A 108,053-nucleotide genomic window follows, 5' to 3' on the forward strand; every position below is an offset into this window, starting at 1 on the left:
ACCATGAAGCTTTACTGATTGGTTACCTGGATCATTACAGCCTTTCGTTGAAACGCTGAAATAAGCCAGGTGCCTGTTTTCCGCAGTTCCGGACGGAAATCCGGTTGCTAGTTTCCGGGAACTGCTCGTGGCGCCATGAGGCGCTGCCAAGGCTTGGTAGATGGCGTTTCGGGGTTATTATAACAGAGTTTCAGTGCTGTGCCTTCTGGCCGTAGCAGGCGCGCTGCCCGCTGCGGAATACGCTCTTGCCGAGGAGCTGGAACTGCGCGGAACGATAGCCGGCTCGCTGATCGGACACGGAGATCCAAAGCTGATCGATCTCATTGACACCGGTGCGATCGAAGATCCTTCCTATGAACCGGTCAGTTCGGCCGACCTCCCTGCCAGACCTGATTCCGGTTCCATGCTCGGCAGCGGCATCACTGTTTCCGCGAGCGAAAAGGGCGCAACGCCGCCTTCCCTGTCCACCAGCCCTCTCAGTGAGCGCACAAACCTGCGCGTCGGCACTGTTTCCGACCCGGCACGACGGCTTAACCAGCGCATTCAGCCCCTGCAGGGCGCAAAACTGCGTCGGGACGAGAACCCATATGCGCCGATGGGAATTCGAGCAGGCACGATCACCCTCTTCCCGACACTAGAGTCGGGCATCACGGCTACAACGAACGGCACCAGCAGCCCAGGCGGAGACAGTGCCGTTCTCTCGGAGACGCGACTGGAGCTGCGCGGAAACTCTGACTGGTCGCGCCATCGTCTCGAATTCGGCGGCAATCTCGATTACCAAAATGCCCTTTCTGGTGATGTGGAGCCCGAGCTCAGGGGCGGGGCAGACGCTTCGCTGCGGCTCGACATCAACCACTCGCTCGCCGCTACCGCGAGCCTCGGCTATGCGGCGGAGCGCGAATCCCTCAACTCTCCGCTCGCCGTTGCAGGCGTGGACCGTCAGCCGTTGAAGCATCAACTGACGGCAGCCCTGGCGTTGGAAAGGGGTCTGGGACCGCTGCGGCTCACCGTCGCCGGAGAGGTATTGCGCGAGACCTATGACGCAGCACGGCTCTCCGACGGGACGGAAATCTCCCAGTCAGACCGTGATTCCACACTGGCGCTCGCCCGGCTGCGGGTCGGCTATGAGGTTTCCCCTGCCTTCCTGCCCTTCGTTGAAGTAGAGGCCGGACGGCGCATCTACGACGAAGATTTGGACAGTGCCGGCTACGATCGCTCTGCCAAGCGTTTCGGAGCCCGGGCCGGCGTCGTCACCGACATCGCCGAGAAGCTCGCGGGCGAAGTCTCGATCGGCTGGATCTCCGAGGATTTTGACGATTCGCGGCTGCGCAGGCTATCGGGGCTGGCGCTTGCCGCCTCCCTCCAGTGGTCACCGATCCGTGGGACGAACGTCTTCCTTGATGCGTCCACCACGGTGGAAGGTGGCTCGGGGGCTGACAGCGGCTCGATCCTGCATGCGGCAGCGCTTCGCGTCGAGCGCCAGCTGCGCTCCAACCTGACGGGCGATCTGCGCGTTGGAGCAGAGTGGCGCGACTTTGATGCCGGTGGCCATGACCTGACGCTGCGTGGTCAGGCGAGCCTCACCTGGTGGCTGAACCGCTATGCGGCGCTTGTCGCGCGGCTGGGTCACGAGAAGCGCTCAAGCAGCGATCCGTCACGCGAATATGACGCCACAAGCGTCTATGTCGGGATGAAGTTCCAGAGGTAAGAGGCGCGGGCTTCACCCGCGCCAGCTCTGCGTCAAAGCTTGCCGATCATCTCGCGCAGCTCGCGCTCGATGTGCGGACGCATCTCACTGTTCTGGAGCGAGAAGGCCAGGTTTGCCAGCACGAAGCCCTCCGGCGAGCCGCAGTCGTAGGTATGGCCGCGGAAAATGTGCGCGTAGAACGGCTGGTCCTTGTGAAGACGCAGCATGGCGTCCGTCAGCTGGATTTCGTCTCCCGCGCCCTTTTCCTGGTGCTCCAGGAGTTCAAAGATCTCCGGCTGCAGGATGTAGCGGCCAGCGATGTAGAAATTCGACGGCGCGTTCTCAGGCTTCGGCTTCTCGACCATGGACGTGATCTGGAAACCCGTGTGGGTTTCCTCGCCCTTGCCGACAATACCGTACTTGTAGGTCTCGGACGGGTCGCATTCTTCAACGGCCAGGACGTTGCCACCCGTGTCCTCGTAGAACTGTACCATTTCCTTGAGGCAGCCCGGCTCGGACTGCATGATCATGTCAGGGAGCAGCAGCGCGAAAGGTTCGTCGGCCACCAGTTCACGGGCGCACCATACGGCATGGCCAAGGCCAAGCGGAACCTGCTGGCGCGTGTAGCTCGTCTGGCCCGGCTTCGGCTGCATTGCCTCAAGCCGCTCCAGAATCTCGGTCTTGCCGCGACGCTGCAGCGTTTCATACAGCTCCACCTGTACGTCGAAGTGGTCTTCGATGGCGGTCTTGTTGCGACCCGTCACGAAGATGAAGTGTTCGATCCCAGCTTCACGTGCCTCGTCCACCACGTATTGGATCACCGGTCTGTCGACAACCGTCAGCATCTCCTTCGGCAATGCCTTGGTTGCTGGCAGGAACCGTGTGCCCAGCCCCGCCACGGGAAACACAGCCTTGCGGATCTTCTTCATAAACTCATATCCCCTAAAAAAAGCGCCTCGGAACAGAATGCGCAGAGCGTCAATCCGGATCCAACCTAAGAGTAAAAAAGACGTCAATTTGTTGGTGGCGCTTATATGGTAAACTATTTCTAAACCGCAATCGGCGAAGAAGGTGGCTTGTTTGTTATGGAGGTAGTGATGTTTGCCCAGAGAGCTCGCAAGGCCCTCACAGCATGCAGGCTTTCCCTCGCCGCAATTCTGATCGCCGTCAGCACAAGCCATGCAATGGCAGACGCAGGATTCCAGCGCTGGATTGCCGAATTCCGCCAGGTAGCACTTCAGAACGGGATCTCCCCAGCCACCTATGACCGAGCCTTCCGTGGCGTGACCGCTCCCGATCCGGAAGTTCTCGAAAAAGCGCGCTATCAACCGGAATTTCGTGCGGCACCCTGGGAATATTTCGACAATCGCGTGAATGAGCTCACCGTCGCCAACGGTCGCCGCATGGCCCAGCAACTGAGGCCGTGGCTCGACCGGATCGAAAGCCAGTTCGGCGTCAGCCGCTATATCCTGCTCGCGATCTGGTCGATGGAATCGAACTATGGCGAGATCCTCAAGAACGAGAAGGTGATGCGCAGCGTTCCACGCTCGCTGGCCACCCTTGCCTATGGCGATCCGAAGCGCGCCAAGTTCGCTCGGACACAGCTGCTTGCCGCACTCAAGATCCTGCAGACCGGCGACATCGATGTTGGCCATTTGTCCGGATCGTGGGCCGGCGCAATGGGGCACACGCAGTTCATCCCGACCAGCTACCAGGCCTATGCCGTGGACATGGATCGAGATGGCCGCCGCGATATCTGGAACTCGGTGCCCGACGCCCTTGCGACCGCTGCCAACCTTCTCCGGAAGAACGGATGGCGCTCCAGCGAAACCTGGGGTTACGAGGTCGTGCTGCCTGAAGGCCGCAAGTTCCCGTCCGGCTCCATGCCGCTCAACAAGTGGGCTTCCATCGGCGTCGTCCGTGCTAACGGCAAGCCGTTCCCGCGCGGTGGCGACAATGCCGAGTTGAAGGTACCGGACGGCCGCGCCGGACCCGCCTTCCTCATGACCAAGAACTTCTTCGTCCTGAAGCGCTACAACAACGCCGACACTTATGCTCTGGCGGTTGGATTGCTGGCCGATGCGATCGCCGGCCACGGTGGCCTCGTTCGGGACTGGAATCGTCCGTTCGAACGTCTATCCATGACGGAAACGCAGGAACTGCAGCAGCGTCTTGGAGCCCTCGGCTATTACAGCGGACCGGTCGACGGGAAGATCGGCAGTGGCTCCCGCGATGCCATCCGGGCTTTCCAGCAGCGGCTGGGCGTTGCACCGGACGGTCATCCGTCTAAAGATGTCCTGCGCAGACTGAGGGGACAGTAGGAACGTGCAATGGCCACAACGCACCGCCTGAACGGATCATCTTTGCAGAAGACCATGGCGGTTGTGGCCGTTGCCCTATGCCTCACCCCCGTAGCAGCTGACTTTACGCCTGCTTCCGCCCAGGAAGTCATCCGCCGCCAGAACTTCTTTGAACGCCTGTTCGGGCGGCGGACTCCTCCCCCGGCTGTGGTGGAACCGCAACGGGTTCCACGGCAGCAGAGACGGGCACCACGCAAGAGGCAGCAATCGCAGCAGCCAAGCCGAGCCGGCAGGCAGCAGGCTGCTCCCGCTCCCGCACCAAGTCCTGCGGTCGAGAAGCTCCCCAATGCGAAAACCGTGCTCGTGGTTGGCGACTTTCTCGCCGGCGGTGTGGCTGGAGGACTTTCGGCTGCCTATGAAATGTCGCCTGGCACCCGCGTCGAAGACCGCAGCAACGGGTCTTCCGGTTTCGTCCGCAACGATTATTACGACTGGAACGGGTCGATCACACCCATCATTGCCGAGGTCGACCCTGCCGCCATCGTCGTGATGATCGGCTCCAACGACCGCCAGCAGATTTCCGTCCATGGCGAGACGCTCCGCCCGCAGACCGAACAGTGGACGGAGGAATACACGAAGCGCGTGACGGAATTCGCGGAAACGCTCAAGAAGAGCAACAAGCCCTTCCTCTGGGTGGGGCTGCCGCCCTTCAAATCGCCGGCGATGACGTCCGACATGCTCGCTTTCAACGACATCCAGAAGACCGCCGTAGAGGCCGCTGGTGGTACGTTCATCGACATCTGGGATGGTTTTGTAGACGAGAACGGCGCCTTTACCTCCACCGGGCCGGACATGAACGGTCAACCGGTGCGCCTTCGTTCGAGCGACGGAATCAACCTGACGCGGGAAGCCCGGCGCAAGATCGCGTTTTATCTCGAAAAGCCACTGAACCAGATCCTGGGTCCCGCCGCTTTGCCGTCCGTCACGCCCGAGACGGTCGCGTTGCCTGGCAGCGTGCTGCCGCAGATCGAACCGGAGCCTGCGCCGAAGGATCTGACGCGGACGGGGCCGATCTCTCTGTCCGGTCCTTCCTTGAACTCCAGCGGCATGCTTCTAGGCAACCAGCAACAGACGGTGCCATCTGCAGCGTCCAATCTGTTCAAACCGCAGCCAGGACGCGCGGATTATCGCCTGCAGGCCAAACCGAAAAAGGAAGAGGCCGGCAGCAAGGATGCTCCGGCCTCTGAATAGTTTCCGTCGTACGGCTGATTAACGCGGCAGCACGGTGCTGCCCATCAGGTACTCGTCGATCGCACGAGCGGCCTGGCGGCCTTCGCGGATTGCCCAGACAACCAGCGACTGACCACGGCGCACGTCACCGGCTGCGAAGAGCTTGTCGACGTTCGTCCGATAGTCGAGATCGTTGGCCACGACGTTGGTCGAGTTGCGGCGGTCAACGGTGATGTTGAGCTTGCCTTCCAGCTCGGACAGAACGCCCGTCGGGGTCGGTCCGGCAAAGCCGATCGCGATGAAGGCGAGATCAGCCTTGATTGTGAACTCCGTGCCGGCGATCGGCTTGCGGCTCTCGTCAACCTGGCAGCACTTCACGCCGGTCAGCTTGCCGTTTTCGCCTACGAACTCAAGGGTCGCAACCTGGAACTCGCGCTGTGCGCCTTCGGCCTGGCTGGATGACGTACGCATCTTGGTAGCCCAGTAAGGCCACACGGTGAGCTTGTCTTCCTTCTCCGGCGGACGCGGACGGATGTCGAGCTGCGTAACGCGAACCGCACCCTGGCGGAACGCGGTGCCGACACAGTCAGAGGCTGTGTCACCGCCACCCACAACCACAACGTGCTGGCCTGCAGCCGAAAGCGGCTCGGACGCCCAGGCGACCGAATCGATGTTCTCGCCACCATTGCGGCGGTTCTGCTGAACCAGGTAAGGCATCGCGTCGAAAACACCATGCAGCTCTACGCCCGGAATGCCCGCGGGGCGGGGCTTCTCGGAGCCGCCGCAGTAGAGCACAGCGTCGTACTCAACCAGAAGCTCTTCAACCGGCTTGTCGATGCCGACGTTCACGCCACAATGGAACGTAACGCCCTCGCCTTCCAGCTGGGCAACGCGGCGGTCGACGTGGATCTTTTCGATCTTGAAGTCCGGGATGCCGTAGCGCATCAGGCCACCCGGCCTGCTCTCACGCTCGTAGACATGAACCTCGTGGCCGGTACGGGCGAGCTGCTGGGCAGCCGCCATGCCGGACGGGCCGGAGCCGATGATCGCAATGCGCTTGTCCGTCTTCACGGGAGCGGGAACCGGCTTCATGTAGCCAAGCTCCCAGGCCTTGTCGCCGATCGCCTGCTCAATGCTCTTGATCGTGACAGGCATGTCTTCCAGGTTCAGCGTGCAAGCCTCTTCGCATGGAGCCGGGCAGATGCGGCCGGTCCATTCCGGGAAGTTGTTGGTCGTGTGCAGGTTGCGGATCGCCTCTTCCCAGTCACCCTGGTAGACCAGATCGTTCCAGTCCGGGATCTGGTTGTGAACCGGGCAACCGGTCGGGCCATGGCAGAAGGGGATGCCGCAGTCCATGCAGCGTGCCGCCTGCTTGGTGACTTCCTGCTCCGACATCGGCAGGACGAATTCGCGGAAATGCCTGATGCGGTCCGCTGCCGGCTGGTACTTGTTCTCCTGCCGGTCGATCTCGAGAAAACCTGTTACCTTACCCATATCCGTTCCTCGCTCCCCTGAGCCTTAAGGCCGGGGCACCTTCGGAGTTCGTGTGGTGAACTCCGGGGGAAAATCTCGCTTCGATGAGGGGCCGTCTTTTTTTTACGGCCCGGATTTACATCAGCTTCAGGCGGCTTTGCCTGCCTGACGGTTGCGTTCCATCTCTTCGAGCGCGCGGCGGTATTCAACCGGCATCACCTTGCGGAACTTTGCCCGGTACTCAGGCCAGTTGTCCAGGATGGTACGAGCCCGCTCGGATCCGGTGAACCGGTAGTGGTTCGAGATCAGGTGAGCCAACCGCTCCTCGTCGTGGCGGGTCATGTCACCGGACACGTCCACCCGACCCATGTGGGCAAGGTCGCCGCCATGGTGGTGCAGTTTCTCGAGGATGTCATCCTCTTCCGGAACAGGTTCCAGGTCGACCATGGCCATGTTGCAGCGCTTGGCGAAATCGCCTTCCTCGTCGAGCACGTAAGCCACGCCGCCGGACATGCCTGCCGCGAAGTTGCGGCCGGTCTTGCCGAGGATCACCACGAGGCCGCCGGTCATGTATTCGCAACCGTGGTCGCCCACGCCTTCAACAACCGCGACGGCACCGGAGTTACGGACGGCGAAGCGCTCGCCTGCAACACCGCGGAAGTAGCACTCACCCTCGATCGCACCGTAGAGAACGGTATTGCCAACGATGATCGACTCTTCCGGCACAACCTTCGAGTTCTCCGGCGGACGGATGACGATGCGGCCACCGGACAGACCTTTGCCGACGTAGTCGTTGCCGTCGCCCTGCAGCTCGAAGGACACGCCGCGGGCCAGGAAGGCGCCGAAGGACTGGCCAGCCGTGCCGGTGAACTTCACCTGGATGGTGTCGTCCGGCAGACCCTTGTGGCCGAAGCGCTTGGCAACTTCACCGGACAGCATCGCACCAGCCGAACGGTCGGTGTTGTGGATGTCGATATCGATCGTCACCGGCTCCTTGTTCTCCAGAGCGGGCTGTGCGGCTGCAATCAACTTGCGATCCAGCACATCCACGATCGGATGCTCCTGGCGCTCGGTCCAGCGGATCTCATTCGGCTGCGCCTCCGGCTTGTAGAAGACGCGCTCGAAGTCGAGGCCGCGAGCCTTCCAGTGCTCGATCAGCGTGCGCTTCTCGAGCAGGTCGGACTGGCCGATGATCTCGTCTATGTTGCGGTAGCCCATCTCTGCCAGGATCTGGCGCACTTCTTCCGCAACGTAGAAGAAGTAGTTGATGACGTGCTCCGGCGTACCCTTGAAGCGCTTGCGCAGAACCGGATCCTGCGTTGCCACACCAACCGGGCAGGTGTTCAGATGGCACTTGCGCATCATGATACAGCCAGCCGCGATCAGCGGAGCGGTCGAGAAGCCGAACTCATCGGCACCGAGCAGCGCGCCGATGACGACGTCGCGGCCCGTACGCAGACCACCGTCGACCTGCAGCGCGATGCGGCTGCGCAGACCGTTGAGCACCAGCGTCTGGTGGGTTTCGGCAAGACCGATTTCCCACGGGCTGCCGGCATGCTTCAGCGAAGTGAGCGGAGACGCACCCGTGCCGCCATCATAACCGGAGATGGTGATGTGGTCGGCGCGCGCCTTCGCAACACCGGCTGCAACCGTGCCGACGCCCACTTCAGCCACCAGCTTGACGGAGACGTCTGCTGCCGGATTGACGTTCTTCAGGTCGTAGATCAGCTGAGCCAGATCTTCGATCGAGTAGATGTCGTGGTGCGGGGGCGGCGAGATGAGGCCAACGCCCGGCGTTGAGTGACGGGTCTTGGCGATGGTCGCATCAACCTTGTGACCCGGGAGCTGACCGCCTTCGCCGGGCTTCGCGCCCTGAGCGACCTTGATCTGCATCATGTCGGAGTTGACGAGGTATTCCGCCGTCACGCCGAAGCGTCCGCTCGCCACCTGCTTGATGGCAGAACGCTCCGGGTTCGGAGAACCGTCGCGCAGCGGCAGGAAGCGATCCGGCTCCTCACCGCCCTCGCCCGTGTTCGACTTGCCGCCGATCGCGTTCATGGCGCGGGCGAGCGTCGTGTGGGCCTCGCGGCTGATCGAGCCGAAGGACATCGCACCGGTGGAGAAGCGCTTCACGATTTCGGAAGCGGGCTCCACTTCGTCGATCGGAACGGGCTTGCGGCCGGTCTCTTCGGCAAGCTTGATGCTGAAGAGGCTGCGGATCGTCTTCTGCTTCGCGCTCTCGCCGTCGACGAGGCTCGAGAACTCCTTGAAGGTCGACCAGGACTTGCGGCGCACCGCATGCTGCAGCGTTGCCACGGCATCCGGGGTCCACGCATGGTCTTCACCGCGCTGGCGGTACTGGTAGTCACCACCGACTTCGAGGGAGGACTTCAGAAGCGGATCATTTCCGAACGCGCGGGTGTGACGCTCGACGGTCTCGCGGGCGATTTCCTCGAGGCCCACGCCTTCGATGCTGGTCGCCGTGCCGGTGAAGTACTTCTCGACGAAGTCAGAGCGCAGGCCAACCGCGTCGAAGATCTGCGCGCCGCAGTAGGACTGGTAGGTCGAGATGCCCATCTTGGACATGACCTTGAGGATGCCCTTGCCAATCGACTTGATGTAGCGGGTGACAACCTCTTCCGCGCTGACTTCAGCCGGGAATGCGCCCTTGCGGTGCATGTCGGTGAGCGTGTCAAAGGCGAGGTATGGGTTGATCGCTTCGGCGCCGTAGCCGGCAAGGCAGCAGAAATGATGCACTTCGCGGGGCTCGCCGGATTCAACCACCAGACCAACCGAGGTACGCAGGCCCTTGCGGATCAGGTGATGGTGAACGGCAGCCGTCGCCAGCAGGGTCGGAATGTCGATGCGGTCCGGTCCGATCTGACGGTCGGACAGGATGATGATGTTGTAACCACCAGCAACAGCCGCCTCGGCGCGATCACAGATGCGCTCGATCGCAGCTTCCATACCCTCGGCGCCTTCGTTGGCCGAGTATGTGATGTCGATGGTCTTGGTGTCGAAGCGCTCTTCAGTGTGGCCGATCGAACGGATCTTTTCCAGATCCGCGTTGGTCAGGATCGGCTGACGCACCTCAAGACGCTTGCGGCGGGACGTGCCGACGAGGTCGAAGATGTTGGGGCGCGGGCCGATGAACGACACGAGGCTCATCACCAGCTCTTCGCGGATCGGATCGATCGGCGGGTTGGTGACCTGCGCGAAGTTCTGCTTGAAGTAGTGGTAGAGGATCTTCGGCTTGTCCGACATGGCCGCGATCGGCGTGTCGGTACCCATGGAGCCAACGGCTTCCTGGCCGGTGGTCGCCATCGGCGCCATCAGGATCTTCAGGTCTTCCTGGCTGTAGCCGAATGCCTGCTGGCGATCGAGCAACGACACGTCCCTGCGCAGATCGCGAGCCTCAACCGGCTTCAGTTCCTCGAGGATCAGCTGGGTGTTCTCCAGCCACTTCTTGTAAGGGTGCTTCTTCGCGATGCCAGACTTCACCTCTTCGTCAGAGATGATGCGGCCCTGCTCCAGGTCGATGAGCAGCATGCGGCCCGGCTGGAGACGCCACTTCTTGACGATCTTCTCTTCCGGAACGGAGAAAGCGCCGGCTTCCGAAGCCAGAATGACGCGGTCGTCATCGGTGACGACGTAGCGGGCCGGACGCAGGCCGTTACGGTCGAGCGTCGCGCCGATCTGGCGACCATCGGTGAAGGCAACGGCAGCAGGACCATCCCACGGTTCCATGAGCGCGGCGTGGTACTCATAGAAGGCCTTGCGGTCGTCATCCATGAGCTTGTTGCCGGCCCAGGCTTCCGGGATCAGCATCATCATCGCATGAGCGAGGCTGTAGCCGCCCTGGTAGAGGAACTCGAGCGCGTTGTCGAAGCAGGCGGTGTCGGACTGGCCTTCGTAGGAGATCGGCCAGAGCTTGGAGATGTCCGTGCCGAACAGCTCGGAGTCGACCGATGCCTGGCGGGCAGCCATCCAGTTGACGTTGCCGCGCAGCGTGTTGATCTCACCGTTGTGCGCAACCATGCGGTACGGGTGCGCCAGCTTCCACGACGGGAAGGTGTTGGTGGAGAAGCGCTGGTGGACGAGGATCAGCGCGGACTCGATGCGCGGATCTCGCAGGTCCTTGTAGTAGGAGCCGACCTGGTAGGCGAGGAACATGCCCTTGTAGACGATCGTCCGCGAGGACATGGACACGCAGTAGGCGCCCACATCACGGTTGCCGTGATGCGAGTAGAGACGACCGGAGATCACCTTTCGCAGGATATAGAGGCTACGCTCATATTCCTCGTCGCTCAGGCCTTCCGGACGGTTGAAGAAAATCTGCTGATGATAAGGCTCGGAGGCCGCAATGTCGGGAGCCTTGGACAGCGAGGAATTGTCGACCGGAACATCGCGGATGCCGAGGACGGTAAAGCCCTCCGACTGGCTCGCGTCCTGGATGACCTGCAGTACGAACTCGCGGTCTTCCTCAGCCTTGGGCATGAAGAAGTGAGCCACTGCATACTGGCCGACCGCGGGCAGCTCGACGCCGAGCTTTGCCATTTCCTCGCGATAAAGGCGGTCCGGAATCTGGATCATGACGCCAGCGCCGTCACCCATGAGCGGGTCGGCACCGACAGCACCACGGTGCGTCAGGTTCTCGAGCATCGCCAGGCCGTCCTGGACGATCTGGAAGCTCTTGACGTTCTTCATCTGCGCAATGAAGCCGACGCCGCAGGCATCTCGCTCATTTCGCGGATCATAAAGGCCTTGAGGATCCGGGAGCCCCCGGGTCACCGAGGTGCGTTTGAGGACGGCGGCCTGCGAGCTGGCAGCGGGCACAATTCCTGCAGAAAGTCTCTGCTCCGTCATCTTTACACTCCACGTTTTGGCCCCATTATTTTCAGGGGTCAGGTCACCTTCCCGGAGAACTGTCTGTTCGGTCCGGCCTTTCAAGTGGTCTCATTTCACTAGATGCGAAAGAGCCCGTAACCACACAGATGGTACTGCTCTTTCTGAGGCCGCGCATTAGAGGAATTCTCATGCGCCACCCGACCCATGCATTCTGGGTTGCATGAGTCGCAAACAGCGTTTGCCAACCATATCCGCGCGCAGCGGAAAATAAGACAGCAGTGCTGTCCTATTTGCGGCATCTTTGACAGAATTTTTCCGGCTGCACAAGTCGGTAGTTCAAAAAAATACAGAAGCTCCCGCAACAAAATTACCGGCCCTCATCACGAAGTGTAACTTTCATGCGCGAACCATGTGTTACCCAGACCGAAAGCTGCTCGCGTCGAAACAGCTTGCATCCTAATCCCCAGCGAGCAAATTGAGGCACCACCAAAGAGGACTGCCAATGAACTTCTCATCAGACAACTGGGCAGGTGCCCACCCGGCAATTTGCGAGGCACTGACAGCGCATGCAGGCGGTTTCGCAACTGCCTATGGCGCAAGTGCGCTCGATCACCAGGTGGAACAGCGCTTCAGCGAGATCTTCGAGCGCGAGGTCGCCGTCTTCTTCGTCGCGACCGGTACTGCCGCCAACTCGCTTTCGATGGCGCTGCTCAACCGTCCGGGCGGCGTTATCCTGGCCCACACCAAAGCTCACATGATCGAGGATGAAGGCGGCGCGGTGGAGTTCCTGACCGCCGGCGCCCGTCTCCACGGCGTGGAAGGCCCCATGGGCCGCATGGATCCGGACAATCTGGAACGCGCGATCAGGCTCTTCCCGGCGGAGTTCATCCACCATGGACAGCCGATGGCTGTTTCGATCACCCAGTCGACGGAGATCGGAACGGTCTATTCGCTTGAGGAGATCGAAAGGATTTCCGCTATCGCCAAGGCGCATGACCTGCCGTTGCATATGGACGGCGCGCGGTTTGCCAACGCGCTTGTGTCGCTCAACACGACGCCTGCGGAAATGACCTGGAAGCGCGGTGTGGACATCGTCTCGTTCGGCGGCACGAAGAACGGTTGCTGGTGCGCCGAAGCGATTGTCGTCATGGATCCGGCCAAAGCGCGCGACATGCCATATATAAGGAAGCGATCCGCACACCTGTTTTCCAAGTCGCGCTTCATCGCCGCGCAGTTTGACGCCTATCTGCGGGACGACCTGTGGCTGAACACCGCCCGCCACTCCAATGCCATGGCTCAGGAACTGGCGCACGTGTTCCGCGTCTCCGAGAACGCGCGCCTCGGATGGTCGCCGGACGCGAACGAGGTGTTCCCGATCATCCGCAAGGATGTTGCGGCGAAGCTCGAAAAGGCCGGCGTGAACTTCTATTCCTGGAACCCTCCGGCAGACCTTACGCTCGAGCCCGATGAGGAGCTTTACCGGTTTGTGACCTCCTTCGCGACAAGGGAAGAAGACATCACCACCATCCGCCAGCTGCTGGACAAGTAACATCCACAAATGCAAATGGCGGCGCAAAAGCGCCGCCATCCACTCAGTACTCTGGCTATCCGTCGGTTAGTTGACCGTGGTCGCCTCAATCTGCTTGGTGCCGCTGCCGGCACGGGTAATCTCGATGCGGCGGGGCTTCTGATCCTCCGGCACGTTGCGCACCAGATCGATGTGAAGCAGACCGTCCTTAAGCGTCGCGCCCTTTACTTCGACATGGTCGGCAAGCTGGAAGCGTCGCTCGAAGCTGCGCGAAGCGATGCCGCGATAGAGGATCTCGGCGCTGTCATCGCTTTCCTGTTCCTCAGACTTGCTGCCCTTGATCGAAAGCTGGTTGCGGTGGGCCTCGATCGAAATGTCGTCTTCAGAGAAGCCGGCGACGGCCATCGAGATACGATAGGCGTCCTCACCGGTACGCTCTATATTGTAGGGCGGATATGACTGGGTGGTCTCCAACGAGGTTCGACCGTCCAGCAACGAGAAGAGCCGGTCAAAACCTACCGTGGACCTGTAGAGAGGTGAAAAATCAACAGAACGCATGGTCTGTTCTCCTTTGAGCAACATTTGCGTTGATCATTCCAAGAACCCCATCTGGGCATTCTTTGCATGACCGCGGCCCCATCTTGGCTGCCGCAGGAAACATTTGGGAATGCGCTTCCCGCCTTTCAAGACCTCTCCATATGCTCAAGATGAAGGCAGGATGAACGCGGCTTTCGGCTTCCGTTCATCTCGCCCGCGCTAGTCTTTCCACACGCTTCGGGCAGCTGTCCTGTCCCTTCCAGATGTCCTGAAGCCTTTGGGGATGGCCCGGCCATCCCCAACACTCTTTTCCCAGCTCTATAAAGCCTTTGCTTTTCCCAACCTCGATAAGAGACAATGCATGACCGGCATCGGAGACCATGCATTCATGAGCCTGCGCAGTACTGAAGGAAACCCGATCCCCGAGGGCATAATCTCTGACTTCATGACCGCGAAGGACGGGCTTTCGATCCGCTACGCCCGCACGACGAATCATGGAGCGCACGGGACGGTGGTTCTGCTGCAGGGCCGCAACGAATCAATCGAGAAATATCTGGAAACGATGGTCGATCTGCAGGCCATGGGATTCTCCAGCGTCACCTTCGATTGGCGAGGACAGGGTGACTCGGACCGGCTGTTGCGCAATTCAACTGCGGGGCACATCAAGAGCTTCGACGCCTATGTTCGCGACCTCGACCAGTTCTTCCACGACGTGGTGCTTCCGGACTGCAGGCCGCCCTACTCCATCCTCGCCCATTCAATGGGTGGGCTCGTGGCGTTGCTCGCCTCGCCGCTGCTTACGAACCGCATCAAGCGCATGGTTTTCCTCGCGCCGCTGATCGAACTCAATGAACACATGCCTCAGGAACGTATCCGGTTGATCTCCAGCGTCTGGTGCCTGCTTGGCCTTGGCGCGCGCCACCTCCCTGGAACACGTTACCGGGGACAGCTGCGCAATTTTGCCGGCAACCAGGCCACTCACGACCAGCGCCGCTTCGCCCGCAATCTGGAAATTGCGGAGACTCACCCGGACCTCACCGTCGGTGGTCCATCGGCTGCCTGGGTGCGCGCTGCATGCGAAGCCATGCGCCAGGTGAGCCGACCGGAATTCATGGCGGCCAACCGGCTCCCGATCCTTTTCCTGGCTGCGGGCTCCGATGCGGTCGTCTCCAGCTCTGGCATCGAGCGCTATGCTCGACGCATCCGCTCTGGCCATTGCCTCACCATCGACGGGGCAAGACACGAGCTGCTTCAGGAGGCGGACATCTACCGCGAACAGGCGCTGGCCGCCTTCAAGGCCTTCGTGGCAGGGCGAAAATCGGATTCCTCGCCCGACGATGCCCCAATGGACGAGCCTTCGCTGTAAGAGACGGGTTATCCCGCCAGCAAGGCGAGCGCTTCAGCGTGAAGTTCCGGCGTGGCGGCTGCGATGATGTCGCCGCCCAGCTCCGGCCGTTCGCCCGACCAGGTCGTGATGATCCCACCGGCCTGCTCAATGATCGGGATCAGCGCCACGATGTCATAGGAATTCAGCCCGCTCTCGATCACCAGGTCCACATTTCCGGCGGCGAGCTGGGCATAGGCGTAGCAATCCGTGCCATAGCGCGCCAGACGGACGGCAGCCTCGACGCGATTGTAGAGCGGACGGCGCGTTTCATCGAAGAGCGACGGGCTCGTCGTGCAGAGCGTCGCCTCCGCCAGCGTTGCCGAACGGCGCACCGCCAACCGGCGCTGCCCGTCCGGACCTTCATAGCTTGCGCCATTGCCATCGGCATAGAAGAGCTCACCGGTAAAGGGCTGCGCCATCATGCCGGCCACCGCCCGGCCATCGACCGTCAGCCCCACAAGGGTGCCCCAGAGCGGGAGGCCACAGATGAACGAGCGCGTGCCGTCGATCGGATCGATCACCCAGTTGTAGCGGCTGTCAGACTGTTCGGTGCCAAATTCCTCGCCCACAATGCCATGATCCGGAAATTCAGCCGTGATGATCGCGCGGATCGCCTGCTCCGCTGCACGATCGGCCTCGGTTACGGGATCGAACCCCGTTTGATACTTGTTGATGACATCCCCACCCTTGCGGAATCGCGGCAGGGTTTCAGCCGCGGCTGCAGCGGCCAGGCGGCGGAAAAACTCTGGAGACGGGGATGCGGCCATTCCTGGAACCTCTGCTGAAATCGATTTCTATCTTTGCCAAGTAACAAGGTGCGTGCGTTTACAGCAAGTACCCCTACGTGGAACAAATTCCGCTTGACATTTGTGCAGCGCAGCATAAATTAGAACTCGGATAGTTTCTATCCAGCCCTTACGGGCGTTTCCTCCCTAGACTTACGACCGCATCAACGATGCGGTCTTTTTTTTGCGGCTCAGGCAGCCCGATTTTTGTGCAGTGCAGCGTCAATTACTCGGCCGCGAGCGGCACGTCCGGCAGGAAGCTGCGGGAGATCGCCACGAAATCCCTCATGAACTCGGACAGGTCCTCGCGCAACGCCGAGAACCCATCAGAAGGCTCCAGCGTCTGGTCGTCCAGATAAAGACCGCGGTTCACCTCGATCTGCAGCGCGTGGATGTTTTGCATCGGGCGCCCGTAATGCTCCGTGATAAAACCGCCGGCATATGGCCGGTTCTGCTCCACCGCGTAACCCTTGGCGCTCAGGAGCGAAATCGCGAGCCGCGTAAACTCTCCGAACGCCGACGTCCCATACCGATCGCCGATGATGATATCGGGGCGGATGTCGCCCTGCGCAACGCGGATATTCTTCGGCATGGAGTGGCAGTCGACCAGAATGGCGTGGCCGAATCTCGCCCTCGTCTGGTGCAGCAGCTCTCGCAGGGTCGCATGATAAGGCATGTAGAACTGCTCGATGCGCGACATGGCCTCTGCGACCGGCAGCCGCTGCTCGTAGATATCCATCCCGTCGGCGACCAGCTTGGGCAGTGTGCCGAGGCCGCCCGCGACGCGCGGTGAATGGATATTGGCGAAAGGCGGTACCCGTTCGCAGAACATGCGGGGATCGAGCTCCCACGGCTCGCGGTTCGCGTCGAGATAGGCGCGCGGAAAGTTGGCGCAAAGAAACGCGGCTCCCAGATGTACAGAACCGGCGAAGAGCTCATCCACGTAACAATCCTCGGAACGGCGGATCGACAGCGAATCCAGCCGGCTCATCGCCAGGAAGCGCGGAGGGTAATGGCGGCCGCTGTGAGGGGAGTTGAACACGAACGGAATTGTCTGCCCGTTCTGGCCGACAAACATTTCAAAAGGAGGGACTTCCGAGAAGTCCGCGCTCGCGCTCATGAACTCGCCCAAAATCCTATCGCCATCTCGCAGCCTGCCATTGTGACCAGGCCTTGTCCAGAATTGAATTGACCTTCAAACGGCCAACATTCACTTGATCTTTACCGTATCGGAATCATATAGCCTATGCCTTCAGGGCAGGGTTCATAACAAATATCGGGTTGGTTTTCGGAAGCAGTGATGGCACGAATTCTCCTTGCGGAAGACGATGAGGATATGCGGCGGTTCCTCGTCAAGGCGCTGGAGCGCGCTGGCTATGAAGTCGTTGATTTTGATAATGGCGCGGACGCCTATGGACGGTTGCGCGAAGAGCCCTTCTCCCTCCTTCTGACCGACATCGTCATGCCGGAGATGGATGGAATCGAGCTGGCACGCCGAGCGAGCGAGATCGATCCCGACCTCAAGATCATGTTCATCACCGGATTCGCCGCCGTTGCGCTGAACCCGGATTCGAACGCGCCGCGGGATGCAAAGATCCTTTCAAAGCCGTTCCACCTGCGCGAGCTGGTGAACGAGGTCGAGAAACTGCTGCAGGCTGCTTGAGCCATACCAGCAATCCACAGGCTTGAAACGTCTCAAGCCTTTGATTTTACGCAATTTCTGAGGAACATTCAGTAGCCCCTCCCCGAAAATTGCAGGAAAAGTTGTCTGCGACAACTTTGGACTCTTGACGGTCCGCGCGAATAATGGTCTATGCGCGGACATCGGATGGGCGTGTAGCTCAGCGGGAGAGCACTACGTTGACATCGTAGGGGTCACAGGTTCAATCCCTGTCACGCCCACCATCCGAATTCCCAGCTTCCTGAATAGCTTAGCCGTCCCAGCCAGTGGTCGCCTTGGGCTCAGCGCTCACCTCTTTTCAGAGTTTCGCAAACCTACGCAAAACGGCACCGCTGCACGGAAAACCGGTGTCCCCTTTTCCCGCTCTAGGAGACAAGTCTCCTGCGATCAGCCCGATGCACAACCCAGGCCAGAGTGACGCTGATGACCATGGTGATGAAGAACGTCATCGGGCAGCAATCACGCCGCCCCATCTCCGGGCAAAACACTTTCATTACACTGGAATAGCGCGCTGTTAGAGCCCATATGTCGCTCCGATAACAAAGCGAGTCGACGTTATATGGCACTAAAACAAAAGGGAGCCTATTGCTCCAACTGCCAGAAGCAGGTGCTGGCGCAGGGTACGAAACCTAACCATATCCTGCACCTGCTGCTTACGATTGTCACCGGCGGCCTGTGGGCTCCAGTGTGGCTGCTGATCACCTTCATGAGCGCCGGAAACTACCGCTGCACGCAGTGCGGTTCGCGCGTCTGACCCACTCCGAAAAACATTGGCGTGCAGCGTTACACGCCGAGGTAGCGGTCCTGCAGGTCTGGGGTCAGGTCGGCGGGAGTGCCCGCAAAGACCGTCACACCCTTTTCGAGCACGACGCATCGATTGGCGACTGGCAGTAACTCCGAGAGTGTTTTGTCCACGGCGAGGATCGATTGGCCGGATTGCTTCAGCAACCGGATCGCTGACCAGATGTCATTGCGTATGACAGGCGCAAGGCCTTCCGTTGCCTCATCGAGCACAAGCAGGCTTGGATTGGTCATCAAGGCGCGACCGATAGCAAGCATCTGCTGTTCGCCGCCTGACAGGGTCGATGCGAACTGCTCGCGACGCTCGCCGAGCCGCGGAAACAGTTCAACGACCCGCTCGAATGTCCAGTGGCCGCTGCGCGCCGCCGCGACCAGATTTTCCGCCACGGTGAGATTGGGAAAGCAGCGCCTTCCCTCAGGCACAAGGCCAATGCCCAGCCGGGCAATCCGGTGCGTCGGCATTCCAATCACCGAGCGTCCGGCCACGGTAACGCTGCCTGCCTGCGGCTTGACCAGTCCGAGAATGGCCTTGATCGTCGTCGTCTTGCCCATGCCGTTGCGGCCCATCAGAGCGACGACCTCGCCCTCCCTCACGTCAAGCGACACGCCGAACAGCGCCTGTGAGGCGCCGTAAGAAGCTTCCAGATCGCGAACCTCAAGCAGCGTCATGCGCCTTCTCCTAGATAGGCACGGCGGACCTCGGGATGGCTTCGGATTTCCTCGACCGTGCCCGTCGCGATGATCCGGCCATAGACGAGCACCGAAATGCGGTCGGCAAGCGCGAAGACTGCGTCCATGTCGTGCTCAACCAGGAGAATGGGTGCGACATGGCGCAATTCCGAGAGAAGTGCTGTCAGCGACTTCGACCCATCCGCGCCAAGACCAGCCATTGGCTCGTCGAACAGGAAGGCCTTTGGTTCGAGTGAGAGCGCTATGGCAATCTCCAGCAACCGTCGTTCGCCGTGCGACAGTTCCCCAGCCGGTATCCGGCTGCGAGCCGCGAGGCCGACACGTTCAAGCATCACCATGGCGGGTTCAATCAGGCTCCTGTCGCGGGCAACCGGTCGGAAGAATCGGAAGCTTGATCCCTGCCGGGCCTGCACAGCCAGTATTACGTTGCGCAGAGCCGAGAATTCCGGAGCAATTGACGATATCTGAAACGTCCGCCCCAGGCCGGCGCGCGCCCTTGCCGCCATGTCCATCCCGGCCATGTCACGACCAAGAAAGCGGATGGTCCCACTCGTTGGCGTGAGCGCGCCGCTGATCTGCTGGATCAGGGTGCTCTTGCCTGCGCCATTGGGGCCGATCAGGGCGTGGATTTCGCCCGGCATTAGCGTCAGGCTGACATCGTCGGTCGCCTTCAGCGCGCCGAAATTCTTCCTCAGATTGAGGATTTCAAGCACGGGCTCAGTCATGGCGCGCCTTTCCGGCCAACAGACCGAGCAGGCCGCCGCGGGCAAAGAGGACGACACCGAGAAGGACCAGCCCGAGGAAGAATTGCCAGCGTTCCGTCAGGCCACCAAGGGCGAATTCGAACAGGACATAGACTGCGGCACCGGCCACAGGGCCGAACAGACGCCCCTTGCCGCCAAGAATGATCAGCACGATCAGCTCACCCGACATGTGCCAGGACAGCATCGACGGGCTTACGAACTTGTTCAGATCGGCAAACAGAGCGCCCGCAAGTCCCACCACCATTGCCGAGATGACGAAGGCTGTCAGCCTGATGCCGAAGGGCGCGATGCCCACCGAGCTCAGCCGAATGGCATTCTGCCGGGCCGTCTGGAGTGCCAGCCCGAAGCGTGATCCCTGTAGGAGCCAGTAGAGCCCGAGGCCTGCGATCAGAAGGCAATAGCAGATCAGGAAATAGGGCAGCGGCCTCGCGGTGTTCACGCCGGGAAACTGATTGCGCATGATAATCGAAAGACCATCCGCACCGCCATAGGTGGGCCAGGATTCGGCGAAGTAGTAGATCATCTGCGCAAAGGCGAGCGTGATCATGATGAAGTAGACGCCGGTCGTGCGCAGGCTGATGGCTCCGATCGGCAGCGCTACGAGCCCGGCGATCATGATAGCGGTGAGCCAGATGACGGGCATCGACGTGGTGCCCTCAATCCCGAAGACGAGCGGCGACATCTCAAAGGCATGGCTCGCGAGTATGCCAGCGACATAGCCGCCAATTCCGAAGAAGGCGGCATGTCCGAAGGAGACAAGGCCACCGAGCCCGAGTGCGATATTCAGCCCAACCGCAGCCAGGGCAAGGATGGCAACGCGGGTGGCAAGCGTGACATAGAAGGGTTCGCCCAGCTCAGCGGCTGCGACCGGAACCGCCAGCAGTAGGAGCGCCAGCAGGATGTTGATGCAGGTTTCGCGGCTCATGCTCATCACGCTTGCGCCGCAAACAGGCCGCGTGGCCGGAAGGCCAGGATCAGCGCCATCAGGATGTAGATCAGCATCGATGCAATGGCACCGCCGATGGCGCCTGATTGCGTGGCCGGCAGCACCAGCGCCAGCAGCTTGGGCAGCAGGAAACGGCCCATCGTGTCGACGATGCCTACCAGGATCGCGCCGAACAACGCCCCCTTGATCGAACCGATACCGCCGATGACGATGACCACGAAGGCGAGGATCAGCACCGGCTCTCCCATGCCGACCTGTACCGACTGCAACGCGCCAACCAGTGCACCGGCGAGCCCCGCCAGTGCGGCACCGAGCGCGAAGACAACGGTGTAGAGCGTGCTGATATCAACACCGAGCGCTGCAATCATCTCGCGGTCGGATTCGCCAGCGCGAATACGCATTCCAAGCCGCGTGCGCGCAATCAGAAGGTAAAGCCCCGCGGCAACGATCATGCCAACGGCAATGATCACCAGCCGATAGAGCTGGTATTGACCTACGCCCGGCAGCGGCACAGCGCCCTGTAGAAGCGAGGGTATGTCGAGATAGAGCGGAAACGAACCGAACAGCCAGCGCGTGCCTTCCGACAGGATCAGGATCAGCGCGAAGGTAGCCAGCACCTGGTCGAGGTGGTCGCGTGCATAGAGTCGCCGGACAATTACCACCTCGATCAGCGCGCCTGCTGCAGCAGCGGCCACGAGGCTTGCGGCAAGACCGAGCCAGAACGAACCTGTCGCTGCGGCCACGGCAGCACAGGCAAAGGCGCCAATCATGAACAGCGAGCCATGGGCGAGATTGATCAAACCCATGACGCCGAAGATCAGCGTCAGCCCTGCTGCCATGAGGAACAGCATGACCCCAAGTTGCAGGCCGTTCAGAAGCTGTTCAATGAGCAGCGCAATAGACATTCAGGCTGTGTGGTCCGGTCGGTTCAATGGAACGCCGACAGCGATCGCCCAAGCAATCGCTGTCGACGCAGATGACAGTGCTAAAACGGCTTCCCGCCAGACCTTACATCTTGCACTCGCTGGCATAGGCGTCGCCATGCTGCTCGAATGCCGTGGCGATGATCTTGTTGGTCAGCACGTCGCCTTCCTTGACCACTTCGCGCACATAGATGTCCTGGATCGGATGGTTGTTGTTGTTGAACTTGAAGGATCCGCGAACGGAGGCAAAGTCAGCCGCCTTAAGGGCTTCGCGGAATGCATCCTTGTCCTTCACGCTCGCCTTGGACAGAGCCGAGACGATAAGGTTTGCGGTATCCCAGCTCTGGGCAGCATAGAGCGATGGCAGGCGATTGTATTCCGCCTGGAAGGCCTCAACGAACTTCTTGTTTGCCTCGTTGTCGAGATCCTTGGACCAGCTGGACGAGTTCTTTACGCCAAGCGCGGCGTCACCAACAGCGGGCAGGACGTCCTGGCTGAAGGAAAAGCCGGGTCCAAGAACCGGAATGTTCACGCCGGACTGGGCATATTGCTTCATGAAGGAAATGCCCATGCCGCCCGGCAGGAAGAAGAACACGCTGTCGGCACCGGAATCGCGGATCTGGGCAATTTCAGCAGCATAATCGGTCTGGCCAACCTGGGTGTAGAGCTCGCCGGCCAGCTCTCCCTTGTAGTAGCGCTTGAACCCTGTCAGCGAATCCTTGCCGGCCGGATAGTTCGGCGCAAGGATGAAGGTCTTCTTGTAGTCCTGGTTGGCGTATTCGCCCATCGCCTCATGGAAATTGTCGTTCTGATAGGCGACGTTGAAGTAGTTCGGGCTGCACTTGTCACCTGCCAGCTGCGACGGGCCAGCGTTCGGGGACAGGTAGATGACTTCCTGTGCAACGGCGCTCGGAACCACCGCCATGGCTAGGTTGGACCAGATGATACCGGTCATCAGGTCGACCTTGTCGCTCTGGATCATCTTTTCGGCAAGCTGGACCGCAAGTTCCGGCTTCTGGGCGTCATCCTCGATGACAAGTTCGATGTCCTCGTTGCCGGATTGCTTGACGGCCAGCACGAAGGCATCGCGAACGTCCACGCCGAGGCCGGCACCGCCGCCCGACAGGGTGGTGATAACGCCAATCTTGACGGGCTCTGCCATGACCACGCTCGAAAGCGCCATGGAAAGACCGAAAATGCTGCTTGCCAGGATTTTTTTCATCTGCACCCTCTCCGTTAGCCCACTCTCGCTACGGGCCCCTCGCGCGCAACCTTCCAGAATTTTGCAGACTGTTCAACTATCTCCGCGCCATCACGGCCTATTGAATCGATTATCAGACATCGAGCAGTGTGCGCGTCAGCGGATGATGCGGGTCGGCCAGGCCATCGAGAATGTTGAAATGATGGCGGTCTGGTTCTTCGACGCTGTCGGTCTCGATGCCGAGGCCGCGCCAGATATTGGCGAGAAGCGCACTCTGCCTGAGGAACTCCGCCGTCTCGCGCGCGCCCACCCAGCAGGTCAGGCGGCTACCCGCCAGCGGTTCAAGCAAGGCCGGGCTTTCGGCATTTGCCTCGGCCTTGTCGATGGCGAGCGTGGCATTTCGGGCAAGATGGATCATCGGACGCAGGTCGTGGAGACCCGACACCGAGACCGTACCGGCAATTCGGCCGGAGACATTAGGAGCAAGCGGCGTCGTATGGGAGATCATGCGGGTCACCAGATGCCCGCCCGCGGAATGTCCCACCAGCCTGATCGGCCCCCGCACCAATCCAGCGGCATGGGTGATCGCCTGCCCCACCGAACGGGTGATCTCGGAGATCCTCACTTCCGGCGCCAGCGGATAGCTCGGAACAGCCACCGCATAGCCATGCGCCAGCGATCCGTGCGCCAGATGCGACCAGTAGCTCTTGTCGAGCGCCATCCAGAATCCGCCGTGGATCAGGACCACCAGCCCTCTCACCTCACCTTCGGGCAGAAAGAGGTCCAGCACCTCGCGCGGATGGTCGCCATAGGCGATGTCTAGTCGCGCCCTACCCGCCGAAACCAGCTCCTCGCGCGCCGCCCTCGCCGGCTCGACCCAGGCTGCCGGCCACGCCTGGCTATCGGGAATGTTGGCGTAGTTGTCATAGGCCCATGTCCAGTCCGTAATCCGATACCGCATGCCCCGCTCCCCCTGAAACCGATTGAACGGTCTTCATTGTAATCTGATTCCACGGGTTGCGATCCATGGCTTCAACCATGGCTGAAGATGAGCAAAATCTACGGAAAGGCGTCATTTAGACCCTCTCCATCAAGTAGACGTCCTGGTTCCAGGATTCATAGCCGGGCCTGTACTGCAGCACGCGCCACTTGCCGAGCAGACTTGTAAGAACCCACTCAGGAGCTATGTAGGCCAACCCCCAACGGCTTGTGTCCGCTCCCCAATCCTGGTCATAGACTTTCTCGAAAACATAGTTCTCGAGCACGAGCTTGCACGCCAAAAGGCCCAGTTGGCCAGTTGGCCTGGACTGCTGACGCTGCCAGTGCGCCAGGGATTGCCGCCCGTGCGTCGTCCAGTACAACAGCCCTCCGGGTTTCACGATCCGATGCATTTCATTGAACCAGTCGATGGCGCTCGGCTCATCGAAATGGGACCAGATGGACACGGCATAAACCAGGTCGAAGAATGAACCGTCATAGCGAGCTGGCGGAGAAAAGGGCGAGACGTCAAATGTTATCGTCGGGAAATTCGCCTTTGCCCATTCGATCGTCCTGCGTTCCGGATCGCAGCCATAAAGATCAATTTCGGGAAACGCCGCCTTCAACACGCGCGCTATGCGTCCGGAAGAGCATCCAAAATCAAGGACACGGCCGGCGACCTGCCGCCCAACCGACGTAAGCACTTCGTCTATGAGATTCGGATGATAGAGAGAGCCGACATCCATGTTCAGGCGCTGCATGCTGTGCACATCGGGCGGCGGCGGCCGGTTTGTGAGGCCCGTTTTCACGGCAATGTCATTGAGAAGACTGGCGCCGATACGGAGTACTTCGACGACCCAGAACCGATATTGCCCTTCCTTCGAGGGAAGCGGGATATCCCGCTCTGCGGCGATTTTTTCTATTCTGGCTATGTCCTCGTGCGTAAGTTTCGCAAACAGTCGGTCGATTGGCGTAAAGGTCTTCTCGTTGGTAGGCCTGTAATTATCCAGAAGCATCTCAATAACGTCCAAGGCTCTTCCTTTCCATTGACCATCTGCACAACAGGGCGGCGGGCTTCGGCATTCCACGCCTTTGCGTCGGCGCAGAACCCATTGCCCGCGGTGATCAACCTTGGCGCTAGGTGGATGAATAGAGAAATTATCAATTGAAAATAGCTGAGCCGGAACGGCTTGATCAGCCTCGCTGAGGCTGAAAGGCCTTACAGTTCCAGAATGATGTAGGGCTTGCCCTGCGGCTTCTCGATGTGCCGCGCGACGTTATAGACGGGGATGCCGCCTACCGTTCTTCCCTCATGCGTGCCGTGGTGGGCGTGGCCATGCACAACGGCACTCACCTTGTAGCGGTCGATGGTTTCGCCCAGGCGAGCAGAGCCCAGGAAAGGCCAGATCTGCTCAGGTTCACCCATGACAGTATCCGCTGTTGGTGAATAGTGAAGAACCGCAAGCGAGCGAGGGGTGCGGATCTGGCGAAGCGCGTTCTCGAGCTTGATGGTTTCATTCAGCGATTCGGCCACCATCGATTTGATCGCCGCCTCCCCGAAGGAGGCGAGCATGTGCCGGCCAAAGCCGCCGACGAATCCCTTCACGCCCGCAAAGGTGACGCCCTTCAGTTCCACGGCGGTGCCGTCGAGAAGGTAGACGCCTGCCTCACGGATAATGCTTGAGACTTCCTCGACACAATTGCATTGATGATCGTGGTTGCCGAGCACCGCCACGACCGGCACGCGGGAGCCTCGCAGTTCCTCGACCAGCAGGCGGGCTTCCGCTGGCTTGCCGAGGTCGGTCAGGTCGCCGGTGATCACAATCACGTCGGCAGCCTGAGACATTTCGGCAAAAATCTCGCGATAGCTGGCTGAGCCGTCTTCCTGCACATGCAGATCGCCGATGGCCGCAACGCGGGTGATTTCGTCCGTCATAGCGAACCCCCACCGCTGTCGCCCACGATATCGGTGAAGCCCCACTTATGGACGTCGATCTCGAAATCAGCCGAGGAAAACATGCGGCCGCGGCAGATCTTCTTGTCTGGCGACGGCAGGCGGCGCTGGTGCATGAGGCGGTCGAGCAACTCATCCATTAGCCAGCCCGGCACTTTTTCGCGTTCGCTCGGATAGATGAAGCGGAAGTTGAGCAGGTGCATCAGAAGCACCTCCCAGTGAACTTCCATGTGCTGGAGCAGGCGGACCCAGTCGATCTCTTCATGGGAGCGCAGGATCAGGTGGGCCACATCGGCGCCATCGTAGCGGTCGCGGTTCTGGATGAAGCATTTGGACCAGACAAGCTCTGTCGGACTCACGAAGCGGACCGGTTGCCCGAGCGCCTTGCCCTTGCGGGAGTGCTCGAACCACAGGTCGGAGACCGGCGTCGCGCCATTCGACGAGCCGAAGATCACGTCGAAGGTAGCGTTGCCACGCGTGACCTTGCCCAGCCACCGCTCGTCCTCAATGCGGATTTCGTCGCCCTGCTCCTTGAAGAGCGAGAGAATGCGCGGCCAATCGCCCGCCTTGCAGAAAATATCAAAATCCTTGGTCTGACGGGAAATGCCGGTATAAGCGCTGACTGCAAAGGTGCCCGCAACGAGAAAAGGGATCCGCGCCTTCAGGATGCTCTTGACGGCATCGGCGTAGAATACCTCCTGCTCGGCGGTACCAAGAACAGGCTTTGCGCGCGCACTGATCGTGGTTAGCCGCAGCGGTTGCTCCAGTTGTTTGGTCATGATCGTGTCACCGTGGTCCATGCCCATCAACCCGCAGCCCTCGGTCGGGTTCCCGCGAAGGTCGAACACGCGCATGCAAGATTCAGCGCCTTGGAGGTTGCAACACAGCGCAAACCTGTCAAATTCAGCCAATGGGGAGATAACCGGGGTTATTGATGACGGAGAATAAAGATACCGCTCAGAATGACTTAGCAGGCATTCCCGCTGAGATTACATCCATTCTGACAGCCATAGAAAAAGAGCCTGTTCCGGACCGGCTGTTGAAGCTGGCACTGGAACTTCAGGAGGCCCTGACGAAGCGACGGTTGGCCGAACAGGCGGCTCAGACGGTTGCGCACGCCAACCCGCCGGAAGGGATCTAGGCCGATAGCGCTGCCTGGCTGCCCTCCTGATGTTCCGTTACGGATAGTTTGGTATCCACTTTTGCCGCAAATGCTCTAGATCAGGCGGGATACTGTTAAGCTGTTTCGTGCATCCGTCTGTTTGAGGAACCATGGAAGAACTACTCCAAGAGGGGGTTGATCAGGTCGAAGCCGTCACCGAGGCGCTGCCTGACTGGCTGTCGCTCATCATCGTCATCGGCGGGGCGATCTGTATTGCCCTCATTGTCCACGCCTTTCTGATGTCGCTCTTTCGCCGCGTGGCGAGCCGACAGGATGAATTCTGGCTGAAGCTGATCAACCAGACCGCGTCGCTGGCTCGAGTCGGCCTGATGCTGTTCTTCGTGGCGATTGCCATTCCGCTCGCGCCCCTCTCGCCCAGCGGCACCAACTTCTTCCGTCACCTTTTCCTGATCGTCTTCATCAGCGTTCTGACGCGCATCGCGCAGCTGGCGCTCTCCCTCTTCATGTCGCTGCACCTGCGGCGCGTGCGGGCAGAGTCGCAGGATGTGCTGCTGACGCGCAAGCATGTCACGCAGACGAAGATCCTTCAGCGTATCGGGACGAGCGTCATCCTGATCATCGGCATCAGCGCCATGCTGATGACCTTCGACCCGGTCCGGCAATATGGCATCAGCCTTCTCGCATCTGCCGGCGCTGCCAGTATCGTGGTTGGTCTCGCACTCCAGCCGATGCTCAAGAACTTCTTCGCCGGTATACAACTCGCTATCACCCAGCCCATCCGCATCGACGACGCGCTCAACGTGCAGGGGGAGGCCGGAACCGTTGAGGAAATCACGTCAACCTATGTCGTGGTCCGAACCTGGGATGGCCGCAGGCTCATCCTTCCGCTCAACTATTTCATCGAGCAGCCTTTCCTGAACATGAGCCGGCAGAACACGACGGTGACCGCCGTAGCACTTCTTTATGTCGACTATTCCATGCCGGTGGATATACTGCGCAAGAAGGCCCGCGAGCTGGTGGAAGCGTCACCGCACTGGGATGGCGGCAGCTTCGCCACCACGGTGAACAACCTTCGCGAGACGACGATGGAGATCCGCGTCACGGCGAGCACGCCAAGCCCAAGTGCTGCATCCGAGTTGAGCAACCATCTTCGCGAGGAGCTCGTTACGTATCTGGTGAAGCATTATCCGAATGCCCTGCCCCACCAGCGCACGCAACCGCTGCAGAAGGCACAGGCAAAGACGGAAGCGCTTTCCTAGACTTCACTTTCGGAAATCTCTCCGGAAGTGCTCTGGCAGAGGGAGAGAGTGGATGAACACTGCCAACCTGCAACTTGAAGGCGTTCTCATGGCCATGGCGGCGCTGTGCAGGCTCATGCGCGAAAAGGGTATCGCTGACGAAGTGGAAATCGACAGCGCCCTGAGGGAGGCAGAGGAAATGCTCGCCACCGACGGTTTGCGGCCGGAGCAACTCTCTGCCGCCAATGTGGAGGCCATGAAGTTTCCGCTGCGCTTCCTTCGCGAAGCAAACCGCTGCATGGAAGGCGACGGCTTTGCCTATACGAAGATCGCAACGGCTGTTGGGCGCACTCGGCGCAGCGTGCCGGATCAGGCGCAGTGATGTTGGCCCAGAGCGCCGAAGAGCTGGAAGGCAGGCTCAATGCACAGCGCCAGGTAATGGCGCTGCTTCTTGCCTGGGTGAGATCCAGGGGCGAGGGCTACGACCAGTTGGTCTCGCTCCTCGAAGAGTTGTGTATCAGCGACCAGCAGGAAGATCCTGGCGCGGTGCCAACGGCAGCCTTCGCCATCGAAGGTGCTCGGATAACGGAAATTCGACAGATCCTGGAAGAAGCAGAAGCGTTGGCCGGACGGCTCGAGGACTTGATGGGAAGACAGGCCTAGGAGCCATTTTTCCCAGGACCGTTTCAGGGTTCATGCAAGCGTTGAAACGATCCAAGTTTTCATTGGTGCACTAATCCAGCTGCCGCAGCATGTCTGCTTCTCGTTCGAGTATCTCTGCGGTCTCCTCACGCGTAAGATGCGTGAGCATCAGGCCGATGCAGCACTCGAGATAGGTAATGGAAGAACGCCGCAGGAATTCGTTGCGCTGCTCTTCGGAAAGTTGCTCCAGTCTATTCTGACTTTTCGGCATTGGCATCTCCCTTGTCGGTTTCCCAATGCCGGATGGTGCGTGATTGTTCCCACGGTTGGCGGCGACATGACGCGGCATGAAGCGAGCGATCATTGCAATAATTTAATGATATAGTTGCTGATATCAGTGCTCGCATGCCGTAGATAGGCAACAATCTGGAATGAAGGTCACAACCCAAAGATGCGACGCGCTGACAAACATAATCGGAGAAATCGATGAGCTGGTGGAAGCAGACAATCGTGTGTGTTGTCGTACTGATCGCTTCTGCCGTGATCTGGTATCTGTTCTTCCCGGGCGCACAGCAGGTTGCGGCCAACTGGGGTATCGGCAATCCGCCAGCAACCAGCTCCGCTGGATCCCCAGGTCCCCGCGGCCCTGGCCAGGGCGGCCCCGGAGGCAGAGGCCCCGGCGGTCCTGGTGGTCCCGGAGGGGGAATGAGTGCCGGCGTGGTCATCCTTGAAAAGGTTGGGACCGCCACGATCAACGATCGTCTCTCGGCGATCGGCACGGGCAGCGCGCTGCATTCGGTAGCCGTACGTCCCTATTCTTCCGGCCGCCTGACCGAAATCCTCGTCGAACCTGGCACTGAAATCCGCGCTGGTGACGTGCTTGCACGCATGGATTCAGAGGCCGAGAAGATCGCTGTCGATCGCGCGCAGCTCTCACTGGAAGACAACCGCGCCAAGCTGGAACGGGCAAAGACGCTCAGCACTTCAAACAATGTGTCGGCCGTGCAGCTGCGTGATGCCGAGCTGGCGTTGCGCAATGCCGAGCTTCAGCTGCGTGAATCACAGCTTGCGCTGGAACGTCGCGAGATCCTGGCGCCGATCAATGGTGTCGTGGGCATCCTGCCGGTTTCGCCCGGTGACTACGTGACCAGTTCCAGCGACATCGCCACCATTGACGACCGTTCCGAGATCCTGATCGATTTCTGGGTGCCGGAGCGTTACGCAAGGCAGATCCAGATCGGCGCTCCGCTGACGGCGCAGTCTGTCGGCCGTCCCGACGAGACATATGAAGGTACTGTCCGCGCCATCGACAATCAGGTGGACAATGCCAGCCGTACGCTTCGCGTTCAGGCCCGCATCTCCAATCCGTCCAACACGCTGCGTTCCGGCATGGCGTTCCGCGTGGAGATGAAGTTCTCCGGCGACGAGTACCCGGCCGTCAATCCGCTGGCAGTTCAGTGGAGCAACGATGGAGCCTTTGTCTGGGCCGTCCGCAACGATCTGGCATTGCGTATGCCGGTCCAGATCATGCAACGGAACTCCGATACGGTTCTGGTCAGCGGCGAGTTCGAGCCTGGCGACCAGGTGGTGATCGAGGGCGTTCATGCCGTTCGCGAAGGACAGAACGTGCCAGTAGCCGAAAATTCAGGCGCGGAAAGAAAGCGTCAGGGCAGCTGAGGCTGGCTGGAACAAGGATCCTGCAATGATCAACGAGAAAATCGTCCAGGCCGGAAGCAGCTTCACAGCGCTGTTCATTCGCCGGCCGGTCTTTGCCTTCGTCGTCAACACGCTGATCGCGGTGGCAGGCCTTGCGGCCTTCTACGGTGCTGAAGTCCGCGAGCTGCCTTCGGTCGACCGGCCTGTCATCACTGTTTCCACCAGCTTTTCCGGCGCCGCCGCCGAAACGATCGACCGTCAGATCACTGCCGAGATCGAGGGTGCAGCCGCCCGTGTTCCTGGGGTGACGTCGATATCGTCGTCATCCTCGTTCGGGCGCAGCCGCGTCACCATCGAGTTCCGCGAGGACATCGATCTGGACACCGCTGCTTCAGACGTGCGCGATGCAGTGGGCCGCATTCAGAACCGGCTGCCTGACGAAGCGGATTCTCCCACGATCGTGAAGGCCGACAATGATGCGCAGGCGGTCATGCGTCTTGCCATCACCTCCAAGACGATGAATGTGCAGGATCTGAGCGTCTTCGTCGAAGACGAGATCGTGGACCGGCTTTCGTCTGTCTCGGGTGTTGCAACGGTTCAGGTCTTCGGCAGCCGCAACAAGATCTTCCGCGTCGATATTGACCCCGCGCGGCTTGCCAGCCTTGGGCTTACCATCGGCGATATCGGCACTGCCCTGAACTCCGTTTCGTTCGACAGCCCCGCCGGCTCCATCACGAATAACACCCAGGACCTGATCGTCCGCGCTACGGCGACCATCTCATCGCCTGAGGACCTGGAAAACATCCAGCTATTGCGCAATGTGCGTTTGGGCGATGTTGCGACGGTCATGCTTGGGCCGGATGTTGGTGAAAGCCAGCTGCGCGCCAATGGCGTGACGGGCATTGGTCTCGGCATCCTCAGGCAGGCGCAGTCCAACACGCTCGATATTTCCGAAGGCGTGAAGGCGGAGCTTGAGCGGATCCGCGAGGTGCTTCCCGAGGGCACAGAAATCTTCATCACCGGTGACGATGCGATCTTCATCGAAGGTGCTATCCACGAGGTGGAGATCGCGCTCATCCTCTCCGTGACCGTCGTGCTTCTGGTGATCTACCTGTTTCTGCGCGACTGGCGGGCGACGCTCATTCCGGGTCTCGCCATTCCGGTGGCGCTGATCGGCACCATCGCCGCGATCTACATGATGGGCTATTCGATCAACATCCTCACTCTGCTGGCGCTGGTGCTTGCCACCGGTCTCGTGGTGGATGACGCGATCGTGGTGCTCGAAAACATTGTCCGGCGACGCAACCAGGGCATGGGGCCCCGCGCGGCAGCCGTTCTCGGCGCACAGGAAGTGTTCTTTGCCGTTATCGCCACGACGGCAGTGCTGATCGCGGTGTTCGTGCCGCTTTCCTTCCTGCCCGGCCAGGCAGGCGGGTTGTTCAAGGAGTTCGGCTTCGTTCTCGCCTTCTCCGTGTTCCTGTCGTCCATCGTGGCGCTGACGCTCTGTCCGATGCTCGCCTCCCGCTTCCTGAAAGAGGAAGAGCATCATGAGGGTCCCGGCGGACTGCTCGGACGGATCGGCGGATTTGGCGCAAGCATCTACGAGCGCAGCCTGCGCTTCTGCCTCAACGCGCCGATGGTGGTTCTCGTCATCGCCGTGCTGTTCGCAGGGGCAGCACTGACAATGTTCGCCGGAGTGAAGAACGAGCTTACGCCGAACGAAGACCGTGCGACTGCGATGATGCGCATCACTGCGCCGCAGGGTGTCAGCCTCGACTATATGGCAGGCAAGCTCCAGCAGATCGAAGCTTCCTTCAAGCCGATGATCGACAGCGGCGAAATCCGTACCACGTTCTCCATCGTCGGTCAGGGCGGCAGCAACAGCGCCTTCCTAGTCCTGGGTCTTGCGCCCTGGGACGAGCGTGAACGCACACAGCAGCAGATCCTCGACGAGGTGAACCAGCGCGCAGGCCGGGTGCCGGGTGTGCGCGCCTTTGCCTTCCAGCCGAACAGCCTGAACATCCGCAATTCCGGCAGCGGTTTGCAGTTCGCCATCGCCGGCAGCAGCTACGAGAAGCTGACGCAGACCGCGCTCGCCATCGTTGACCAGTTGGAAAAGGATCCGCGCTTTGACCGGCCTCGCCTGTCGCAGGATTCCTCGCAGCCACAGCTGAAGGTGGAGATCGACCGCCAGAAGGCTGCGGATCTCGGGATCAGCATCACCGGACTCGGTGAATCGATCCAGGCGCTGCTGGATGGCCGAAAGATCGGAACGCTGTTCATCGAGGACGACAGTTTCGACGTGAAGCTGCTGTCTAGCGCCAATCCGATCAATGATCCGACGGACCTCGAGAACATCTTCGTCCGCACGAGCGACCAGCGTTTCGTGCCACTCTCGACGATCGCATCACTGCGCGAACAGGCCGTACCGCCATCGCTTTCCCGCGAGCAGCAGCTGCGTGTGGTGCAGGTGACGGCGGGACTAGCCGAGAACTTTGCCCTCGGTGAGGCCTATGCACACGTGCAGGAGATCGCGCAGCCGCTGTTGCCCTCGGGCGCACGCATCATTCCGCTCGCGGAAGCTGCGACCCTTGGCGAAACTGCCAACAGCATGCTCACCGTCTTTGGTTTTGCGATCATCATCATCCTTCTGGTGCTGTCTGCGCAGTTTGAAAGCTTCGTCAGCGCGATCATCATCATGTCGACCGTGCCACTCGGTCTTGCCTGCGCTGTCTTCGCACTGATTATCACTGGTACGTCGCTCAACGTGTACAGCCAGATCGGCCTCGTGCTACTTGTGGGCATCATGGCGAAGAACGGCATCCTGATCGTGGAGTTCGCCAACCAGCTGCGCGACCGCGGGCTGAACGTGCGCGATGCCATCGAACAGGCTTCGCTCATCCGTCTGCGCCCTGTCATGATGACCATGATCTGTACGGTCGTGGGTGGCCTGCCGCTCGTGCTCGCCTCAGGCGCCGGTGCGGAAGCCCGTATCGCGCTTGGCTGGGTGATCGTCGGCGGACTTGGCCTCTCCTCGATCGCGACGCTCTTCCTGACGCCGGTCGCCTATCTCCTCATGGGCCGGTTCGTGACGCCGAAGATCGAGGAAGAAAAGCGCCTGGAACGCGAGCTGACGGAGGCTGCCCAGTCGGGTGCCGGTCACTGACCTTTCAGTTCGCGCCAAACTTTCTACAGGCCGCATGACAAATGCGGCCTGTCACTGTATCTGTGCCCCCCATTATCTGCGATACTGACGGAATGAAGCGCATGAAGCCGATTGCCATCGACGACGCCAAGGCCTTGATTGGCAAGGAAATCGGGGTTTCCGAGTGGCGTACGGTGACCCAGAAGATGATCGACCTTTTCGCGGATGCGACGGACGATCACCAGTTCATTCACACCGACCCTGAGCGCGCGGCGCGTGAAACGCCGTATGGCGGAACAATCGCCCATGGCTTCCTGACGCTCTCGCTGCTCTCCACCATGATTTTTGAGGCGGTACCGCAGGTGGAGGGTGCGTCGGTCGGCGTCAACTTCGGGTTCGACAAGATCCGCTTCACCAATATGGTTCGGACGGGATCTCGCATCCGGGCACATTTCGTGCTGGCTGACCTGAAGGTGCGCCCATCCGGCATTATCGAATGCGCATATGATGTGAGCGTTGAGATCGAAAACAACATCAAACCCGCGATCACCGCACGTTGGCTTACGCTCGCGATGCCCGACCGTCCGCCCGAGTGAACAGGCTTTCGCCGCAATCTTCACTATTGGTGTGACCAGCCAAGCAATCAGTTCGTTGTACTTCGAGGAGCGCATCTTGACCCGCCTTGCGGGCCCTGAGAGGCTCTGATATCAGGTCCGCACGTGAGGAGAGATGAAGATAGCCCGGAACTCGACAGCAGACCGCTCCTTTGGAGAACAGACGTCATGAGATCTTTCCAGGGTTTGACGGTCTTGTTGACGGGTGCTGCTGGCGGTTTTGGCGTTGAACTGGCAAAGCGCCTCGCCAACGACGGCGCGAAACTGGTCCTTTCCGATATCGAACGCGAACCGCTTGAAGAACTCGCCGCCTCGCTGGAGACTGAGACGGTTACCTTCTGCGGCGATATCGCCGAAGAGGTGACGTCGGAGCAGCTCGTCGGGCTGGCGCGCGAGCGTTTCGGCGGTCTCGATATCGCGATCAACAATGCCGGCGTCGCCCAGGCTTTCGTTCGCTTCCACCTGCTGCCTTCAGAAGAAGCGCGCCAGGTCATCGACATCAATTTGATGGGCGTGTTTTACGCCATGAAGCACCAGCTGCCATTGATGGAAAAGCAATTCCGCAAGGAGAAGCGCGGCGGTTCGATCGTCAATGTCGCGTCCTATGCCGGCCTGAAGGGGGCGCCGCGGCTCGCAGCCTATTCAGCGGCAAAGCATGGCGTCATTGGGCTTACCCGAAGCGCGGCTGCGGAATATGCCACCAAGGGAATCCGCGTGAACGCCGTTTGCCCGTCGTTCTCGCGCACGCCGATGGTCACAGAGAAGCTTGGCCTCGCCTTCCGCGATCCAGCAGAAGCCGAGACCAACCTGACACGTGTCGTGCCGATGCAGCGGCTGGCCGAAGTGGACGAGGTGGTCGAAGCCATCCTTTTCGCCGCCCACCCGAGCAACAGTTTCATGACCGGTCAGGCCATCGCCATCGACGGCGGCGTCAGCGCCATCTAAGCCATTGTTGTGACGCAATTCCGGACGGAAAACCGGTTCCCACTTTTGCTGGAATTGCTCAAGCTACTACTTGTCCTTAGGGCCACCGGCATGGGTGGGTGAAGTGGCCGAGACCGGATCGCTTGCCGGAAACGTATCCTCAAGCCCCTCTTCCAGCTCTTCCTCGCTGTCTTCATCCTTTTCGGACTTCGGCGGGCGAATGGCGAACTCACCCGGCGCACCCGTGCGCGTTGCGCGTGTTGCCGAGACAGGGTCGCTTGCCGGAAAGGTATCTTCCAGCCCCTTCTCCAGCTGCTCCTCAAGGTCATCGCTGGTCGGCTGCGGGTCTACGTTCTCGTTGGATTTCCTGGGGTCGTTGTCGTGCATCGCTTCACCTCGTTTTGAGATACAATGCGGCGCGCTGCTGACAGGTTCCGACTTCTGCGAAATGGCTCTGAAGCGGCTGAAACCGTTGGCCGAATTCCATACCCTAGAACTGTCATGTTTCGATAGAGTTTCTGAATTACCGACTCGACAAACGTCAGGGAAATTGGTAACAGCGCGCATTCCTGCGTGGAGAAATCCGTCGCTGGCCCTGGTTACTGGACCGATGAGGGTTCGGGACCTATCATCAACAGATTTACAGGAAGACCACGTGCAAGTACTCGTCCGCGATAACAATGTCGATCAGGCGCTTCGCGCACTCAAGAAAAAGATGCAGCGTGAAGGTATTTTCCGCGAGATGAAAATGCGTGGGCATTTCGAGAAGCCCTCGGAAAAGCGCGCACGTGAAAAGGCAGAAGCTGTTCGCCGCGCCCGCAAGCTGGCACGCAAGCGTGCACAGCGCGAAGGCCTTATCGGCGGCGGACGCGTAGCAGCGCGCTAAGCGCCTACTTTTCGTCTCTTTCTGCGTTATATATGTCTAAGGTGGCGCGAGCTCGATTCGCCGCCACCTTTTTTTGGCTCTTTGAAACGCAGCAAGAGGTGGACGGCATCGGATGGCGAATGTGACTATGTTTAGTTCTCGGGTCAGCAAAACTACGCTACGAGCCGTTTCCCTGATTGCCCTCGGCGCGCTGGCCGCCTGCGGGTCAACCAGCGGATCGTCCCAATTCAGCGACCTCTTCCCGGTGGATGCTGCCCAGGCTTCGTCTGAAAACATCGGTTCGCTTACCGCCGTCATCAATCGATCGCCGAACGATCCCGGCGCCTATAACGTCCGCGGCTCGGCCTATGGCCGCGCCGGTCGTTACAAGGAAGCTTTGGCCGACTTCGACAAGGCCATCCAGCTCGATCCGAATTCCTACCAGGCATACGCCAACCGGGCGCTGATCTATCGCTACATGGGTGACTCCCAGCGCGCAGTCGCTGACTACACCCGGGCGATCCAGCTCAACCCGAACTATGACGTCGCCTATATCGGTCGCGGAGAGCTCTATCGCCTTGCGGGCCGCACCAACGAGGCCTTCCAGGACTTCGAGCGCGCGATCAACCTCGATACGACGGATCCCCGCGCCTATCTGCGCCGCGGCATCCTCTATCAGGCGAGCAACCAGCACCAGTTCGCAATCGAAGACTTCGCCAAGGCGATCTCCTACGCTCCAAGCGAACCGTACGGCTACAATGCACGTGGCCTGTCGTACCTCGCGCTCGGCGACGACGAGAACGCCTTCACGGACTTCAATACGGCAATCAGGCTGAATGAGAACCTCGCCGAGAGCTGGGCCAACCAGGGCCTGGTCTTCGAGAAGCGTGGCGAGAAGGACCGCGCACAGCGCTCCTACGCCCGCGCACTGCAGCTTGACCCCAACTATGGGCCAGCCAAGGAAGGCGTGGCGCGGACACGCGCATAAGGACTTGCGGAAAGCCGAAAACGAACGAAGCCCGGGCGACCGGGCTTTTTCTTTGGGCCTCATTGAGGCGATCAGGCAAGTTCAGCAAATCTGCGCATAGCAGAAGGCCCGAACACGCAAAACGCGTGTCGGGCCTATGCCATAGTGCTTGACGACGTGCGGTCGCCCGAAGGCAGCACAGGGACCGTTTGCAGAAAGCCTGCCGGTCCCCGATAGCTAGAGCCGTTCAGCTTTTCGTAAAAAACGCTGAAAGGATCTAAGCTTTTATTATCTAACGCGAACGCAGGAACCAGACGCCCACCGCCGAGATGATCACGAACAGGATCAGGCTGGAGAAGAAGCCAGCGGTCGTGAAGAAGCCAAAGGCCATCGCGAGCAGAAGAGCGGTGATCAAAAGGATCGAGTACTCCGTGAAGCTCACGAAGAACTTGTAGCTGCGCTCGTGCTCAGCGTAGTCCATTTCCGCGCCCATTTCGACGACGCCCTCGGAATGTGAATCTGCCATGTCTAAACCCCTCGGGAAAATCTACCCGTCGCAATAGCCAAAACTGACGCTCTCGGCAATGGGGTGCTTCGACGCAACCCGAATTACCGCGCAAAATCAGAAGTTCAGACGATCAATCGCGTCCGGGAAGAGGCCCATCAGGCCCACAAGAATCAGGTAGACCGCCACGATGATGTTGAGCAGGCGCGGCATGATCAGGATCAAGATGCCCGCGATCAAGGCGACGAGCGGAGCGATCTGGAGGTCAGGCATGGTGTGTCTCCCGTTGGGGCTGTCGGATCAACTGTTCAGTCCCTCATAAAGAAACGGGAGCCCAAAAGGCTCCCGCGACAACATAAGGACAGGCTTGCTTCAGGCAGCGGCGAGCAGCAACCGTGCCGTTGGATGCACCGACAGCGAGCCGGTTTCATCCGCCGAACGCTTGCGTCCGTACAACATGCGCTGCTCGGCCTCGGTGGAACCAAAGAACGGCATACGTTCGATCACCTCGTCCAGCACTTCTCGGGTGTTCATCTGGAGTAGATGGACCGGAACCTCAAGACCCGGATAAGAACGCGGTCCGGTGGCGGGCTCCGCACGGAACGTGCGGTAGTAGAACGCGGAATGCTCTTCCTTGATGGCGATCAGGCTGTAGTCGGTGCGGAAGTATTTGGCCCCCAGCACCGCAAGGCGCAGCGTGATGTAAGGCAGTACGCGAAGCTTGCGGCCCCATTCCAGATCCGCCGCCATGCGGCTTGGGTCCACGAAGGTCTGCCCGGCCTTCAGCCTTGCTTCGATCACATCGCCAAAGACGCCGCAGCTCGGTGCAATCGGATGTTCCTGGGAGAGGTGGTGTACCCGGATCGTCGAAACCAGGTTGCCCTTGTAGAACACGCCGAAGCGATGGGAATTCGGCATCTCATCGTACTTGTCGTGGATCTGCCTGGCAGCATCCTCCTTGATCATGCCGGCGGCGAGATAGGACTGATAGCGAAGCCGATAAACTGCTTCCAGGTCCTCGCCCTCGTCACATATCCGGTACTCAATGTGATCGAGTACACTGAAGACGCTGCGATTGAATGGAGACTCCTCCGCACGCGTTCCGCGATTAGTTAAAGTATTCGGTGTCATGTCCCATCCTGAAAATTCACGACCGTGATGGGCACAGTTAGCAATTAATTTAAATTTTAGTGAAGGCCTAACCTAGTGTTAACCTTAACACTACAAATCCGTCGAACACTTAATTTTATTTGTGAATTGTCCTTTGTTGTTCATCGATCCGTCCAGTTTGCTCGAATGCCCACACGCCATCGGCCATTGCGCGGGCGCCGTTAGGCGAAAGGGCGGCACCAAAAAGGAAGCCCTGCACCTGGTCAGGACGCGCCGATTCCTGGAGAAGCCGCAGCTGCTCATGGGTCTCTACGCCCTCCACCGTCACCGAAAGACCCAGCCCACGGGATAGCTGCACGACGCTCTTCAACAGCTTGCGCGACCGCGGGTTCTCGGCCACGTCGTGGAGGAAGCTGCCGTCAATCTTCACGCGATCGAGCGGAAGGGTGTGGAGGTAGCTAAGGCTCGAGTAACCGGTGCCGAAGTCGTCAAGCGCGATACAGACGCCAAGCTTCTTCAGCTGCTTGATCAAGGAATGCGTCCGCTGCTTGTCATCGAGCAACGCCGTTTCCGTTACTTCCAGTTCGAGTCGTTGCGGTGCAAGGCTGGAGTTCGCCAGCGCCACCGCCACGTTGTCGATGACCGACGAGCCGTGGAAGTCCTTGGCTGAAAGGTTAACCGAGACGTTGATGTGTTCCGGCCACTTCATGCATTCCTTGCAGGCGGTCTCAAGAACCATGCAGCTGATCTCGGTGATCAGTCCCATCTCCTCGGCCAGCGGGATGAAGATGGCGGGCGAGATCGGCCCAAGGTGCGGATGTGTCCAGCGGCACAGCGCTTCATAGGACGAGACGCGCAGCGTGTTCATGTCGATGATCGGCTGATACATGACGTGCAGCTGCTTGCCCGCAATTGCCGCACGCAGGTCAGACTTCATCATCTGCTTGGTGCGGAAGGCCGCATCCATGTGCTCTTCGAACAGGCGCCAGGTGGACTTGCCCGCATCCTTGGCGGCATAGAGCGCCAGATCGGCACGCACCGTCACCTCGTTCAGATCCCCCGCGGCCGCCTGGAAGACGACCACGCCGGCGCTCGCTTCGATCGACAGCAGATGGCCGGCAATCTCGACCTGCCCACGAATTTCCTCGAAGATCGCCGAAAAGCGTTCGGAGAAATCCTCCACGTCCTGCACGTGGTCGATGTAGAGCATGAACTCGTCGCCGCCGAAGCGGCCGATCTTCACCGTATCGCTCATATGGGAGATGAGGCGTTCGGCCACCGCATAGATCAGGCTGTCGCCAACCGGGTGACCCATGGTGTCGTTGATGGACTTGAAATCGTCGAGGTCGATGATGGCAAGACCGCAGAGACGGCCATCGTCCCCCTGCTCGATGAAGTCGCGCACCATCTCCTGGAAATAAGCGCGGTTGGGCAGACCCGTCAGGCTGTCGTAGCGGGCCATGTGGCGGATCTTTTCTTCCGCTGCCACACGGTTCGTCACCTCTTCAAAGGTGAGCACGGCAAGCTCTTCCTTGCCCTCTCGGGCGGTGAACTCGAGGAAGCGGCCATCGCGCAGGTGCAGCAGAACCTTTTTGCCATGGCCGGTATCAAGAGCCTCCTGAAGCTGGCGACGGGCGGCGATGAAATCGTCGCGGTTCAGGAGCGCTCCGGCGACGCCACGCAGCAAAAGCGCGTCCAGCGTACGGCCGATCATCTGCTCGGAGAACCGGAAGCCCAGGTGCTCGGCTGCCCGGTCGTTGGCAACCACCACGCAGCCTTCCAGATTAAGCATGATCAGGCCATGGGACATCGTGTTGAGCGCACGATCGAAGCGTTGCGCGAGAAGATCCGCGTTCTTGCGCTCCAGTACGGCGCTCACGAGAAGCTTGCGAACGTCGGAGGCGCTGCGGATGACGATCAGCCCAAACGGGAGCATCAGGATGGCAAGCATCCCGTAGCTCGGTTCCCCGCGCAGCAGCAAGGCCAGCGCAAGCGGTGCGAGCATGGAGACGGTGAAGGCGAGCACGACACGGGATGACCCGTAGTTGCGGCCAACCACCGTGGCAAGTGCCGAGAGGACGAGCGCCAGCGCGCCCAACTGTCCAAACTGATCGGGAAAGACATAGGTGGCGCAGAAGCCGAAGACTCCGAGAAGGAGGCCCTGTATGGCGCCGCGCACCACATATTCGCTCTCCAGCCTGCGTGCCTGTTCGGGATCGGTGATTTCATCCGCACCCTTGCGGATGCCCATGTAGCGAATGATGCCGATGGCGATGAAGAGCGCTGCGAAGGCAAGAAACAGCGGCTCGCCGTTCCTGAGGTAGACGAACAGAGCGACCAGCATGTGAGAGGTCGCTCCGACCAGCACCGTGCTGGCGCTGCCATAGAGCGATTTCACAAACTGTATATATACCTCGCCGGGTATATCGCTGTCTGCGCGCTTTGCCATGAGTTCTCCCGCTTGCGGGCATCTTAATACAAGACGGGCTTAAAGAAGAGCTTATCGGTAACGGTAAAAATTTAGTGGTTTTGATGATAAACCACCGGCTGACGCGCGCAACCCAGAGGTTGCAGGAACCCCTGGGTTGAAGGAGGCCCGCTGCGACCATCCAGGGCGCAGGCCGGATTGTCTATTCGGCAGCCTTGAGCAGCGTCTGATTTCCTTCCTCTGCAAGGCGTTGCAGAAGATCGGCCCGCTGATCGAAGGCACTTTCCATGTTCGCCCGCTTCACGTGGCCGAAGCCGCGTATCATCATCGGGATCGATGCGAAGGCTGCCAGCGTGTCGATCTTTTCTGTGGGCAACGCAGGTTCTGAGAGCATTTCCTCGATCTTTTGCAGATCGTTCTCAAAGGTTGCGAGCAGCTCACGCTCCTGACGCCGTTCCTCAAGATAGCTGAATGGGTCAAGGACCGTGCCACGCAGGCCCTTCAGGCTTGCCAACAACCTGAAGCCAGTGAGCATTGCCTGACCGAACCGGCGCTTCTTGGGACGCCCGTCAGGTCCGGGCTTCGAAAGGATCGGCGGCGCAAGGTGGAACTCGAACCGGTCGTAGCTTTCAAACTCGTTGTTCAGTTGGCGCTGAAAGGAACCATCGGTGTAGAGGCGCGCAACCTCGTACTCGTCCTTGATGGCCATCAGCTTGAACAGGCTCTTTGCCACCGCCTGAGTGATGGTTGTTGTCCCCGGCACCGCGGCCGTCTCCGCCTTGCGGATGCGCTCAACCTGGTTGCGGTAGCGCTCGGCATAGGCGCGGTTCTGGTAGCGGGTGAGGAAATCCACCCGACGAGCGATCATCTCATCGAGGCTCTCGCTGATCGAAGCGCCCTTCTCGGCAGCCGATCCGACGAGCTCACGCACCTCTTCCGGGAATTGCGCCGCACGACGGCCCCAGCGGAACGCCTTGATGTTTGCCGGTACAGCCTCCCCGTTCAGCTCGATCGCCTTTTCGATCGCCTCCGGAGAAACAGCCAGGCCGCCCTTCTGGCAGGCAACGCCGAGCATGAACATGTTGGCGCCCAACGTATTGCCGAAGAGCACCTTGGCCGCCTGTGTGGCATCAAAGAAGAACGTGTTCTCTTCGCCTGCATGCTTGATGATTTCGCGTTTCAGGCGCTCGACCGGCAGGCTGAAGTCCGGCTGGCGCGTGAAATCGCCCGGCATCACCTCTGCCTTGTTGGCAAGCACCAGCGTGTGCCCGTGGCGCACGGTGGCCAGAACCTTGCTTGAGCCAGTCACGATGAGGTCGCCGCCCAGCACGAGATCTGCCTCACCCGCAGCCACGCGGATGGAGCGAATGTCCTCCGGCGTTGTGGCCATGCGGAGGTTCGAATAGACCGCGCCGCCTTTCTGGGCGAGGCCGGCCATGTCGATGACGCCGACACCCTTCCCTTCCAGGTGAGCAGCCATGGCAAGGATCGCGCCGATGGTGACAACACCTGTTCCGCCGATGCCGTCGACGACGCCGCTCCAGCCCTTCTCAATCGGGAAAATGGCCGGTTCGGGAACATCCTTCAGCGGGTCGATGTCGCCGGCCACGCCTTCAAGCTTCTTCAGCTTCGCGCCATGCACGGTCACGAAGGACGGGCAGAAGCCTTCAAGGCAGGAGAAATCCTTGTTGCAGCTCGACTGGTCGATCCTGCGCTTGCGTCCGAATTCGGTCTCGACCGGCTGCACGGAAACGCAGTTCGACTTGACGCCGCAATCGCCACAGCCCTCGCAAACGAGGTCGTTGATGATGACGCGCCTGTCAGGATCCGGAAATGTACCGCGCTTCCGCCGCCGCCGCTTTTCCGCCGCGCAGGTCTGGTCGTAGATCAGGACGGACACGCCCTTGGTTTCGCGCAGGCGACGCTGCACCTCATCCAGTTCTTCACGGTGATGAACCGTCGAGCCCGAAGGGAACTTGAACTTGCCCTGGTACTTGTCCGGCTCGTCCGAGACGACCGCCATGTTGCGGACGCCTTCGGCGTAGAGCTGATTGGCAATCTGCTCCACCGTCAACGCGCCTTCAGCAGGCTGGCCGCCCGTCATCGCCACGGCGTCATTGTAGAGGATCTTGTAGGTCATGTTTACGCCGGCGGCGATGGCAAAGCGGATCGCCAGCGAACCCGAATGTGTGTAGGTGCCGTCGCCCAGATTCTGGAAGAAGTGCTCGCGGTTGGTGAACGGGGCCTGCCCGATCCACTGCGCACCCTCGCCTCCCATGGCCGTGAAGCCGGCCGTATTCCGATCCATCCACATGGACATGAGATGGCAGCCGATACCGGCGCCGGCGATCGACCCTTGGGGTACGCGCGTCGAGGTGTTGTGGGGGCAGCCGGAGCAGAAATAGGGCACGCGTTTCGCGATGTCCGGCGTCTGAACCAGCATTTCCTGGAACTGCCGCAGCCGCGCGACGTGGGCCGCGATTTCCTCCGAGTAGCCGATCACGCGGAGGATGCGCTCGCCGATGGTGATCGCAATCTCGTTCGGGTCAAGCGATCCCGTGACAGGGAAGAGCTTCTCGCCCTGCTCGTCCTTTTTGCCGATGATAACCGGATGATTGGGCGTGCCGTAGAGGTTTTCGCGCAGCTGCACTTCCAGAAGCGAACGCTTCTCTTCCACCACGATCACGGTGTGGAGGCCGCGGACGAAATCCGCCATGTGCTGGTAATCGAAAGGCCAGGGACAGGCCACCTTGAACAGACGGATTCCAAGCTGCGCCGCCCGCTCCTCATCGATGCCGAGATCATCCAGCGCCTGCCGCACATCGAGGTAGCTCGTGCCGATGGTGACGATGCCGAGCTTGGGGTCCGAACCGCCGGAGAAAATGATGCGGTTGAGACCATTCTCCTGCACGAAGGCCGCAGCAGCCTTGCGCTTGTAGTCGTGGAGACGCTCTTCCTGGCCCAGCTGGTTCAACTCGTAGCGGATGTGCAGACCGCCGGACGGCAGGTCGATCTCGGGAAGCCTGATGTTGATCCGATCGAAGCCGACGTTCACGGAAGCCGTGGACTCGATGTTGTCCTTGACGCATTTCAGAGCCGCCCAAGTGCCTGCGAAGCGCGACAGTGCATAGCCGTAGATGCCGTAGTCAATGAGTTCCTGAACGCCTGCCGGGTTCAGGATCGGGATCATCGCGTCGATGAAAGCGAATTCGCTCTGGTGGGCGACAGTAGAGGATTCTGCCGTGTGATCATCGCCCATCAGGGCCAGGACGCCGCCGTGCGGCGAGGTGCCGAACGAATTGGCGTGACGGAACACGTCGCCCGTCCGATCGACGCCCGGGCCCTTGCCGTACCAGAGGGCGAAGACGCCGTCGTACTTGCCCTCGCCCAGAAGCTCGGTCTGCTGCGAGCCCCAGCACGCGGTCGCGGCCAGATCCTCGTTCAAGCCGGGCTGGAAGGTGACATTTGCTTCGGAAAGATATTTTCCGGCCTTCCAGACCTGCTGATCGATGCCTCCAAGGGGAGAACCACGATACCCAGATACAAACCCAGCCGTATTCAATCCGGCCCTGCGGTCAAACTCGCGCTGCATCAGCAGCAAGCGGACAATCGCCTGCGATCCGGAAACAAGTATCTGTTCCTTGGAGAGGTCGTACTTGTCGTCAAGCGTTACATGACGAAGCATCATTCCACCTCCTCCTGGTGGCAAATTCGTTGCCTCAACTGCAAGTGTTAAACAGTTGAGACATGAAAGTGTTGCCGCGAAGACAATCCGCGTCAATTGAATTTAGTCCCCTACAAAAATTTGCAAGATCCTGTCTGAACCGGGCGCGGGGCTGTAATTTCCTGATAAATCTGGGGCAATACCGGGCATTTGCTGTCTCCACCCACAGGCGCGGAAGCCCCATTCGGCGATCATGGTTGGCGTTTGCAGCTTTTCAAGCCGATCGAACCTGATAAGAATATCAGGCTCAGGTGCGATGGGAGCCGCGCCTGCGGGGGCTCTCCGCTCACCGCAACAGAGAAGATGCTGAAAGCATCCGAAAATGGGAAGAGGAACTGCCTGATGGAGCAAATCTATCCTGACAAACCCCTCGCAATGAGGAAAGGGGCATAGTCTGTGCGTATCATTGCTATGATTGTAAAATCGATCAGCGCTCTAAACACGTTGATCGGTAATGTCTTTGCGTGGCTTTCTCTCGCTATAGTCGTCCTGTGTTTCGCGATAGTGGTGCAGAGATATCTGTTCTCCACCAGCATTATCTGGATGCGTGACCTTTATGTATGGATGAACGGCGCCCTGTTTACTGCAGTCGCAGGCTTTGCATTGCTGAGAGGCGACCATGTGCGAGTTGATATATTGTACCGTCCCGCCTCCAGGCGTTGGAAGGCCACCGTCGACCTGATCGGCGTTGTTCTGTTTCTCCTCCCCTTCTGCTGGCTTGTCTGGGTCTATGGCTGGCCCTTTGTTGTCCGGTCCTGGCGCATCTATGAGGCATCGCCGAACATCGGCGGCATGACCCACTATTACATTCTGAAGACCTTCATCCTGGGATTTGCCGTTTTGGTGGCGCTGCAGGGCATCGCCATGGCGCTGCGATCAGTGCTCGTGTTGCGAGGGCAGGAGCATCTGCTCCCAGCAAATCTGCGCTATACCGCGCAGGATGAAGAACCGGGCACGGGGGCCGTGTGATGGAACCAGTTGTAATTGGCGAGATCCTTGCGGGTCTCATGTTTTTCGGCATCATCGGCTTCCTGCTTCTTGGATTTCCGGTTGCCTTTACGCTTGCAGGCGTGTCGCTCCTGTTCGGGCTGGTGGGCCAATGGTTCGGTGTCTTCGATCCTTCGAACTATGGCAGCGTCATCAACCGCTACATCGGCTACATGACGAACGAAGTTCTGGTCGCCGTGCCGCTCTTCATCTTCATGGGCATGATCCTCGAACGGTCCAAGATCGCAGAACAGCTGCTGCTGACCATGGGCAAGCTTTTCGGCAATCTGCGCGGCGGCCTCGGCATGTCGGTGGTCATCGTTGGTGCGCTCCTGGCGGCTTCGACCGGCGTGGTCGGCGCGACGGTCATCACCATGGGCCTCATTTCGCTGCCGGCGATGCTGCGGGCGAACTATGACCCGAAGCTCGCATCCGGCGTCATCTGCGCCTCAGGAACGCTGGGCCAGATCATCCCGCCATCCACTGTCCTGATCTTCATGGGCGACATGCTCTCCGGAATCAACGCCCAGGTGCAGATGTCGAAGGGAAACTTCGCGCCGGTGCCAGTATCAGTCGGTGATCTCTTTGCGGGTGCGGTCCTGCCGGGCCTGCTGCTGGTCGGGCTCTACCTGCTCTGGATGATCTTCAAGGCGATCTTCCATCCTGAGTCCTGTCCGGCGACACCCGTGCCACCGGAGGAAAAGAAGAATCTCGCCAAGGAAATCGCCGTCGCGCTCCTGCCGCCGCTACTGCTCATCATCGCGGTTCTTGGGTCGATCCTGGGCGGAGTGGCAACGCCCACAGAGGCGGCTTCAGTCGGTGCAGTCGGCGCGATGATCCTTGCGGGTCTGCGCGGACGGCTCAGTTTCGGGGTCTTGCGTGAGTCTGTCATCGCAACGGCCACAATGACCTGCATGGTCTTCATCATCCTGTTCGGTGCATCGGTGTTCTCGATCGTCTTCCGTCTCATGGGTGGCGACAATCTCGTGCACGAATTCCTGAGCAACGTACCGGGCGGCGTGCTTGGCGCCGTTGCGCTGGTGATGTTCGTGATGTTCCTGCTGGGTTTCATCCTCGACACGTTCGAGATCATCTTCATCGTGATCCCGATCACCGCACCGATCCTTCTTGCGCTGGATGTCGATCCGGTTTGGCTCGGCGTGCTGGTGGGCGTGAACCTGCAGACGAGCTTCCTGACACCACCCTTCGGCTTCTCGCTCTTCTACTTAAGAGGCGTAGCGCCGTCGCACGTGTCAACCGGCATGATCTATCGGGGTGTCGCGCCTTTCGTTGCGCTTCAGGTCGTGGCACTCGCAATCATGTTCATGTTCCCGGAAATCGCCACCTGGCTGCCACGGGCGATCTACAACTAACGTAAGCAGTGGCCGACTTAATTGTCCGGCCACTCTTCCACTCAGTCAGTGCGCCTCAGAAACAGAAGAGCCCGGAAATCCCGGGCTCTTCACGTTTGGATAACAGGCGTTAGTATAGGCCTCAGTCCAGATTGAAGTATTTCTCGCGAGCGAGGAGGAACGGAACGTCCGTACCCTCGGTCTTCTGGCGCACGATCTTCAGGGCGGCCACAAAGCTTTCCGCCGTCTTCTTGGTCAGCGGATCACTCGAGTCGAGGAAGGTCTGGAGCACTTCCTTGGAAGCCTTTGCTCCGGCTTCCATGATTTCTTCGGGGAAGCGCTTGACCTGAACGCCGTGCTTTTCGACCAGCGTCTGGAGCGCGCGCGGATCGTTGGCGGCAAAGTCGGCAGCCACGGCGTCATACTCGGCCTGGCAGCAGTCGCGGACGATCGCCTGCAGGTCCTCGGGCAGATCCAGGAACTTCTTCTTGTCGACGACGAGCTCGGTCGCCAGGCCCGGCTCAACGAAGCTCGGGAAGTAGTAGTTCTTGCAGACCTGATAGAAGCCGAGGGCCAGGTCGTTGTAGGGACCGACGAACTCGGCCGCATCAAGCGTACCCGACTGAAGCGCCTGGAAAATTTCACCAGCCGCGAGGTTGGTTACCGAAGCGCCAAGCTTCTCCCACACCTGACCACCGAGGCCGGGGGTACGGAAGCGAATGCCCTTGATGTCGTCGAGGCCATTGATCTCATTGCGGAACCAGCCGCCAGCCTGGGTTCCCGTGTCGCCCGACAGGAAGCCAATCACGCCAAACTGGTCGTAGATCTCGTCCCAGATTTCCTGGCCGCCAAGGTAACGCACCCATGCGGTAAGCTCGCGGGACGTCATGCCGTAAGGAACACCGGTGAAGAAGGAAAGGCCTGCACTCTTGTTCTGCCAGTAATAGGCAGCGCCGTGGCTCATTTCGGCCGAACCGTCGATGACAGCGTCCAGCGCCTGCAGCGGCGGCACAAGCTCGCCACCGGCGTAGACCTGGATGGTCAGACGACCACCCGATGCCTTGCTGATACGATCTGCCAATCGTTGAGCACCGACGCCAAGCCCCGGAAAATTCTTCGGCCACGTGGTGACCATACGCCACGTCAGGTTGCCCTGTGCAATGGCTGGTGTACTTAGCGCCGCTGCACCGGCACCAATGGTTGCAAGTCCAGCCTTTGCAATAAACGAACGACGATCCATGCAATTACCTCCCGTAATAGGATCGATAAACCTCCTGAGAAAACGACGTGGTGTCGCCCTCCCTCTCCCTAGAACACCGACTCAATCACGAGCGAATGCGCGTGTCCAGATCACAAATGTTTCTCCGTAAATTGCATCGAACCCATGCGTGTCTACACCTTGGATAACGGCACGGCGCAGGATACATAGGCTTCCCATACTTAGCGGATGACATGATGCTGAAGCCACTCGTTGCAGTCACCACCGACGTCAAGGAATTCGACGGCTACACCTGGCACGCGACGCCAGAGCAATATCTGAAGGCGGTGCTGACGGCCTCCAACGTGTTGCCGGTGCAGGTGCCATCCTTTGGCGACGAGATCGACCTCGACAGCCTGCTGGCACAGGTGGACGGTGTGCTCATTACCGGCGCCCGCTCCAACGTTCATCCCTCGCTCTACGGCACTGAACTAACCGTCCGACACGAGCCCTATGACGAGCGTCGGGACGCAACCTCGCTGCCGCTCATCCGCAAGGCGATCGAAAAAGGCGTTCCGCTGCTTGCCGTCTGCCGCGGCATTCAGGAGTTGAATGTGGCACTGGGTGGTTCGCTTGCGACGGAAATCCAGAACCGCGAGGGTAGCATGGATCATCGCGGCCATGGCAAGACGGCGGACGAGAAATTCGGCATGCGGCACGAGGTGGAGATCAAGGAAGGCAGCTGCCTCGCCTCGGTTCTGGGCGCCAGGAAGATCACCGTCAATTCGGTGCACCGGCAGGGCATCGACCGGCTTGCGCCGCGCCTGCAGGTTGAAGCCGTTGCCGACGACGGCACGGTTGAAGCCGTTTCAGTGATCGATGCGCCGGGCTTTGCCGTCGGCGTCCAGTGGCATCCGGAATATTGGGTGAACTCGGACGACAATTCCCGCCGGATCTTCGAGGCGTTCGGCGATGCCGTGCGCCAGCATGCGGCTAGAGATTAAAGCTCATCCAGCATCATGATCGGGGTGACGGGCTTCACCGACTCGTAGGCAACGCCGTCGCCGGGGAAGAACTGGGCAACCGTGCGGCCATCGTCGGAGATGAAGAGCAGATCGCCGTTGGCATCCTTCTGCCAGAAGCGTGCGTCCGCGAGCTGTCCTGAAAGGCTGGAGCAGCCCGGCGCGATGTGGAGCCTGGACTGTTCCTTGCGCAGCGTAACGGCGCAGCCACGTTCCAGTCCGACCACCTTGAGCTGGTAGCTTGCTCCAGCGGTGATCGCAGACGTATGCCTCCCGTCCACATTGCTGGCTGCCTCATCCGGCGTCATTAGAGCCGGACCAGCACCAAAAGCACCAAGGGCAGCCGCTACGGCAAGATATGCCAGCTTCATGTCATGCGCTCCGTCGGTAGTGCCCCCATCATTCGCCAACATGGTTAACAAAACCTTTTCACATAAGGATAGCCCCGCATTGGTTACGGTAGCGAACCGTTAGCGATGGCCGTGTTGCCACGCCCAAGCAAAATGTGCTTATTTATTCGCAATTCGAAATAAATATCGAATAGCGGCTAGCAGGAGGTGTTTGCCGCATGGGAGGAGCCATGTATCTGGGTGTCGATCTGGGCACATCCGGGGTCAAGGTGCTGCTGATCAGCGCCGACCAGACGATCATTGCCAGCGCCACGTCCTCGCTCGACGTGCAGCGGAAGCATACCGGATGGTCCGAACAGGATCCTGCCGAGTGGGTCCGCGCCGTCGAAGATGCGATCGGCGAGCTCAAGGCCGAGCAGCCTGAAGCACTCGCCGAGGTCAAGGGCATCGGCCTTTCAGGCCAGATGCATGGGGCCACGCTGCTCGACAGGAACAATCAGGTGCTGCGCCCCTGCATCCTGTGGAACGACACACGATCTCACAAGGAAGCGGCGGAGCTCGATTCCGATCCCAGGTTCCGCAGGATCACGGGGAACATCGTGTTTCCCGGCTTTACGGCGCCGAAACTCGTCTGGGTGAAGCGGCACGAGCCGGAAGTGTTCGCGGCCACGGCCAAGGTGCTGCTGCCGAAGGACTATCTGCGGCTCTGGCTCACCGGCGAGCATATCTCCGAGATGTCGGATTCCGCCGGCACGGGCTGGCTCGACGTCGAGCGGAGGACGTGGTCGGAAGAGCTGCTTGCGGCGACCGATCTTACGGTCAGCCACATGCCATCGCTCGTGGAGGGCACTGAACCAGCAGGTATGCTCCGCCGTGAGCTTGCCGAACGCTGGGGCATCGGCGGCAACGTCGTGATTGCTGGCGGTGCTGGAGACAATGCGGCCTCGGCGTGCGGTGCGGGGACAGTGAAGCCCGGCTCAGCCTTCATTTCGCTTGGCACGTCCGGCGTTCTGTTTGCGACGAACGACCGCTACCTACCCAATCCCGAAAGTGCCGTGCACACGTTCTGTCATGCACTGCCCAACACCTGGCACCAGATGGGCGTTATCCTGTCGGCAACCGACGGCATGAACTGGCTCTCGGGGATTACAGGAACCTCGCCGGCGTATCTTTCGGACGAGCTAGGGGAGGCGCTGCGGGCGCCCTCGCCCGTGACTTTCCTTCCCTATCTCTCCGGTGAGCGGACGCCGCACAATGATGCGCTCATCCGTGGCAGTTTCACCGGCATCGAGGCGGGCACCAGCCGCGCGCAACTCACCCAGGCTGTAATGGAAGGCGTTGCCTTCGCATTCCGCGACAATCTCGAAGCGCTCCGGCAGGCTGGGACCACACTCGACAGGGTGATGGCGGTGGGCGGTGGGTCTCGCTCCACCTACTGGCTCAAGGCTATCGCCACCGCGCTCAATCTTCCGGTAGACGTTCCCACGGGCGGAGACCGAGGCGCAGCCTTCGGCGCTGCACGTCTCGGCCTCATCGCGGCCACGGGTGCAGATCCGCTCAGCGTGTGCACGCCGCCACCCATCGCAGCCACCATCGAGCCGGACACGTTCCAGTCCGGCGCCCTTGAAGAAGCCTATCAGCGTTTCCGCAAACTCTATCCAGCGATCCGAGGAGTCTCGTCATGAGCACAGGATATTTCGGCGATCTGAAGCCCATTGCTTACGAAGGGCCCGAAAGCGACAATCCCTTTGCCTTCCGCCACTACAATCCGGACGAAGTCGTGCTGGGCAAGCGCCTGGAGGACCATCTGCGCTTTGCCGTCTGCTACTGGCACAGCTTCATGTGGTCGGGCCTCGATCCCTTCGGCGGGCAGACCTTCGACCGCCCATGGTACGGCGACACCATGGAAAAGGCCCGGCTGAAGGCTGACGTGGCCTTCGAGATGTTCCAGCTGCTCGGCTCACCCTACTACACGTTCCACGATGCGGACGTGCGGCCGGAGGGCGCAACGCTTGCGGAAAGCATTTCGCGGCTCAACGAGATCGCCGACTACCTCGAGCAGAAGATGGAGCAGACCGGCATCAAGCTGCTCTGGGGCACCGCAAACCTGTTCTCCCACAAGCGCTTCATGGCGGGAGCGGCAACCAACCCCGACCCGGACGTGTTCGCCTATTCCGCTGCTATCGTGAAATCCTGCATGGATGTCACCCAGCGGCTCAAGGGCGAGAACTATGTGCTGTGGGGCGGACGCGAGGGCTATGAAACGCTGCTGAACACCGATGTTGGCCATGAGCTCGACCAGGCGGGACGTTTCCTGTCGCTCGTCGTCGACTACAAGCACAAGATCGGGTTCAAGGGGGCGATCCTGATCGAGCCGAAGCCTCAGGAGCCCACCAAGCATCAGTACGATTTCGATGTGGCGACCGTCTATGGCTTCCTGCAGCGGTACGGGCTTGAGAAGGAAGTGAAGGTCAACATCGAGCAGGGTCACGCGATCCTCGCCGGCCACACGTTCGAGCACGAGATCGCCATGGCGCGGAGCTTTGACATCTTCGGTTCGATCGACATGAACCGCAACGACTACCAGTCCGGCTGGGATACCGACCAGTTCCCCAACAACGTGCCTGAGCTGGCGCTGGCCTATTACGAGATCCTGCGCGCTGGCGGGTTCACCACGGGCGGCACGAATTTCGACGCCAAGATCCGCCGTCAGTCGCTCGAGCCGTCCGACCTGATCGCAGCGCATGTGGGCGGTATGGATGCCTGCGCGCGCGGGCTGAAGGCCGCCGCCCGGATGATCGAGGACAAGGCGCTGAGCACACCGCTCGATGAGCGCTATGCCGGCTGGAAGAAACCGGAGGCGCAGGCCATGCTTTCCGGCCAGCGGACGCTTGAGGAAATCTCCGAGCGGGCGCTACGGGAGGGCATCGATCCACAGCCGAAATCAGGCCGTCAGGAGGTGCTGGAAAACGTGGTCAACCGCTACGTCTGAGGGCCGCGCAACCAGCTAATCATGATTTAGCCATAGGAGTTAAGTCACAGATATATAACGTCATAGGCATGTCACTGAACTTTCATCGTACTGCCTTCATCCAGTCAGGATCCGTAGGCAAAACTCCGGCCCGTAAATCGGAGGTTTGCAATGGAAGTCGAGAAGACAGTTGAGGCTGAAATCGATGCGCTGTTGGCGCAGGATGATAGTGCGTCTGTAGTCGATGCGTTGCTTGCAATCCCGCCCCGCCCCGAAGCCAGCGGCGGAGCGGACGAATGGCAAAGGCTGCTTCATGCACGCCTCCAGACCAAGGTCTCGCGCAAGATGCAGGCGAACCTGGAACGGCAGAAGCCGTCGGGAGATCCTGCATGAGCGCCGAGATCCACTATCTCACGCGCAGCGTGGTCCAACCTCTGTCAACGAGCTGCCTGTCAATGGAGCGGCAGGTACTCCTCGATCTCGCGGGCCGCGTCGAGCAGATGCGGGAGGAAGAGGCTGCGCATCTCACCCACAGTGCAACGCGCGGTGCGCGTGGAGACATTGATCGAGGCGACGATCCGGCCCGCGCGAGAGCGGACCGGCACGGCAATGGAACGCAGCCCCAGTTCAAGCTCCTCGTCGACGATGGCGTGCCCATCCCGGCGCGCCTGAGCAATCCGCTCCGCAAGAGTGCCCGGAGCGGTAATGGTCTTGGGCGTACGGGCGCGGAGCGTCATCTGACCAAGAAAACGGGCGAGTTCGGCCTCATCCAGTTCTGACAGCAAGACCCGACCCATGGACGTGCAATAGGCCGGCAGGCGGGCACCCACATCAAGCGACTCGGCGAGGATGGCGCTGCCCGCGACGCGGGCGACATAGACCACGTCCTCGCCCTGCAACACGGCAGCCGAACAGGATTCCCCCACGGATCGAGAAACTGTTCTCAATATCGGGACGGCATGGCGCCAGAGCGGCGTGCTGCCCAGCCAACTGCGGGCGACCGTCAGCAGCTTCGGCGACATCAGGAAGAGCCTCCCCTCCTGGTGCATCCAGCCTTCCGCAACGAAGGTCAAAAGCAAGCGGCGCGCGCCTGCACGCGTGAGGTTGGAGGCTTCCGCCACCTCGGTGAGGCGCAGGCCGTCCGGCGCCTTGGCGACGATCTCCAGCACCCGCAGACCCTTCGACAAAGACCCAACGACATCCAGCTTTTCAGCCTCAGGGTTCTCAACCAAAGGATTTGACTCCGCATAATCACAAGACTAAAAAATATCGCATACAAAACTTTTGTTCGCAATATGAACAATGGCTTTTGTGCTTCCGAGGCAGGCGGTTTGTTACTGCTGCATAAGGTCTGGTCAGTTGAACCGGCTGACGTCGGAGCGCAGAATGTCAGGACTGTAAGCCTGTCCAAATGGGCGGAGTGGCCGAGCGAAGAGTGAAAGAGAACCATGGCTGAGGCATTTATCTGCGACTATATCCGTACTCCCATCGGCCGCTTTGGCGGTACGCTGTCGTCGGTCCGCGCCGACGATCTGGGCGCCATTCCGCTGAAAGCGCTCGTCCAGCGTAACCCCAATGTCGATTGGGCTGCCCTCGACGAAGTCATCTTCGGCTGCGCCAACCAGGCTGGTGAGGACAACCGCAACGTGGCGCGCATGTCGCTGCTGCTGGCCGGCTTCCCGGTTGAAGTTCCGGGAACGACGATGAACCGCCTCTGCGGATCGGGCATGGATGCCGTGATCACGGCTGCACGCGCCATCAAGTCGGGGGAAGCCGAGATCATCATCGCTGGCGGCGTCGAGTCGATGAGCCGCGCACCCTTCGTGATGCCAAAGGCCACCAGCGCCTTCTCCCGCAATGCCGAGATCCACGATACGACCATCGGCTGGCGTTTCGTCAACCCGCTGATGAAGAAGCAGTACGGCGTCGACTCGATGCCGGAGACGGCGGAGAATGTTGCCGAGCAGTTCAACATCAGCCGCGAAGACCAGGACGCGATGGCGGCCCGCAGCCAGCAGAAGGCTGTTGCGGCACAGGAGAACGGCCGTCTTGCCAAGGAAATCACGGAAGTGGTCATTCCGCAGCGCAAGGGCGAGCCGATCGTCGTGAACAAGGACGAGCATCCGCGCGCCGGCACGACCATCGAGGCGCTGGCAAAGCTGCCTGCTCCGTTCCGCGAAGGCGGCTCGGTTACGGCCGGTAACGCATCGGGTGTCAACGATGGCGCAGCAGCGCTGATCATCGCTTCGGCTGAGGCTGCCAAGAAGTATGGCCTTACCCCGATAGCCCGCATCCTAGGCGGCGCGACCGCTGGCGTTGCACCGCGCATCATGGGCTTCGGTCCGGCTCCTTCCACGAAGAAGCTCTGCGCACGTCTCGGCCTGAAGCCGACCGACTTCGACGTCATCGAGCTCAACGAAGCCTTTGCTTCGCAGGGTCTCGCCGTTCTGCGCGACCTCGGCATCGCTGACGATGCAGCGCACGTCAACCCGAACGGCGGCGCGATTGCGCTGGGTCACCCGCTGGGCATGTCCGGCGCGCGCATCAGCGGCACGGCCGCGCTGGAGCTGCGCGAGCGTAACGCCAAGCTGGCGCTTGCCACCATGTGCATTGGCGTCGGACAGGGCATCTCGATCGCTCTCGAGCGCGTTTAAGCGCTTATTGCGGTTAAGGAGTACAAAGGGGAGCAGGCCACGCCTGCTCCCCTTTTGTTTGTGCCAAAGGATGTGGGATCCTGATCAGGAGATCTCAAACGGCGTGTCGAAGTAAAATTCTTCGAGGTTGGTGCCGTCGCCACCACGATCCACCACAAGGAAGTCCTGCTCCTTGACGATGGGCGTCAGAACCCCGTGCCAGGTATTGCGGAAGTAGTTCACGCCCTGGCCTCCCTTCGTGATGAAGGCATGGGGCTTGCCGGGGCGGCCGTTCTCATCCGGGCAGACGACAACGAGGAACGGCATCGGGCATAGCGGCACGAAAGCCTGGCTGCCAAACGGGTGACGCTCCACCATTTCCAGCTTGGCAGGAGTTGGATAGGGCTGGGAGCGGACGATGCTGACCAGCACCCGTGCGTTGTCGCCCGTGACCTCTACCTTGGCCAGGTCATGGAAGCGCTCGCACTTGCCCTTGTTGATGAGGAAGCTCGCCGCTCCTTCGGTATCAATCACGTCGCCGAAAGGTGCGAATGCCTCGCGCGTCAGAGGCTGTGCGACTATCAGGTTCATTTGCCAGCTTTCCAGATGGGTGTCAGCGCCGGATGGCGGTTGACGTCCTTATAGAGGAGATAGCGGAAGCGTCCAGGACCACCCGCATAGCAGGCCTGCGGACAGAAGGCGCGCAGCCACATGAAGTCCCCTGCCTCCACCTCGACCCAGTCCTTGTTGAGCCGGTAGACCGCCTTGCCTTCCAGAACATAGAGTCCATGCTCCATGATGTGGGTTTCCTCGAAAGGGATCAGCCCACCCGGCTCGAAGGTGACGATGTTGACGTGCATGTCGTATCGCACGTCATCAGGATCGACGAACCGCGAAGTCGCCCAACGGCCCTCGGTGCCGGGCATCGGGTTCGGCGTGATGTTCTTCTCGTTGGTGAAGAAGGCTTCCGGTACGTCGATGCCGTCCACATGCTCATAGGCCTTGCGCACCCAATGGAAGCGGACGGGCGCGGAGCCCTCGTTATGCGCAGTCCAGCGGCTCTGCGGCGGAAGGAATGCGTAGCCGCCCTCCTCGAGCACATGTGCAGTGCCGTCGAGGGTGACAGTGAGCGTGCCTTCAACGACGAACAGTACGCCTTCAGCGCCGCTATCGGGCTCTGGGCGGTCGCTGCCGCCGCCCGGCTGCACTTCCATGATGTATTGCGAGAAGGACTCGGCAAATCCCGATAGCGGGCGCGCGATGATCCAGGCGCGGGTCTTCTCCCAGTGGGGAAGATTGCTGGTCACGATGTCCCGCATCACGCCCTTGGGGATGACGGCATAGGCTTCGGTGAAGACCGCCCTACCCGTCATCAGTTCGGTCTGCGGCGGATGCCCGCCGTTCGGCGCGTAGTAGCTGGTCATGATGGCAAAATGTCCTTCAGGCGGAGATAGGCGATGCGCTCAACCTGCTTGCAGGCGGTGGAAAATTCCTCGTCGCGGCTGTTCTCAATGCGCTTGCGGAAGGCCGCAAGGATGCTTTCCTTCGTGTTGTCCTTCACCGCAATGATGAAGGGGAAGCCGAACTTCTCCACATAGCGGGTGTTGAGGTCGGTGAAGGTGGCGCGTTCCTCGTCGGTCAGCGCGTCGAGGCCAGCGGATGCCTGCTCATTGGCCGATTCCGGCGTCAGGCGGCGGGCGGCTGCGAGCTTGCCGGCGAGATCCGGGTGGGCCTTGAGCACACCCAAACGCTCATCCTCCGAGGCCGAGCGGAAGGCCCGGGCCAGGGCATTGTGTAGGCCACCAGCGCTATCGTGGGCGAAGCCCAGCTCGAAATCGTAGGCACGTTCGGCAATCCACGGCGAATGCTCGAAGATGCCTCCGAAACGCTCAACGAACTCTTCCTTAGACATGCGGCTCGGGACCTGTGCGGGCGCCTGATAGGGGTGCTGCTCCATCCAGTGGCGGGCAATGTCCATGCGGCGGGGCAGCCAGACCTTGTCGTGGCTCTTCACGTATTCGATGAAGCGCTTGAGGGCTGCGGCGCGACCCGGACGGCCGATCAGGCGGCAGTGGAGACCAATGTTCATCATCGCCGGACGGCCGCGCTTGCCTTCCTCATAAAGGGTATCGAAGGCGTCCTTCAGATAGGCATAGAACTGGTCGCCGGAGTTGAAGCCCTGCGCCGTGGCAAAGCGCATGTCATTCGCGTCGAGCGTGTAAGGGATCACCAACTGCGAACGGGTCGGGTTGCCGTGACCGTCGTGATCGATCCAGTAGGGCAGATCATCATCATACGTATCGGAGATCCAGTCGAAGCAGCCTGCCTCGATGGCGAGCTTGACCGAATTGACGGAGGTGCGGCCAAGATAGAGGCCCTTGGGCGGCTCGCCGACAACTTCGGTATGAAGGCGGATCGCTTCCTGCAGGTCGCGGCGCTCGTCTTCCTCATTATGGACGCGGTAGTCGATCCAGCGCAGACCATGGCTGGCGATTTCCCAGCCTGCTTCCTGCATCGCGGCGAGCTGATCGGGCGAACGGGCCAGCGCGCTTGCCACGGCATAGACGGTTACCGGGACCTCCGCTTCGGTGAACATGCGGTGGAGACGCCAGAAACCGGCGCGGGCGCCGTATTCGTAGATCGACTCCATGTTCCAGTGGCGCATGCCCTCCCACGGGGCTGCACCCACGATTTCCGACAGGAAGCCTTCCGACGCGGCATCCCCGTGGAGAATGCAGTTCTCGCCACCTTCCTCGTAGTTGATGACAAACTGCACGGCCACGTGCGCACCACCCGGCCAGTTGGCCTTCGGTGGGTTTGCACCATAACCACGCATGTTCCGGATGTAGCGTCTCGGCTGTTCCATGTTCCCGTCCATTATCGTTTCTCTTTCAAAAATAGCGGAAGGATTGTAGCCTTATTCCTACTGAAATTTTTGAAAGTCTTTTTGGGGCCTTCCGCAGAAAGAGCCCTTATCGTTGCCGGCGAATTACCGCACAATCAATAGGCCGCATTTGGAGGAATAGTACGTTGAGTAACACAAAGCACGGCCGCCTTACGACGCACGTCCTGGATACCGCCAAGGGTTGCCCTGCCGCCGGATTGGCGATCACCCTCTACAGGATCGAGGGCGAGACACTGCAGCTCATCAAGAAGGTCACGACCAATGCCGACGGGCGTTGCGATTCGCCATTGCTTGAGGGCGACGCCTTCCAGACTGGAGAATATGAGCTGGTGTTCGAGGTGGGCGGCTATCTCAAGCAGCAGGGCACCGACCTGCCGGAACCATCGTTCCTGAACCTCGTTCCTATCCGGTTCGGGATGGCCGAGCAGGCGCATTATCACGTCCCGCTGCTCGTCTCACCCTACGGCTATTCCACCTACAGAGGAAGCTGATCCCATGACTGAGCCCTCTGCGTTGACGATCCGGACAGAGCTCCGGTTCCTGCTGAACGATCGCCAGATCGCGCTCAACAGCATCCGCCCCGACCAGACGCTGCTGGATTTCATCCGCCTTGACCGCCGCCTTACCGGAACCAAGGAAGGCTGCGCCGAGGGTGACTGCGGTGCCTGCACGGTGCTCGTTGGCCGGCTTGAGGGCGATACGGTCAAGTATGAGACTGTGAACAGCTGCATCCGCTTCCTCGGTTCGCTCGACGGCTGCCATGTCGTGACGATCGAGCATCTGAAGCGGCCCGACGGCAGCCTGCATCCGGTGCAGCAGGCGATGGTGGATTTCCACGGTTCGCAGTGTGGGTTCTGCACGCCGGGTTTCGTCATGGCGCTCTATGGGCTCTGGATGCAGAGGCCTCAGCCCTCAGTGCAGGCGATTGAAACGGCGATCCAGGGCAATCTCTGCCGGTGCACGGGCTACGAACCGATCATCAAGGCTGCGCAGGCGATCTCCAGCTATGGAACGCCCGAAAACGATCCGCTGGCACAGGAGCGCGCGAAGGTCGTCGCAGAGCTGAAAGCCATCAAGGACGGGCGCAGGGTGGAAGTTGGCAGCGGCGAGGAGCGGTTCATCATCCCCGCAAGCGCTGACGATCTGGCTGCCGTGCTTGAAACGGAGCCTTCCGCCAACGTCGTTGCGGGCTCCACAGACGTGGGGCTTTGGGTTACCAAGTTCATGCGCAAGATCACACCCGTCGTGTTCATCGGCGGGATCGATGAGCTGCGCGGCATCACCGTCGATGAGCGCGGTATCACGCTTGGAGCGCTGGTCAGTTATTCGGACGCGCAGGCGGTTCTGGCCGAGCACGTCCCAGCGTTCGGGAAGCTCATCCATCGGATCGGCGGCGAGCAGGTGCGCAACATGGGCACCATCGGCGGCAACGTTGCCAATGGCTCGCCCATCGGCGATACGCCACCGCCGCTGATCGCGCTCAACGCCAGTGTGACGCTGCGCAAGGGCGCTGCCCGCCGCACGATCCCGTTGGAGCAATTCTTCATTGCCTATGGCAAGCAGGACCGCCAGCCGGGCGAGTTTGTTGAGGCCATTCATATTCCGCTGCCGGAACAGGGTACGCAGTTTGCCGCCTGGAAGATCTCCAAGCGCCGCGAGGAAGACATTACCTCCGTGCTCGGCGCGTTTTTGCTGAAGCTGGCGGCAGACGGTACAGTTGAGACGATCCGCATCGCCTATGGCGGCATGGCGGCAACGCCAAAGCGTGCCGCCGCGGTCGAGGCCGCGCTCACTGGCAAGCCGTGGAATGCAGAAACCATCGAGACTGCCTTGCACTTCTACGAGGCGGACTTCAAGCCGATCAGCGACATGCGGGCGTCGTCTGCTTATCGCATGCTGTCGGCTAGAAATCTCCTGCGCCGCTTCCACCTCGCTACGACTAAGCCAGCCGGAAGCCTAACTGTGTCGCGTTACGAGGCCGCATGATGACGAAGCACCTTGTTCCGGACACTACCGCAGCAAAGATCAGAGGCGGAGTTGGCGAAGGTCAAGTCCACGATTCCGCGCACAAGCATGTGACTGGCGAAGCCATCTATATCGATGACATGGCCGAACCTGCGGGCACGCTGCACGCCTATCTCGGCCTGTCGACCGTGGCGCATGGCAAGATCCTGTCGATGGACCTTTCGGAGGTCGAGAAGGCCCCCGGCGTCGTGGCGGTTCTGACCGCGCGCGATGTTCCCGGTGTGAACGACCTCAGCCCGACTGGCCTCAATGACGAGCCAGTCCTGCCGGAAGACTACGTGCAGTTTCTGGGCCAGCCGATATTCGCCGTGGTTGCGGAGACGCGCGAACAGGCGCGGCGCGCCTGTCACAAGGCCAAGATCGAGTACGAAGAACTCCCCGCCCTGATCGAACCCGGTCAGGTGGATCTGACAAACCCGCGCCTCGTCACCAAGCCGCTGAAGCTTACGCGCGGTGATGCACAGCAGGCGATCGCCTCGGCTCCGCACCGGATCAAGGGGCAAATGAACCTTGGCGGTCAGGATCACTTCTACCTCGAGGGCCAGATTGGTTTTGCCATCCCGGGCGAGGACATGGACGTGACGGTCTATTCCTCCACGCAGCACCCGAGCGAGGTGCAGCACATGGTGGCGCATGCCCTTGGTGTGCCTTCGCATGCCGTTACCATCGAAGTGCGGCGCATGGGCGGTGGCTTCGGCGGCAAGGAAACGCAAGCGAACCTGTTTGCTGCCATCGCCGCCATCGCTGCCAAGAAGCTCAACCGTGCGGTCAAGATCCGGCCGGATCGCGACGACGACATGACCGCGACCGGCAAGCGGCACGACTTCCTCATCGATTATGAGGTCGGCTTCGATGACGACGGCAATATCCTTGGCGTCGATTTCAGCTACGCCGCCCGCTGCGGTTATGCTGCCGACCTTTCGGGTGCCGTGACGGACCGCGCGCTGTTCCACTGCGACAACACTTATTTCTACCCCGCAGTCCATGCTGTCTCGAAGCCGCTCTACACCAATACGGTGTCAAATACGGCGTTCCGTGGGTTCGGCGGCCCGCAGGGTATCGTGGGTGCCGAGCGCGTGATCGAGGAAGTGGCCTATGCCTTGGGCAAGGACCCGCTCGAAATCCGCAAGCGCAACTTCTATGGCACGTCCGACCGCAACGTGACGCCCTACCACCAGACGGTGGAGGACAATATCATCGACCGACTGGTGGCTGAGCTCGAAGTCGAAGCCGGTTACAAGGCGCGGCGCGAGGAGATCGCGCGCTTCAATGCGTCGAGCCGGATCGTCAAGCGCGGCATTGCGCTCACGCCCGTGAAGTTCGGCATTTCGTTCACTGCCACGCACTTCAACCAGGCGGGCGCGCTGGTCCATGTCTATACGGACGGCTCGGTGCACCTGAACCACGGCGGCACGGAGATGGGCCAGGGGCTCAACCTCAAGGTGGCGCAGGTTGTCGCCGAGGAATTCCAGATCGACCTGGAGCAGGTGAAGATCACCGCCACCACGACCGGCAAGGTGCCGAATACGTCGGCAACGGCTGCCTCCTCCGGCTCGGACCTGAACGGCATGGCTGCGCAGAATGCAGCCCGCCAGATCAAGGACAGGCTGATCGATTTCGCCGCCGACAAGCATGGCGTGCCGAAGGATCAGGTCGTTTTCCTGCCCAACCGGGTGAGGATCGGCAATCAGGAGATCCCCTTCGCAGACCTGATCCGCGAAGCCTATATGGCTCGCATCCAGCTTTCGGCGGCTGGCTTCTACAAGACGCCGAAGATCCATTGGGATCGCGACAAGGGTCAGGGCCGCCCGTTCTACTACTTTGCCTACGGCGCTGCCTGCAGCGAAGTGTCGATCGATACGCTCACCGGCGAATACGTGGTCGAGCGCGTGGACATCCTGCATGATGTGGGCCGTTCCATCAATCCGGCGCTCGACAGGGGCCAGATCGAGGGCGGTTTCATCCAGGGCATGGGATGGCTCACGACCGAAGAACTGGTCTGGGACAACAAGGGCCGGCTGCGGACACACGCGCCTTCGACCTACAAGATCCCGCTCGCATCCGACCGGCCGAAGATCTTTAACGTGAAGCTGGCCGATTGGTCCGAAAACGTCGAGCCGGCAATCCACCGCTCCAAGGCCGTGGGCGAGCCGCCCTTCGTCCATGGCGTCTCGGTGCTGCACGCGATCTCCGATGCGGTAGCGAGTGTGGCCGACTACAAGGTCTGCCCGCGACTCGACGCGCCTGCAACGCCTGAGCGCGTGCTGATGGCAGTTGAACGGCTCAAGACAGCCAAGAATTTATGATGTAAAGGAGTAGTGGGTTAACGGTAGACCGGGGGGGACTACCAAATGACATCATTCATGCGCAAGTTTACCGAATTTCTGAAAGAATTCCCGCACATCGCGGTGGTTGAAGTGACCGAAGCCAAGGGCTCCACACCGCGCGAAACCGGCGCATGGATGCTCGTTACGCCCAAGTCTACGCTTGGCACCATCGGAGGCGGACAGCTCGAGTTCCTTGCCATCGCCAAGGCGCGGGAACTGATCGACAGCAATCTCAGGCGCGGCACGATTTCCGTACCCTTGGGTCCGGAAATCGGTCAGTGCTGCGGCGGCCGCGTTGCGCTGGACATTCGGCTAGCCGATCAGCATGAACGCGCCATCCTCACTGAGCGGGTGAAGGAAGCACACCAGCGACGTCCTCATATCTATCTGTTCGGCGCCGGTCATGTGGGCAAGGCGCTGGCGGCTGCCCTTAGCCACCTGCCCTTCCGCGTCTTTCTGGTCGATACCCGGCCTGACTCGCTGGAAGAGATCCCTCCTGACGTGCAGCCCGTGCCGATAGCAATGCCGGAAGTGCTCGTGCGGGAGGCGCCGCCCGCCTCGGCCTTCGTGATCCTCACACATGATCATGCGCTCGATTTCCTTATCACGAGGGAAGCACTGGCCCGCAAAGACGCGGCATATGTGGGCATGATCGGTTCCAAGACCAAGAAGGCAACGTTCCACAACTGGCTGCTGCGGGAGGGTGGCACGGAGGAAGATTTCGCCCGCCTCGTTTCGCCCATTGGCGGTCACAGCGTTCCCGACAAGCGGCCTGAGGTTATCGCCGCGCTGGCGGCTGCTGAGATCGTCCGCGCGGTGCTGCTGGCTGCTGAGTAGCTTCAGCGTTTGCCGTCGAGAATTTCACCGATGATCCGCTGGCAGCGTTCGGACATGAAGTCGACCAGCAGCCGGAGTTTGGGGTCCTGCAGGTTGCGGTGCGGATAGACCGCAGCAAGCTTCACCGGCATGGGTGGGTTCTCAGGAAGGACAATCTTCAGGCTGCCATTGCGCAGGTAAGGTTCAACCTCGAAACGCGGCTTGTTGATGATCCCATGGCCCGCCAGCGCCCATGAGGTGATGACGTCACCATCATCCGTGTCGAAGGGGCCGCGAACCTCGAATTTGCGCGGGCCATCTTCCGTCTTCAGCATCCAGAAATATTCGCGTGCGCCGGGGAAACGCAGCAGCAGGCAGTCGTGGTTGTCGGTGACCAGCTCCTCCGGATGCTTTGGTTCGCCACGGCGCGCGAGATAGGCGGGCGAGGCCGCGAGCACACGCTCGCAATCCATGATCCCGCGCATGCGCAGGCTTGAATCTTCGAGCACACCCAGCCTGAATGCGACGTCGATGCTTTCACGCATGATGTCCACATCACGGTCGGAGAGGCGGAGCCGCACCTCTATTTCCGGGTAGCGCGCATGGAAATCCGGGATGCCGCTCGCAATCAAGCGTTTGCCAAGCCCCAGCGGCGCCGTCACATGGATCGTACCACGCGGCTTGCCGGAAACGGCGGCAACGGCCGCTTCCGCCTCGCTCACAGCCTCGAGAATCTTCTTGGCGCCCTCGTAGAAGACCCTGCCCTGCTCCGTTGGTGTCAGCTGACGGGTCGTACGGTTAAGCAACCGCGCGCCGAGATGCTTCTCCAGCTCCTTGACGCGATTGGAGGCAACAGCGGGCGAAATGCGCAGAGCCCGCCCGGCAGACGAGAGGTTTCCCAGCTCCACCACTCTCACGAAAACCTGGATATTATCGAGGTAAGCCAATTGCTATTCCGTCCCCAGCAGATTCATAAAGTGATTTTACATATTTTTTTGAAAGTCATGGTGCTTTCCATCTCTTTTCCTTTGGAAAGAACGCAGTAAGCTCACGCGAAAAATGACACGGGGACATGCATGGACGATTTTGCCCTTATGTGGGAGTGGCTTTCCTTCGCAGTACGCTGGCTGCATGTGGTGACAGCGATTGCGTGGATCGGCTCTTCCTTCTACTTCATCGCGCTGGATCTGGGACTGGTGCAGCGGCCTGGTTTGCCGAAAGGCGCATATGGTGAAGAGTGGCAGGTCCATGGAGGGGGCTTCTACCATATCCAAAAATATCTGGTGGCCCCGGAGCGGCTGCCCGAGCACCTGACCTGGTTCAAGTGGGAAGCCTACACCACGTGGATGACCGGTTTTGCGATGCTCGCCGTGGTCTATTACGCCGGCGCTGACCTCTATCTGGTCGACCGCAATGTGCTCGACGTTTCCTCCAATGTCGCAATCCTGATCTCGCTCGGCTCGCTGGGACTCGGCTGGATCCTCTATGACCAGCTCTGCAAGTCGCCGCTCGGCAAGAGCACGACCGGCCTGATGCTGATCCTCTATGTGATCCTCGTCGTGATGGCGTGGGGCTATACGCAGCTCTTCACCGGCAGGGCGGCTTTCATCCATCTCGGCGCGTTCACCGCGACGATCATGTCCGCCAACGTCTTCCTGATCATAATCCCCAATCAGAAGATCGTCGTGGCCGATCTGAAGGCAGGGCGGACGCCTGCCGCGCATCTGGGCGCACAGGCCAAGCAGCGTTCTCTGCACAACAACTACCTGACGCTGCCCGTCATCTTCCTGATGCTGTCGAACCACTATCCGCTGGCGTTCGCCACGGAGTTCAACTGGGTCATTGCATCGCTCGTGTTCCTGATCGGCGTGCTGATCCGCCACTACTTCAACACGGTGCATGCGCGAAAGGGCAACCCGCACTGGACGTGGGGCGCGGCAGCCGTGCTGTTCGTCATCATCATGTGGCTTTCGAGCGTTCCCCAGGTGCTGACCGGAGAACGCAAGATTTCCAGCGCCGAGGAGAGGTTCATCGCCTCGGTGCATTTCCCTGCCGTGCGGGACACGGTCATGGGCCGCTGCAGCATGTGCCATGCATCGGAAACGGCGTATGACGGCATTCACATTGCGCCGAAGAATGTGAAGTTTGACAGCGACAATGACATCGCCGCCCATGCGCGCGAGATCTACCTGCAGGCCGGCCGCAGCCATGCGATGCCACCCGGCAACGTCTCGGGCATCACCGAGGAAGAGCGCCGCCTGCTCGTCACCTGGTTTGAAGAGTCCCGCTAGCCCGTCGCCCTCTTTCAGTTGACGCCCAACAGACCTCGTGAAACCCTCCCTCCAGTCATCCGCCGTCCAGTGAAACGAAAGGCAGCGATAGCCATGCCACTCCTTATTCGCGCGCGTCTCCTGACGTTTCTGGCAGAACCCCAGGCACCGGACGACCACGCCTCCTATCGCTACGAGGAAGATGGCGCGCTGCTGATCGAAGATGGCGTTATCCAGGCGGTTGGCTCCTATTCCGAGGTCTCTGCCAGGGTCGGCGCGGATATCCGTGTGGTCGATCACCGTCCGCATCTGGTGATGCCCGGCTTCATCGACGCCCATGCCCACCTGCCACAGATGCAGGTGATCGGCAGTTTTGGCGCCGAACTGCTGGACTGGCTCAACACCTATACCTTCCCTGCCGAGACCGAGTTTTCCAATGTGGCGCATGCCGAGCGCATTGCAGCCTGTTTCCTGGATGAGCTCACCCGGCACGGGACGACCACCGTCGCGGCCTATTGCAGCGTTCATCCCCAGTCGGCCGAGGCGCTATTTGCCGAGGCTGAGCGGCGCAACATGTGCATCGTCGCCGGCAAGGTGATGATGGACCGCAACGCGCCGGATGGACTGCGCGACACGGCCCAGAGCGGCTACGACGAGACGAAGGCGCTGATCGAGCGGTGGCATGGCAAGAGCCGCCTCCATTATGCTATCAGCCCGCGCTTCGCGATTACCTCGACGCCCGAACAGATGGCGGCGGCGCAGGCGCTTGCCGCCGAGTACCCTCACCTTCACATCCAGACGCATCTTTCGGAGAACAAGGCGGAGATCGAGTTCGCCTGCTCGCTCTTTCCGGAGGCGAAGGACTACACGGACATCTACGCCCGCTACGGGCTGGTCGGGCCCAAGAGCCTGTTCGGCCACTGCGTTCATCTGCAAGAGCGTGAGGCGGACGCGTTGTCGGAGGCGGGGGCTGTCGCTGTGTTCTGCCCGACCTCGAACCTGTTCCTCGGATCGGGGCTGTTCAACTATTTCGGCTATAAGCGGCGGGAGAAGAGCCTGCGTATCGCGGCCGCGACGGATGTCGGCGGCGGCACGAATTATTCCATGCTGCGGACGATGGATGAGGGCTACAAGGTGATCACGCTGCAGGGCGAGAAGATTCCGCCGCTGCTCTCCTACTGGCAAATCACCCGTGGCAACGCCGAGGCACTCTCGCTCGGCCACCGCATCGGTGCGTTGGAAGTCGGAAAGGATGCCGATCTGGTGGTGCTCGACGCCAGCGCCACCTCCCCCATGCGGCTTCGCATGGAGAAGGCGCGATCACTGGCGGAAGAGCTGTTCATCCTCCAGACCATGGGTGATGACCGCAACGTGGTAGAGACCTACGTTGCTGGCAGACCCGTAAAGCCGGCGTGATCCGCGGGCTTTGCAGCTTCCAACCGCCTCATGGTGAGCTTGTCGAACCACGTGGCGGTTGAAAACAGTGCAGACTGGACCCCTCGTCCTTCGACAAGCTCAGGATGAGGGTGCTTCAGTTGATCAGCCGGCGATATCGACGATGCCGCAGGCACCGTCTTCGCTGCCAAAGGCAAGGCGGCGGCCAGCATCGTCCCAGGCAAGGGCTGTGATGGCCGAGCGGCCAGCGCGTCGGAGGACGACTTCCTTGCTGTCCTCAAAGCGTGCGGCAAGGATCATGCCGTCGGCATAGCCAATCGCCACGACTTCTTCCTTTGGGTGGCAGGCGACCGTTGTGACCAGGATGGTGCCCCGTGTACCAAGCTCCAGCGGAGCCTTGCCCATCGGACCATCCTTGTAGTGGAACGGCCAGACGATTGCTGCCGGAGCGCCGGAGGTAGCGAGCCAACGGCTCTTCACGCTCCACGACATGCTTTTGACCTTGGCCGGATAGCCGGCCATCTGCATGTGGCGTGTGTCCTGCAGCCGCCAGCCATGCAGGGCATTTTCCTGCATCGAGGTCACGAGATACTTGCCATCCGGTGAGAAGGTGATCCCGATGTGCGGGCCTTCCCATTCCAGCTCGGTCGGCTTGCCTTCCGTCGCAGGGAAATGGAGCGTTGCGCCATTGTAGCGGGCAACGCCGAGACGCACGCCCTTGGGTGCGAAGTCGATGCCTTCAACGGTGCGCGGATGCTGAATTTCCTTGATGCGACCGTCAGCAAAGCGGACATAGGCTATCCGGCCACTGGCGAAGCCGACGATGCCCTGCGGCCCCGCCGCAACGCTGGAAATCCACTTGCGGCCGATCTGGGCCAGAACCTCGGACGAACCATCCGACTTCAGGGCGCAAACCTTCCCGTCCTCGCCACCCGTCAGCAGAGTGTCACCCGCCTTCGCAGCCGACAACAGACCGTCGTGAAGTTCGACAGTCTGATGGCCGGTTTCGTCCAGCCGATGGACGGCGCCATCGGCCAGTGCGAAATGCGGAATATCATTCAACCAGTACGCGCCGATGCAGTGCGCCGACAAATCAAGAGGTGCTACTGTTGGCATATCAGGCCTGGCAAACTTCGAATTCCTGGCGCAGCAGGTCTTCCTTCAGCTCTCGGCCGATGAAGACGAGGCGGCTCTCACGCTTTTCGCCGTCCTTCCAGTCGCGCTGATGGTTGCCCTCGATGATCATGTGCACGCCCTGCACCACATAGCGCTGCGGATCGTCCTTGAACGCAATGATGCCCTTGAGACGAAGAATGTTGGGTCCCTCGGTCTGGGTGACACGGTGGATCCACTGCATGAAACGGGCAGGATCCATCTCACCGCCGCGCAGCGACACCGACTTTACGCCCAGCTCTTCGATGTGATTGTGGTGGTGATGGTGGTGATCGTGATCGTGGTGGTGGTGATGGTCATGGCCGCAGCCGCAATGTTCATCATGGACGTGATCATGGTGATGGTCATGATCCTCCGCCTCCAGGAAATGCGGATCGTTCGCCAGCACGCGGTTCAGGTCGAAAGCACCCTGGTCCAGGATCCGGTCGAGCGGCACATTCGCACGCTCTGCCTTGATGACCGTTGCGATGGGATTGAGCGTCTTGATGACACGCTCCACATCCGCCAGCTCCTCGGCGCTAACCAGATCCACCTTGTTGAGCACGATCACGTCGGCGAAGGCAATCTGGTTCTGGGCTTCGTCAGAATCCTTCAGGCGAAGCGGCAGGTGCTTGGCGTCCACGAGGGCAACGACAGCATCGAGTGCGGTCTTGTCGCGAACGTCTTCATCCATGAAGAAGGTCTGAGCAACGGGCGCCGGATCGGCAAGACCGGTGGTCTCGACGATGATGGCATCGAAGCGGCCGGGGCGGCGCATCAGACCTTCCAGAACGCGCACGAGATCGCCACGCACGGTGCAGCAGACGCAGCCGTTGTTCATCTCGTAAATTTCTTCATCGGACTCAACGATCAGGTCGTTGTCGATGCCGATTTCACCGAATTCGTTGACGATCACGGCATAGCGCTTGCCATGATCCTCCGACAGGATGCGATTGAGGAGGGTCGTCTTTCCTGCACCGAGAAAACCAGTGAGAACCGTGACCGGGATCTGAGCCTTCGTGGCCTGGGTCTGATCGGACATCTATTCCAATCCTTAGCTTCTTCGCCTTTCAAGGAGGCGAGATTGTTGTTTGTTGCGCAATTCCAGCTGCGAGAGGGCAACGGAACTACTCCGCTGCCACCATATAGGACCTTCGCTACCTGGATGCATCACCTCAAATATCGACTTTCACGATAAAAGAAGATTAGCAAGGCGCTAGCTGGCTCGGAGAGTGTCGGGGTCGAAGCGGTGCACATCGTTCAAGAGCTCGACGAAGCCTTTCACCGAATGCTCAAGGATGCACTCGCCCGCTTCCGCATTTGCCGCAGCGGCATTGCCCGTTACTCCGTCGGCCGAGAGGTCGCGCATCATCCAGCCGAACGCGTGGGGACCATAGGCGCGCAGATGCTTGTAGTCTGAGCGGAACCTCGCCTGCTCGGAAGCGAAATCGCGGGCCTTGTCCATCCGCACCAGATCCGGACGTATCGCCAGCATGACCGAAGTTTCGATGAAGCCGCCGTGGATGCCAAGCGCACGCTCCTCGTCCGAGACCAGATCGGAGGGATAGCCGTATCTCGTCCAGCTGGTAGCAATTGCGAGCATGTTGCAGCGGACGCGCAATTCCGTCGTGACGATCGTCATGAGCGGCGAGTTCCCGCCATGGGCGTTCAGCAGCACGAGCTTGCGAAAGCCTCTTGCCGCAAGCAGCGCACCGATCCCGATCCAGCGCTCGACAGCTTCCGCGTAGCCGAGCGTCTGCGTGCCGGCATGGTCTGAATGTTCGATCGAATAGCCGACCTTTTCCACCGGCAGAACAGTGAGCGGCAGGTCTTGAGCCTCAGCCTGCGCACGGCGCGCGACCTCTTCCGCGATCAGCCAATCCGTCTCAAAGGGCAAATGCGGACCATGCTGCTCGGTCGCGCCCAGCGGGAGAATTGCTATGGTTTCTTCGGTATCCAGCGTCATCTCCCATTTTAGTTTGCCGGCAATGCGCGTAATATAAAATTCGTTAATGGCAAGAGGTTGCCGAAACAAAGTGCCGCCATACCTTCCGATGTAATAGCGCAACGCGTTCCACGGAAAAAGGAACATTGATGGCGAAGACTCGAGGGCTCATCCTGACGACGCTTCAATCCGTAGCCCGCCTGACCAGGACGGTGTCGGCGAAGCGCCTGTTCGAGCAGGGACTTTATGCTGGTCAGGACAAGATCATTCTGGCACTCGCTCAGGAGAACGGGCAGACGCCCGGTGCTCTGGCGCAAAAGCTGCGCGTCAAGCCTCCGACCATCACGAAGACGATCAACCGACTGGCCGCGCAGGGTTTTCTCGAAAAGCGCTCGTCCGACCAAGATGCCCGGCGAACCCACATTTATCTCACGCCTCTGGGTGAAGAAGCGATCCGCCAGATCGAAAACTCGCTGAAGAAGATCGAGGAACGCGCGCTGGAGGGCATCGAAAAGGAAGATCTGAAGACGCTGAAGCGAATCCTGGAGCAGATCGCGGAAAATCTTGCAGCAGAGCAGGAAAAGGGGTCCGAGAAGCACGGAAACGTGCATGACAGTTCACCCGTGCAAAACAGCCGCTCCGCTTAAGGCACCAACGAGTACCGGCGAACGTATTCGGGTTGCGCCGCAAAAAAGCTTTGACGTTAAACGCCTCACTGGGTTATGCGCTTTTAAACACTTTAAAGGCGGACCGGTTTCCCGGCAGGAGGGGCGTTCTGGCGCAGAAAATCAAGCTATCGACTATTGCTGATGCGCTGGGAGTCTCAACCGCAACTGTCTCGCTGGCGCTTCGTGACAGTCCTCTTGTTGCCGACAATACCAGGCAGCGCATAAAGGAATATGCGCGCAATATCGGTTACATCTACAACCGGCGTGCCGCTAGTCTGAGAACGTCTCGCTCGGGCATCATCGGTGTCGTGGTGCACGACATCATGAACCCGTTTTATGCTGAGATCCTGCGCTCGATCGAGGGCGAGCTTGACCGCTCCCGCCAGACGTTTCTGCTTTCCAACCATTACGACCAGCTCGAGAAGCAACGCACCTTCATCGATACGCTGCTGCAGCTGGGCGCGGACGGCATCATCATGAGCCCCGCTATCGGAACACCGGCGGAAGATGTCCGCATGGCCGAGGAAAATGGCCTGCCCACCGTGCTTATCGCGCGTGACGTCGACGGCGCGAATGTGCCCGTCTTCCGCGGTGACGACGCCTATGGCATCAGCCTCGCCACCAATCACCTGATCTCGCTGGGCCATAGCCGGATCGCGATGATCGGCGGTACCGACCACACGTCTACCGGCCGCGACCGCTATCGCGGATATGTGGCGGCCATGCAGAATGCCGGCCTGGAAGTGAAGCCCGAATGGCGCTTTCCGGGACCCCGTACGAAACAGGCCGGGTTCGAGATTGCCGGGGCATTCCTTGCCGCGAAGGATAAGCCGACAGCGGCCGTCTGCTGGAGTGACCTGGTCGCCATCGGCCTCATGAATGGTATCGCACGTGCGGGCCTGGTTCCTGGACGGGACATTTCCGTCACTGGATATGACGACCTCGAAGAAGCCGCGATCGCTACACCAGCACTCACCACGGTGTGGAACGGGCAGCGCGAGGTGGGGCGCCGCGCGGCGCGTGTTCTGCTGGACCGTCTGAACGGTGCGGAAGTTGCCCCAACTCATGAATTGATCAAGCCGGAACTTCACGTACGCCAGTCGTCAGGCAAACCCGTCGAGCGGTAGGCAGCAGACGTCACCCTGCTGGTGTCCGCCCTCACCCGCCGAGGCAGGTGAGGTCCGGATGCAAGTTCAGCCCGAGTTGATTACTGATGGGCCAAAGCTCTGCCGCTATTCACTTCCACATGCGGGGGCAATCTGTTGATCTCCCCCTGCAAGAGCTCGAAAATGTCCAATGCAGCGCGGAGGTTAAAGCGGCGTTCGTCGAAGAACATGCCGTAGCGGGCTTCCACCTGCCCCGGCATGACTTGCGTGCATCCATTCAGTTCCATGGACGCATTGTCCTGGACGTACGCCGGCAGGGGCGAGAGCGCGATACCACTGCTGACGAGCCGGATGGCTGTCATGATGTCGTCCACCTCGCCGACTACGTCGTAAACGATCTCGTGTCGGCGCAGCCATTCACGTGCGACCGCTCCCAGCGGTGAATGTGGCGGCGGCAGGACCACCTCGATGCCGTGCCCGTCGTGCTTGGTGAAATCCAGCAGATGCTTCTCACCGATCCAGCGCATCTGGAACTCGGTTGAAAGGTCCGGCGCCATCTCGGACGGGTAGAGCGCCCGGAAAGTGGCGTCCAGCTCACCCTGTTCGTACATTTCCTCCAGGCGGCGGGAATCCGCGATGCGCCAGGTCAGCGTTTCCTTGAGCTTGCCCAAGGCTCCGGCACGCTCCAGAAGCAGCGGTGCACAGTAGGTACAGATACCGACCTTGAGCTTGGAGATGTTCTTCTCGTAGCCAACCGTCTTCAGGCGCCGTTCCAGGTCGAGCATCTGCCGGATCAACCGGGAAATTTCTTCCTTCACGATGATCTTGTTCCCGACCTTCTTGATCAGGGACGTACCGATTGTCCTCTCAAGACGGCCCAGATGCATGCTGATAGCCGGCTGGCTAATGCCGAGTTTTAGAGCGGCCCCTGTGAGGCTCTTGGTTTCGATGACAGCCTCCGCAGCGCGGAGCGTGGCAAACGAAAGACCTTCCTGCTTTTGTGAGCTCATTATCGTGCACCTCTTGTTTACAGTGTCTGGGCTGCTCGCAAGCAAACCCGCTCCATGTCTTCACACGTAGAACTGCTACTTCACTTGAGGCATGAGGGATCGTGGCCGCAAAACTCCTACTTGCGGCTGTCATCTCCTATCAGGTTGGCCGGTTTTATTGCGTCAACGGATGGTCCACTGCTGCAGGCGCCATCTGGGTCAATCAAAGACCCGCCCAGGTGTCACCATGGCCAAAGCGATAATACGAACTCTGAGATTGAACCCTAAACCCCGTCCCTTCTGACAGGTTTAGGATTAACGCAAAAGTTGTGCGATTACAACCTAAACGGGCAGCGGTTTATCTCTGATTTACCTTGGTAGGAGGACAGAAAAGCGCAAGTACTTGAAATCGACTACGTAAATCCTGTGGATAGTTTATGGCGACAATAATTCACCCCCGTCAGGCATGCTCATGCAGCATAAACATCCCTGCTGATCGCCTTGCCAACGTCAGGAAGCCATGGGCTCGCCAATGCGTTTCCTGTAAGGTCCGACGAAGCATGTGAGGGCAAGAATAAGCCCGGAGATCGTGGCGATCATGCCGGCTGCGCTCACCGAATATTCGGATCCGAGCCATAGCGGGCCATAGCCGCCGAGAACATAGCCGACAACAGCCGAAACAACGGCAAACAGGATACTCCAGAGGATCTGGATTTCGAGCCTGTTGGTCATGAGGCGGGCGGCCGCGGGTGGACAGATCAGCATGGCGATCACGATGATCGAGCCCACCGCATCAAAGGCTGCAACAGCAGCCATGGCAGAGACGATGACAAGCGCGAAACTGACGATAGCCGCAGGAATACCGACGGTACGGGCAAACCCTTCATCGAAGGTGGAGATCTTCAGGGGCCGCCAGAAGATGGCCGTCAGGATAGCAATGGCGAGCGCCACACCCATCATGCGGAAGAGTTCAGGTGGAAGGTCGGCGAGGGCTTCCGGGTCGAGAAGGGAGTGCCAGCCATCGGCGGCAAGCCAGATGAGGCTTTCCAGGTTGCCGTAGAGGGCGTGTTCGACGTCCAGGTGCACACCGCTCGTGTCGCTCTGCTCGAGAAGCAGGACACCGGCGGCAAAGAGGCTGGAGAAGACCACGCCCATGGCCGCACCCGGTTCCACGTTGCCGGCCCGCTTGACGATCTCGATGAGAATTGCAGCAGCGATCGCGGCGGCAGCTGCACCGAGGAAAATTGGTCCGGTAGAGACAGTTCCGGTGAGAATGAAGGCGACGACGATGCCGGGCAGCACAACGTGGCTGATGGCATCTCCTACCAGCGCCTGCCTTCGCAGGATGAGGAAATTTCCAGGCAGGGCACAGGCGACGGCTGCAAAGATTGCGATGAGCAGCGGTGTCAGGCTGAGCTGGACGAACTCTGGACCCATGGCGCCCTCCTATCGCGACGAGATGAACTGTTCGGCCTTGAGCGCTTCGACTGCCTGACGGCGGCGCAATAGGCCGGCAAGCAGCCCGCGGCGCGGGGCGAACAGGAAAGACACAATGAAGATTGATGTCCCGACCAGCACGATGATCGGGCCCGTCGGCATGCTGGGAGCCGAGGCAGACAAAGCAGCGCCAAGATACCCGGCCAGCGCGCCGAAAGCGCCCGCCAGGAGCGCGACGATCTCGACGCGGTCAGTCCAGAAGCGGGCGGAGACGGGCGGAATGACCAGCAGAGCCACAATCAGCACGAGGCCTACCACCTTCAGGCCAATCACCGTGACCGCCATGGCAAGCAGCATCATGGCGATGTCGGTTGTCCGCACCCTCACCCCGATTGTAGCGGCAAATTCCGGATTGAATGATGCGAGCGTGAGGGGGCGGCGAAACAGGATGATGAAGAGCACCGCCAAAGCACCGCCGACGGCGATGAGGAGTGCATCCTCGTAGAGCATCCCTGCTGTTGATCCGAGCAGAAAGCCTTCCAAGCCGGCCTGATAGCCGCTGCGCATGGTCTGGATGATGGTCAGCAGCACCACGCCGAAGCCGAAGAAGGTGGAAAGCACGACTCCGATCGCTGCATCTTCCGGAAGGCGTGTACGGCTTGAGAGCCAGTGCACCACCAGAGCGCCAAGACCGGCGGAAAAGGCGGAACCGAGTAGCAGGCCGATGAGGCTGCGGCCGGATCCGCCGAAGGCGACCATCAGCATGAAGGCCAGGCAGATGCCGGGGAGCGTCGAGTGAGCCAGCGCGTCGCTGACGAGCGACCGCTTGCGCAGGAAGAGAAATGTGCCGCTGCTGCCCGCCGCAGCACCAAGCAGGGCTGCACCGACCGCAACGAGGGAAGCGTTATAGCCCGCGTTGAGAAGCAGAGCTTCAAGGAAGGCATTCCACATGCTCACACCGCCGTCCGTAGCTGGTCGATGTGAGTGGTCGCGAGCCTGCCGCCATAGGTCTTCTGCAGGTTCTCGGCGGTGAAGGTGGTCGCAATTGACCCTTCCGCGACCTTGCGGACATTGATGAACAGGACACGGTCGAAGTAGTCTGGCACGGTCGTCAAGTCATGGTGAACACAGACGACTGTCCGACGCTCCGCCTGCAGCGACTTCAGCACATCGATGATGGCGCGCTCCGTGGCTGCGTCTACCCCGGCAAAAGGCTCATCAAGCAGGTAGAGGTCGGCCGACTGGGCAAGCGCTCTTGCAAGGAAAACGCGCTGTTGCTGACCGCCGGAAAGCTGGCCGATCTGCCGGCTGGCGAAATCAGCCATATCAACACGCTGCAGGCAGGCAAGCGCCTTTTCCCGGTGCCACCGCCGGACGGGGCGGAGAAGGCCGAGTTCGCGATACATGCCCATCAGCACCACGTCGATGACGCGGGTCGGGAAATCCCAGTCGACGGAAGCGCGCTGCGGAACATAAGCCAGGCGGTGCATCTGCCGGGACAGTGCTTCTCCGAAGACCCGGACCGTTCCGGAACTCTTTGGGACGACGCCCAGCGCAGCCTTCAGGAGCGTGGACTTGCCCGCACCGTTCGGCCCGATGATGGCGGTCATGGACCCGGACGGAATCTGGGCAGCAACGCCCACAAGCGCCGGCTTTTCCCCGTAGGTTACGGTAAGTCCTGACACCTCCAGCGCACATTCGCCGGACTGCAGTCGCTCCTCAACCCCATACCCGTGTTCGAGAGCCCGTTGCTCCATTCCTGCTTCTCCTCAGGATCCCGCTGAGATCCCATTGGGTTCTTCAAAATTCACATGCCAATCGTGAGCTCACCACGCATGCCGCGTTCCGGCGCATCACCACCAAGAGCTCGCGCGATGGTTGTGACGTTGTGGTCGATCATGCCGAGATAGGTGCCCTCGTAGGTGCCGTCCGGCCCCATGGCATCCGAGAACAGGTGGCCGCCGATGCGAACCTCATGATTGCGCGATGCGGCTCCCTCGATCAGGGCGCGGGTGTTGCGGTCCGATACCGAGGACTCGACGAAAACGGCCTGGATGTTGCGCTGAACGAGGGTCGAGACCAGCTCACCGACGTGGGTCAGCCCGGCCTCGCTCTGCGTAGAAATGCCCTGTACCCCCATGACTTCGTAGTCATAGGCGCGGCCGAAATAGTTGAACGCGTCGTGCGACGTTACCAGGATGCGCGTGGTCTGCGGTACCGAGGAGAGGACCGTCGTCGCGTAGGCATGAAGCTCGTCCAGTTCCTTGATGTAGTTGGCTGCAGCGTCCGTGAACCTGGCCTTTTCTTCCGGCAAAGCCTCGATCAGCGCATCCCGCACCGAGTTCACCACGTGCACCCATAGGCGTGGATCCATCCAGATGTGAGGGTCGAACTGGTTCTTGTATTCGTCGTGGGCGATGAGCTTGTCCCGGGGTATGTCTCTGGTGACCGCCACGACCCGGCGCTGCTCAGTGAGCTTGTCGAGGAATTCTTCCATCTGGGCTTCCAGGTAGAGCCCGTGGTGAAGTGTCAGATCGGAACGGACCATCGCCAGAATATCCGACCTGGTCTGGCGGTAGCTATGCGGATCGACGCCCGGACCCATCAGCCCGGTAACACGCACCAACTCACCACCGACGACCCGTGCAGCGTCGGTGATCATGCTGGTGGTTGCGACCACCTGCAACGGGTCGGCTGCAGAAACACGCATTGGTACAGCAACAACCAGCCCGGTCATCCCCGCTAAAACAGTTCGCCTGTTCAAACGCCTCATGCGGAAACCTTCAATTTATTCCTCTCAAAATTTATGATGCAGTTGCAACTCATTTGCAACTAGAAACTTTTAAGTCAGATAAATGTTCCATTTCATCCCACTTGGGGGCTGAAGCTAAAACCTCACCGTTCCGACTGCGAGTATGGAATGCGCACCCGGGTCCCACCAACTGTCGCGGTGGCCATGGATCTGACCACCCAACCTTTAGCCGCGCCTGCTGGACCGAAAGATGACCAGCCAGTGACTGTGATCGATCCAAAGGAACCCTAAATTTTACGCGTCAAATGCAAAATCCATCTCGCGGCTAGAAGCCCAAACAACACAGAGTAACGGTCACCAATACGTAGCGTATCTATAATATTTACGATAATTACCTGATAGATTTACGCCACTTTGAACACTAAACGTGTTAGACAGATGCACTGTCACAAACGAAACAACACACGCATTAAAAGACTGGATATTCGCAGTTGTTTTTATGACGAGATAATAATTTCGATCCCAGCGAGCAAAGTTGCTCCTCAATCATCTGCATGGGATCGCTTTTGAGTAAGCCGGCTGATGACCGCGGATGCAGCTGGCAAAGCATTTTTCATGACGTGATGCATTAAGGGTGGACCCGCAATTACGGGCCCACCCTTTTCATTTCTGCAGTCAAACGGGATTGTTCAGCTTCGCGTTGGAAGCCGAAGCGATCTAAGTCCCTGTTGGCTCACAGTTCAGGACGGAAGACCGGTTCCCGCCTTTCCTGGAACTGCCGATCAGGCCCGGGCCTTCGACGAAAAGCCACCTGCAACCGGCTGCTTGCCGAAGATGATCACGGCAAACATCAGAACGCCAACGAGAACCACCAGCGAACTTACGCCGACGATTGGCTCCATGGCTGGGTAGCCAAGATACAGGAAGTAGAGCGAGATGATCTGGACCGCCACGCCGATCGCATAGACCAGGTACTGGTAATAGGCGAAGCGCGTTTCAGCCTTTGCCGGGTTCAACGCAAGATAACCACCGAAGATCGCCATCGTCACCCAGCCAAGCAGATTGGCGTGAGCATGCGGGCCTATGACATTGTGGTTACCGGACATGGCCATGTGCAGTCCCATCGATATGCCAACCAACAGGAATACAATCGCGGTCCGGAAGTAGAGATTTGCAATATTGGGCATTGGGGTCCTCCCTCGTGAATAGCTGATGTGACTTACTCTCAGAAAGAGGAGCACCAGATCCGGCTCGGTCCATCAGGCGCCAGCAATCCCAACCGCGACAAAAGGTGCGCTGCTTGCGGCATCGGAAATTGGCGAACTCGCCTGATACTGGAACTAAGGAGCGGTCAATTCTGCCCAACTCGCGCAGTACGGCTATCCCTCCGTTACCGTACTCCACCCTTCTGACCGGCGCGGATATTACTCCTACTTACATGTAATAGCAATGATTCTCGATAATCGACCAGGAGATCTCCGGCAGCCCAAATGGAGTAGATTTCTAGGCACCCATGGCAGGTGACGAGAGGGTTCCTATATGTTAAGAGCCTCGCGACCTTAGCTTACCACCTGCCCTCTTACTCGTGAGGCAGTGTGCGATTTTGCTTTTTGCCGCATCTGAGCGAGACGGAATAGATATCGTTCGTCTCCAGAATGTTATATGTGGCGTGATTAACGCCTGAACGTTGTTGTGCCCTGATGACCCTGACGATTGATACGCTGAACCCAGAAAGCCGTCCGCGGCCAAGCCTGACCACTGTCGAGTTGAAGCCGCTGATCGGGCTGACGCGCGAGGAGATGGCCGAAGCACTCATTGCCGTCGGCGTTGCCGAGCGGCAGGTCCGTATGCGGGTGCGCCAGCTCTGGCATTGGCTCTATGTGCGCGGCGTTTCCGACTTCTCGCAGATGTTCAACATCTCGAAGGAGTTGCGCGCGACCTTGGCCGAGCACTTCACGATCGCCCGACCGGAAATCGTTGAAGAGCAGATTTCCACGGATGGCACGCGCAAGTGGCTGCTGCGCTTCCCGCCGCGCGGTGCAGGCCGACCGGTGGAGGTCGAGACTGTCTACATCCCCGAAGAGGGTCGCGGCACGCTGTGCATTTCCAGCCAGGTGGGCTGCACGCTGACCTGTTCGTTCTGCCACACCGGAACACAGCGCATGGTTCGCAATCTCACCCCCGGGGAGATCCTCGACCAGCTGCTGGTCGCACGCGATCGCCTCGGCGACTTCCCGGATGCCGATACGCCGGACGGCGCAATCGTGCCCGCCGAAGGCCGCAAGGTCACGAATATCGTGATGATGGGCATGGGCGAGCCGCTCTACAATTTCGAGAACGTCAAGAAGGCGCTGATCGTCGCCTCCGACGGTGACGGGCTGTCGCTCTCCAAGCGCCGCATCACGCTTTCGACCTCTGGCGTCGTGCCGGAAATTTACCGGACCGGCGAAGAGATCGGCGTCATGCTGGCCATTTCGCTCCATGCCGTTCGCGACGAGCTGCGCAACGAGCTGGTGCCGATCAACAAGAAGTATCCGCTGGCCGAGCTGCTCGAGGCCTGCCGCAAGTATCCGGGCCTCTCCAACGCCCGCCGCATCACCTTCGAGTATGTGATGCTGAAGGACGTGAACGATTCACTGGACGATGCCCGTGAACTGGTGCGGCTGCTGAACGGCATTCCGGCCAAGATCAACCTGATCCCGTTCAACCCGTGGCCGGGCAGCCAGTACGAATGTTCCGACTGGGAGCAGATCGAGAAGTTTGCCGATTACGTCAATCGTGCGGGCTACGCCTCGCCGATCCGTACGCCGCGCGGCCGCGATATTCTCGCCGCCTGCGGCCAGCTGAAGTCGCAGTCCGAGCGTATGCGCAAGAACGATCGGCTGCAGCTTGAGGCGATGATGATCGCCGGACACGGCGAGTAAAGATCTTCGATAAAAAGCCGGGGGATCCCCGGCTTTTCTATTTCTGGGCCAACAACTTCTGCAGGATTTCGCGGGACCGCGTCCACAGAATGGAGCTCCCTTCGTCCTCCGCAACGATCAGTGAGGCGCGTGGCAGCCGGCTCGCCAAGGTCTTTCCGAAATCCGGCGAATGGACCGGGCTCGTGTCGAGAGCTCCGTACCAGAGATCGACCGGAACCGAGATCTCCTCAAACCTGAATGGCCATTCGTTCAGCGCGATCACCAGATCGCGCGCGTAACCTTGCGCTCCTTGCGAGAAGCCTTCGCGCAGGCAGCCGCGATAACGTTCGGCGAAGCCCGGGGCTTCGTAGATGGCGCGGTCGACCGGCGCGCTCATGTCGCGGATCAGCGTCCAGAGAAACTCGTCGGTCGCCATGCCCGCCATCCAGGCCTCAAAGCCAGCTGGATCGGCACGAGCGGAGTCGATCATGCCCGCCACCTGCTCCGGCAGCAATGACTTGATGGCTGGATGGCCAAGGTCGTCCTGCGCTGAGACCAGCGCTACTGCCTTCACGAGATGCTTTGTTGCAAGCGCCAGAGCGAAGGGACCGCCCTGCGAAAAGCCCAAGGCCACCGGATCAACGAGAGAATGAGCGGAGATGAGCGCATCGATATCCGATGCCCAGCTCTCAAACGTCTTGTGAGGGTCGTGTGACGAACTGCCAAGACCCGGACGATCCACGGCCAGCAGCGTGACGCCGAGTTCCTCAAGGTGCTCATGCCCGAAGCCGAGCGTGCCGCTCATGCCCGCTCCGGTGCAGAACAGGACCGGCGAGCCCTCCTCCGGGCCCCATTCGGACCACGCCAGCGTGCGGCCATCCTGAAGCTTGATCTCCCTGCGCCGCTCGGGCGCCCCCACGATTATGGTCATCTTGCCTGTGCCGTCAGAATCTTGATGGCGAAAGCCGAGAAGATCCCGGCGAACGCGTAGTCGACAATGCGGGTGATACGAGGGCTCCTGCGCAGAAGGCCTGCGAACTTATCGGCCGCCAATACCATGGGGATGCTCAGAGGCAGGGCAAGCACGATGAACATGATGCCAAGGAAGAAGAGTTTCTGACCCGCATGCGGATCGCTCGGCGAGACGAACTGCGGCAGGAAGGTCATGAAGAACAGGATGATCTTCGGGTTGAGCAGGTTGACGCCAAGCCCGGTCGCCCAGTTCTTGAAGAACGGCGCCTGTTCTGCCTTCCTCGCATCCGGATTGAAGGCCGAGCCATGCCGAATTGCCTGAAACGCCAGCCAGACCAGATAGCCGGCGCCGCCGATCTTCAGTGCGAAGAATGCTGCCGGTGAGGCCACGAGCAGGGCAGACAGGCCGAGCGACACGAGCGTGGTGTGCACCAGAATGCCGGAGAGTGCGCCCGACATGCAGGCAAAGCCCGCGCGCTTGCCCTGCGACAGGGCGCGCCCGACAAACAGGGTCATGTCCGGCCCTGGGGTGATGGTGATGATAAACGTGGCAATCGCAAACTGTACGATGGTTGCGAAATCAGGAATGAAAGACATCCAGTCCCCCGGAGCGCGGCTCGGCGCTTGAGTTTCTTGCACAAGAACCAGCGTTAGCTGCTATCGCTTTCCTTTTTCCGCCGCAAGTCTTCCATGTCGATGACGCCGTGCGGAAGTCGGCCGGAATAGAGCACCTCCTTGTTGTTGGCGATCCAGGCTAGCACCTCGGCAATAGCGTCAAACAGCTCTTCGGGAACCGGCTGGGATATTTCGACATCCGCAAACAGCTTGCGCGCGAGCATGATGTTGCGGAACACCGGAACGCCCGCCTTCTCGGCCGCGCCGATCATCTGGTAAGCCTCCTGGTTGCGGCCCTTCGCGGTGACGACGGGCACCGGCACCTTTTCCGCAGAGTAGAAAATCGCGACTGCCAGATGCGTCGGGTTGACGATGATTGCGGTAGCCCTGCCGGCTGCCCGAACCCTGTCCTCCATCGCCAGTTCCTGGGCGAGCTGCCGCCGCTTGCTTTTCAGAAGCGGATCGCCCTCCATTTCCTTGAACTCGCGCTTCACCTCCTCCCGCGTCATCATCAGGCTGCGGATGTGAGCCCGTCGCTGAAAGGCGACGTCCGCCACAGCTATGAAGAAAAAGGCAACGGCTGCGTAGGCGATCAGTCGGCTGAGCACCAACGAGGTCAAGCCACTCTGGCAACCCAGGTTGCAGTACAGCGAGTTCACATAAGGCCCGATGGCGTCTCGAATAACGCCAAAAAGGATGGCCACAAGCACTGCGATCTTCAGAATGGTCTTCAGCAATTCCACAGCGTGACGTCGCGAGAAGATGCGCCGAAGGCCTGAACCCGGATTGATGCGGTCACCCTTGGGTATGACCGCGTCCACACTGATCAACCCACCGACCTGAACAAAACTGGCGAATGTTCCCACAACGACAACGATGCCCAAGATCGGCGCGAGTATCAGGGCAAAGCTCAAGCCAGCTTCGTAAAGCGCAACGGCGGTGCGGTGATTGGGATATTCCCTTGCGTGGACCGCAATGCTGTCGAACAGACCCTGAAGTCTCTGATTGATCAAGTCCCAGCCGAGCCAGAGATAGGCCACCACAGTGAACAGCGACAGGGTCGTCACAAGCTCCTGGCTACGGGCAACCTGTCCCTTCTTTCGGGCATCCTCCAAGCGTTTAGGAGTTGGCTGCTCCGTCTTCTGGCTGGAACCCGTGCTCATGGATTGCCGTCGGGTATGCCACGCAGTGCACTGATCAGCTCTTCCAACCCATTTCTAACCAACATGAGGTCGAAGTTGGCTGCGTCCAGAAGGCGCGAGAAATAGACGATGAGGATGAACATCGCCAGAGCGCTCTTTATCGGCATTGAGAGGATAAAGACCTGCACCTGTGGGGTGAAGCGACTGACCAGAGCGAGAGCGAATTCGGTGAGGAACATGAGTGCTACTACCGGTAGAGCATAGATGACGATTGTCTCTGTGCCTCTATCGGCCATGCTGAGCAGCACAGCAGGAAGGTGCTCCGTGGGCCTTGGTATCAGCTGACCCGCCGGCCAGAGAACAAAGGACTGGAAGAGCACGAACAGAAGATTGAGTATGGCGCCGGAGAGGAATGTGTAGGTGAGAAAAGCCTGCGAGAACAGCAAGCCGAGTGGCGTCGTCTCCTGGGCGTGCAAGGGATCGATCGAGCTTGCGATCGCCGCGCCCCGCTGGTTGTCAATCAGCGCACCCGCCGACTGAACGGCCCAAAAGATCCACCCAAAGACATAGCCCATCAACAGGCCAATGACCGCTTCTTTGAAGAAGTGCGAGGCGTAGGTCAGGACCGAACCATCGAAGCCATCAATATGCGCCAGATTAATGGGCGCGGCGAAGGCTGTCAGCACCAGTACCATTGCATTGCGCACCAGGCGGGGTACGGCCTGCAGGCCCATGATCTGTGAAACGTAGACAAACAGGTAAACCCGCGGCAAGGTCAGGATAAGCGCTGTAAACTCGCGTTCGTAGAGGCCAAGAAAAAGCCTGCCGGTTTCCACGAAATCGTTCATATCATTCGTGGAAATTCATTGAACAGTTTCATTGCGAAATTGACGATCTCGGAGCCCAACATCCCAGCCATGATGGCGAGCGTGATACTCACCGCGACGAGCTTCACGGCGAAGGCGACCGTCTGCTCCTGCAGCTGCGTCAGAGCCTGAAGCAGGCTTATCAGGATCCCTACCACCGAAGCCGCAATTATCGGCGGCATGGAGAGATACATCACCAGCCCCATGGCTTCCTTCAGCTGCTGCGCGGCTATGTCAGGTAACATGGAGTCTCCTCGTCAGGCATAGCCGGTCACCAGCCCAAGGATCAGGCGTGACCATCCGTCGATCATGACGAACAGAAAGAGCTTGAAGGGCAAAGAGATGGTGAGCGGGCTCACCATCATCATGCCCATGGCGAGCAGCACGTTGGAAACCACCAGGTCGATGACGATAAACGGCAGATAGAGAAGGAAGCCGATTTCGAAGGCTTCGCGAAGCTGCGTAACCGTAAACGACGGCAGTACGATCACGATACTATCCGTGTCGAGCGTGGAAGACATGTTCTCCGGCCAAAGCTCCTTTGCGGCCTGCAAGAAGAAGAGCTTCTCCCGATCGGCAGCATGCCTCGTCAGGAAATCCAGCAATGGCTGCTTGCCGGCCTCATAGGCCGCGCGCAGCCCTTCCGCGGAGTCGAGCGTATGGTTTCCCTGGACCAGAATGTCATGCGTCTGCAGGATCACAGGGGCCATGATGTAGCCCGACAGGATGATCGCCAGCGCGTTCAACGCCATGTTCGGCGGGATGTTCTGCACACCGATGGCGTGGCGGACGAGGAAGAACACAACCGAGAGCTTGATGAAGCTCGTCGCCACCACGGCCAGGAACGGCATCAGAGCCGCAGCAAACATGATGAAGATGAGCTGAAGCGGATCAATCATTCCAAACATTGCCTACTTCGCGTACATCAAAGGACGAGACGGGTGATGCGCACCGCAAGACGATCATCGATCATGACCAGATCCCCGGTTCCGATGGCATCGCCATTGGCGCGGATCGTCACTTCCATGCCAGCTTCCAGCGCGGGCGGATCCAGCTCGACGAGCGCACCTTCACGCCAGGTGGAAAGCTCGCTCAGAGGTATGCTTCGGCGGCCAATCTCGAACACCAGCACAATCCGCAGACCTTGCGGAAGCGGCTCACGCTGGGCGCCCATGGTTTTGTCGGCCATGTCATCGTCACTTTCGCTCGGACGTCTAGCTCCCCCCAATTCAGATCCGGGAACAAACTCCAAACCGGTGCAGCACCAGCCATCATCGGTGTAAACGAAGGTATTGAGTGTTTCCCCGACACGCACCAGGCACGTCTCCGGAGCTCGCCTGGCCATGACCACGATGGAACCGGCCACCAGCGTCACCAGCTCTCGATGGGTGACGGTGATTGTACCTATAGTGAAATCAGCAGGCGCCGATATCCCCTGCGACAAGAGCCGGCGAACAGGATTTGTCCCGCTGGGTACACCCTCCGCCAGCCTTAGCCAGTCGCGAATGCCGGCACCGATGTTGAACCGAAGTTCTACGTTCTCCTGCGAGATGAGCGCTTCGAACCATTGGAGATCAATTGGCTTGGACACTATCTCGTGCAAACGGCTCGTCCGCGCCAGATGCCATTGCTGGGGCTCATCCATGGAAAGCAGCTCCGCGACGAGCGAGAGCATGCCCTCGTGGATCGCCTCACAAAGAGCCGTGGGCAGCATGGCAAGATCGGCTGCATCAAGCTCCGCTTCACAGACCTCCTCGAAGGGAAACGCAACAAAGTTGACCAGCCTGGGCGCCGAGGCGCCGCGCAGTTCGACTTCAGCGACGAGTGCCTTGGAATGAGGCGGCGCAGTTGGCGCAAAGGTGAGCTTCGCGTCTGAATTCTCGAGTGCAATGGGTTCCCCCGAGAATGAAAGGAGCCTGTTCCAAGTCTCGACATCACCGCCAGCGATGCTCACCAGCGGCGGCATCCAGATGGAGTTCATTGGCTCCCTTTCCGGCTATGGTCGATCTCTGAGATCGCGGCTGTCTCCTGTTTGCGTGCAGCACCGGAACCGCTGACGACTTCATGGATGCGGATGACACGTTTTGGGAACCGGTCCTGGAGACGCTCCGCGAGCGCCTGCGTGGCCGCCAGATATTCACCCGTCGCCTGCCCCTGGGTGCGCGACAGCACAACATCGAGCGTAGTGGGCGACATGGAAATCTCCACACCGCTCAGGCCTTCCATGCCATTTGGGGCCAGCTGCAGCGCAAGCGTGAACTTGCCGTCGGGCGTCTTCGGAACCGTGAGCAATGCCTGGTCGATGCGCGTTACGAGATTCTCAAGCCACTCGACGCGGTGCGTTCCGCTGACGCCCACTGCGGTATGCCCCATGGGAGCGGGTTGTGCGGCTGGCTCAGCCTTGTGTTCGACAGGATGCAGGACAACAAGCAGCGTCTTGCCATCCTCCGGCGGGTTCTTGGGCTCCGCTCCCTTCTTCTGAGCGAGCAACACCTTCTGCTGAAAGAGATCAGCCTTATCCGGTTTGTGAGCCGCCTCGCGGTTGGTTTGAGCCACTCCCTTCTTTTGTGCCTTTTTTGGCTCCGCACCGTCTTGCAACCGCTTTTTTGCAGCGACATCAGAGCGTTCAGCGGAAACCTGGGGCGGGGGAGAATTTCCGATCCTGGTCATCGTGCGAACCCTTTCCGGTTGTGGACGCCTTCCTCCAGCTCAAGCTCGGCATGGCGTTCCGCCTCAGTTCGGGCGGCGAACTTGAGTTCATCGACCAGCGCATCGAGCCGCTCAAAGGCGCGGGACTTTTCCGCATAGATCTTCAGCAGCCCCTGCTCGGCCTCCTTGACGTCCGCCACATGGTCAGCGGAATCATCAACGGCGTCGCTGAGCTCCTGGCGGTGCCTGTCGAGATCGGCGATCTTGCTTTCAACATCCTCGATCTGGCGCATGTCGATCGCCTGTCCGATCAATGGCTCGTACAGGGTGTCGACTTGCCTTTCGTACCCTGAAACTGCCGCTTGAAGCGCGTTTTCAGCCTTGGTGAGGGTCTGCTCGGCCTGCTGGAGCTCAACCCGCTTTCTCTGCAGAGCGCGGGCAGCGCTGGCCTGCCTGTTCTCCTTGAGGTGGAGGAGTTTCGTCAGGAATGCTGTCATTCAACGAGACCCCTCAACCTGCCGAGCGTCGTGTCGAAACTCTCCAACACGGTCCAGTCCTGTCGAAGAAAAGCGACTATCTCCGGTCGTCTGTCGATAGCTTCATCCAGTGCCGGGTCATTCCCGCGCTGATATTCCCCCACCCTCAGCAGGAGCTCGCTTTCCGCATATGTTGCGAGCCAGGAGACCACCCGGGCTGCCCATTGCTGATGCTCCGCGGAAGTAACCAGCGGCATGACGCGGCTCTTGGAAGCGAGGATGTCGATTGCGGGATAGTGGCTTGCGACAGCCAGTTTCTGCGACAGGACGATGTGGCCATCAAGTATGGAGCGGACCTCTTCGGCGATCGGGTCGGTCAGGTCTTCGCCTTCCATCAGAACCGTATAGAGGGCGGTGATCGAGCCAACCGAACCCATGCCGGTGCGCTCCATCAGCCTGGGCAGCACGGTGAAGACCGATGGCGGGTAGCCCCGTCGTGTCGGGGGTTCACCGGCAGCAAGGCCGATCTCGCGGACGGCGCGGGCAAACCGGGTGACAGAATCCATCAAGAGCAGCACCTTGCGTCCCTTGTCGCGGAAATATTCAGCAACGGCAGTGGCCGTGAATGCTGCCTTCAGACGCTCCATCGCGCTCTGATCGGAGGTTGCCACCACCGTCACGCAGCGTTCCCTGCCCTCCCCCAACCCCAGTTCGATGAACTCGCGCACTTCGCGGCCGCGTTCGCCAATCAGGGCAAGTACGATCACGTCCGCATCAGCCGCGCGCGCCAGCATGGAAAGCAGCACGGATTTGCCGACACCAGCGGCGGCAAAAATGCCCATGCGCTGGCCTTCGCCGCAGGTGAGCAACCCGTCCAGCGCACGGACACCCAACGAGAGGGGCGCGTTGATGATCTGCCGGGAAAGCGCCGGGGGCGGGTCGGCATAAAGGTCATAGTGGGCTTCAGGCACGATGGGTCCCTTGCCGTCGATCGGCTGGCCGAGACCGTCCAGCACACGCCCGATCAGCCCCTCGCAGACTGGCACCTGCTGGCGTGACGATGTGCGGCGTACTTCCGTCAGATGGCTCACGCCCAGCGTTTCACCGATGGGAGACAACAGTGCGTGCCGGTGGAGGAAGCCGATGCATTCGGCGAGGAGCGGTGGGGACGATCCCCCGCTATGCAACTCAACGATTTCGCCGATGCTGACGTCAGGGATGGAGGCATGGATGATCGTGCCCAGCGCCTTGTGGACCCGCCCGGTCATTGGAAAAGGCTGGGCGCGGTTGAAAGCTTCGCTAGCCCTCATGTTTACGATGTTCGTAAACGCTTGGGCGATCATCTCGCGCCGACTGGAAGCAAGCGCAGAGAGGCCAGGATGCGTGTGGTCCGATGGTTCAGGCATTGGCTGCATCCCGTATGCCTGAAGCTGCATTCTGAAAGATCGACCGCAGCCGTTCGACACCCTGCTCTAGATCCAGATCGATCCTCCCGGTGGGGGATTCGACGACGAGGCGATGTAGTTCCAACCGATCGTCTGCGACCACATCGATCAGCTCGATTTCGGCAAATTCCCGCAGCAGCTGATCCGTGCTGGCACGAATGTCCTTCACCCGCGAGGGCGGTACACGCAACTGGACGGTCTTTTCGCTGCGCATGCGCTGGAGGGCGTTGTGCACCAACGATTGTGCCAGGTCCCTGTCGTCATACTCGTGCAGTATCTGGCGTACACAGTCGATGACAATGTTTACGACCTCCGTTTCGAGCGCCTGTAATCTTCCGGCAAGAAGGTGCGTCTCGTCGATCAGACGCGCCGCCGCCTGCTCTTCAGCCTCGCGACGGCCTTCGGCATGACCCCGCGCCTTCTGGATATCGAAGGCGACCTCCGCCTCCTCCATGATGCGCGCAGCCTGCTGTTCTGCTACTTCCAGAAGCGAGGCTGCCTCGTGCAGCTCCTCCGCAGCGTCGGGCGACAGGATGTGACTTCCTGCGGCAAGGGAAAAGCCGAGTTCCCGCAAACGATAGGTCACCATTCAGGCATCCTCCGTTGCAGGAGCAGCAGAATGAGCTGCACGTCCTTCTGCTGGATCTTTTTCAGCCGATGCCCTTCCGCGCTTTCCCATGGCCAACGCGCCAGAGCGAGCTTCGCCAGCGGCCTGAAATGCAAGGCCACGGCGGAGGCGAGGAGGCTGAAGCCGAGGGCGGCAAAGCTCTCCCTTGCCTCGTCCAGCTCTGCGACCAGCGCTTCGCTCAGAAGAAAATCGGTACCGAAGGCGCCAAGCCCCGCATAAAGCATCGGCGCTTCAAGCGTGGCCACCTGATAGGCTTCACGGCCCAGGGCGTCGCGGAGAAACTCCCGTTTATCCTTCTGCACCACGGCGAGGACCCTGCTGTGCATGGCGGCTCCGCAGACAAGGAGGGCGGCCTGCTCCAGGAAGTCCATGGACCCAAACAGCAGAAACTGGGTCAGACGACCTGCCGGGGAAACCTCAAGCTGCCGGATCTGCTTGCGTGTGAGCCCCTTTGCCTGGTCGAGGGCCTGAGTTCGGACAAAGCGTTCGAGCGGCTCTCCAAACGGCTCCGTGCTAAGCAAGGCCTCGAACTGGCCTCGCGTCAATGGTGAGCAATCTATCGAAGCTTTCTCGTCTATGGGCGACTGCGTCAGCGCCGCAGCAAGCTTGACCAAGGTGTGGAACGGCCGATCCGCCCCTGCCCCGTGTTGGATCTGAACTGGCGGCAGCATCAGCGCGATTCCGCCGCGTTTGCGGTTTCGTCCCGGTTGTCGGCGCTGAACCACCCGCGTTCGCGGTAGAAGACAATGTAGGCCAGGATGCCAAGGACGGTCAGGATCAGGAGAGCGATTGCCACACCGGCGATGTAAGCCAAACGCCAGAAGTAGAGCACGTCTGTCTCGCGGATTGCCAGACCGGGCAGGACGGAGACCGTGGCCTGCTCGATCTTGTAGGCTTCCCGTTGCGGGCTTCCAGCCTCTGCGAGCAGCACCGTCACGGCCGAATAGTCGAGGCCGTTGATGCTGCTACTCACCAGACGGCGGATCTGCGGAATGAGATAGGCGAGATCTACCAGCGGATCGTGCTTGATAAACACTGCAGCGGACGAAGGGCTGGCTGGCTTTCCAAACTGAACCTCTTCGGGGAGTACCACATGAACCCGGGCGCTGATGACGCCATCGATCTCCCGTATCGTTGCGGCAACTTCCTCGCCCAGCGCGTAGACAAAGCGAACGCGCTCCTCAAAGGGCGATGCAATCAACCCGGACTTCTGGAATGCACTTCCCAAGGTCTCGAATTTCTCACGCGGCAACCCTTTCGCCGACAAAATCGCCACCGCCGCCGCGATATCGCTCTCGGCGACCCGCACCGAGTAGCCGCCATCGCCCGACGATTTCGTGGCGCCGATGCCGTTTTCGATCAATGCCGCGAGTATCTGGTTCGCATCGCTCTCATCCAGGTTCGCGTGGAGATCAACCTTGCATCCCGCCAGCACCAGGCACACTGCCAGAAGCAGCGCTCCAAGCGCGGCCCGACCGAAGCCGATGGTGCGATGAAAGGCTATAGAAGGGACGAGCAGCACCTTAGCCTCACGATCCCTTCATCAGGGTATCGAGCCCCTGTGCAGCCTTGCCGGCGAGTTTTGACGTCACGTCAATCAGAATCGAGTAGTTCATCATAACGAACTGCATGGTAATCAGCCCGTCGGGATCGGTAGACGCGCCCGACATGAGCTCATTGACACGCGCTTCTTGCACGTCAAAGGTACTGCGAAGACGTTCGAGCCCCCGTAAAAGCGCGTCGTCGCCACCCGCCCCATCTATCGGCTGGATGCCCCGTCCCGCAGCCTGCGATGCAGACGTATCGGGAACGTCCATCTTGCTTTGAACGAGCAAGGCAAACTTGGAGCCAAGATTTGGCGACACCGGCGCAGCCTGCGCAACGGGAGGCGCAAGGCTCACACGGCTAGCACCCATAGACGGCGTTATCAGCGGCAAAACACCCATGATTGATCCTCACTCGGCCCCACGTGACCCGAATCCAGGTTTTCGAATTTTCGCAGTTCCGGACGGAAGACCGGTTCCCACTTTTCCTGGAACTGGCTTTTCTCCCGCAGTTCCGGACGGAAAACCGGCTCCCACTTTTCCTGGAACTGGCTTTTCTCCCGCAGTTCCGGACGGAAAACCGGCTCCCACTTTTCCTGGAACTGGCTTTTCTCCCGCAGTTCCGGACGGAAAACCGGTTCCCACTTTTCCTGGAACTGGCTTTTCTCCCGCAGTTCCGGACGGAAAACCGGTTCCCACTTTTCCTGGAACTGGCTTTTCTCCCGCAGTTCCGGACGGAAAACCGGCTCCCACTTTTCCTGGAACTGCTTAGGAAGCGAGCTCCTGCAGCTCCGCCGCGGCCAGCGCCGCGAAAGATGTATCCGGCGCCCGCTCCACAACACTCTGCAATGTCTTGCGCGCAAGCCTGATATTGCCTTGCCGGGCCAGCGCCAAACCAAGGTAAACACGGGATGCAACGCTGCGGCGCTGTGCACGAAGAAGCGCGATTGCCTCATCTATCCGGTTGTCGGCCAAGCGCAGCATGGCGAGACCAATCGTTCCTGCCTCACCGTGAGGCCGAGCAGCTTTGACACCAAGGAAAATCACCTCAGCCTCGCGAGAATGCCCCGACCATAGAGCAATGAACCCCATCTCGGTGAGAAGCTTGACCTCACCTGCAGTTAGTACAGTGGCCATTGAAATTGCCTTTTAAAATTCCGCACAGTGATAGACGTCAGGTTCTTACAATGACACCATAATAGGCCGCACGGGAACAAATTACAATAATTCCGCAAAAAATACGCAATAACAGTTACCATGCATTACCGTAAGAGATCATCATATTGCACTATTCACAAATAAGTCATATTTTTTAGCAAGGAGTATGGCATTGTTATCTATTTAACACTTATGAAATTTGTTATTAGCGCTACCATGCGCATTGTTGGATTTTTAAATGTTCGATTTCCAGAGCTTCGAGAAGGAACTGACGGCTGTTCTAGAATCCAGCATCGTTCGTGATGATGCAGTGGCCAGCAGCATCGCGGCCGAGTTAAAACTCTGCAGTAGAACAGAAGAGATCCTCAGTGTCTTCACCCGGCTTTGTCAGCGGCTTGACGAGATAGAGAGGGATACGCGTTCTGAACGCGGGTCAAGACGAGCGGGCACCGGAGTTTCCAATCATCGAGTCAATATCCGGCTCTAGTTCCAAATACCTGTTTGTTTTTAACATAACAATTTGCGGTTGATACTATGGTAGAAGCAAAGTTTTTCCCCAAGCCTGTACAACCCAGCCCAGCGCAATCGTCGGTGGCAATCGTCGGTAGTCAGGAGTCGATCCTCAAGAGCAATTTGGCGACAGGCGGCATTAACCCGCCGCCGGGATTCGATGTCGATCCCAACACGCTAGACACTCAAGACAAGTTGATCGCATTCCTGAAGGAATTCGACGACTGGTCGTCCGAATATCAGATCATGTACGCCGAGAAGTACGGCAAGGATGGTGTGCTTCTCATCCCGCCGATGGGACACACGGAGCGTACCATCGTCACCTCCGCGACCAATCCGGGCAAGATCTACATTGTCGAAGAAATGGATGCGAATGCCTATTACACGCTTTCGCGCGAGGATCAGGTGCGCGTGGCCGGCACGAAGGCTTTCGAGGAGGCAAAAGGCGCTTTCGGATTCGAGCGCGCGGCAGATGTCAGGTTCGATGACCTGCCCCTCAACGAGTACATCGACAGTGTCATCGCAGACATGCGTGCAGCGCAGGGGAAAATGCCCGATGCAGATCTGCAGGCCTTTCTCGACCAGCTGCGGCATGAGCGCGATAGCGTCAATGCTCAGGAAATCCTGAGGCCATCGATCATCAGCAAGCGCATTGAAGATATCAAGGCGAGCTTCAAACGCGCCGCGCTGTTTGCGAATGTAAAGCCGGAGTCCTACGACACCAAGAGTAAGAGTTACTCAGACGTCATCAGCCTCGATGGTGGCGCCGCCATCAGTCAGGGGTACAGGGTCTTTGCGGATTGCGACCGACAAATCGCCCAGCTTGAAGAGCAGCGCTCCAAACTTCTGAAGCACTCAGGCAAGTTGGACGTTCCCGAACTGCTTATGCAGTTTCTGATGCTGACCAAACAGATCAACGATACAAAATCTGTACGCGAAGCCGAAGAATCCAAACAGCAGAACGAGCTCTCCAAGACCTATGCCGCAATGCAGGACGCGGTGAACGAGACGCTGAGACTATTCAACGGAAATGATGAAGACCAGAAGTATTCCCTCTATGGCAAAAATTACGCCGACCTTACCGACAGACAGAAGATGATTGTCTCGATGTTCTCCACGCTCTACGGGGCGGGCGCGCAGCAACACCCGCTTGAAGAAGCCGGGGGTGTCGCACGCGCCCTCATGGACATGCTTAGCCGGTCCCAGGGTCATCTATCAATGACAGCCCATACGAGTGCCCAATGGAACACGTTCGGCACCCAGCTGTCGGAAGGGGTAACTACCCTGGGCCGGAACACCCAACTAAAAACGAATGAAATCACTTCCATGCAGCAGATGAGCACCAGCCTCTTCGAAGCGATCTCGAAAACGATCAGCAACTCGTACTCCCTCCTGCAGAGCGTGGCAAAGAATATTTCATAAGCATTAAACTGGATTCTTATTCAGTTAATACATGGTGATTGTCATATTATTTTTTCTGTAATTTATATCACAGCGCTCGATACGCAGATAATGTAAACAGTATTTTTCTATTTAGCGGAGTCAATAATGTCTATACTGGATGGAATTTTTGCGCAGCAAATCGATGCCGAGAAGCTCGCCGAAACCGTCCAGCGCAGCATCGAGGAAGCGCGCACCCTGCATCCAGAAGCTCGCGAACTCATCGATCTCATGGCTGAAGGCCTGACGCTAGCGGACATCCTGGGGCTTGGAGAACAGCATAAGGAAGCGCTTTTCCAGCTCGGGTGCAGGCTCATGCTCAGCAACGAGGTTGAGCAGGCTGAGTCGATATTCATCACGCTTTCGCTGCTCGATCCGCTCGAAGCACGTGCTTATTACGGCGCCGGCATAGCCATGAAGGCAGGAGGAAAGCTTGAAGGCGCTGCGCAGTTTTTCATGCAGTTCCTCGTGCTCGATGCAACGAACCCGAACGGGTATCTGAGGCTGGGTGAATGCCTTGTGGAAGCCGGTGAGCTTGAAGAAGCGCGGCCGGCATTCGCTGCGGCCGAAGTCCTCGCCGCAAACGGGCACGGCGGCAGTCAGCTGAAGAACGAGGCTGCAAGACAGATCCGCTTATTATCGAAGAAGAAATTCAAGCATAAACCAGGAGTGAAGTCATGTCCTTTAAGATAGATAAAGTTGATACTCTCGCGGCCGACGGCACTATCAGGCCGGAAAATGTGCAGCCGATTGCTTCCGCCCAGAGAAGCGCGGGGACGACCGCGGAAGCACTTCCGTTGCCGCCAGCGCTCGAGAATGTGCCGCGATCACCCGAGCTCGACAGCCTGCTCTCCATGGCGAACCTGCGCGCCGATGCGGCGATGGTGGGGCTTTCGCTTGCTGAAGTCGTCGAGTCCTGCCGCAACGCAGCCAACTTGAACACGCGCAACAAATGCGAACTGCTTGCGAACAACAGCCTTTCGATTCTCAAGAAGCAGCAGGAAACGCTTAAGCTCGCTCAGCAAAAGTTCGATGAGGCCAAAGCTCTTGGGGTGGTGGGTAAGATCCTGTCCGCATTGGGGACCGGCATCATGCTTATAGTTAGTCTATCACTAATAGCGTCCGGCGTTGGGGCTCCCTGGGGTGCCGTGCTTTTCACAATGACGGCACTAAGTGTAGTAGACGTTGCAATGAAAGTCGTCAGTGACAAGGGCATCGGCGGCCGGGTTGCAGAAGCATGTGGCGCCTCAAAGACGATAGCAGGCTTGTGCGACATAGGAGTCGGCTTTGCCCTCACTCTACCCGCTGCAATCATAGCCCCAGCCCTAGAGATAGCCCAAATGATAAACATGGGCGCTGGAATGATCAATTTTGGCGGTGGAGTGATCAATTTTGTTGCCAATAGGGAAAGCGCAGACGCGGTTGACCTGACTGGCACATCGAAGAGTTGCGAAGCGAACCTCCAACAGCTGAACGACATGCAGCTGCAGGTTACTGACAACCTGATCAAGGTCAACGACCGTGCAAACGAGATGCTGACTTCCCTTACGAGGGCAATTTCAGACGCAAACGACGCTTTCGCACGTGTGCGGTTTGCCAGCTGAACATTGGAGTTGAGACATGACACAATCAGTAATCCAGAATATTCCCGGTACTTGCGTGCCTGACCTCGCGAATGATCGCGCAGTTAATGGCGAGCAGCAGCCCACCCGCGGTACACCCAGGGCAGCGAACGCAACCGCCCAGCTGCCCGAGGCTGCGGGAATGCCGGTGGCGGATCCTATGGTGACGCGAAAGACCATTGAGCCGATGTCGCAGGCTCTGGATCAGATAGAGCAGGCTCTCACAAAGCTGAAGAGCGCCGACACCAGGGTCGATGACTATATAACGGACTTCAGCGAGATCATTCGTTATATAGGATCGATCCTGATCAAAAATGCCGACGCCATGCGGCAGGGCGCCCTGAACGACAGGCTGGCGGCTCGTCAAGCCGCACGCAGCGCAATGCTTAGCGAGGCCGAGAAGCTTCACGAAGCGGCTTCCAGCACACGGCTCTACGCCGCTATCGGCCTGGTGGTGACGGTGGCGGTGACAATCGCAACTCTCGGAGTTTCATTCAGGTCAGCCATGCTTACCTCTATGAAGAATGCTCTTGCGACAGAAGGTAACGTGGCAGCCAACCTTGAAAAGGAAGCCGCGGAAGTCCTGCAGAAACAGATCGGGAAGATGGAAGATCCGGGCACTCTGCGGTTGATGAAGGACCAGATCGCGAAAGCTGAATCCATGGCGGAACGTATTACCAAGGATACCAGCGAACGCACTGCGAACCTCGCGAGCACAGTGGAGCGAATGGATAGACTGAGCCAATGGGGTAATGCCGGCGGCAACGGTATTGCACACGGCATTGAAACCATTGGGCAGGGAGCCAGCAGGTCCGATGAGGCCGACGGTAGGCTGTTTGCCGCGCACTCACAGTTCGACCAGCAGCAAGGCGACGTCAAGAAGGACCTTGGTGAAAAGCTCAACGACATTTGCCGGCAAGCTATAGATGCGCATGGCAAGTTGCTGCAATGTCAGGCCGATCAGATGAGAGCTGTAACGAGGTTTTAGGCCATGCGCCGACAACCGGATGTCTTTCAGCAGACTATTGCACAATTCCAGTCGCAAACTGGTTTGCGGCTGGATGCACCCGCACCGACGCATTCAGTGCGGGTAATGGTCGATGACATCTGTGTAGCCCTCACAGACAGCGGCGGCACGCAGATGATGCTCGAAGCCGAAATCATACGGCTTTCAGAAAGCCGGGAAGAACGGACGTACCAGCTCTATACAGCGCTGAAGGCAAACCTGGGTCTGGTGTTCGACTGCTCGGCGACAGTTCAACGTTCACAGTCGGAAGACGGTGAATACCTCGTCGCCCGCGCCGTCCTTCCGTATACCGTAACCGCATCCAGTAAACTCATGAAGACCATTGAAGATATTGCCGGGCTGGTTGATTTTATCCGACGTACCGCAGTGCAGGTCGATCACCCTGCAGCCCAGGGGCCTCACCGGCACCCGAATCTGATTTTCCCTGTTTAACCAGCATCCTCTTCAGCACGCGAGACATTGATGAAAAAGACAAAGGGCGGGGCTAAAGCTACCGCACGCACCCCATTGATTCCGGCGGGACTTGATCCGGAACTGTTGGCCCGGGTTGCTACAACGACGCTTGCGGAAGAGCTTAATCTCGACATCAGGGCATTCGATCCTTTGCTGGTTCTCGCCGGCCAAATGCAAGAGCAGAAGCGCTGGAAGGAAGCGTTCGAGCTCTACGCCAGACTGGGCCTCATCGATCCTACCCAGCTGGATGTACAGATCGGACTTGCACGGTGCGCAACCGAATTGGGCGAACACGACCTCGCCATCAAGGCTGCCGCGAATGTCATCCTGCTCGCCCCCCATGATGCCCGCGGATATCTCCTTTCGGGCAAGAATTGCCTGCTCATCGGCCAGTATCAAGAGGCTCGCGAAGACCTGGAAGACGCCATGCGGCTTGCCGGAGATGAAGCTTCACTCCGCCGCTCGGCCTTGCTCCTGCTGTCACAGCTTGAGGTGATCGTGCCTGTCGAGTCCAGCATCAGCACCAACAGCTAAGTCCATAGGGCGGGGATGAAGCAGCTTCTCATTCGAATGGCGGCGCGGAGCGACCTGGTTCTGGCCGTGCTGATCGTCAGTATCATCTTCATGATGGTTTTACCTCTGCCAGCCTCGCTGGTAGACCTTCTGATAGCCACCAACCTTGCACTGACCGTCATCCTCCTGATGGCAGCCGTTTACCTGAGGGATGTGACGGAGCTGTCGGCATTTCCGTCCATGCTTCTTATCACGACGCTGTTCCGGCTGGCCCTCTCCATCACCACCACACGGCTGATCCTGCTCGATGGCCACGCTGGCCACATCATCGCAACCTTCGGCAAGTTCGTGGTGGGTGGAAACCTGGTCGTTGGCCTGGTCATCTTCCTCATCCTGACCATCGTCAACTTCCTGGTGATCACCAAGGGATCTGAACGTGTGGCGGAAGTGTCGGCCAGATTTTCGCTCGATGCCATGCCCGGCAAGCAGATGTCGATCGATTCCGATATGCGCGCAGGGGTCATAGACCTGGCTGAAGCCAAGCACCGGCGCGAAAAACTGGAACAGGAAAGCCAGCTCTACGGCGCCATGGACGGCGCGATGAAATTCGTGAAGGGGGACGCCATAGCGGGGATGATCATCATCGCCGTAAACCTGGCCGGCGGAATGGCCATTGGCATGTTCCAACGCGGGCTTCCGGCTTCCGAAGCACTCAATCTCTACTCGCTGCTGACGGTGGGCGACGGGCTGATTGCGCAGATCCCCGCCTTGTTCGTGTCGGTCACCGCGGGGTTCATCGTGACGCGGGTCTCCACGCCCGATGCCAAGGATCTGGCAAGCGATATCGCCGTGCAGCTTGTCAGCCAGCCGAAAAGTCTGCTCGTCACGGCCGGCGTTCTCCTGGTGTTTGCCTCCGTCCCAGGAATGCCCACCCTGACCTTCCTTGGTCTTGCCGCGGCGGTCGGCGCAGGCGGTTTTTTCAAGCTGCGATCAACCAAAAGCGCCAGCGCAGCCTCTGCGGAATCCGCCTACATGCCATCGATCAAGAGTGGGGAAGATGATGCAACGCCTGTCACGTTCTCACCCACAATACCCATTCTCGTCGATGTCTCGGCGACGGTCCGTGAAGCGCTTGATCCCCGCCGCATCGATCGGGAAATCGTGCGGGTGCGCAGCGAGCTCTACTATGAGCTTGGCGTACCGATACCGGGCATCTTCTTACGGCCAAACCAACATCTGCCCAACGGGCACTACAGCATACTCGTAAACGAGGTGAGCCTGGCAACAGGTGAAATGCGGCCGCGCGAACTACTGGTGCAGGAAAGCGAAGAGGCACTGGAAGCGCTGGAGATTCCCTACACGCGCGGCAAGGACTTCCTCGATGACACTCCAAGCCTCTGGGTCGATCCACAACATCAGGCAGCCCTGGAGAAGGCGAGCATACCGTTCATGCCTACCTTGGATGTCCTGATGCATCATCTTACGCAAGTGTTGAGGACGAACGCAGCCGAATTCCTCGGCATTCAGGAAACGATGCAGCTTCTCAACCAGATGCAGGCAAGCTTCCCGGATCTCGTTACCGAAGTGACACGCCTCCTGCCCACAACCTCCACGACCGAAGTGCTGCAGCGACTCGTCAGTGAAGAGATTTCCATTCGCGACATGCGCACGATTCTGGAAGCCCTGGTCACCTGGGGGCAGAGGGAGAAGGATCCGATCATCCTGACGGAACATGTGCGCAGCGCGCTTTCCCGCTACATCACAAACAAATATTCGCGCGGGTTGGGCATCATTCCTGCCTATATCATCTCGAAGAAGATCGAAGACATCATCCGTGCCGCGATCCGGCAGACCAGCGGCGCCTCTTATCTTGCCCTTACACCGGCGGACCACCGCGCCATTCTCGAGAGCATCAAGAAGTCGGTGACGGCTGCCAACAGCAGTGTGAAACCGGTGGTCCTCGCTTCAGTCGATATACGGAGATTTACGCGCAAGGCAATCGAGCGGGACTTCCCAAATCTGGCAGTCCTATCGTACCAGGAGCTTACACCGACGGTAAACATTCAGCCCCTCGATCGCATCAAACTTGATTCCGAAGAAGTAGTTACGTGATAGAATTGCTATACTTTACCTCAAACTTACGTCCACAATAGAGATACTTATTTTTCAGCGCTTGATCGTAGACAGGATCAATATTTATGGCTAACTCTTTCGCTCTATAGATCGTAGAAATCCTGGACTGATTCTACGCTGTCATAGCGCAAATCCGTGGGGGCATCTGGACGCGCGACGTCCGCAGATCCTGGAATGTTCGCGTATGTACTTATCGACGCCTCTTCGTATCCTGCAGATACTGCTTCTGCTCGCTTTGCCCGCGTGCAGCAGTGTACAGGATGCGTTGAACCCAGATTTCATCGTCACGCCGCGCCTGCAGAACAATGAGCCGGAGCGCCGGGCGGAGCTTATCAATTCCGCCGCCTTCAACGCGAAGGCGCAGGAACGGACGATGGGCCTGTATCAGGGTTATATCGGCGATCTGCGTACATCCTACGAGGGAGACCAAAGAGCGATCGCGAGAGACCTCAACGATCTCGCGCGTTCGTCACCGTCCCAGTTCAACCCCAACGAGCTGGTGTCGATCAATTTCTCCAACGCAAAGCTCAACTACATCCTGGAACAGCTCCTGCGCGGCGCGCTCGGCGTCAACTACATGGCGCCCGACAACCTTCCAACGGTCCCGTCGTTCCGGGTAGATACGGCCGTACCGAAGAGCCGGGTGCTGCAGATGGTGCGCGACCTGCTCGCACGGCACAACCTGGTCATGAGGCAGCTCAACGGCGTTTACCACATCGGTACAGCGGATGTGATCAACACGATCGAGGCGAACGCGGCCAAGGGCGGTGACACCGAGGGAACGAAAGTCGTCAAGCTGCCGCGTGGCAATGCCCAGCAGGTCGCAACGCTTGCAAACCAGCTGCTGACGTCAGGCGTCCAGATCATTCCATCAGGAGCCGCGGACAGCTTGATCATCAAGGCTAATGCAAGCGATTTCGCCCCGACGGAGCGGATGCTGCAGATGCTTTCCGCGACTGCCGTGGGCTTTGATCAGGTCGCCATCCTGCCACTCACCCGCAGTGCGCCGGAAGCTGTGGCCCAGCAAATCACGGCGCTTTACGCACCAACACTGCGTCAGGAACATGAGCGCGTGACGGTCGTGCCCCTGCAGAATCAGCAGGCGATCCTGGTCGGAACATCCCATCCGTCGCTGATGAAGAACCTTGTCCAGCTCGTGGCCCAGCTTGACCGCTCGACGACCGACCAAAGCGACCTGCGCGTCATTCCGCTCACCCACCTGCATCCTTCGCAGATCGTGCCTCAGCTCGCCCAGATCTTCGGGGCTGACCTGCCCGTCTCCACCCCTACAGGAAACGCGGCCAAAGCGAAGATCGCCGGAGTGAGCACCAGGCTGCGGGATCCAACTCCACTAGCGCCGCTGACGGAAGCCGTAACAGGAGCGGCTGCTGAGAAAACCAGCAAGAGCGACGATGGTGAGGAGGCCTCCACGCGTACTTCTTCAACAGGTGATGTGCGGATCGTCTCCGATGATCGGACGAATTCGATCCTCGTTCACTCCACCTACACCGTATTCAAGCGGATGAAGGAGGTCGTGGCGCTGCTCGACGTACCCCAGGCGCAGGTCATAATAGAAGCCACCGTGGTGGAGGTTGAGCTCAACGATACGATCCAGTCGGGTGTCGAGTTCCTCCTGAAATACAGCGGCATAAGCTTCGGCAATGGCAGTAACCCCACAACAGACAACTCGCTGCTGGGCGCCACGACTGACATTGGCCACGTCAATGTGCAGGCAGCGCTGAAGACGCTGCGAACCTTGGCCAACACACGCATCGTTTCGTCGCCCTACCTCACCGTGCTCGATGGTGAGCCGGCGCGGCTTGTCATTGGCGATCAGGTGCCGTTCGCGGTCACCAACCAGAGCACCATCGTAGACGGCAAGACGACGACAACCAGCCAGACGCAGATATTGGACACGGGTATCGTCCTGCAGATTACGCCTCGAATCCATGCCAACAACTCGGTCAGCCTGGAGATCCTGCAGTCTGTGTCGAAGGTATCGGACAGCGGCATCAAGGGGGACTATCGTCCTACCATCTCCACACGGGATATTACCTCCCGCATCCTTGCCCAATCCGGACGCACCGTGCTGCTCGGCGGCCTCATCCAGGAGCGCAAGGACCTCTCCGAGAGGGGCGTCCCGGTGGCATCGGAGATCCCTATCATAGGTCAGCTTTTCCGTTCCAACAGCGACACCCGCTCACGTACAGAACTGCTGGTGCTTATCACTCCCAGGGTGTCAAGAACGTCTGCAGAGATCGAAGAGATCACCCGGGTTCTGCAAGGCCTGCAGCAATTTCAGGCATATCCCGACTTGAAACGCTAGATCTTATTCTATATCAGATCGAACTATTCTTTTTCTTTGAAGCATACGTACTTTAACCATTAATGTAAGATTAATACAATATGAAAATTGTAACACGATACGCTTTGCTGTTTCTTTTAGTTCCGCTGCACGCATGCCAGACACCTAAGCCTATTGCGATGTCCACAGTGGCTGTTCCCAGCAACCCGAACATCCATGACGGTGATGTACTTGTTGAACATCGAAAGGCGGGCCAGGACATACCACCCCTGCGCGGACAAGACGTTGTTACGGTGCGAACGTTTGCCAATGCCATCTCCACCAGCGGGGAAACCAGCAAGTTGGTTGAGCTGGAAGGAGTCAGCTGCAAGTTGAGCAGCGACGGATACACCGCCTCCGTTGTGACACCTGCCCAAGTTAACGTCCCGGACTATGGGTATGCCTCACGTCCTATAATGGCCCGCTGTGATGCCAAGGGATATAGACCTGGTGTTCTTACCGTATCTGCGTTTAATCTCACCGAACAGGAGAACTATTCCGTCGCAACCAATGGCGGCCTCCTGGGGGTGATGTTTGCCGCGATTGTCCACGCTGCCTCTGATGTAAAGAAGCATGATTTCGCCTACCCTGGCTTGAAAGTCATCATGAACCCGGTTGGTTGCGAACGCACAAAAGCTGGCTGCAGATAACGGGGTTCTGTAGGATGTCACGCCTGTCGGAGGCTTCGGCTAAGCTCAAGCAGCTTGCGCAGGCAATCGTCCAGGCCCTGGACACTCATTGCTTCATCATCGATGACGATCGCGAGCGTGATTTCTCGCCCGAGCGTGACGGACGGTCGGAGGAGCCGACCCTCCTTCCACTCGTGACCGGCAAGGTCGAAAAGCTTTTCTAAGATGTTGTCGTCCCAGAAGCGTGGCTTGAACATCAGGGTCGCGATCGTACGATCTTCGTCGGACGCCGCGGTCAGGGTGAAGGAGCAGCCGCTTGAAAATTGAAATCTGTAGGCTTCGCGGGGACCACGGGGAACGTCCAGCCCCATCCGTGCGGAAAAGTCCTTGATGGAGCGTTCAATAGGGGCAGAGAATGTCATGTTGACGCTCTAGGTCTCTTCAACTGTTTCCGGAATGCTGAAACATCCCGGTCCTGGTGCTATTAACTTTTGGAGGAAAAGCGGTTTTCCCGCAGAGGCCTATCGGGAGCCAGCCTCGCTCACCTGGAGTTCCTCCTCCTCTTGCTCCACAAGCATTTCCAACATGCGCAGGATGGCTGCTCGCTGCGCGAGATAGGCTTTTGAGGATGGACTGACGGCGGCCGGAAGCTCGCCGTGGAGATCGCGCAATCCGTTGGCGAAGACCAGCTTGGCGGCCATGGGACTTACCTCGTGCAAACGCATCAGCTCGCGTGCGTCTGCATAGCCCGGACGCTCCTTGCAGGCGAAGGAGAGCATGTCTTCGGCCAGATCCATCTCACCATCCTCAACACGTTGTGCCTCATCAAGGTGTCGGTTGGTTTGATCCATGAGTTCTGCCGACATGAGGACCACACTCTTTGCCTTGCGAAGTCGGTCAAGTTCCGACATCAGCGCTCGGATATAGCCACGGTCCGTCGAAGGGCCTGTGCTGGCAAGATCCCTGGCGGCAGCCCTGATAAAGATGCCGATCACCTTGCGAAATCTGCGCTTGAGGTCAAACCGGCGAAGGAGATGGAAGATCTGCGCAATGTTGGCCGCATCGGCAATCAGCAAACGGTATGCGGCGCGCACGGAAGCCGGATCCCCGCCGATCGCAGCAGCCTTTGAGGCGGGAATTGCAGCAGCAAAGCCTGCTCGCACATCACGCTTTCGCGCAGCCTCATCGAAACCAGCCCGCAGATCCTGAAGCGCTCGCCTCAGCCGGAGATCAATCTGCCGCCCCTCCAGATGCTGAAGCACGAGCTTGAGCGCCACATACTGATGCGTCACGTCAGGATCGTAGGCCTGCAACTCCGCCTGCACATTCCGAAGCAGCTCTGATGCTCCGTCCTCCTGGTGGTCGCCAGACAAACGCGGCTCCAGCGCAACCAGCCGCTCCAACAAGCGTTGAATGGAGGCCGCTCCCGGTAAATGTGGAAGATCCCGCCTGTATCTTGCGATACGCTCCAAAATGCGTTCATGGAGACTGCTGATCGTACGGAGCCGGCGCCCTTCGAGCAGGCGCCGGTCACCTCGATAGGCGACCGCCATACCGATTTCTTCCGCCAGATCCACCATCTGCGTACCCGGATCGGTTTCAAGCGCAACCGCTTCATCCATGTACGTGCCGCGCACGGTCTTCACGTCATCAAGACTTGGAAGCAAGGCCTTGGCCGCGGACGGGAAGTCAATTGCAACCATGGTCACGTCTTTCTGGAGATACGCAGCACGTCAACTCGATGTCAGCTATCTTAGGCGATGTTGCGGATGATTGCCTTGATCGTGTCCGCTACGGCCTTGACCATGTTCGTGCGCATGTTGAGGGCCATCGTCCATGTCTGCACGAGCATCTGCGCCCTCAAGGTTCTTTCGGATTCAGGCATGTTGGTGTTGTTCAGAAGCGCGTCGAGCTCGGTTTTGGTCTCGACTCCAACTCCCGCGAGTTTATTCCCAATGGTTACAACATCGAGACCGCCGTCATCTGCGGGGAGATTGCCGGCGCGCGATAAGGAGCTTCCAGGAGTTGCAAGTGGATTAATTGCCATAACAATAAGCCTTAAGTCTTCATATATTTTTCAAATATGCGAGTGGAACATTTCACAGCCTGACTGATCTTCTTTTGTGCCTCAAAATCCTTCGGGGACAAACCCTTCGTCATGTCTTGGGCAATTCTTTCCGATAGCCGCGCGAACTGCTCGCGAATTCCACTGGCGACCTGCTCCCTGTCAGGTCCCTGCAGGGCCTCGGTCAAGTCCGTAGGTGTAATTTCATCGGTCATTGCAGTTTCTCCCAACCTCAATAATCGTCAGTAAACGCCGCGTTCTCCAGGCTATTGCGCTCAAGAATAAGTATCCGGCGGTGGTCCATGGCGATCCAACCCTCCGCTTCCCAGGCCTTCAGCGTCCGGTTCACGTTTCCCCGGGCTCCCCGCGCCATCAGGCCGAGGTCTGTCTGGGTCAGATACGGCCCGATCTGCAACACTTCCCGGCCATTGTACTCAACGCGATCACCCAGAACGTCAGCGAGCCGGACAAGACACTGCGACAGTCGGCCCGCCAAAGACTTCAGTCCCAGGATGCGGCTCAGATGCATATAAGACCTGTATCGCCGAGCAACGGTTCGTCCTAATACTTTCTCTAATTCGCCGTAGTTTTCAAATAGCCCGAACAACGTTGCCTGAGGGATGGCCAGAACCGAGCTATCGCCTATGGCAGTGGCCATTTCAGCATGGCCTCCGCCATCAAACACACCCAGTTCTCCAAAACTTTCGCCCGCAGGCAAGACACTGAACAGAATCGGCGTACCGTCTTCCAACAGATAGGAAAGCCGGATATGACCAGAAACTACGAAATACACGCAGGATGGTTCATCTTCCTGCAGGTAAACGAATTCCTCCGTCCTGAAGTTGCGGATATGGCCATGCCCAAACAGCTCTACGAGAACTTCCCTTTGAAGGCTCGAGAACTCTGAATTGATAAAAGCCTCGCGGGCAAAAAATTCATCCAAATTCAAACGCGACACCCAACAATCAGAATTGAATAAAAACCGACAAAATTTCAAAAGTTCACTGCGTAATATTACATTCCAATACAGACCAAAATGGGTTCCATACAAACACGGGGCCTGATACAAGGATATTTATTTATAAACTTGTCCTATTCATGGCAAGAGAAACGAATAAAGTAACGTCCATTCACAGTTATAATATCTTACTATAATATGCATTCCATAAGTGGCGATCCATGTCCAAGCACGATATCGACTCCGTAATCCTCAAGATACTCAGCGGCGTACAGGCTGGTGTGGACGTGTCGCTGGTCGATGGAACCTATATCCTCGGCTCAGCGGACGATGCGGACATTCAGATCCTTGACGTTTCGCTCAGCCCGCATCATGCGAAGCTCACGGTCGACCACGCAAGGGCATCGCTCCAGGCGCTGGCGGGACCCATTCAGCTGCGCAGTGGGCCGACGCTCTCTCCGCACGGCAAGGCGCATGAACTGCGGCCGCTCGATGTGGTAACCATGGGCATGACACGCTTTGCTGTGGCGCCCATGGCCGCAGATTGGGCATACCTGGGAACCACCGACACCCCGCCGACGCAGCGCCGTCGCCTGCTGTATCAGCCCATGAACCTCAGGGCCCTATGGGACGAGCAGCGGACGGCCCTTCTTGGCGCCGCCGCTGGCTTGCTCTTCCTCGGCTTCTGGGTCATTCCCCACAGCCTCACCTTCCTGAGCACGCTCGGGGGCAATCTGGCTCCTGCCCAGGAGAAGGCCCTTTCCAAGGCAATCCGATCCCTCGAATTCGCCAACCACCTAACCATTCGCAAGGCACGCGATGGAACGCTGCATCTCGACGGAGCGGTGAACACATTGAATGAAAGGCAGGCCACCCTCACTGCGGTCAATCAGACCGGCATTCCCGTGGTGACCCATATTCTGGTGCTGGATACGCTGCGCGACGAGCTTGCAGCGGCAATCTCAAAACAGGCTCCAGATGCGGTTTTCAGCATGGCTTCGGACGGAGCCGTTGTGATTGGCGGCACCATGCCCGAAAAACAAAGCGTCACCGACCTCCTGCAGCTCGTGAAGAACACCGTAGGTGACTCGGTCCCCATACGTTCCTCTCTCAAAACCTATGACGATATTCTTGGCGAGGTGATTGCGCTTGGCCGAAAGGCACAGCTTTCGCGTACCCTGCATTTCAAGCTCAATGGAACACTGATTGAGGCTGAGGGTTCCGTCCCTCCCGCGCAACTCGACTCATGGGCGGGCTTCCTGCAATCCTACGCGCAGCAGTTTGCGCCAATACTTCCTTTTCGGTCACTGGTGCGGCAGCAAAAGCCGGACGGCACGGTCGACGACACCGTACCCCTGGAGCCATTCTACATTGGCATCGACAACCCAGCCGACGGCCAGGAAATCGATCTCGACCTGCTTAGTGCCGGCCGCTACACGGCAGCAGACCTGCTGATTGGCGGAGGTCCAGCCGCTTCAGAACCGGAGGAGCTCCAATCCGTACAGCAGGTCACCCGACCTGTGCAGCCCGCACGACCAACCGAAACGCAGGCCTCACTCACTGAGCTCCTGAATGCAGGGACCGATCGCACCACCTCGCACACGGATCTCGACTTACTGGCACGACGCGCGATTGAGCTTGCACAGAGCGGAAAGTTGGCTGGCCTCCATGGGGGAACAGCTCTCAAAGATGCCACCGAGAGGCTGCAACAACCGAAGGGATCCTCCTCGCTATCGGACTATGGGAAGCTTCTGCGCGAGAAGAGGCGAAAGCCGCAACGTCCCTGCTGGTCCGGATCCAACGTCGCCTTCGACAATGTGACCGGCGCCCTCTTCTGGCTGGATGTACTCAGCCAGAGCCAACCGCTCACCACTACCGCCTTCGACCGGGACACCGGTGAAATCCTTGCAGAGGCAGCACTGAACCCGATGAAGGTGGCGCAGTGCGCCCACCTTGCAAGTGACGGCACGCTTCGTTCGTACTACCTCGAGCGCGTCAGCAAGGAGCCCCACCTTGCCCGCGTCCTGCTGCGGAATGTTGCTCAGGCGCCGGTGCAGATCTCCGGCATCAGCTTGCCCGGAAACCGCTATTTCCAGACCACGAACAACCAGATCTTCCATGAGGGCTCACTCCTCAACCCCTCCTCCAGCGTGATGTCCATCGGTGAACTCGGCGTGCTCTTCTCAACAGGCTCCGGCCTTTCCGTTGCATTCCCCGGCTCCAACCTCACATGGGAAACGAACTAGATATTTGGAGGAACGTACGGCGGATGTGCAGCTAGAAGGGTTGAGTTTAGCATTCCACTGCGCCAAAGGCCCTGCACTGGAGGCTATCCGACGCGCGGGGCTAGCGCCTATCGTAGGGCCAGATTAAACAAAAAAAGCGCCGGGCTTGTGCCGCGGCGCTTTGATCTGGTTGCGGGGGCAGGTGAACCATTCGTCGGGGAATTGATCCACTGGATCAATTCCTGGTCCTCCGCACCCTTCAGGTCCTGAGCCTGGCCGAGCTTCTCCAATTCCCGCCCGCTGCGGCAACTGGCCACCCAGACGAACGTTGCGAGCGTACTGGGTTGTAAGGACTCCGGCCAAAGCACCGTAATATAAAAAAAGCGCCGGGCTGATGCCTCGGCGCTTTGATTTGGTTGCGGGGGCAGGTGAAGCGTTCGTCTGGGAAGCGATCCACCGGATCAATTCCTGATCCTCCTCACCCTTCAGGTTCTGAGACTGACGAGCACCCGAGCGGGGCTTCACACAGCACAGCGTGTCTCATGCCGGGCCTTAGAGGTGTCGCTAAACAAAAAAAGCGCCGGGCTTGTGCCGCGGCGCTTTGATTTTGGTTGCGGGGCAGGATTTGAACCGTTCGTCGGGGAATTGATCCACCGGATCAATTCCTGATCCTCCTCACCCTTCAGGTTCTGAGCCAGAAGAACACCCGAGCGGGCCTTCACACAGAACAGCGTGTCTCATGCCGGGCCTTAGAGGTGTCGCTAAACAAAAAAAGCGCCGGG

Annotated in this window: 102 protein-coding genes and 1 tRNA gene; 45 read left to right on the plus strand and 58 right to left on the minus strand. The window is 59.5% G+C overall.

Annotated elements, in window-relative coordinates; all coding sequences use genetic code 11:
• Positions 1-193: 193 nt before the first annotated feature.
• Positions 194-1,708, plus strand: a complete 1,515-nt coding sequence (locus IEX27_RS08850; RefSeq protein ID WP_244630297.1) for an outer membrane beta-barrel protein — start codon at positions 194-196, stop codon at positions 1,706-1,708.
• 32 nt (positions 1,709-1,740) lie between these two features.
• Here the strand turns inward: IEX27_RS08850 and galU are convergent, their stop codons facing one another.
• On the minus strand, positions 1,741-2,616 hold the full coding sequence (gene galU / locus IEX27_RS08855) for a UTP--glucose-1-phosphate uridylyltransferase GalU (RefSeq protein WP_188720675.1): 876 nt from the start codon (positions 2,614-2,616) through the stop codon (positions 1,741-1,743).
• A 168-nt stretch (positions 2,617-2,784) separates the two neighbouring features.
• On the opposite strand from galU, the gene IEX27_RS08860 reads away from it, so the two are divergent.
• Positions 2,785-4,008: a lytic murein transglycosylase gene (locus tag IEX27_RS08860; protein WP_188720676.1), complete on the plus strand. Its 1,224-nt coding sequence runs from the start codon at positions 2,785-2,787 to the stop codon at positions 4,006-4,008.
• Between the two features lie 9 nt (positions 4,009-4,017).
• Entirely contained in the window at positions 4,018-5,238 is a 1,221-nt protein-coding gene (locus IEX27_RS08865; RefSeq protein WP_244630298.1) for an SGNH/GDSL hydrolase family protein, read from the plus strand.
• An 18-nt stretch (positions 5,239-5,256) separates the two neighbouring features.
• Here the strand turns inward: IEX27_RS08865 and IEX27_RS08870 are convergent, their stop codons facing one another.
• Together IEX27_RS08870 and gltB are read right to left on the minus strand one after the other, a co-directional pair.
• Positions 5,257-6,711, minus strand: coding sequence for a glutamate synthase subunit beta (locus IEX27_RS08870; protein ID WP_188720677.1), 1,455 nt, complete (start codon positions 6,709-6,711; stop codon positions 5,257-5,259).
• A 126-nt stretch (positions 6,712-6,837) separates the two neighbouring features.
• Positions 6,838-11,556, minus strand: a complete 4,719-nt coding sequence (gltB, locus tag IEX27_RS08875; RefSeq protein ID WP_188720678.1) for a glutamate synthase large subunit — start codon at positions 11,554-11,556, stop codon at positions 6,838-6,840.
• A 484-nt stretch (positions 11,557-12,040) separates the two neighbouring features.
• On the opposite strand from gltB, the gene IEX27_RS08880 reads away from it, so the two are divergent.
• Positions 12,041-13,087 (plus strand): threonine aldolase family protein, encoded by a 1,047-nt coding sequence (locus IEX27_RS08880; RefSeq protein ID WP_188720679.1) that lies wholly within the window; start codon positions 12,041-12,043, stop codon positions 13,085-13,087.
• 66 nt (positions 13,088-13,153) lie between these two features.
• On the opposite strand, the gene IEX27_RS08885 is transcribed toward IEX27_RS08880, so the two are convergent.
• Positions 13,154-13,624, minus strand: coding sequence for an Hsp20 family protein (locus IEX27_RS08885; RefSeq protein ID WP_188720680.1), 471 nt, complete (start codon positions 13,622-13,624; stop codon positions 13,154-13,156).
• Between the two features lie 340 nt (positions 13,625-13,964).
• On the opposite strand from IEX27_RS08885, the gene IEX27_RS08890 reads away from it, so the two are divergent.
• Positions 13,965-14,969: an alpha/beta fold hydrolase gene (locus IEX27_RS08890; protein ID WP_244630299.1), complete on the plus strand. Its 1,005-nt coding sequence runs from the start codon at positions 13,965-13,967 to the stop codon at positions 14,967-14,969.
• Between the two features lie 8 nt (positions 14,970-14,977).
• On the opposite strand, the gene hisN is transcribed toward IEX27_RS08890, so the two are convergent.
• The gene (gene hisN / locus IEX27_RS08895) at positions 14,978-15,757 is read right to left on the minus strand and encodes a histidinol-phosphatase (protein WP_188720681.1); all 780 of its coding nucleotides are present in this window, start codon (positions 15,755-15,757) and stop codon (positions 14,978-14,980) included.
• A 244-nt stretch (positions 15,758-16,001) separates the two neighbouring features.
• A complete protein-coding gene (locus IEX27_RS08900; protein WP_188720784.1) occupies positions 16,002-16,895 on the minus strand; it encodes an N-formylglutamate amidohydrolase in 894 nt (297 codons plus the stop codon).
• Between the two features lie 180 nt (positions 16,896-17,075).
• Here IEX27_RS08900 and cpdR point away from each other — a divergent pair, with 180 nt between their 5' ends.
• From cpdR to IEX27_RS08915, 3 genes are all read left to right on the plus strand, one after another.
• Positions 17,076-17,438: a cell cycle two-component system response regulator CpdR gene (gene cpdR / locus IEX27_RS08905; protein WP_188720682.1), complete on the plus strand. Its 363-nt coding sequence runs from the start codon at positions 17,076-17,078 to the stop codon at positions 17,436-17,438.
• Between the two features lie 167 nt (positions 17,439-17,605).
• Positions 17,606-17,680: transfer RNA gene (locus IEX27_RS08910), tRNA-Val, on the plus strand.
• A 335-nt stretch (positions 17,681-18,015) separates the two neighbouring features.
• Entirely contained in the window at positions 18,016-18,210 is a 195-nt protein-coding gene (locus IEX27_RS08915) for a hypothetical protein (protein ID WP_188720683.1), read from the plus strand.
• A gap of 29 nt (positions 18,211-18,239) precedes the next feature.
• On the opposite strand, the gene IEX27_RS08920 is transcribed toward IEX27_RS08915, so the two are convergent.
• The 9 genes from IEX27_RS08920 to IEX27_RS08960 form a co-directional block, all read right to left on the minus strand.
• Positions 18,240-18,926, minus strand: a complete 687-nt coding sequence (locus IEX27_RS08920) for an ABC transporter ATP-binding protein (RefSeq protein WP_188720684.1) — start codon at positions 18,924-18,926, stop codon at positions 18,240-18,242.
• Entirely contained in the window at positions 18,923-19,672 is a 750-nt protein-coding gene (locus IEX27_RS08925; protein WP_188720685.1) for an ABC transporter ATP-binding protein, read from the minus strand. Before IEX27_RS08925 ends, IEX27_RS08920 begins: the two co-directional genes overlap by 4 nt.
• A complete protein-coding gene (locus tag IEX27_RS08930) occupies positions 19,665-20,636 on the minus strand; it encodes a branched-chain amino acid ABC transporter permease (RefSeq protein WP_188720785.1) in 972 nt (323 codons plus the stop codon). Before IEX27_RS08930 ends, IEX27_RS08925 begins: the two co-directional genes overlap by 8 nt.
• A 5-nt stretch (positions 20,637-20,641) precedes the next feature.
• Positions 20,642-21,562, minus strand: a complete 921-nt coding sequence (locus tag IEX27_RS08935) for a branched-chain amino acid ABC transporter permease (RefSeq protein WP_188720686.1) — start codon at positions 21,560-21,562, stop codon at positions 20,642-20,644.
• A gap of 103 nt (positions 21,563-21,665) precedes the next feature.
• Entirely contained in the window at positions 21,666-22,802 is a 1,137-nt protein-coding gene (locus IEX27_RS08940) for an ABC transporter substrate-binding protein (RefSeq protein WP_188720687.1), read from the minus strand.
• A 112-nt stretch (positions 22,803-22,914) separates the two neighbouring features.
• On the minus strand, positions 22,915-23,742 hold the full coding sequence (locus IEX27_RS08945; RefSeq protein WP_188720688.1) for a hormone-sensitive lipase: 828 nt from the start codon (positions 23,740-23,742) through the stop codon (positions 22,915-22,917).
• Positions 23,743-23,857: 115 nt separating this feature from the next.
• Positions 23,858-24,790 (minus strand): class I SAM-dependent methyltransferase, encoded by a 933-nt coding sequence (locus IEX27_RS08950; protein ID WP_188720689.1) that lies wholly within the window; start codon positions 24,788-24,790, stop codon positions 23,858-23,860.
• A gap of 188 nt (positions 24,791-24,978) precedes the next feature.
• Positions 24,979-25,695 carry a metallophosphoesterase family protein gene (locus tag IEX27_RS08955; protein WP_188720690.1) on the minus strand — a complete coding sequence of 239 codons (717 nt, stop codon included), beginning with the start codon at positions 25,693-25,695 and terminating at the stop codon, positions 24,979-24,981.
• Complete coding sequence (locus IEX27_RS08960) at positions 25,692-26,492, minus strand: nucleotidyltransferase family protein (protein ID WP_188720786.1); 801 nt, start codon at positions 26,490-26,492, stop codon at positions 25,692-25,694. Before IEX27_RS08960 ends, IEX27_RS08955 begins: the two co-directional genes overlap by 4 nt.
• 155 nt (positions 26,493-26,647) lie before the next feature.
• Between IEX27_RS08960 and IEX27_RS08965 the strand changes: the two genes are divergently transcribed.
• The 4 genes from IEX27_RS08965 (at position 26,648) to IEX27_RS08980 (ending at position 28,737) form a co-directional block, all read left to right on the plus strand.
• On the plus strand, positions 26,648-26,854 hold the full coding sequence (locus tag IEX27_RS08965) for a hypothetical protein (RefSeq protein WP_188720691.1): 207 nt from the start codon (positions 26,648-26,650) through the stop codon (positions 26,852-26,854).
• Positions 26,855-26,985: 131 nt separating this feature from the next.
• Positions 26,986-28,095 (plus strand): mechanosensitive ion channel family protein, encoded by a 1,110-nt coding sequence (locus IEX27_RS08970; protein ID WP_188720692.1) that lies wholly within the window; start codon positions 26,986-26,988, stop codon positions 28,093-28,095.
• A gap of 52 nt (positions 28,096-28,147) precedes the next feature.
• Positions 28,148-28,456, plus strand: coding sequence for a hypothetical protein (locus IEX27_RS08975; RefSeq protein ID WP_188720693.1), 309 nt, complete (start codon positions 28,148-28,150; stop codon positions 28,454-28,456).
• A complete protein-coding gene (locus IEX27_RS08980; protein ID WP_188720694.1) occupies positions 28,456-28,737 on the plus strand; it encodes a hypothetical protein in 282 nt (93 codons plus the stop codon). The genes IEX27_RS08975 and IEX27_RS08980 overlap by 1 nt, the downstream gene beginning before the upstream one ends.
• A 70-nt stretch (positions 28,738-28,807) precedes the next feature.
• Here the strand turns inward: IEX27_RS08980 and IEX27_RS08985 are convergent, their stop codons facing one another.
• A complete protein-coding gene (locus IEX27_RS08985; RefSeq protein ID WP_188720695.1) occupies positions 28,808-28,987 on the minus strand; it encodes a hypothetical protein in 180 nt (59 codons plus the stop codon).
• 215 nt (positions 28,988-29,202) lie between these two features.
• Here IEX27_RS08985 and IEX27_RS08990 point away from each other — a divergent pair, with 215 nt between their 5' ends.
• The 4 genes from IEX27_RS08990 to IEX27_RS09005 all read left to right on the plus strand — a co-directional run bounded on the left by IEX27_RS08990 (position 29,203) and on the right by IEX27_RS09005 (position 35,076).
• Positions 29,203-30,393 carry an efflux RND transporter periplasmic adaptor subunit gene (locus IEX27_RS08990; protein ID WP_188720696.1) on the plus strand — a complete coding sequence of 397 codons (1,191 nt, stop codon included), beginning with the start codon at positions 29,203-29,205 and terminating at the stop codon, positions 30,391-30,393.
• Between the two features lie 25 nt (positions 30,394-30,418).
• Positions 30,419-33,538 (plus strand): efflux RND transporter permease subunit, encoded by a 3,120-nt coding sequence (locus tag IEX27_RS08995; RefSeq protein ID WP_188720697.1) that lies wholly within the window; start codon positions 30,419-30,421, stop codon positions 33,536-33,538.
• Between the two features lie 101 nt (positions 33,539-33,639).
• Positions 33,640-34,113, plus strand: a complete 474-nt coding sequence (locus IEX27_RS09000) for a MaoC family dehydratase (RefSeq protein ID WP_188720698.1) — start codon at positions 33,640-33,642, stop codon at positions 34,111-34,113.
• A 186-nt stretch (positions 34,114-34,299) separates the two neighbouring features.
• Positions 34,300-35,076: an SDR family NAD(P)-dependent oxidoreductase gene (locus IEX27_RS09005; RefSeq protein ID WP_188720699.1), complete on the plus strand. Its 777-nt coding sequence runs from the start codon at positions 34,300-34,302 to the stop codon at positions 35,074-35,076.
• 66 nt (positions 35,077-35,142) lie between these two features.
• Here IEX27_RS09005 and IEX27_RS09010 read toward each other — a convergent pair whose 3' ends face one another.
• Entirely contained in the window at positions 35,143-35,442 is a 300-nt protein-coding gene (locus IEX27_RS09010) for a hypothetical protein (RefSeq protein WP_188720700.1), read from the minus strand.
• A gap of 268 nt (positions 35,443-35,710) precedes the next feature.
• Between IEX27_RS09010 and rpsU the strand changes: the two genes are divergently transcribed.
• Both rpsU and IEX27_RS09020 read left to right on the plus strand, forming a co-directional pair.
• Positions 35,711-35,941, plus strand: coding sequence for a 30S ribosomal protein S21 (gene rpsU / locus IEX27_RS09015; RefSeq protein ID WP_188720701.1), 231 nt, complete (start codon positions 35,711-35,713; stop codon positions 35,939-35,941).
• Between the two features lie 127 nt (positions 35,942-36,068).
• A complete protein-coding gene (locus IEX27_RS09020) occupies positions 36,069-36,908 on the plus strand; it encodes a tetratricopeptide repeat protein (protein ID WP_188720702.1) in 840 nt (279 codons plus the stop codon).
• A 271-nt stretch (positions 36,909-37,179) separates the two neighbouring features.
• Here IEX27_RS09020 and IEX27_RS09025 read toward each other — a convergent pair whose 3' ends face one another.
• The 5 genes from IEX27_RS09025 to IEX27_RS09045 form a co-directional block, all read right to left on the minus strand.
• Positions 37,180-37,413 carry an aa3-type cytochrome c oxidase subunit IV gene (locus tag IEX27_RS09025; RefSeq protein WP_188720703.1) on the minus strand — a complete coding sequence of 78 codons (234 nt, stop codon included), beginning with the start codon at positions 37,411-37,413 and terminating at the stop codon, positions 37,180-37,182.
• Positions 37,414-37,509: 96 nt separating this feature from the next.
• Positions 37,510-37,665 (minus strand): DUF3096 domain-containing protein, encoded by a 156-nt coding sequence (locus IEX27_RS09030; protein ID WP_188720704.1) that lies wholly within the window; start codon positions 37,663-37,665, stop codon positions 37,510-37,512.
• A gap of 99 nt (positions 37,666-37,764) precedes the next feature.
• Positions 37,765-38,523, minus strand: coding sequence for an N-acyl amino acid synthase FeeM domain-containing protein (locus IEX27_RS09035; protein WP_188720705.1), 759 nt, complete (start codon positions 38,521-38,523; stop codon positions 37,765-37,767).
• A gap of 115 nt (positions 38,524-38,638) precedes the next feature.
• Positions 38,639-40,951 carry a putative bifunctional diguanylate cyclase/phosphodiesterase gene (locus tag IEX27_RS09040; protein ID WP_188720706.1) on the minus strand — a complete coding sequence of 771 codons (2,313 nt, stop codon included), beginning with the start codon at positions 40,949-40,951 and terminating at the stop codon, positions 38,639-38,641.
• A 181-nt stretch (positions 40,952-41,132) separates the two neighbouring features.
• On the minus strand, positions 41,133-44,618 hold the full coding sequence (locus IEX27_RS09045; RefSeq protein WP_188720707.1) for an indolepyruvate ferredoxin oxidoreductase family protein: 3,486 nt from the start codon (positions 44,616-44,618) through the stop codon (positions 41,133-41,135).
• Between the two features lie 447 nt (positions 44,619-45,065).
• Between IEX27_RS09045 and IEX27_RS09050 the strand changes: the two genes are divergently transcribed.
• Positions 45,066-45,623 (plus strand): TRAP transporter small permease subunit, encoded by a 558-nt coding sequence (locus IEX27_RS09050; RefSeq protein WP_244630307.1) that lies wholly within the window; start codon positions 45,066-45,068, stop codon positions 45,621-45,623.
• On the plus strand, positions 45,623-47,014 hold the full coding sequence (locus IEX27_RS09055; protein ID WP_188720709.1) for a TRAP transporter large permease: 1,392 nt from the start codon (positions 45,623-45,625) through the stop codon (positions 47,012-47,014). The genes IEX27_RS09050 and IEX27_RS09055 overlap by 1 nt, the downstream gene beginning before the upstream one ends.
• A 121-nt stretch (positions 47,015-47,135) precedes the next feature.
• On the opposite strand, the gene IEX27_RS09060 is transcribed toward IEX27_RS09055, so the two are convergent.
• Positions 47,136-48,233, minus strand: a complete 1,098-nt coding sequence (locus tag IEX27_RS09060) for a TRAP transporter substrate-binding protein (RefSeq protein ID WP_188720710.1) — start codon at positions 48,231-48,233, stop codon at positions 47,136-47,138.
• A 215-nt stretch (positions 48,234-48,448) separates the two neighbouring features.
• Here IEX27_RS09060 and IEX27_RS09065 point away from each other — a divergent pair, with 215 nt between their 5' ends.
• The gene (locus IEX27_RS09065; RefSeq protein WP_188720711.1) at positions 48,449-49,195 is read left to right on the plus strand and encodes a gamma-glutamyl-gamma-aminobutyrate hydrolase family protein; all 747 of its coding nucleotides are present in this window, start codon (positions 48,449-48,451) and stop codon (positions 49,193-49,195) included.
• On the opposite strand, the gene IEX27_RS09070 is transcribed toward IEX27_RS09065, so the two are convergent.
• Entirely contained in the window at positions 49,192-49,584 is a 393-nt protein-coding gene (locus tag IEX27_RS09070; protein ID WP_188720712.1) for a hypothetical protein, read from the minus strand. The two genes, IEX27_RS09065 and IEX27_RS09070, sit on opposite strands and share 4 nt — an antisense overlap.
• 209 nt (positions 49,585-49,793) lie before the next feature.
• Between IEX27_RS09070 and xylB the strand changes: the two genes are divergently transcribed.
• From xylB to IEX27_RS09085, 3 genes are all read left to right on the plus strand, one after another.
• Complete coding sequence (gene xylB / locus IEX27_RS09075) at positions 49,794-51,248, plus strand: xylulokinase (protein ID WP_188720787.1); 1,455 nt, start codon at positions 49,794-49,796, stop codon at positions 51,246-51,248.
• On the plus strand, positions 51,245-52,555 hold the full coding sequence (xylA, locus tag IEX27_RS09080) for a xylose isomerase (RefSeq protein ID WP_188720713.1): 1,311 nt from the start codon (positions 51,245-51,247) through the stop codon (positions 52,553-52,555). The genes xylB and xylA overlap by 4 nt, the downstream gene beginning before the upstream one ends.
• 150 nt (positions 52,556-52,705) lie before the next feature.
• Entirely contained in the window at positions 52,706-52,927 is a 222-nt protein-coding gene (locus IEX27_RS09085; protein WP_188720714.1) for a hypothetical protein, read from the plus strand.
• A gap of 59 nt (positions 52,928-52,986) precedes the next feature.
• Here the strand turns inward: IEX27_RS09085 and IEX27_RS09090 are convergent, their stop codons facing one another.
• A complete protein-coding gene (locus IEX27_RS09090) occupies positions 52,987-53,766 on the minus strand; it encodes an IclR family transcriptional regulator domain-containing protein (RefSeq protein ID WP_188720715.1) in 780 nt (259 codons plus the stop codon).
• Between the two features lie 216 nt (positions 53,767-53,982).
• On the opposite strand from IEX27_RS09090, the gene pcaF reads away from it, so the two are divergent.
• Positions 53,983-55,188, plus strand: a complete 1,206-nt coding sequence (gene pcaF / locus IEX27_RS09095) for a 3-oxoadipyl-CoA thiolase (RefSeq protein WP_188720716.1) — start codon at positions 53,983-53,985, stop codon at positions 55,186-55,188.
• 84 nt (positions 55,189-55,272) lie between these two features.
• On the opposite strand, the gene IEX27_RS09100 is transcribed toward pcaF, so the two are convergent.
• From IEX27_RS09100 to puuE, 3 genes are read right to left on the minus strand one after another with little or no spacing between them, the layout of a single operon-like run.
• Entirely contained in the window at positions 55,273-55,758 is a 486-nt protein-coding gene (locus IEX27_RS09100; RefSeq protein WP_188720717.1) for an ureidoglycolate lyase, read from the minus strand.
• Positions 55,755-56,591, minus strand: a complete 837-nt coding sequence (locus tag IEX27_RS09105; protein ID WP_188720718.1) for a bifunctional allantoicase/(S)-ureidoglycine aminohydrolase — start codon at positions 56,589-56,591, stop codon at positions 55,755-55,757. Before IEX27_RS09105 ends, IEX27_RS09100 begins: the two co-directional genes overlap by 4 nt.
• Positions 56,588-58,033 (minus strand): allantoinase PuuE, encoded by a 1,446-nt coding sequence (puuE, locus tag IEX27_RS09110; RefSeq protein ID WP_244630300.1) that lies wholly within the window; start codon positions 58,031-58,033, stop codon positions 56,588-56,590. Before puuE ends, IEX27_RS09105 begins: the two co-directional genes overlap by 4 nt.
• A 164-nt stretch (positions 58,034-58,197) precedes the next feature.
• Between puuE and uraH the strand changes: the two genes are divergently transcribed.
• Genes uraH through xdhC form a run of 4 tightly spaced genes read left to right on the plus strand, consistent with a single transcriptional unit; the run spans position 58,198 to position 63,261 of the window.
• Positions 58,198-58,563, plus strand: coding sequence for a hydroxyisourate hydrolase (gene uraH, locus IEX27_RS09115; protein WP_188720719.1), 366 nt, complete (start codon positions 58,198-58,200; stop codon positions 58,561-58,563).
• A 4-nt stretch (positions 58,564-58,567) separates the two neighbouring features.
• Positions 58,568-60,058, plus strand: a complete 1,491-nt coding sequence (gene xdhA, locus IEX27_RS09120; protein WP_188720720.1) for a xanthine dehydrogenase small subunit — start codon at positions 58,568-58,570, stop codon at positions 60,056-60,058.
• Complete coding sequence (gene xdhB / locus IEX27_RS09125; protein ID WP_188720721.1) at positions 60,058-62,403, plus strand: xanthine dehydrogenase molybdopterin binding subunit; 2,346 nt, start codon at positions 60,058-60,060, stop codon at positions 62,401-62,403. Before xdhA ends, xdhB begins: the two co-directional genes overlap by 1 nt.
• 45 nt (positions 62,404-62,448) lie before the next feature.
• Positions 62,449-63,261, plus strand: coding sequence for a xanthine dehydrogenase accessory protein XdhC (gene xdhC, locus IEX27_RS09130; RefSeq protein WP_188720722.1), 813 nt, complete (start codon positions 62,449-62,451; stop codon positions 63,259-63,261).
• 2 nt (positions 63,262-63,263) lie between these two features.
• On the opposite strand, the gene IEX27_RS09135 is transcribed toward xdhC, so the two are convergent.
• Complete coding sequence (locus tag IEX27_RS09135) at positions 63,264-64,187, minus strand: LysR family transcriptional regulator (RefSeq protein WP_188720723.1); 924 nt, start codon at positions 64,185-64,187, stop codon at positions 63,264-63,266.
• Between the two features lie 129 nt (positions 64,188-64,316).
• Here IEX27_RS09135 and IEX27_RS09140 point away from each other — a divergent pair, with 129 nt between their 5' ends.
• Both IEX27_RS09140 and guaD read left to right on the plus strand, forming a co-directional pair.
• Entirely contained in the window at positions 64,317-65,531 is a 1,215-nt protein-coding gene (locus IEX27_RS09140) for a urate hydroxylase PuuD (RefSeq protein WP_188720724.1), read from the plus strand.
• A 93-nt stretch (positions 65,532-65,624) separates the two neighbouring features.
• Complete coding sequence (guaD, locus tag IEX27_RS09145) at positions 65,625-66,926, plus strand: guanine deaminase (protein WP_188720725.1); 1,302 nt, start codon at positions 65,625-65,627, stop codon at positions 66,924-66,926.
• 123 nt (positions 66,927-67,049) lie between these two features.
• Here the strand turns inward: guaD and IEX27_RS09150 are convergent, their stop codons facing one another.
• The 3 genes from IEX27_RS09150 to IEX27_RS09160 form a co-directional block, all read right to left on the minus strand.
• Entirely contained in the window at positions 67,050-68,021 is a 972-nt protein-coding gene (locus IEX27_RS09150; RefSeq protein WP_188720726.1) for a WD40 repeat domain-containing protein, read from the minus strand.
• 1 nt (position 68,022) lies between these two features.
• Positions 68,023-69,099 (minus strand): CobW family GTP-binding protein, encoded by a 1,077-nt coding sequence (locus IEX27_RS09155; protein WP_188720727.1) that lies wholly within the window; start codon positions 69,097-69,099, stop codon positions 68,023-68,025.
• 174 nt (positions 69,100-69,273) lie between these two features.
• Entirely contained in the window at positions 69,274-70,023 is a 750-nt protein-coding gene (locus IEX27_RS09160) for a creatininase family protein (protein ID WP_188720728.1), read from the minus strand.
• Between the two features lie 128 nt (positions 70,024-70,151).
• Here IEX27_RS09160 and IEX27_RS09165 point away from each other — a divergent pair, with 128 nt between their 5' ends.
• The gene (locus tag IEX27_RS09165; protein WP_188720729.1) at positions 70,152-70,649 is read left to right on the plus strand and encodes a MarR family winged helix-turn-helix transcriptional regulator; all 498 of its coding nucleotides are present in this window, start codon (positions 70,152-70,154) and stop codon (positions 70,647-70,649) included.
• A gap of 128 nt (positions 70,650-70,777) precedes the next feature.
• The gene (locus IEX27_RS09170) at positions 70,778-71,797 is read left to right on the plus strand and encodes a LacI family DNA-binding transcriptional regulator (RefSeq protein ID WP_188720789.1); all 1,020 of its coding nucleotides are present in this window, start codon (positions 70,778-70,780) and stop codon (positions 71,795-71,797) included.
• A gap of 80 nt (positions 71,798-71,877) precedes the next feature.
• On the opposite strand, the gene IEX27_RS09175 is transcribed toward IEX27_RS09170, so the two are convergent.
• The 6 genes from IEX27_RS09175 to IEX27_RS09200 all read right to left on the minus strand — a co-directional run bounded on the left by IEX27_RS09175 (position 71,878) and on the right by IEX27_RS09200 (position 78,141).
• Positions 71,878-72,786: a LysR family transcriptional regulator gene (locus tag IEX27_RS09175; protein ID WP_188720730.1), complete on the minus strand. Its 909-nt coding sequence runs from the start codon at positions 72,784-72,786 to the stop codon at positions 71,878-71,880.
• 489 nt (positions 72,787-73,275) lie between these two features.
• Positions 73,276-74,202, minus strand: coding sequence for a metal ABC transporter permease (locus IEX27_RS09180; protein WP_188720731.1), 927 nt, complete (start codon positions 74,200-74,202; stop codon positions 73,276-73,278).
• Between the two features lie 9 nt (positions 74,203-74,211).
• On the minus strand, positions 74,212-75,153 hold the full coding sequence (locus IEX27_RS09185) for a metal ABC transporter permease (RefSeq protein WP_188720790.1): 942 nt from the start codon (positions 75,151-75,153) through the stop codon (positions 74,212-74,214).
• Positions 75,154-75,155: 2 nt separating this feature from the next.
• Complete coding sequence (locus IEX27_RS09190) at positions 75,156-75,959, minus strand: metal ABC transporter ATP-binding protein (protein WP_188720732.1); 804 nt, start codon at positions 75,957-75,959, stop codon at positions 75,156-75,158.
• 50 nt (positions 75,960-76,009) lie between these two features.
• Positions 76,010-76,912, minus strand: a complete 903-nt coding sequence (locus IEX27_RS09195; protein WP_244630301.1) for a metal ABC transporter solute-binding protein, Zn/Mn family — start codon at positions 76,910-76,912, stop codon at positions 76,010-76,012.
• Between the two features lie 824 nt (positions 76,913-77,736).
• Positions 77,737-78,141 (minus strand): hypothetical protein, encoded by a 405-nt coding sequence (locus IEX27_RS09200; protein ID WP_188720734.1) that lies wholly within the window; start codon positions 78,139-78,141, stop codon positions 77,737-77,739.
• Positions 78,142-78,654: 513 nt separating this feature from the next.
• Here IEX27_RS09200 and rlmN point away from each other — a divergent pair.
• Complete coding sequence (gene rlmN, locus IEX27_RS09205) at positions 78,655-79,878, plus strand: dual-specificity RNA methyltransferase RlmN (protein ID WP_188720735.1); 1,224 nt, start codon at positions 78,655-78,657, stop codon at positions 79,876-79,878.
• Between the two features lie 37 nt (positions 79,879-79,915).
• On the opposite strand, the gene IEX27_RS09210 is transcribed toward rlmN, so the two are convergent.
• The 15 genes from IEX27_RS09210 to IEX27_RS09280 all read right to left on the minus strand — a co-directional run bounded on the left by IEX27_RS09210 (position 79,916) and on the right by IEX27_RS09280 (position 91,331).
• A complete protein-coding gene (locus tag IEX27_RS09210; RefSeq protein ID WP_188720736.1) occupies positions 79,916-80,788 on the minus strand; it encodes an alpha/beta fold hydrolase in 873 nt (290 codons plus the stop codon).
• Positions 80,785-81,426: a LysE family translocator gene (locus IEX27_RS09215; protein WP_188720737.1), complete on the minus strand. Its 642-nt coding sequence runs from the start codon at positions 81,424-81,426 to the stop codon at positions 80,785-80,787. The genes IEX27_RS09210 and IEX27_RS09215 overlap by 4 nt, the downstream gene beginning before the upstream one ends.
• A 53-nt stretch (positions 81,427-81,479) precedes the next feature.
• Positions 81,480-82,607 carry a type III secretion system export apparatus subunit SctU gene (gene sctU, locus IEX27_RS09220; RefSeq protein WP_188720738.1) on the minus strand — a complete coding sequence of 376 codons (1,128 nt, stop codon included), beginning with the start codon at positions 82,605-82,607 and terminating at the stop codon, positions 81,480-81,482.
• The gene (sctT, locus tag IEX27_RS09225) at positions 82,604-83,434 is read right to left on the minus strand and encodes a type III secretion system export apparatus subunit SctT (RefSeq protein ID WP_188720739.1); all 831 of its coding nucleotides are present in this window, start codon (positions 83,432-83,434) and stop codon (positions 82,604-82,606) included. Before sctT ends, sctU begins: the two co-directional genes overlap by 4 nt.
• Positions 83,431-83,697: a type III secretion system export apparatus subunit SctS gene (sctS, locus tag IEX27_RS09230; RefSeq protein ID WP_188720740.1), complete on the minus strand. Its 267-nt coding sequence runs from the start codon at positions 83,695-83,697 to the stop codon at positions 83,431-83,433. The genes sctT and sctS overlap by 4 nt, the downstream gene beginning before the upstream one ends.
• Before the next feature lie 12 nt (positions 83,698-83,709).
• Positions 83,710-84,351 (minus strand): type III secretion system export apparatus subunit SctR, encoded by a 642-nt coding sequence (gene sctR / locus IEX27_RS09235; RefSeq protein ID WP_280516479.1) that lies wholly within the window; start codon positions 84,349-84,351, stop codon positions 83,710-83,712.
• Between the two features lie 26 nt (positions 84,352-84,377).
• Positions 84,378-85,433 carry a FliM/FliN family flagellar motor switch protein gene (locus IEX27_RS09240; RefSeq protein ID WP_188720742.1) on the minus strand — a complete coding sequence of 352 codons (1,056 nt, stop codon included), beginning with the start codon at positions 85,431-85,433 and terminating at the stop codon, positions 84,378-84,380.
• Positions 85,430-86,008, minus strand: a complete 579-nt coding sequence (locus IEX27_RS09245; protein ID WP_188720743.1) for a hypothetical protein — start codon at positions 86,006-86,008, stop codon at positions 85,430-85,432. The genes IEX27_RS09240 and IEX27_RS09245 overlap by 4 nt, the downstream gene beginning before the upstream one ends.
• 110 nt (positions 86,009-86,118) lie before the next feature.
• Positions 86,119-86,598: a type III secretion system stalk subunit SctO gene (gene sctO / locus IEX27_RS09250; RefSeq protein WP_188720744.1), complete on the minus strand. Its 480-nt coding sequence runs from the start codon at positions 86,596-86,598 to the stop codon at positions 86,119-86,121.
• Positions 86,595-87,983 (minus strand): FliI/YscN family ATPase, encoded by a 1,389-nt coding sequence (locus tag IEX27_RS09255; protein ID WP_280516480.1) that lies wholly within the window; start codon positions 87,981-87,983, stop codon positions 86,595-86,597. The genes sctO and IEX27_RS09255 overlap by 4 nt, the downstream gene beginning before the upstream one ends.
• Positions 87,976-88,611, minus strand: a complete 636-nt coding sequence (gene sctL / locus IEX27_RS09260; RefSeq protein WP_188720745.1) for a type III secretion system stator protein SctL — start codon at positions 88,609-88,611, stop codon at positions 87,976-87,978. The genes IEX27_RS09255 and sctL overlap by 8 nt, the downstream gene beginning before the upstream one ends.
• Positions 88,605-89,321, minus strand: coding sequence for a hypothetical protein (locus tag IEX27_RS09265; protein ID WP_188720746.1), 717 nt, complete (start codon positions 89,319-89,321; stop codon positions 88,605-88,607). Before IEX27_RS09265 ends, sctL begins: the two co-directional genes overlap by 7 nt.
• Positions 89,321-90,172, minus strand: coding sequence for a type III secretion system inner membrane ring lipoprotein SctJ (gene sctJ, locus IEX27_RS09270; protein WP_188720747.1), 852 nt, complete (start codon positions 90,170-90,172; stop codon positions 89,321-89,323). The genes IEX27_RS09265 and sctJ overlap by 1 nt, the downstream gene beginning before the upstream one ends.
• A 7-nt stretch (positions 90,173-90,179) precedes the next feature.
• Positions 90,180-90,596: a type III secretion system inner rod subunit SctI gene (gene sctI, locus IEX27_RS09275; protein WP_188720748.1), complete on the minus strand. Its 417-nt coding sequence runs from the start codon at positions 90,594-90,596 to the stop codon at positions 90,180-90,182.
• Between the two features lie 366 nt (positions 90,597-90,962).
• Positions 90,963-91,331 carry a tetratricopeptide repeat protein gene (locus tag IEX27_RS09280; protein ID WP_188720749.1) on the minus strand — a complete coding sequence of 123 codons (369 nt, stop codon included), beginning with the start codon at positions 91,329-91,331 and terminating at the stop codon, positions 90,963-90,965.
• Between the two features lie 259 nt (positions 91,332-91,590).
• Between IEX27_RS09280 and IEX27_RS09285 the strand changes: the two genes are divergently transcribed.
• From IEX27_RS09285 to IEX27_RS09330, 10 genes are all read left to right on the plus strand, one after another.
• Entirely contained in the window at positions 91,591-91,839 is a 249-nt protein-coding gene (locus IEX27_RS09285; RefSeq protein ID WP_188720750.1) for a hypothetical protein, read from the plus strand.
• A 47-nt stretch (positions 91,840-91,886) separates the two neighbouring features.
• Positions 91,887-93,284, plus strand: coding sequence for a hypothetical protein (locus IEX27_RS09290; RefSeq protein ID WP_188720751.1), 1,398 nt, complete (start codon positions 91,887-91,889; stop codon positions 93,282-93,284).
• A gap of 126 nt (positions 93,285-93,410) precedes the next feature.
• Positions 93,411-93,995 carry a tetratricopeptide repeat protein gene (locus IEX27_RS09295; RefSeq protein ID WP_188720752.1) on the plus strand — a complete coding sequence of 195 codons (585 nt, stop codon included), beginning with the start codon at positions 93,411-93,413 and terminating at the stop codon, positions 93,993-93,995.
• The gene (locus tag IEX27_RS09300) at positions 93,980-94,906 is read left to right on the plus strand and encodes a hypothetical protein (protein ID WP_188720753.1); all 927 of its coding nucleotides are present in this window, start codon (positions 93,980-93,982) and stop codon (positions 94,904-94,906) included. The genes IEX27_RS09295 and IEX27_RS09300 overlap by 16 nt, the downstream gene beginning before the upstream one ends.
• Positions 94,907-94,922: 16 nt before the next feature.
• Positions 94,923-95,912, plus strand: a complete 990-nt coding sequence (locus IEX27_RS09305) for a hypothetical protein (protein ID WP_188720754.1) — start codon at positions 94,923-94,925, stop codon at positions 95,910-95,912.
• A gap of 3 nt (positions 95,913-95,915) precedes the next feature.
• On the plus strand, positions 95,916-96,383 hold the full coding sequence (locus IEX27_RS09310) for a hypothetical protein (RefSeq protein WP_188720755.1): 468 nt from the start codon (positions 95,916-95,918) through the stop codon (positions 96,381-96,383).
• A 30-nt stretch (positions 96,384-96,413) separates the two neighbouring features.
• The gene (locus IEX27_RS09315) at positions 96,414-96,938 is read left to right on the plus strand and encodes a tetratricopeptide repeat protein (protein ID WP_188720756.1); all 525 of its coding nucleotides are present in this window, start codon (positions 96,414-96,416) and stop codon (positions 96,936-96,938) included.
• A gap of 15 nt (positions 96,939-96,953) precedes the next feature.
• A complete protein-coding gene (gene sctV, locus IEX27_RS09320; protein ID WP_188720757.1) occupies positions 96,954-99,029 on the plus strand; it encodes a type III secretion system export apparatus subunit SctV in 2,076 nt (691 codons plus the stop codon).
• Between the two features lie 286 nt (positions 99,030-99,315).
• Entirely contained in the window at positions 99,316-101,376 is a 2,061-nt protein-coding gene (locus IEX27_RS09325) for a secretin GspD/PilQ domain-containing protein (protein ID WP_188720758.1), read from the plus strand.
• Positions 101,377-101,456: 80 nt separating this feature from the next.
• On the plus strand, positions 101,457-102,044 hold the full coding sequence (locus tag IEX27_RS09330) for a hypothetical protein (RefSeq protein WP_188720759.1): 588 nt from the start codon (positions 101,457-101,459) through the stop codon (positions 102,042-102,044).
• 17 nt (positions 102,045-102,061) lie between these two features.
• Here IEX27_RS09330 and IEX27_RS09335 read toward each other — a convergent pair whose 3' ends face one another.
• From IEX27_RS09335 to IEX27_RS09355, 5 genes are all read right to left on the minus strand, one after another.
• Positions 102,062-102,445: a hypothetical protein gene (locus IEX27_RS09335; protein WP_188720760.1), complete on the minus strand. Its 384-nt coding sequence runs from the start codon at positions 102,443-102,445 to the stop codon at positions 102,062-102,064.
• Between the two features lie 99 nt (positions 102,446-102,544).
• Positions 102,545-103,726 carry an HrpJ domain-containing protein gene (locus IEX27_RS09340; RefSeq protein ID WP_188720761.1) on the minus strand — a complete coding sequence of 394 codons (1,182 nt, stop codon included), beginning with the start codon at positions 103,724-103,726 and terminating at the stop codon, positions 102,545-102,547.
• A 50-nt stretch (positions 103,727-103,776) separates the two neighbouring features.
• The gene (locus IEX27_RS21560) at positions 103,777-104,070 is read right to left on the minus strand and encodes an EscF/YscF/HrpA family type III secretion system needle major subunit (RefSeq protein WP_188720762.1); all 294 of its coding nucleotides are present in this window, start codon (positions 104,068-104,070) and stop codon (positions 103,777-103,779) included.
• Between the two features lie 11 nt (positions 104,071-104,081).
• Positions 104,082-104,303, minus strand: a complete 222-nt coding sequence (locus IEX27_RS09350) for a hypothetical protein (protein ID WP_188720763.1) — start codon at positions 104,301-104,303, stop codon at positions 104,082-104,084.
• Between the two features lie 17 nt (positions 104,304-104,320).
• Positions 104,321-105,046, minus strand: coding sequence for a Crp/Fnr family transcriptional regulator (locus IEX27_RS09355; protein WP_188720764.1), 726 nt, complete (start codon positions 105,044-105,046; stop codon positions 104,321-104,323).
• Positions 105,047-105,267: 221 nt separating this feature from the next.
• Here IEX27_RS09355 and IEX27_RS09360 point away from each other — a divergent pair, with 221 nt between their 5' ends.
• Positions 105,268-107,292 carry an FHA domain-containing protein gene (locus tag IEX27_RS09360; RefSeq protein WP_188720765.1) on the plus strand — a complete coding sequence of 675 codons (2,025 nt, stop codon included), beginning with the start codon at positions 105,268-105,270 and terminating at the stop codon, positions 107,290-107,292.
• The last annotated feature ends 761 nt before the right edge of the window (positions 107,293-108,053 follow it).

The sequence above is a fragment of the Nitratireductor aestuarii genome, from assembly GCF_014641695.1.
Lineage (GTDB): Bacteria > Pseudomonadota > Alphaproteobacteria > Rhizobiales > Rhizobiaceae > Chelativorans > Chelativorans aestuarii.

Coding starts and splice junctions, on each gene's coding strand:
- galU (WP_188720675.1), bottom strand. CDS start 2,616: ATGAAGAAGATCCGCAAGGCTGTGTTTCCCGTGGCGGGGCTGGGCACA.
- IEX27_RS08860 (WP_188720676.1), top strand. CDS start 2,785: ATGTTTGCCCAGAGAGCTCGCAAGGCCCTCACAGCATGCAGGCTTTCC.
- IEX27_RS08865 (WP_244630298.1), top strand. CDS start 4,018: ATGGCCACAACGCACCGCCTGAACGGATCATCTTTGCAGAAGACCATG.
- IEX27_RS08870 (WP_188720677.1), bottom strand. CDS start 6,711: ATGGGTAAGGTAACAGGTTTTCTCGAGATCGACCGGCAGGAGAACAAG.
- gltB (WP_188720678.1), bottom strand. CDS start 11,556: ATGACGGAGCAGAGACTTTCTGCAGGAATTGTGCCCGCTGCCAGCTCG.
- IEX27_RS08880 (WP_188720679.1), top strand. CDS start 12,041: ATGAACTTCTCATCAGACAACTGGGCAGGTGCCCACCCGGCAATTTGC.
- IEX27_RS08885 (WP_188720680.1), bottom strand. CDS start 13,624: ATGCGTTCTGTTGATTTTTCACCTCTCTACAGGTCCACGGTAGGTTTT.
- IEX27_RS08890 (WP_244630299.1), top strand. CDS start 13,965: ATGACCGGCATCGGAGACCATGCATTCATGAGCCTGCGCAGTACTGAA.
- hisN (WP_188720681.1), bottom strand. CDS start 15,757: ATGGCCGCATCCCCGTCTCCAGAGTTTTTCCGCCGCCTGGCCGCTGCA.
- IEX27_RS08900 (WP_188720784.1), bottom strand. CDS start 16,895: ATGAGCGCGAGCGCGGACTTCTCGGAAGTCCCTCCTTTTGAAATGTTT.
- cpdR (WP_188720682.1), top strand. CDS start 17,076: ATGGCACGAATTCTCCTTGCGGAAGACGATGAGGATATGCGGCGGTTC.
- IEX27_RS08915 (WP_188720683.1), top strand. CDS start 18,016: ATGGCACTAAAACAAAAGGGAGCCTATTGCTCCAACTGCCAGAAGCAG.
- IEX27_RS08920 (WP_188720684.1), bottom strand. CDS start 18,926: ATGACGCTGCTTGAGGTTCGCGATCTGGAAGCTTCTTACGGCGCCTCA.
- IEX27_RS08925 (WP_188720685.1), bottom strand. CDS start 19,672: ATGACTGAGCCCGTGCTTGAAATCCTCAATCTGAGGAAGAATTTCGGC.
- IEX27_RS08930 (WP_188720785.1), bottom strand. CDS start 20,636: ATGAGCCGCGAAACCTGCATCAACATCCTGCTGGCGCTCCTACTGCTG.
- IEX27_RS08935 (WP_188720686.1), bottom strand. CDS start 21,562: ATGTCTATTGCGCTGCTCATTGAACAGCTTCTGAACGGCCTGCAACTT.
- IEX27_RS08940 (WP_188720687.1), bottom strand. CDS start 22,802: ATGAAAAAAATCCTGGCAAGCAGCATTTTCGGTCTTTCCATGGCGCTT.
- IEX27_RS08945 (WP_188720688.1), bottom strand. CDS start 23,742: ATGCGGTATCGGATTACGGACTGGACATGGGCCTATGACAACTACGCC.
- IEX27_RS08955 (WP_188720690.1), bottom strand. CDS start 25,695: ATGACGGACGAAATCACCCGCGTTGCGGCCATCGGCGATCTGCATGTG.
- IEX27_RS08960 (WP_188720786.1), bottom strand. CDS start 26,492: ATGACCAAACAACTGGAGCAACCGCTGCGGCTAACCACGATCAGTGCG.
- IEX27_RS08965 (WP_188720691.1), top strand. CDS start 26,648: ATGACGGAGAATAAAGATACCGCTCAGAATGACTTAGCAGGCATTCCC.
- IEX27_RS08970 (WP_188720692.1), top strand. CDS start 26,986: ATGGAAGAACTACTCCAAGAGGGGGTTGATCAGGTCGAAGCCGTCACC.
- IEX27_RS08975 (WP_188720693.1), top strand. CDS start 28,148: ATGAACACTGCCAACCTGCAACTTGAAGGCGTTCTCATGGCCATGGCG.
- IEX27_RS08980 (WP_188720694.1), top strand. CDS start 28,456: ATGTTGGCCCAGAGCGCCGAAGAGCTGGAAGGCAGGCTCAATGCACAG.
- IEX27_RS08985 (WP_188720695.1), bottom strand. CDS start 28,987: ATGCCGAAAAGTCAGAATAGACTGGAGCAACTTTCCGAAGAGCAGCGC.
- IEX27_RS08990 (WP_188720696.1), top strand. CDS start 29,203: ATGAGCTGGTGGAAGCAGACAATCGTGTGTGTTGTCGTACTGATCGCT.
- IEX27_RS08995 (WP_188720697.1), top strand. CDS start 30,419: ATGATCAACGAGAAAATCGTCCAGGCCGGAAGCAGCTTCACAGCGCTG.
- IEX27_RS09000 (WP_188720698.1), top strand. CDS start 33,640: ATGAAGCCGATTGCCATCGACGACGCCAAGGCCTTGATTGGCAAGGAA.
- IEX27_RS09005 (WP_188720699.1), top strand. CDS start 34,300: ATGAGATCTTTCCAGGGTTTGACGGTCTTGTTGACGGGTGCTGCTGGC.
- IEX27_RS09010 (WP_188720700.1), bottom strand. CDS start 35,442: ATGCACGACAACGACCCCAGGAAATCCAACGAGAACGTAGACCCGCAG.
- IEX27_RS09020 (WP_188720702.1), top strand. CDS start 36,069: ATGTTTAGTTCTCGGGTCAGCAAAACTACGCTACGAGCCGTTTCCCTG.
- IEX27_RS09025 (WP_188720703.1), bottom strand. CDS start 37,413: ATGGCAGATTCACATTCCGAGGGCGTCGTCGAAATGGGCGCGGAAATG.
- IEX27_RS09030 (WP_188720704.1), bottom strand. CDS start 37,665: ATGCCTGACCTCCAGATCGCTCCGCTCGTCGCCTTGATCGCGGGCATC.
- IEX27_RS09035 (WP_188720705.1), bottom strand. CDS start 38,523: ATGACACCGAATACTTTAACTAATCGCGGAACGCGTGCGGAGGAGTCT.
- IEX27_RS09040 (WP_188720706.1), bottom strand. CDS start 40,951: ATGGCAAAGCGCGCAGACAGCGATATACCCGGCGAGGTATATATACAG.
- IEX27_RS09045 (WP_188720707.1), bottom strand. CDS start 44,618: ATGATGCTTCGTCATGTAACGCTTGACGACAAGTACGACCTCTCCAAG.
- IEX27_RS09050 (WP_244630307.1), top strand. CDS start 45,066: ATGATTGTAAAATCGATCAGCGCTCTAAACACGTTGATCGGTAATGTC.
- IEX27_RS09055 (WP_188720709.1), top strand. CDS start 45,623: ATGGAACCAGTTGTAATTGGCGAGATCCTTGCGGGTCTCATGTTTTTC.
- IEX27_RS09060 (WP_188720710.1), bottom strand. CDS start 48,233: ATGGATCGTCGTTCGTTTATTGCAAAGGCTGGACTTGCAACCATTGGT.
- IEX27_RS09065 (WP_188720711.1), top strand. CDS start 48,449: ATGCTGAAGCCACTCGTTGCAGTCACCACCGACGTCAAGGAATTCGAC.
- IEX27_RS09070 (WP_188720712.1), bottom strand. CDS start 49,584: ATGAAGCTGGCATATCTTGCCGTAGCGGCTGCCCTTGGTGCTTTTGGT.
- xylB (WP_188720787.1), top strand. CDS start 49,794: ATGTATCTGGGTGTCGATCTGGGCACATCCGGGGTCAAGGTGCTGCTG.
- xylA (WP_188720713.1), top strand. CDS start 51,245: ATGAGCACAGGATATTTCGGCGATCTGAAGCCCATTGCTTACGAAGGG.
- IEX27_RS09085 (WP_188720714.1), top strand. CDS start 52,706: ATGGAAGTCGAGAAGACAGTTGAGGCTGAAATCGATGCGCTGTTGGCG.
- pcaF (WP_188720716.1), top strand. CDS start 53,983: ATGGCTGAGGCATTTATCTGCGACTATATCCGTACTCCCATCGGCCGC.
- IEX27_RS09100 (WP_188720717.1), bottom strand. CDS start 55,758: ATGAACCTGATAGTCGCACAGCCTCTGACGCGCGAGGCATTCGCACCT.
- IEX27_RS09105 (WP_188720718.1), bottom strand. CDS start 56,591: ATGACCAGCTACTACGCGCCGAACGGCGGGCATCCGCCGCAGACCGAA.
- puuE (WP_244630300.1), bottom strand. CDS start 58,033: ATGGAACAGCCGAGACGCTACATCCGGAACATGCGTGGTTATGGTGCA.
- xdhA (WP_188720720.1), top strand. CDS start 58,568: ATGACTGAGCCCTCTGCGTTGACGATCCGGACAGAGCTCCGGTTCCTG.
- xdhB (WP_188720721.1), top strand. CDS start 60,058: ATGACGAAGCACCTTGTTCCGGACACTACCGCAGCAAAGATCAGAGGC.
- xdhC (WP_188720722.1), top strand. CDS start 62,449: ATGACATCATTCATGCGCAAGTTTACCGAATTTCTGAAAGAATTCCCG.
- IEX27_RS09140 (WP_188720724.1), top strand. CDS start 64,317: ATGGACGATTTTGCCCTTATGTGGGAGTGGCTTTCCTTCGCAGTACGC.
- guaD (WP_188720725.1), top strand. CDS start 65,625: ATGCCACTCCTTATTCGCGCGCGTCTCCTGACGTTTCTGGCAGAACCC.
- IEX27_RS09150 (WP_188720726.1), bottom strand. CDS start 68,021: ATGCCAACAGTAGCACCTCTTGATTTGTCGGCGCACTGCATCGGCGCG.
- IEX27_RS09155 (WP_188720727.1), bottom strand. CDS start 69,099: ATGTCCGATCAGACCCAGGCCACGAAGGCTCAGATCCCGGTCACGGTT.
- IEX27_RS09160 (WP_188720728.1), bottom strand. CDS start 70,023: ATGACGCTGGATACCGAAGAAACCATAGCAATTCTCCCGCTGGGCGCG.
- IEX27_RS09165 (WP_188720729.1), top strand. CDS start 70,152: ATGGCGAAGACTCGAGGGCTCATCCTGACGACGCTTCAATCCGTAGCC.
- IEX27_RS09175 (WP_188720730.1), bottom strand. CDS start 72,786: ATGAGCTCACAAAAGCAGGAAGGTCTTTCGTTTGCCACGCTCCGCGCT.
- IEX27_RS09180 (WP_188720731.1), bottom strand. CDS start 74,202: ATGGGTCCAGAGTTCGTCCAGCTCAGCCTGACACCGCTGCTCATCGCA.
- IEX27_RS09185 (WP_188720790.1), bottom strand. CDS start 75,153: ATGTGGAATGCCTTCCTTGAAGCTCTGCTTCTCAACGCGGGCTATAAC.
- IEX27_RS09190 (WP_188720732.1), bottom strand. CDS start 75,959: ATGGAGCAACGGGCTCTCGAACACGGGTATGGGGTTGAGGAGCGACTG.
- IEX27_RS09195 (WP_244630301.1), bottom strand. CDS start 76,912: ATGCGTGTTTCTGCAGCCGACCCGTTGCAGGTGGTCGCAACCACCAGC.
- IEX27_RS09200 (WP_188720734.1), bottom strand. CDS start 78,141: ATGCCCAATATTGCAAATCTCTACTTCCGGACCGCGATTGTATTCCTG.
- rlmN (WP_188720735.1), top strand. CDS start 78,655: ATGACCCTGACGATTGATACGCTGAACCCAGAAAGCCGTCCGCGGCCA.
- IEX27_RS09210 (WP_188720736.1), bottom strand. CDS start 80,788: ATGACCATAATCGTGGGGGCGCCCGAGCGGCGCAGGGAGATCAAGCTT.
- IEX27_RS09215 (WP_188720737.1), bottom strand. CDS start 81,426: ATGTCTTTCATTCCTGATTTCGCAACCATCGTACAGTTTGCGATTGCC.
- sctU (WP_188720738.1), bottom strand. CDS start 82,607: ATGAGCACGGGTTCCAGCCAGAAGACGGAGCAGCCAACTCCTAAACGC.
- sctT (WP_188720739.1), bottom strand. CDS start 83,434: ATGAACGATTTCGTGGAAACCGGCAGGCTTTTTCTTGGCCTCTACGAA.
- sctS (WP_188720740.1), bottom strand. CDS start 83,697: ATGTTACCTGACATAGCCGCGCAGCAGCTGAAGGAAGCCATGGGGCTG.
- sctR (WP_280516479.1), bottom strand. CDS start 84,351: ATGATTGATCCGCTTCAGCTCATCTTCATCATGTTTGCTGCGGCTCTG.
- IEX27_RS09240 (WP_188720742.1), bottom strand. CDS start 85,433: ATGAACTCCATCTGGATGCCGCCGCTGGTGAGCATCGCTGGCGGTGAT.
- sctO (WP_188720744.1), bottom strand. CDS start 86,598: ATGACAGCATTCCTGACGAAACTCCTCCACCTCAAGGAGAACAGGCAG.
- IEX27_RS09255 (WP_280516480.1), bottom strand. CDS start 87,983: ATGCCTGAACCATCGGACCACACGCATCCTGGCCTCTCTGCGCTTGCT.
- sctL (WP_188720745.1), bottom strand. CDS start 88,611: ATGGTGACCTATCGTTTGCGGGAACTCGGCTTTTCCCTTGCCGCAGGA.
- IEX27_RS09265 (WP_188720746.1), bottom strand. CDS start 89,321: ATGCTGCCGCCAGTTCAGATCCAACACGGGGCAGGGGCGGATCGGCCG.
- sctI (WP_188720748.1), bottom strand. CDS start 90,596: ATGGGTGTTTTGCCGCTGATAACGCCGTCTATGGGTGCTAGCCGTGTG.
- IEX27_RS09280 (WP_188720749.1), bottom strand. CDS start 91,331: ATGGCCACTGTACTAACTGCAGGTGAGGTCAAGCTTCTCACCGAGATG.
- IEX27_RS09285 (WP_188720750.1), top strand. CDS start 91,591: ATGTTCGATTTCCAGAGCTTCGAGAAGGAACTGACGGCTGTTCTAGAA.
- IEX27_RS09290 (WP_188720751.1), top strand. CDS start 91,887: ATGGTAGAAGCAAAGTTTTTCCCCAAGCCTGTACAACCCAGCCCAGCG.
- IEX27_RS09295 (WP_188720752.1), top strand. CDS start 93,411: ATGTCTATACTGGATGGAATTTTTGCGCAGCAAATCGATGCCGAGAAG.
- IEX27_RS09300 (WP_188720753.1), top strand. CDS start 93,980: ATGTCCTTTAAGATAGATAAAGTTGATACTCTCGCGGCCGACGGCACT.
- IEX27_RS09305 (WP_188720754.1), top strand. CDS start 94,923: ATGACACAATCAGTAATCCAGAATATTCCCGGTACTTGCGTGCCTGAC.
- IEX27_RS09310 (WP_188720755.1), top strand. CDS start 95,916: ATGCGCCGACAACCGGATGTCTTTCAGCAGACTATTGCACAATTCCAG.
- IEX27_RS09315 (WP_188720756.1), top strand. CDS start 96,414: ATGAAAAAGACAAAGGGCGGGGCTAAAGCTACCGCACGCACCCCATTG.
- sctV (WP_188720757.1), top strand. CDS start 96,954: ATGAAGCAGCTTCTCATTCGAATGGCGGCGCGGAGCGACCTGGTTCTG.
- IEX27_RS09330 (WP_188720759.1), top strand. CDS start 101,457: ATGAAAATTGTAACACGATACGCTTTGCTGTTTCTTTTAGTTCCGCTG.
- IEX27_RS09335 (WP_188720760.1), bottom strand. CDS start 102,445: ATGACATTCTCTGCCCCTATTGAACGCTCCATCAAGGACTTTTCCGCA.
- IEX27_RS09340 (WP_188720761.1), bottom strand. CDS start 103,726: ATGGTTGCAATTGACTTCCCGTCCGCGGCCAAGGCCTTGCTTCCAAGT.
- IEX27_RS21560 (WP_188720762.1), bottom strand. CDS start 104,070: ATGGCAATTAATCCACTTGCAACTCCTGGAAGCTCCTTATCGCGCGCC.
- IEX27_RS09350 (WP_188720763.1), bottom strand. CDS start 104,303: ATGACCGATGAAATTACACCTACGGACTTGACCGAGGCCCTGCAGGGA.
- IEX27_RS09360 (WP_188720765.1), top strand. CDS start 105,268: ATGTCCAAGCACGATATCGACTCCGTAATCCTCAAGATACTCAGCGGC.